Source organism: Mucilaginibacter kameinonensis, from assembly GCF_003675385.1.
GTDB classification, from domain to species: domain Bacteria; phylum Bacteroidota; class Bacteroidia; order Sphingobacteriales; family Sphingobacteriaceae; genus Mucilaginibacter; species Mucilaginibacter kameinonensis.
Genome location: NZ_RCWZ01000006.1, coordinates 1 through 115,343, shown reverse-complemented (window position 1 = coordinate 115,343; position 115,343 = coordinate 1). Strand labels below are relative to the sequence as shown.

At 43.0% G+C, this 115,343-nt stretch carries 102 protein-coding genes (1 of these 102 running past the window's edge); 45 read left to right on the top strand and 57 right to left on the bottom strand.

Annotated features, from left to right (window positions below; genetic code table 11):
- Both EAH55_RS27705 and EAH55_RS27700 read left to right on the top strand, forming a co-directional pair.
- Nucleotides 1-107: the final stretch of a glycosyl hydrolase family 18 protein gene (locus tag EAH55_RS27705; protein WP_121812550.1), read on the top strand. It extends 1,306 nt beyond the left edge of the window; the window shows 107 of its 1,413 coding nt (coding positions 1,307-1,413); its start codon lies off the left edge, out of view; it ends in the stop codon at nt 105-107.
- Between the two features lie 193 nt (nt 108-300).
- Nucleotides 301-1,689, top strand: a complete 1,389-nt coding sequence (locus EAH55_RS27700; protein WP_121812549.1) for a glycosyl hydrolase family 18 protein — start codon at nt 301-303, stop codon at nt 1,687-1,689.
- Nucleotides 1,690-1,969: 280 nt separating this feature from the next.
- On the opposite strand, the gene EAH55_RS27695 is transcribed toward EAH55_RS27700, so the two are convergent.
- Nucleotides 1,970-2,782 carry a DUF3108 domain-containing protein gene (locus EAH55_RS27695; protein ID WP_121812548.1) on the bottom strand — a complete coding sequence of 271 codons (813 nt, stop codon included), beginning with the start codon at nt 2,780-2,782 and terminating at the stop codon, nt 1,970-1,972.
- A 235-nt stretch (nt 2,783-3,017) separates the two neighbouring features.
- Between EAH55_RS27695 and EAH55_RS27690 the strand changes: the two genes are divergently transcribed.
- The 5 genes from EAH55_RS27690 (at nt 3,018) to EAH55_RS27670 (ending at nt 7,885) form a co-directional block, all read left to right on the top strand.
- The gene (locus EAH55_RS27690; protein ID WP_121812547.1) at nt 3,018-4,037 is read left to right on the top strand and encodes a sensor histidine kinase; all 1,020 of its coding nucleotides are present in this window, start codon (nt 3,018-3,020) and stop codon (nt 4,035-4,037) included.
- On the top strand, nt 4,034-4,744 hold the full coding sequence (locus tag EAH55_RS27685; RefSeq protein WP_121812546.1) for a LytR/AlgR family response regulator transcription factor: 711 nt from the start codon (nt 4,034-4,036) through the stop codon (nt 4,742-4,744). The genes EAH55_RS27690 and EAH55_RS27685 overlap by 4 nt, the downstream gene beginning before the upstream one ends.
- Before the next feature lie 34 nt (nt 4,745-4,778).
- Nucleotides 4,779-5,966, top strand: a complete 1,188-nt coding sequence (locus EAH55_RS27680; RefSeq protein WP_121812545.1) for an alginate lyase family protein — start codon at nt 4,779-4,781, stop codon at nt 5,964-5,966.
- 161 nt (nt 5,967-6,127) lie between these two features.
- Nucleotides 6,128-6,724, top strand: a complete 597-nt coding sequence (locus tag EAH55_RS27675; protein WP_121812544.1) for a TetR/AcrR family transcriptional regulator — start codon at nt 6,128-6,130, stop codon at nt 6,722-6,724.
- A gap of 9 nt (nt 6,725-6,733) precedes the next feature.
- On the top strand, nt 6,734-7,885 hold the full coding sequence (locus EAH55_RS27670) for an FAD-dependent oxidoreductase (protein ID WP_121812543.1): 1,152 nt from the start codon (nt 6,734-6,736) through the stop codon (nt 7,883-7,885).
- Nucleotides 7,886-8,048: 163 nt separating this feature from the next.
- On the opposite strand, the gene EAH55_RS27665 is transcribed toward EAH55_RS27670, so the two are convergent.
- The 5 genes from EAH55_RS27665 to EAH55_RS27645 all read right to left on the bottom strand — a co-directional run bounded on the left by EAH55_RS27665 (nt 8,049) and on the right by EAH55_RS27645 (nt 13,086).
- Entirely contained in the window at nt 8,049-9,071 is a 1,023-nt protein-coding gene (locus tag EAH55_RS27665) for an asparaginase (RefSeq protein WP_112568868.1), read from the bottom strand.
- Between the two features lie 38 nt (nt 9,072-9,109).
- Complete coding sequence (locus EAH55_RS27660) at nt 9,110-9,877, bottom strand: TatD family hydrolase (protein ID WP_121812542.1); 768 nt, start codon at nt 9,875-9,877, stop codon at nt 9,110-9,112.
- A 142-nt stretch (nt 9,878-10,019) separates the two neighbouring features.
- Nucleotides 10,020-11,024: an FKBP-type peptidyl-prolyl cis-trans isomerase gene (locus EAH55_RS27655; RefSeq protein ID WP_244228391.1), complete on the bottom strand. Its 1,005-nt coding sequence runs from the start codon at nt 11,022-11,024 to the stop codon at nt 10,020-10,022.
- A 60-nt stretch (nt 11,025-11,084) separates the two neighbouring features.
- Nucleotides 11,085-12,068: an FKBP-type peptidyl-prolyl cis-trans isomerase gene (locus EAH55_RS27650; RefSeq protein ID WP_121812541.1), complete on the bottom strand. Its 984-nt coding sequence runs from the start codon at nt 12,066-12,068 to the stop codon at nt 11,085-11,087.
- 7 nt (nt 12,069-12,075) lie between these two features.
- Nucleotides 12,076-13,086: a DHH family phosphoesterase gene (locus EAH55_RS27645; protein ID WP_121812540.1), complete on the bottom strand. Its 1,011-nt coding sequence runs from the start codon at nt 13,084-13,086 to the stop codon at nt 12,076-12,078.
- Nucleotides 13,087-13,285: 199 nt separating this feature from the next.
- On the opposite strand from EAH55_RS27645, the gene EAH55_RS27640 reads away from it, so the two are divergent.
- Nucleotides 13,286-13,705 carry a nucleoside-diphosphate kinase gene (locus EAH55_RS27640; RefSeq protein ID WP_091220172.1) on the top strand — a complete coding sequence of 140 codons (420 nt, stop codon included), beginning with the start codon at nt 13,286-13,288 and terminating at the stop codon, nt 13,703-13,705.
- A gap of 149 nt (nt 13,706-13,854) precedes the next feature.
- The gene (locus EAH55_RS27635; RefSeq protein ID WP_112568877.1) at nt 13,855-14,046 is read left to right on the top strand and encodes a hypothetical protein; all 192 of its coding nucleotides are present in this window, start codon (nt 13,855-13,857) and stop codon (nt 14,044-14,046) included.
- On the opposite strand, the gene EAH55_RS27630 is transcribed toward EAH55_RS27635, so the two are convergent.
- A complete protein-coding gene (locus EAH55_RS27630) occupies nt 14,033-14,323 on the bottom strand; it encodes a DUF721 domain-containing protein (protein ID WP_112568879.1) in 291 nt (96 codons plus the stop codon). The genes EAH55_RS27635 and EAH55_RS27630 overlap by 14 nt on opposite strands.
- Nucleotides 14,316-15,416 carry a DNA replication/repair protein RecF gene (recF, locus tag EAH55_RS27625; protein ID WP_121812539.1) on the bottom strand — a complete coding sequence of 367 codons (1,101 nt, stop codon included), beginning with the start codon at nt 15,414-15,416 and terminating at the stop codon, nt 14,316-14,318. Before recF ends, EAH55_RS27630 begins: the two co-directional genes overlap by 8 nt.
- A gap of 238 nt (nt 15,417-15,654) precedes the next feature.
- Between recF and EAH55_RS27620 the strand changes: the two genes are divergently transcribed.
- The 6 genes from EAH55_RS27620 (at nt 15,655) to EAH55_RS27595 (ending at nt 19,990) form a co-directional block, all read left to right on the top strand.
- Nucleotides 15,655-16,332, top strand: coding sequence for a tetratricopeptide repeat protein (locus EAH55_RS27620; protein WP_112568883.1), 678 nt, complete (start codon nt 15,655-15,657; stop codon nt 16,330-16,332).
- Between the two features lie 165 nt (nt 16,333-16,497).
- Nucleotides 16,498-16,992: a 6,7-dimethyl-8-ribityllumazine synthase gene (gene ribH, locus EAH55_RS27615; protein WP_121812538.1), complete on the top strand. Its 495-nt coding sequence runs from the start codon at nt 16,498-16,500 to the stop codon at nt 16,990-16,992.
- Between the two features lie 231 nt (nt 16,993-17,223).
- Complete coding sequence (gene ytxJ, locus EAH55_RS27610; RefSeq protein WP_112568887.1) at nt 17,224-17,553, top strand: bacillithiol system redox-active protein YtxJ; 330 nt, start codon at nt 17,224-17,226, stop codon at nt 17,551-17,553.
- Between the two features lie 149 nt (nt 17,554-17,702).
- On the top strand, nt 17,703-18,584 hold the full coding sequence (lipA, locus tag EAH55_RS27605) for a lipoyl synthase (protein WP_112568889.1): 882 nt from the start codon (nt 17,703-17,705) through the stop codon (nt 18,582-18,584).
- A 24-nt stretch (nt 18,585-18,608) separates the two neighbouring features.
- Nucleotides 18,609-19,160 carry an RNA polymerase sigma factor gene (locus tag EAH55_RS27600; RefSeq protein ID WP_112568891.1) on the top strand — a complete coding sequence of 184 codons (552 nt, stop codon included), beginning with the start codon at nt 18,609-18,611 and terminating at the stop codon, nt 19,158-19,160.
- A gap of 2 nt (nt 19,161-19,162) precedes the next feature.
- Nucleotides 19,163-19,990, top strand: coding sequence for an anti-sigma factor (locus tag EAH55_RS27595; protein WP_121812537.1), 828 nt, complete (start codon nt 19,163-19,165; stop codon nt 19,988-19,990).
- Nucleotides 19,991-20,338: 348 nt separating this feature from the next.
- On the opposite strand, the gene EAH55_RS27590 is transcribed toward EAH55_RS27595, so the two are convergent.
- Entirely contained in the window at nt 20,339-21,844 is a 1,506-nt protein-coding gene (locus tag EAH55_RS27590; protein WP_121812536.1) for an NAD(P)H-hydrate dehydratase, read from the bottom strand.
- A gap of 130 nt (nt 21,845-21,974) precedes the next feature.
- A complete protein-coding gene (locus EAH55_RS27585) occupies nt 21,975-22,865 on the bottom strand; it encodes a transglutaminase domain-containing protein (protein WP_121812535.1) in 891 nt (296 codons plus the stop codon).
- Between the two features lie 206 nt (nt 22,866-23,071).
- Between EAH55_RS27585 and EAH55_RS27580 the strand changes: the two genes are divergently transcribed.
- Together EAH55_RS27580 and EAH55_RS27575 are read left to right on the top strand one after the other, a co-directional pair.
- On the top strand, nt 23,072-24,124 hold the full coding sequence (locus EAH55_RS27580; RefSeq protein ID WP_162997074.1) for a sensor histidine kinase: 1,053 nt from the start codon (nt 23,072-23,074) through the stop codon (nt 24,122-24,124).
- Complete coding sequence (locus EAH55_RS27575; protein WP_121812533.1) at nt 24,121-24,846, top strand: LytR/AlgR family response regulator transcription factor; 726 nt, start codon at nt 24,121-24,123, stop codon at nt 24,844-24,846. Before EAH55_RS27580 ends, EAH55_RS27575 begins: the two co-directional genes overlap by 4 nt.
- A 60-nt stretch (nt 24,847-24,906) precedes the next feature.
- On the opposite strand, the gene EAH55_RS27570 is transcribed toward EAH55_RS27575, so the two are convergent.
- Entirely contained in the window at nt 24,907-26,406 is a 1,500-nt protein-coding gene (locus tag EAH55_RS27570; protein WP_121812532.1) for a catalase, read from the bottom strand.
- Nucleotides 26,407-26,499: 93 nt separating this feature from the next.
- On the opposite strand from EAH55_RS27570, the gene EAH55_RS27565 reads away from it, so the two are divergent.
- Nucleotides 26,500-27,435, top strand: a complete 936-nt coding sequence (locus EAH55_RS27565; RefSeq protein ID WP_112568902.1) for a hydrogen peroxide-inducible genes activator — start codon at nt 26,500-26,502, stop codon at nt 27,433-27,435.
- On the opposite strand, the gene EAH55_RS27560 is transcribed toward EAH55_RS27565, so the two are convergent.
- A complete protein-coding gene (locus EAH55_RS27560; protein ID WP_121812531.1) occupies nt 27,432-28,442 on the bottom strand; it encodes a virulence RhuM family protein in 1,011 nt (336 codons plus the stop codon). The two genes, EAH55_RS27565 and EAH55_RS27560, sit on opposite strands and share 4 nt — an antisense overlap.
- 188 nt (nt 28,443-28,630) lie before the next feature.
- On the opposite strand from EAH55_RS27560, the gene EAH55_RS27555 reads away from it, so the two are divergent.
- Entirely contained in the window at nt 28,631-31,051 is a 2,421-nt protein-coding gene (locus EAH55_RS27555; RefSeq protein WP_121812530.1) for a TonB-dependent receptor, read from the top strand.
- 3 nt (nt 31,052-31,054) lie between these two features.
- Complete coding sequence (locus EAH55_RS27550; RefSeq protein WP_121812529.1) at nt 31,055-32,221, top strand: PepSY-associated TM helix domain-containing protein; 1,167 nt, start codon at nt 31,055-31,057, stop codon at nt 32,219-32,221.
- 73 nt (nt 32,222-32,294) lie between these two features.
- Here the strand turns inward: EAH55_RS27550 and EAH55_RS27545 are convergent, their stop codons facing one another.
- From EAH55_RS27545 to EAH55_RS27515, 7 genes are all read right to left on the bottom strand, one after another.
- Nucleotides 32,295-33,362, bottom strand: coding sequence for a ferredoxin--NADP reductase (locus EAH55_RS27545; RefSeq protein ID WP_121812528.1), 1,068 nt, complete (start codon nt 33,360-33,362; stop codon nt 32,295-32,297).
- A 3-nt stretch (nt 33,363-33,365) separates the two neighbouring features.
- The gene (locus EAH55_RS27540; RefSeq protein WP_121812527.1) at nt 33,366-34,826 is read right to left on the bottom strand and encodes an amino acid permease; all 1,461 of its coding nucleotides are present in this window, start codon (nt 34,824-34,826) and stop codon (nt 33,366-33,368) included.
- Nucleotides 34,827-35,080: 254 nt separating this feature from the next.
- The gene (locus EAH55_RS27535) at nt 35,081-35,692 is read right to left on the bottom strand and encodes a superoxide dismutase (RefSeq protein WP_091220078.1); all 612 of its coding nucleotides are present in this window, start codon (nt 35,690-35,692) and stop codon (nt 35,081-35,083) included.
- Nucleotides 35,693-35,858: 166 nt separating this feature from the next.
- A complete protein-coding gene (locus EAH55_RS27530) occupies nt 35,859-36,335 on the bottom strand; it encodes a nucleoside deaminase (RefSeq protein ID WP_112568912.1) in 477 nt (158 codons plus the stop codon).
- Complete coding sequence (locus tag EAH55_RS27525) at nt 36,336-36,671, bottom strand: tRNA-binding protein (protein ID WP_121812526.1); 336 nt, start codon at nt 36,669-36,671, stop codon at nt 36,336-36,338.
- 191 nt (nt 36,672-36,862) lie between these two features.
- Nucleotides 36,863-37,180 carry a hypothetical protein gene (locus EAH55_RS27520; RefSeq protein ID WP_121812525.1) on the bottom strand — a complete coding sequence of 106 codons (318 nt, stop codon included), beginning with the start codon at nt 37,178-37,180 and terminating at the stop codon, nt 36,863-36,865.
- 79 nt (nt 37,181-37,259) lie between these two features.
- On the bottom strand, nt 37,260-39,860 hold the full coding sequence (locus tag EAH55_RS27515; RefSeq protein WP_244228390.1) for a ligase-associated DNA damage response DEXH box helicase: 2,601 nt from the start codon (nt 39,858-39,860) through the stop codon (nt 37,260-37,262).
- Nucleotides 39,861-39,983: 123 nt separating this feature from the next.
- Here EAH55_RS27515 and EAH55_RS27510 point away from each other — a divergent pair, with 123 nt between their 5' ends.
- Nucleotides 39,984-40,652, top strand: a complete 669-nt coding sequence (locus EAH55_RS27510; RefSeq protein ID WP_121812523.1) for a hypothetical protein — start codon at nt 39,984-39,986, stop codon at nt 40,650-40,652.
- A 167-nt stretch (nt 40,653-40,819) separates the two neighbouring features.
- On the opposite strand, the gene EAH55_RS27505 is transcribed toward EAH55_RS27510, so the two are convergent.
- The 4 genes from EAH55_RS27505 to nagB form a co-directional block, all read right to left on the bottom strand.
- On the bottom strand, nt 40,820-43,681 hold the full coding sequence (locus tag EAH55_RS27505; protein WP_121812522.1) for a M16 family metallopeptidase: 2,862 nt from the start codon (nt 43,679-43,681) through the stop codon (nt 40,820-40,822).
- A gap of 72 nt (nt 43,682-43,753) precedes the next feature.
- The gene (locus EAH55_RS27500) at nt 43,754-44,311 is read right to left on the bottom strand and encodes a DUF2059 domain-containing protein (RefSeq protein WP_162997072.1); all 558 of its coding nucleotides are present in this window, start codon (nt 44,309-44,311) and stop codon (nt 43,754-43,756) included.
- A 2-nt stretch (nt 44,312-44,313) separates the two neighbouring features.
- A complete protein-coding gene (locus tag EAH55_RS27495) occupies nt 44,314-45,426 on the bottom strand; it encodes an acyltransferase family protein (protein ID WP_121812520.1) in 1,113 nt (370 codons plus the stop codon).
- A 193-nt stretch (nt 45,427-45,619) separates the two neighbouring features.
- Nucleotides 45,620-47,539 (bottom strand): glucosamine-6-phosphate deaminase, encoded by a 1,920-nt coding sequence (nagB, locus tag EAH55_RS27490; RefSeq protein WP_121812519.1) that lies wholly within the window; start codon nt 47,537-47,539, stop codon nt 45,620-45,622.
- Between the two features lie 445 nt (nt 47,540-47,984).
- Here nagB and EAH55_RS27485 point away from each other — a divergent pair, with 445 nt between their 5' ends.
- Nucleotides 47,985-49,178 (top strand): anhydro-N-acetylmuramic acid kinase, encoded by a 1,194-nt coding sequence (locus EAH55_RS27485; protein ID WP_121812518.1) that lies wholly within the window; start codon nt 47,985-47,987, stop codon nt 49,176-49,178.
- A gap of 192 nt (nt 49,179-49,370) precedes the next feature.
- On the opposite strand, the gene EAH55_RS27480 is transcribed toward EAH55_RS27485, so the two are convergent.
- From EAH55_RS27480 to EAH55_RS27420, 12 genes are all read right to left on the bottom strand, one after another.
- Nucleotides 49,371-49,757 (bottom strand): VOC family protein, encoded by a 387-nt coding sequence (locus EAH55_RS27480; protein WP_112568930.1) that lies wholly within the window; start codon nt 49,755-49,757, stop codon nt 49,371-49,373.
- An 84-nt stretch (nt 49,758-49,841) separates the two neighbouring features.
- The gene (locus EAH55_RS27475; RefSeq protein ID WP_121812517.1) at nt 49,842-50,744 is read right to left on the bottom strand and encodes a glycosyltransferase family protein; all 903 of its coding nucleotides are present in this window, start codon (nt 50,742-50,744) and stop codon (nt 49,842-49,844) included.
- Between the two features lie 120 nt (nt 50,745-50,864).
- Entirely contained in the window at nt 50,865-52,814 is a 1,950-nt protein-coding gene (locus tag EAH55_RS27470; RefSeq protein WP_121812516.1) for an OmpA family protein, read from the bottom strand.
- 1 nt (nt 52,815) lies between these two features.
- Entirely contained in the window at nt 52,816-53,814 is a 999-nt protein-coding gene (locus EAH55_RS27465) for a PorP/SprF family type IX secretion system membrane protein (RefSeq protein WP_121812515.1), read from the bottom strand.
- A complete protein-coding gene (locus tag EAH55_RS27460) occupies nt 53,811-55,676 on the bottom strand; it encodes a gliding motility-associated C-terminal domain-containing protein (protein ID WP_162997071.1) in 1,866 nt (621 codons plus the stop codon). Before EAH55_RS27460 ends, EAH55_RS27465 begins: the two co-directional genes overlap by 4 nt.
- A 600-nt stretch (nt 55,677-56,276) precedes the next feature.
- Entirely contained in the window at nt 56,277-57,761 is a 1,485-nt protein-coding gene (locus EAH55_RS27450; RefSeq protein ID WP_121812512.1) for a lipopolysaccharide biosynthesis protein, read from the bottom strand.
- The gene (locus EAH55_RS27445; protein ID WP_121812511.1) at nt 57,762-58,895 is read right to left on the bottom strand and encodes a glycosyltransferase; all 1,134 of its coding nucleotides are present in this window, start codon (nt 58,893-58,895) and stop codon (nt 57,762-57,764) included.
- 1 nt (nt 58,896) lies between these two features.
- The gene (locus EAH55_RS27440) at nt 58,897-59,664 is read right to left on the bottom strand and encodes a class I SAM-dependent methyltransferase (protein WP_121812510.1); all 768 of its coding nucleotides are present in this window, start codon (nt 59,662-59,664) and stop codon (nt 58,897-58,899) included.
- Between the two features lie 56 nt (nt 59,665-59,720).
- Nucleotides 59,721-60,404 (bottom strand): class I SAM-dependent methyltransferase, encoded by a 684-nt coding sequence (locus tag EAH55_RS27435; RefSeq protein ID WP_112568948.1) that lies wholly within the window; start codon nt 60,402-60,404, stop codon nt 59,721-59,723.
- 103 nt (nt 60,405-60,507) lie between these two features.
- Nucleotides 60,508-61,539, bottom strand: coding sequence for a LamG-like jellyroll fold domain-containing protein (locus tag EAH55_RS27430; RefSeq protein WP_121812509.1), 1,032 nt, complete (start codon nt 61,537-61,539; stop codon nt 60,508-60,510).
- Nucleotides 61,540-61,673: 134 nt separating this feature from the next.
- Nucleotides 61,674-63,692: a M56 family metallopeptidase gene (locus EAH55_RS27425; RefSeq protein WP_121812508.1), complete on the bottom strand. Its 2,019-nt coding sequence runs from the start codon at nt 63,690-63,692 to the stop codon at nt 61,674-61,676.
- A 2-nt stretch (nt 63,693-63,694) separates the two neighbouring features.
- Nucleotides 63,695-64,066, bottom strand: coding sequence for a BlaI/MecI/CopY family transcriptional regulator (locus tag EAH55_RS27420; protein ID WP_121812507.1), 372 nt, complete (start codon nt 64,064-64,066; stop codon nt 63,695-63,697).
- A 155-nt stretch (nt 64,067-64,221) separates the two neighbouring features.
- Between EAH55_RS27420 and EAH55_RS27415 the strand changes: the two genes are divergently transcribed.
- Nucleotides 64,222-65,625, top strand: a complete 1,404-nt coding sequence (locus EAH55_RS27415; RefSeq protein ID WP_121812506.1) for an MBL fold metallo-hydrolase RNA specificity domain-containing protein — start codon at nt 64,222-64,224, stop codon at nt 65,623-65,625.
- Between the two features lie 241 nt (nt 65,626-65,866).
- Here EAH55_RS27415 and EAH55_RS27410 read toward each other — a convergent pair whose 3' ends face one another.
- From EAH55_RS27410 to EAH55_RS27385, 6 genes are all read right to left on the bottom strand, one after another.
- Nucleotides 65,867-66,724 carry an NAD(P)-dependent oxidoreductase gene (locus tag EAH55_RS27410; RefSeq protein WP_121812505.1) on the bottom strand — a complete coding sequence of 286 codons (858 nt, stop codon included), beginning with the start codon at nt 66,722-66,724 and terminating at the stop codon, nt 65,867-65,869.
- Between the two features lie 58 nt (nt 66,725-66,782).
- Nucleotides 66,783-67,556, bottom strand: coding sequence for an SDR family NAD(P)-dependent oxidoreductase (locus EAH55_RS27405; protein ID WP_121812504.1), 774 nt, complete (start codon nt 67,554-67,556; stop codon nt 66,783-66,785).
- A gap of 93 nt (nt 67,557-67,649) precedes the next feature.
- The gene (locus EAH55_RS27400; protein ID WP_121812503.1) at nt 67,650-68,222 is read right to left on the bottom strand and encodes a Crp/Fnr family transcriptional regulator; all 573 of its coding nucleotides are present in this window, start codon (nt 68,220-68,222) and stop codon (nt 67,650-67,652) included.
- A gap of 140 nt (nt 68,223-68,362) precedes the next feature.
- On the bottom strand, nt 68,363-68,791 hold the full coding sequence (locus EAH55_RS27395) for a hypothetical protein (RefSeq protein ID WP_244228389.1): 429 nt from the start codon (nt 68,789-68,791) through the stop codon (nt 68,363-68,365).
- 105 nt (nt 68,792-68,896) lie between these two features.
- Complete coding sequence (locus EAH55_RS27390; RefSeq protein ID WP_121812502.1) at nt 68,897-69,649, bottom strand: SDR family oxidoreductase; 753 nt, start codon at nt 69,647-69,649, stop codon at nt 68,897-68,899.
- 128 nt (nt 69,650-69,777) lie between these two features.
- Nucleotides 69,778-70,518 carry an SDR family oxidoreductase gene (locus EAH55_RS27385; RefSeq protein WP_114941158.1) on the bottom strand — a complete coding sequence of 247 codons (741 nt, stop codon included), beginning with the start codon at nt 70,516-70,518 and terminating at the stop codon, nt 69,778-69,780.
- A gap of 221 nt (nt 70,519-70,739) precedes the next feature.
- Here EAH55_RS27385 and EAH55_RS27380 point away from each other — a divergent pair, with 221 nt between their 5' ends.
- On the top strand, nt 70,740-72,017 hold the full coding sequence (locus EAH55_RS27380; RefSeq protein WP_121812501.1) for a thioredoxin family protein: 1,278 nt from the start codon (nt 70,740-70,742) through the stop codon (nt 72,015-72,017).
- Nucleotides 72,018-72,147: 130 nt separating this feature from the next.
- Here the strand turns inward: EAH55_RS27380 and EAH55_RS27375 are convergent, their stop codons facing one another.
- Both EAH55_RS27375 and mutY read right to left on the bottom strand, forming a co-directional pair.
- Entirely contained in the window at nt 72,148-72,558 is a 411-nt protein-coding gene (locus EAH55_RS27375) for a single-stranded DNA-binding protein (protein ID WP_112568966.1), read from the bottom strand.
- Between the two features lie 24 nt (nt 72,559-72,582).
- A complete protein-coding gene (gene mutY, locus EAH55_RS27370; protein ID WP_121812500.1) occupies nt 72,583-73,629 on the bottom strand; it encodes an A/G-specific adenine glycosylase in 1,047 nt (348 codons plus the stop codon).
- A 394-nt stretch (nt 73,630-74,023) separates the two neighbouring features.
- Between mutY and EAH55_RS27365 the strand changes: the two genes are divergently transcribed.
- From EAH55_RS27365 to EAH55_RS27350, 4 genes are all read left to right on the top strand, one after another.
- Entirely contained in the window at nt 74,024-74,320 is a 297-nt protein-coding gene (locus tag EAH55_RS27365; protein WP_090534644.1) for an HU family DNA-binding protein, read from the top strand.
- Between the two features lie 12 nt (nt 74,321-74,332).
- Entirely contained in the window at nt 74,333-75,187 is an 855-nt protein-coding gene (locus EAH55_RS27360; RefSeq protein ID WP_121812499.1) for a tetratricopeptide repeat protein, read from the top strand.
- Nucleotides 75,188-75,422: 235 nt separating this feature from the next.
- Nucleotides 75,423-76,973, top strand: coding sequence for an Rne/Rng family ribonuclease (locus tag EAH55_RS27355; protein ID WP_112568972.1), 1,551 nt, complete (start codon nt 75,423-75,425; stop codon nt 76,971-76,973).
- 189 nt (nt 76,974-77,162) lie between these two features.
- Nucleotides 77,163-77,402, top strand: coding sequence for a hypothetical protein (locus EAH55_RS27350; protein WP_121812498.1), 240 nt, complete (start codon nt 77,163-77,165; stop codon nt 77,400-77,402).
- Here the strand turns inward: EAH55_RS27350 and EAH55_RS27345 are convergent.
- Nucleotides 77,386-77,757, bottom strand: coding sequence for a barstar family protein (locus EAH55_RS27345; protein WP_162997070.1), 372 nt, complete (start codon nt 77,755-77,757; stop codon nt 77,386-77,388). The genes EAH55_RS27350 and EAH55_RS27345 overlap by 17 nt on opposite strands.
- A gap of 271 nt (nt 77,758-78,028) precedes the next feature.
- Between EAH55_RS27345 and EAH55_RS27340 the strand changes: the two genes are divergently transcribed.
- From EAH55_RS27340 to radA, 3 genes are all read left to right on the top strand, one after another.
- A complete protein-coding gene (locus tag EAH55_RS27340; RefSeq protein WP_244228388.1) occupies nt 78,029-79,054 on the top strand; it encodes a hypothetical protein in 1,026 nt (341 codons plus the stop codon).
- Nucleotides 78,984-81,269 carry a hypothetical protein gene (locus EAH55_RS27335; RefSeq protein ID WP_162997069.1) on the top strand — a complete coding sequence of 762 codons (2,286 nt, stop codon included), beginning with the start codon at nt 78,984-78,986 and terminating at the stop codon, nt 81,267-81,269. The genes EAH55_RS27340 and EAH55_RS27335 overlap by 71 nt, the downstream gene beginning before the upstream one ends.
- 93 nt (nt 81,270-81,362) lie before the next feature.
- On the top strand, nt 81,363-82,775 hold the full coding sequence (gene radA / locus EAH55_RS27330) for a DNA repair protein RadA (protein ID WP_114941125.1): 1,413 nt from the start codon (nt 81,363-81,365) through the stop codon (nt 82,773-82,775).
- Nucleotides 82,776-82,851: 76 nt separating this feature from the next.
- On the opposite strand, the gene EAH55_RS27325 is transcribed toward radA, so the two are convergent.
- On the bottom strand, nt 82,852-83,133 hold the full coding sequence (locus tag EAH55_RS27325) for a hypothetical protein (protein ID WP_112568983.1): 282 nt from the start codon (nt 83,131-83,133) through the stop codon (nt 82,852-82,854).
- Nucleotides 83,134-83,283: 150 nt separating this feature from the next.
- Here EAH55_RS27325 and EAH55_RS27320 point away from each other — a divergent pair, with 150 nt between their 5' ends.
- The 7 genes from EAH55_RS27320 (at nt 83,284) to EAH55_RS27290 (ending at nt 91,161) form a co-directional block, all read left to right on the top strand.
- Complete coding sequence (locus EAH55_RS27320; RefSeq protein ID WP_121812495.1) at nt 83,284-85,158, top strand: M61 family metallopeptidase; 1,875 nt, start codon at nt 83,284-83,286, stop codon at nt 85,156-85,158.
- 2 nt (nt 85,159-85,160) lie between these two features.
- The gene (locus tag EAH55_RS27315) at nt 85,161-86,468 is read left to right on the top strand and encodes a M28 family metallopeptidase (protein WP_121812494.1); all 1,308 of its coding nucleotides are present in this window, start codon (nt 85,161-85,163) and stop codon (nt 86,466-86,468) included.
- A 215-nt stretch (nt 86,469-86,683) separates the two neighbouring features.
- On the top strand, nt 86,684-87,214 hold the full coding sequence (locus EAH55_RS27310) for an AAA family ATPase (protein ID WP_121812493.1): 531 nt from the start codon (nt 86,684-86,686) through the stop codon (nt 87,212-87,214).
- Between the two features lie 302 nt (nt 87,215-87,516).
- Nucleotides 87,517-88,077, top strand: a complete 561-nt coding sequence (locus EAH55_RS27305) for an RNA polymerase sigma factor (protein WP_121812492.1) — start codon at nt 87,517-87,519, stop codon at nt 88,075-88,077.
- Nucleotides 88,074-88,649, top strand: a complete 576-nt coding sequence (locus EAH55_RS27300) for a hypothetical protein (RefSeq protein WP_112568993.1) — start codon at nt 88,074-88,076, stop codon at nt 88,647-88,649. Before EAH55_RS27305 ends, EAH55_RS27300 begins: the two co-directional genes overlap by 4 nt.
- Nucleotides 88,630-90,096 (top strand): DUF4097 family beta strand repeat-containing protein, encoded by a 1,467-nt coding sequence (locus EAH55_RS27295; RefSeq protein ID WP_121812491.1) that lies wholly within the window; start codon nt 88,630-88,632, stop codon nt 90,094-90,096. The genes EAH55_RS27300 and EAH55_RS27295 overlap by 20 nt, the downstream gene beginning before the upstream one ends.
- 48 nt (nt 90,097-90,144) lie before the next feature.
- The gene (locus tag EAH55_RS27290) at nt 90,145-91,161 is read left to right on the top strand and encodes a helix-turn-helix domain-containing protein (RefSeq protein ID WP_244228387.1); all 1,017 of its coding nucleotides are present in this window, start codon (nt 90,145-90,147) and stop codon (nt 91,159-91,161) included.
- Between the two features lie 893 nt (nt 91,162-92,054).
- On the opposite strand, the gene EAH55_RS27285 is transcribed toward EAH55_RS27290, so the two are convergent.
- Entirely contained in the window at nt 92,055-94,238 is a 2,184-nt protein-coding gene (locus EAH55_RS27285; protein ID WP_394339809.1) for a S9 family peptidase, read from the bottom strand.
- A gap of 108 nt (nt 94,239-94,346) precedes the next feature.
- Between EAH55_RS27285 and EAH55_RS27280 the strand changes: the two genes are divergently transcribed.
- Nucleotides 94,347-95,879, top strand: a complete 1,533-nt coding sequence (locus EAH55_RS27280) for a serine hydrolase (RefSeq protein WP_121812489.1) — start codon at nt 94,347-94,349, stop codon at nt 95,877-95,879.
- A 352-nt stretch (nt 95,880-96,231) separates the two neighbouring features.
- Here the strand turns inward: EAH55_RS27280 and EAH55_RS27275 are convergent, their stop codons facing one another.
- Complete coding sequence (locus EAH55_RS27275; protein ID WP_121812488.1) at nt 96,232-97,605, bottom strand: NHL repeat-containing protein; 1,374 nt, start codon at nt 97,603-97,605, stop codon at nt 96,232-96,234.
- A gap of 225 nt (nt 97,606-97,830) precedes the next feature.
- Between EAH55_RS27275 and EAH55_RS27270 the strand changes: the two genes are divergently transcribed.
- Entirely contained in the window at nt 97,831-98,295 is a 465-nt protein-coding gene (locus EAH55_RS27270; protein ID WP_121812487.1) for a DUF4920 domain-containing protein, read from the top strand.
- A gap of 2 nt (nt 98,296-98,297) precedes the next feature.
- Here EAH55_RS27270 and EAH55_RS27265 read toward each other — a convergent pair whose 3' ends face one another.
- The 3 genes from EAH55_RS27265 to carB all read right to left on the bottom strand — a co-directional run bounded on the left by EAH55_RS27265 (nt 98,298) and on the right by carB (nt 102,382).
- Nucleotides 98,298-98,759 (bottom strand): hypothetical protein, encoded by a 462-nt coding sequence (locus tag EAH55_RS27265; protein ID WP_162997068.1) that lies wholly within the window; start codon nt 98,757-98,759, stop codon nt 98,298-98,300.
- A gap of 59 nt (nt 98,760-98,818) precedes the next feature.
- Nucleotides 98,819-99,466, bottom strand: coding sequence for a CPBP family intramembrane glutamic endopeptidase (locus EAH55_RS27260; protein ID WP_121812485.1), 648 nt, complete (start codon nt 99,464-99,466; stop codon nt 98,819-98,821).
- A 99-nt stretch (nt 99,467-99,565) separates the two neighbouring features.
- A complete protein-coding gene (gene carB / locus EAH55_RS27255; protein ID WP_112569009.1) occupies nt 99,566-102,382 on the bottom strand; it encodes a carbamoyl-phosphate synthase large subunit in 2,817 nt (938 codons plus the stop codon).
- Between the two features lie 334 nt (nt 102,383-102,716).
- On the opposite strand from carB, the gene EAH55_RS27250 reads away from it, so the two are divergent.
- Nucleotides 102,717-103,244, top strand: a complete 528-nt coding sequence (locus EAH55_RS27250) for a hypothetical protein (protein ID WP_121812484.1) — start codon at nt 102,717-102,719, stop codon at nt 103,242-103,244.
- 19 nt (nt 103,245-103,263) lie between these two features.
- On the opposite strand, the gene panD is transcribed toward EAH55_RS27250, so the two are convergent.
- Nucleotides 103,264-103,614, bottom strand: coding sequence for an aspartate 1-decarboxylase (gene panD, locus EAH55_RS27245; RefSeq protein ID WP_112569013.1), 351 nt, complete (start codon nt 103,612-103,614; stop codon nt 103,264-103,266).
- Nucleotides 103,615-103,766: 152 nt separating this feature from the next.
- A complete protein-coding gene (gene panC, locus EAH55_RS27240) occupies nt 103,767-104,624 on the bottom strand; it encodes a pantoate--beta-alanine ligase (protein WP_244228386.1) in 858 nt (285 codons plus the stop codon).
- A gap of 126 nt (nt 104,625-104,750) precedes the next feature.
- Between panC and EAH55_RS27235 the strand changes: the two genes are divergently transcribed.
- From EAH55_RS27235 to EAH55_RS27220, 4 genes are all read left to right on the top strand, one after another.
- A complete protein-coding gene (locus EAH55_RS27235; protein ID WP_112569015.1) occupies nt 104,751-105,575 on the top strand; it encodes a glycogen/starch synthase in 825 nt (274 codons plus the stop codon).
- Nucleotides 105,576-105,590: 15 nt separating this feature from the next.
- Complete coding sequence (locus EAH55_RS27230) at nt 105,591-106,994, top strand: DUF4270 family protein (RefSeq protein ID WP_121812482.1); 1,404 nt, start codon at nt 105,591-105,593, stop codon at nt 106,992-106,994.
- 189 nt (nt 106,995-107,183) lie between these two features.
- Complete coding sequence (gene glmS, locus EAH55_RS27225; protein WP_112569019.1) at nt 107,184-109,019, top strand: glutamine--fructose-6-phosphate transaminase (isomerizing); 1,836 nt, start codon at nt 107,184-107,186, stop codon at nt 109,017-109,019.
- Between the two features lie 92 nt (nt 109,020-109,111).
- Complete coding sequence (locus EAH55_RS27220) at nt 109,112-109,885, top strand: TerC family protein (RefSeq protein WP_121812481.1); 774 nt, start codon at nt 109,112-109,114, stop codon at nt 109,883-109,885.
- A gap of 147 nt (nt 109,886-110,032) precedes the next feature.
- Here the strand turns inward: EAH55_RS27220 and EAH55_RS27215 are convergent, their stop codons facing one another.
- The 5 genes from EAH55_RS27215 to EAH55_RS31200 form a co-directional block, all read right to left on the bottom strand.
- Nucleotides 110,033-112,372 (bottom strand): glycoside hydrolase family 31 protein, encoded by a 2,340-nt coding sequence (locus tag EAH55_RS27215; RefSeq protein ID WP_162997067.1) that lies wholly within the window; start codon nt 112,370-112,372, stop codon nt 110,033-110,035.
- Between the two features lie 353 nt (nt 112,373-112,725).
- Entirely contained in the window at nt 112,726-113,103 is a 378-nt protein-coding gene (locus EAH55_RS27210) for a hypothetical protein (protein ID WP_121812479.1), read from the bottom strand.
- Between the two features lie 28 nt (nt 113,104-113,131).
- The gene (locus EAH55_RS27205; protein ID WP_162997066.1) at nt 113,132-114,094 is read right to left on the bottom strand and encodes a hypothetical protein; all 963 of its coding nucleotides are present in this window, start codon (nt 114,092-114,094) and stop codon (nt 113,132-113,134) included.
- Nucleotides 114,091-114,918: a hypothetical protein gene (locus tag EAH55_RS27200; RefSeq protein WP_121812477.1), complete on the bottom strand. Its 828-nt coding sequence runs from the start codon at nt 114,916-114,918 to the stop codon at nt 114,091-114,093. The genes EAH55_RS27205 and EAH55_RS27200 overlap by 4 nt, the downstream gene beginning before the upstream one ends.
- A gap of 158 nt (nt 114,919-115,076) precedes the next feature.
- Nucleotides 115,077-115,343 (bottom strand): hypothetical protein (locus EAH55_RS31200; protein ID WP_208644964.1); only part of this gene is annotated, 267 nt, incomplete at its 5' end.

Sequence of the window (115,343 nt, the reverse complement as noted above, 5' to 3'; positions counted from 1 at the left end):
TGCGCGGCAACAACGGAAAATTCATCTCCAGCGAAAACGGTACACAGGCCATGACCTGTAACCGGGCCACTGCCTCCGGCTGGGAAGCTTTTGGGTTGAATCAATAGAAAAAAATTTTATTCAAAGCAGGGAATGAGCGATTCCCTCCCTTGAGAGGGTGTAGGGAGGGGTTTCAACAACATGCTGTAATGAGCAAAACGAACAAACCCCTCCCTGCCATCACACATTTCCGTCACACCCCTCCCAAGGGAGGGAATTTGAAGAATATCGCTTTTCATCCATTTACCAATAAACCAAATTATGAAAACAACTTTAAACTCCCACCTGCTATGGTGTATAGCAGTAGTTTTCTTTGCGCTTTCATCGTGCCGTAAGGATAATTTTTCAGCCAATCAGCCCAATGCGCCTACCGATAATGCGCCTCAAAAATCGGTGGCCGTTGAGGCAGTTCCCGGCTTTAAAGTAGTAGGCTATCTGCCAAGCTGGGCCGGAGCTGTAAGCGCGGTTCAGTTCTCGAAGCTTACCCACATCAATTACGCTTTTGTACCACCTACTCCATCGGGTGGCATTGGCGCTGTTGATAACGTATCTAAACTCCAAAGCCTGGTATCAACCGGTCATGCCAATAATGTTAAAGTACTGGTATCATTTGGCGGCTGGAACAACGGCGACGATAGCGCCTTCGAAACCCTGGCTGCCAACGCAACATCCCGCACCAATTTTGTAAACAACCTTGTCAGCTTTGCCAATCAATACAACCTGGATGGCATCGACATCGACTGGGAATATCCTGACGACGGCGCTTCGGCTAACAACTATGCCGCGTTGATGTCGCAGTTAAGCACCGCCCTTCATAACCAGGGTAAGCTGTTAACCGCGGCAGTAATATCCAACGATGGCTCAAGCGTATTGAACAGCGTATTTGGCTATGTAGATTTCCTGAACCTGATGGCTTATGATGGCGATGGTTCAAACCATTCGCCATATTCACTGGCGCAAACATCATTAAACTACTGGATCGGTCGCGGGTTGCCTAAGGCCAAGGCTATTTTAGGGGTTCCGTTTTATGGGAGGGAGCCTTACACTTCTTATGCCGATATACTTGCAGGCGGCGGCAGTCCTAATTCGGATACCTGGAACGGTATTAGCTACAATGGTATCCCAACCATTAAAAGCAAAACTACCCTGGCTATTAACCAGGGCGGCGGTATCATGATGTGGGAATTATCGCAGGATGTTACAGGCGCAAACTCCCTGCTATCAGCAATCAATTCTGTTATCAATGGCAGCACAACACCGCCATCGTCTCCGCCAATTGGTACCGTTATCTCGCTTAAAGGTTTCAACAACCTGTACGTAAGCGGCGAAAATGGCACACAAGCCATGAATTGCAATCGCGCTACCGCGGGCGACTGGGAACATTTCACCGTATTAGATGCCGGCGGAGGTAAAATCTATCTGCGCAGCATGGGAAAATATGTATCGTCAGAAAATGGCACACAAGCCATCACTTGTAACCGTACCACACCAGGCGACTGGGAAAAATTTGATTGGATAGTTACTACCGATGGCAAAATCACCCTGCGCGGCAGCAACGGTAAATTCATCTCCAGCGAAAACGGCACCCAGGCCATGACCTGTAACCGGGCAACAGCATCGGGTTGGGAAGCTTTCGGCTTAAACCAATAAAACTATTAACTGCTTATACAAAAGGCCGGGGCTATGATACTAAAATCATAGCCCCGGCTGTTTTTCAAAGGGATAGATATTTATATTTTTTATTGCTAATCCATGAAAAATGTCATTTCGATAGAGCCCGGGCGGGCATGAGCGTCGGGGCGAAAGAGAAATCTTATACGCCTTGATAAGCGCAAATGCAAGGTGTAGAAGATTTCTCCTCTCCCTCACCGCACACTCCTCAAACTGGTTCGTTCGAAATGACAATAGTATATTATTATTTTCATCAAATTTACTTTGCAAATCTCGGCAGCAGATTGGTGGCGGCACCCATCATTTTTATTTTATACCGATAACCTCCGCCAAAAGCGTCTTCCTCTTTCAAAAACTCGTGGTTCTTTTTACTGATCCAGTACGTTTCTGTAAAGTGACGCCCATTGTAGTCGCTTTCATTGTACAGCTTCCAGCAATCCACTTTATTACCATCTAAAGTTGATATTACCTCGCTGCCGGTTACTTTATAAAGCACATAAAGCGGCGCCGGGATTCTGGCTTCATAAAAAGGAATAGCAAAATTTTTGCCTTCGGCCAGCGGTAACATCTCAAAGGTTTCAATGTCTAAATTCCAGTTAAGGTTAGGGAAAGTAAAATCGAGCTTAAAGTTCTTTGCCTCGTTATTGGCAACGGTATCGACACTTGTAATTTTATCAGGAGCCCAGTTAAATGCTTTTGTCTTTTTGCCGATGGTTTCTGAATGATAAAGAGGCGCGAAATCGGCCACCTTGTTAATAGAATAAACAGAACGGTAAGATGAACTATCATTACCATACCAATGTTGGGTTACGGTTAATACTTTTTCGCCGTTACGGGTTTCAAAGTTTATATCGCGCAGCCAAAGCCAGAATTTCAGACTGTGGCTGTCTTTAGTATTTTGAAAATAAACAAGGTATTGCCTTAAGCCGGGTTTAAGCGTTGAGGTAAGCAAGCGCTTATCTTTTATGCGAATAGTATCGGTTTGAGCAAATACTTTAGGCGTGTGCGAAAGCAGCAGCAACAGGCTGATACTAACGGCTACGATCTTTTCAGCTAAATGTTCGGTTTTCATGATAATTTGACGGTTTGATAAGGATAATTTTCTGTTAATAATTCAAAACTGTCCTTTATCAACCGGCAAATAAAATCAGTTAAACCGCTGCCGCTTTCTTTTTAACCCGATACGGCATTTATTCAATAATGTGTCTATAGCAACGTTTATTGAACCATTAACGTCATTTATTGAATAAATGCAGGCAACGGTTTAAAGCCGGCATCAGCAAACAAAAAGCTTAGTAATTTTAAAAATGCAACTATTTAAAGCCAGGCCATCCATTAAAAAACTCCAGCTTTTGGTATGGATATCGGTATGTCTGCTCCTGTTTTTTTCTTATTTGCCGATGGATGGCGCAACCCAATCGGCTATGTACGCCAGCGTAACTACTGCTTTTTATGCCATCATTATATATGGAAACATATCGGTTTTGTATCCCCTGTTTTATCAAAAAGGCAAATATGTGTGGTATGTATTGCTGGTGATCATATTTATAGCGGCAATCGGCACGCTGCGAGGATATATCACATTATTACTCTACAACAGCTTCTTTGCAAAAGTACCTGAACCGGTAAGCATCAAAGCTATTACCAATTATATTTCGGGCGGAGTGCTTATTTATATGTTAAGCCTGATATTCCGGATAGCATTAGAATATTTTAAGCTGAAACAACAAACCGAAGAGATCATTATACAAAAAAGCCAGGCCGAACTGAACCTGTTAAAATCGCAGGTACAACCGCATTTTTTGTTTAATACGCTCAATAATATTTATTACGAAGCCTATCGCGAAGCGCCCCGGACGGCGGCATTGATAGAAAAGCTGTCGGATATCATGCGTTATTTTGTTGATGAAAGTCCGAAAGATGATGTAACTATTGGTACCGAGGTACAGTTCATTGAAAACTATATCGCCTTAGAAAAAATCAGGATCAGGCACGAAGTAGTGGTATTTTTTGAAAAGAATTTCAACTCCGATCTCAGGATTCCGCCCATGCTTTTGATGACCTTTGTTGAGAATATTTTTAAGCATGGCATTGATAAATCGAGCGAGCAAAACCTTATTGGCATATCTTTGATTCAGCAGGATGGTTACCTGTTTTTTAAAACCAATAATACCATTCATGTTCAGGCAGCAAGCAAACGCACTGCAGGTTTTGGCATTGCCAATTTAACCAAAAGGCTAACCATGCTATACGGCGCAGATTTTGACCTGAAAATTGACAACAGCAACAACACCTTTTCTGCATTTTTAAAGATCCCGGTAGCATGAACTTAAGCTGTATCATTATTGACGATGAACCCAACGCGGTAAACCTGCTCGAAATCCTGGTGCAGCAAAGTACCCAATGGCAGCTTAAGGCCAAGTGCTACAACGCGCTTGAGGCATTGGCTTTCCTAAAAACCCATAAGGTGGATTTTATTTTTCTGGATATCAACATGCCGCAGCTAACCGGTATGGAATTGGCCGGTCTGCTGCCGCCCCAAACTAAAATTGTGTTCACTACCGCCTATTCGGAATACGCTGCCGAGAGCTATACTTATCAAACTATCGATTACCTGCTTAAACCCATTACGCTGAAGCGTTTCCTGGCTGCCATGCAAAAGATTGAGGCTTATTTTGGTAAGGCAGAACAAATGACTCCCAAAACTCAAACCGCCGACGAAGGCTATTTCTTTGTAAAATCGGGCAAGGTATTACGCCGCATCCTTCTGGATGAGATCCTGTACTTTGAAGGTGAAAAAGAGTACGTACGCCTCGTTACCGGGCAGGAGCAACTGCTGATCTATCGCCGGCTTAAAGATATTGAAGAACAGCTTTCGGCTCCATTTGTACGGGTGCACAACTCCTTTATTGTAAACACCAAACAACTGGCAAAAATCCAGGATAATCACATCTACATAGCCGATAAACATATCCCTGTGAGCGAAAAATTTAAAGAAGGGTTTATGGCGATAATTAATAAAAGGATATTTTAGCTTTTGTAAAGCGAACCAGGCTTTACCCTATCTTATGAAATTTAGAAAATTATCCGGCCTGTGCCTTTTGTTATTTATCATATTTAATAAATCTTCTTTCGCCCAGCAAAAAGCAAGCTTTCTATTAGTCGATGAGCAATTGTTGATCAAATCGAAAAGCTTGTTAAAACAAGGAGATAAAGATGCATCTACCAAAATCAACGCGATGATTAACCGGGCAGATAGTGCACTTACCAAAGGGCCATATTCGGTTACTTTCAACAAAACCAAAACCGCGCCAAGCAACGATAAGCACGATTATGTAAGCCAGGCACCTTACTGGTGGGCCGACCCCGCAAAACCCGATGGCCTGCCCTACATTCGTAAAGATGGCGAACGCAACCCCGAAATTTATTTACTGCATGACCGCAGTCAACTGGGCGATATGTGTACCGCCGTCAAGCAGTTGGGCTTCGCGTATTATTATACCAGGAATGAAAAGTATGCGGCAAAAGCCAGAAGCTTATTGCAAACATGGTTTATTGATCCTGCATCCCGCATGAACCCCAACTTAAATTATGCGCAATATATTCCAGGCCTTAATGACGGTCGGGGCATAGGTATAATTGAAAGCAGGGAGCTTACCGCGATACCCGATGCTATTGCCATGTTAAAGGGCAGCAAGGCTATGGATGAGAAATTGGTAAATGATATAAAAGACTGGTTTAAGGCTTTTGCCGGTTGGTTGCAAACCAGCCCTAATGGTAAAGACGAACGTTCGCAACTCAACAACCATGGCTCATATTATGATGTGCAGCTTATCGATTACTCGCTTTTTATAGGCGATAATAAAACAGCTACAGAATTAATCAAAAACATCACTATTCCACGTATTGATAAGCAATTCACTCCTGAAGGCGCCCAGCCCCTTGAACTTGCCCGCACCAAATCGTGGGATTATGTGAATATGAACCTGTATGCCTGGTGCCAGATGGCCATTTTAGCCAACCATCTAAATATCGACCTGTGGCATAAGCAAACCGCAGATGGCCGGGGAATGAAAGCCGCTGTAAAATGGCTGATCCCTTATGCAGCCGGCGAAAAAAAATGGGAAAACCAGCAAATAGCATCTTTTGAATATGAGCAGTTGAAATTTATTATGGATAAGGCAAGCGCGCAATATCCTGATCTTACATTTGATACGGTGTTTAAGAAGTTTCCGAAGGGAATTGAAGTGGAGTGATAGCCTTAGTTGCGGCTTACCTGTTTAGAATGCTTTAGTTTACTCTCTGCACATCGGCTCCGGCCTATTTGTCCCATCATCTTAAAGTCATTTGAAATAAAAATACCATAAGTAAATAAACATTTACTTATAATTGTATAACAATTCAAATTACCCGTGTTATGAGGCCAAAGAATTTAGAGAAAGAGCAAGCCATTCGCACCATTGCCCTTGATATTATTGCCAACGAAGGGCTCGAAAACCTGAGTATGCAAAAGCTGGCTAAGGCGGCAAATGTATCACCCCGTACCATCTATATCAAATACGAGGATAAGGAAGACCTGCTGATCAAGCTTTTCATTACCGAAGTTTTAGGCGCTTACGAAGCCGCTATCCTGAAAGGGTTTGATGAAAAAGTGGATTTTGAAACCGGCATTAAAAAGCTTTGGGACAATGGTTTTCAATACTTAAAAAATAACCGTACACACTTCGCCTTAATTCTGTATGGTAAATCTTCGCCTTTGCTTAACAAAGCCTATCAACGGGAAAATATTCAGCAGGGCCAGTTCTTCGCTCCCATCCATCGCTTTATTCAGTCAAATGTCGAGGCAGGAATAATCAGCGATCTTCCTTTTGATGCTCAGCGGGCACTTATGTTTTCGCCCCTGCTTGATCTGGTGAACGAGTATTTTGATCATCTCAACAGACCTATACAAATCATTACCGATGAAGTAGTATCGGCCTGTTGTGATGCAGTAATAAAAGGTATGATGAAATAATTAAACAACATGAAAGCAATTAAAAACAAAAATATAGCAATAGTGGGCGGCGGCCCAGGTGGACTTACCCTTGCACGCATTTTACAAATGAATGGCGCCAACGTAAAAGTTTACGAGCGCGACGAGAACCGGGAAGTGCGTGTACAGGGCGCTACGCTTGACCTTCATGAAGAATCGGGTTTGAAAGCCTTAGATGTAGCCGGATTGATGGACGCCTTTAACGCTAACTATCGCCCCGGAGCCGATAAACTAAGAGTTGTAGATAAATACGCCAACATTATACACGATGAGCACGGAGCCGACGGCGGCTCGTACAATCGCCCCGAAATTGACCGCGGCCCATTAAGAAAAATCCTGCTCGATTCCCTGCAACCGGATACTGTGGTTTGGGACAGCCAGTTTGTGTCACTTGATGAACAGGACGGTAGGATTAAACTGGAATTTAAAAATGGCTCAATTGCTTATGCCGACTTAGTGATAGCTGCCGATGGCGCTAATTCAAAGATCCGCCACTACATTACCCCTATTAAACCATTTTATGCAGGCGTGAGTGTGATAGAAGGAGCTGTTTATGACTCAGAAAAGGCAAGTCCCCGGGTTCACGAGCTGCTGAACGGCGGTAAAATATTTGCCATGGGCGCCGAAAAAACGCTGATAGTAAGTTCTAAAGGCGATGGCAGCCTCGTATTTTATGCAGGTATTAAATCAACGGAAACATGGCTGCAGGATAGCGGGATTGATTTCAAAGATAAAGCATCAGTATTTGCCTGGTTTAAGCAGGAGTTTGCCGGCTGGGACAATATCTGGGATGAACTATTTGAAAATGCTGAGCCCGTATTTATTCCCCGCCCTCAATATTGCATGCCCTTAGATCAAACCTGGGAAGCCCTTAGTAACCTGACCATGCTTGGCGATGCCGCCCATCTGATGCCACCTTACGCAGGCGAAGGCGTTAACATGGCCATGCTCGACGCGTTGGAACTGGCCCAACACTTATTAAATAATGAGTTTGAAAATACCCGTGATGCTATAGCCGCTTACGAAAAAGCAATGCGCGCGAGAGCATCCGAAACCGCCGCTATGACATTAGAACAAACGGAATCATTGCACTCGGCTGGCGGGCTAAAAAATCTGGTGGCAATGTTTAATCCGGAGGGGTAATTTCAATCGGCAAAGTCGATAAGATAAAATCCAAAAAACAACGTCATTGCGAGGAACGAAGCAATCCCAAACTATACAGGGCGAACCTGCAAATCCGGGATTGCTTCGTTCCTCGCAATGACGCTTTTATAAACTTATTTTTCCTTAGATTATTTTAGAGAATCTACGAAACCGTCAATTCGCCACGCAAATCAGTTTCAAGCCACTCCCTAACCTGGGCCGGGTTGTCACTTTGACCAAGCAGGTACATCATTTTGGTAACAGCGGCTTCAAAGGTCATATCGTAACCGTTGGCCACGCCAATATCTTTCAGGTGTTTGCTGGTTTCGTAACGGCCAAGTTCTACGGTGCCTACCTTACATTGTGAAATATCAAGGATCACCTTGCCACTGTCGATAGCGTTTTTCAGCAAATCTATAAACCAGGCATCGGTAGTAGTATTACCCGCACCAAAAGTTTCCATTACTATACCACGCACATCGGCACTTAGTATGTTTTCGACTACCTTAGGGCTTATGCCTGGGTACAGTTTTAACACACCTACATCACTAACCAGGTTATTATGGATAATAAGGGCGCTTTCGTCTTCAGGTTGCCTGATGTCATTTACGCTAAAGCGTAAGTGCACTCCCGATTCGGCCAGTATAGGATAGTTTGGCGAGCGGAAAGCTTCAAATTTTGATGAGTTATATTTAAAAGCCCTGTTACCGCGGAAAAGTTTATAATCAAAATAAATACAAACCTCCGGCACACGGGCACGATCGTTCTTTTTGGCTTTAGCTATTTCAATAGCCGTCATCAGGTTTTCCTTCGCGTCTGTACGGATAGCGCTGATAGGCAATTGCGAGCCCGTAAAAATAATAGGCTTGCCTAAGTTCTCTAACATAAAACTCAATGCCGAAGCGGTATACGCCATTGTATCCGAACCGTGCAAAATTACAAAGCCATCGTTATCATGGTAGTTAGACTGGATAAGTCCTGCCAATTCACTCCATATTTCGGGGTTCATATTTGATGAATCGATGATCTCATCAAATGAATGTACTTTAATACGGCAGTTAAGCTTTTCAAGCTCGGGCACATTATCCATTATTTGCTCAAAGTTGATAGGCTTGAGCACCTTGGTAACCGGATCACTCATCATACCGATTGTCCCTCCGGTATAGATGATTAAAATTTGGCTCATTAATTAAGTTTATGCTGTGGTAAAATATTTAAACAATTTCAAATTCCGAACACAAGCCTGGAATTTTCGGTAGTGACCTCGGCCACTTTTTCAATGCTTGTGTGGTGAAGCTCGGCTACTTTCCCGGCGATATACACCAGGTACGAGCTTTCATTAGGTTTACCCCTGAACGGAACGGGCGTAAGGTACGGAGAATCTGTTTCTAAAACTATATGTTTTAAGTCAATTTCCTGTATTACTTTATCAAGTCCCGAGTTCTTGTAAGTAACAACGCCGCCTATACCGAGGTAAAAATTCAGGTCGATAACTTTCTGCGCTTGTTCAACCGTACCGCCAAAGCAATGGAAAATGCCACGCAGTTTTTCATCCGCTTCCTGTTTCAACACTTCGTACACTTCGTCAAAAGCATCACGGCAATGGATCACTATGGGCAAATCAAGGTTTTTAGCCCAATTGATCTGCTTTATAAAAGCATCTACCTGTTCTTTTAAATGCGTTTTATCCCAATACAGGTCAATACCAATCTCGCCAATGGCATAGATCTTATTTTGCTGATGGGCATCCATAATGGCCGATAGTTCGTCTTCCCAGGCTTCCTTTACATCGCAGGGATGTAAGCCAAGCATAGGGTAACAATATTGAGGATAGTCGTTTACCAAACCATAAACCAGCGGAACAGACGCGGCATCAACATTAGGTAAAAACAAACGGGTAATGCTATTATCGATACAACGCTGCATTAATGACGCGCGTTTTTCAGGAATGTTTTCGTAATATAGATGTGTATGCGTGTCGGTTAAAACCATGCTGCAAAAATAAACCTTGAATACTTAATAACGAATTTATAACCGTAAAGTATAAACCCATCTAACTAAAAATTGCTCCCTATAAACAAAAAACCTCCTGCTTTTAGGGCAAGAGGTTGATTATTATGATCTTTTAATATGATTACTTGGTTTTCTTGGCAGGATTAACCTTCACCAATTCAATATCAAATAAAAGGGTGCTGCCAGGAGGGATTGCGCCCGAACCTCTATCACCATAGGCAAGACCCGATGGAATAATGAAAGTAGCTTTTGAACCTTCGTTAAGCAAAAGCAAAGCTTCCTCCCAACCTGGTATTACACGGCCTTCGCCCAGTACCACACTAATTGGCTCATACGGGCGGCCAGGCTGATCTAAACCGGCAGCTTTGGCATTAGCTTCGATGCTGCTGTCAAATACTTTGCCGTTAAGCAGCTTACCTGTGTAATTAACCAGTACGGTATCGCCGTTTGCCGGTTTACTTTTATCAGTTGGGCTGGTAATTACATATTGTAAGCCTGATGCAGTGCTTGTGGTTTTAAGACCGTGTGAAGTTACATACGCGTTAGCAGCAGCTACTTCAGCCTGTTTTTGCTTTTCCAAAGCGGCATTTCTTTCGGCCATAGCTTCATTTATCGACTGGATTTTTTCCATTTTAATCACGAAGCTCAGAAAACTGCCTTTAGGGAAAAACGGCGGACGGGCTTCTTCATGACCTTTAAATATCGAATCGGCAGGGATTTTTACCAAAGCGCTGTCTTTAGCAGCCAAAAGCGGGAAAACATCCATCATATCACCTAAACCGCGCGACGGCTGGATCTGGGCCTGTGCAGGGTGCCCTGCTGCGAAGCTATTATAAAGTACAGAATCTTTATCCGTTTTCTGGATAAAGTTAAAAGTGATCACATCACTGGTTTTAGGTTTTACCCCTGTGTTTGCGGTATAGATCTTGTAAAAAGAGCCCTTAGATGTTTTAAGCATGCCAACAACCTGTGGCGGTGTAACCGTTTTTTTTGCAGGAACGGTTTTTTTAACCGCGCCGCTTTTGGCTGCAGCAGGGCGTTTTTTTACAGCACCGGTTTGCGCATTAGCAGTTAAAGCCGATAGGCTTAATAAAGGTGCTATAAAATAAAAAATGTACTTTTTCATAAGCTATAAATAAAAAAGCCTTTCCTGCTTGTGCAGGAAAGGCTTCATAAGATAGTATAATTATTTTGTTGCCGGAGTTGGCGTTGGCATTTGCATTTGCGGCATAACCGGTTTCGGCGCGTTTGGATTTGGGTGAACAATATTTACAAGTTCAACTTCAAACACAAGCGGTGTATAAGGCTGCATTTGCGGGCTACCCTGGTCACCATAACCTAATGATGAAGGAACAACCAATACAGCTTTAGTGCCTTTGTTAAACAATTGGAAAGCTTCGTCCCAGCCTTTGATCACTTTACCTTCACCTACCGGGATGCGGATTGGCTGGTAAGGGTTCATCGGGTTGATTTGCATTTTTTCTTTAACAGCAACTTCTTTAGAGCTGGTTTCTAAAACCTTACCGGTAACAAGCCTTAAAGTATAGTTAATTACTGCGGTATCACCTACAGCAGCGTTTGCACCGGCACCCGGTGTAGTAACAGCATAGTTTAAGCCAGACGCGGTTTTGGTGAATTTCAGATCTTTATGAGCATCTAAGTAACCTTGAATTTTTGCAGGCTCTTTGCCTTTAAGGGCATCGGTCTGGCCTTTCATGTATTGGGTAACACGGTCACGGAAAACCTGCTCGTTAAGAGCACCTTTAGCAATAACTTTCTCTATTTTGATAGTATAAACGAGGTATTTGCCTTTAAAGCCCGGAGGACGTTGCTGGCCACCTTTAAATACCGAATCGGCAGCTATTTTGAATGTAGCACTATCCCCTTCACCCAACAATGCCAAACCAGAAACAATATCACCTTTCATCTGTGATTTAGGCATCAGCGTTGGGATAGGCTGGCCATTATCATAAGAATTGTTGATAATTGAATCTTTATCGGTTTTAAGGATCATGTTCAGTGTCATAAAGTCACCTTCCTTAACTTTAGGATTGCCTTTTGAAGTGTGGATGTTGTAAAGCAAGCCGCCATCGCCCTGCTTAAACCCACCGTTGCAACTTGCAAATCCTATAGCCGCAAGTGACAGAAACATCAGTTTTCTTTTCATCATTACTTTTTTACTGTATTAATAGTTTTTTATATTCAGGTAAAATTTGTTTAAACTGTTGGATAACGTGCTCGAGGGTATCATCTGAATGACCGCCCGCCGCATTGCGGTGCCCACCGCCGTTAAAGTATTTTTTGCAAATTTCATTAGCTGGAAATTCGCCTTTTGAGCGCAAAGAAAGTTTCACCCTATCGGTACGTTCAACTATAAAAGCAGCCAATCGCACATTTGCCATTGATAGCGCATAATTCACAACGCCTTCGGTATCGCCGGTTTCAACGTCAAAACGCTGAAGGTCCTGTTTACTCACGGCAATGATAGCGGTATTAAATTCTGGTAATACCTCCAGGCAATTCGCCAGGCAATGCCCTAAAAAGCGTAACCTGTTTTCAGACGCGCTATTATAAACCAGCTCATGAATGCGCCAGTTAACGGCACCCGCGTCAATCAGGTCGGCAACAATGCGGTGAACCCCGGACGTAGTATTAGGAAGCCTAAACGATGCAGAATCGGTCATGATGCCTGTGTAAAGGCACGTAGCTACATCCTTATTTACAAGTTCTTTATGGTGAAGTTCATTTACGATAAAATCATACACCAGTTGCGCGGTAGCGCAGGCATTGATATCCCAGTGCCTATAATCGTCAAAATCAGCCGGTTCCAGGTGATGGTCGATCATGATCTTATAAGCGCTGCTTTCGGCAACCAGTTCGCCCATATCATTGATACGGCTCAGGGCATTAAAGTCAAGGCAAAATATCAGCTTGGCATCGGCTATCAGGGCGGCAGCCTCTTCGCGGTGCTCGGTATAGACAATAACGTTCTCGTTACCAGGCAACCAGCTTAAAAAGTCAGGATAATCTGTAGGGGCAATAACCCTGGCATGATGGCCCTGCTGTATTAAATAATTATATAAGCCTAATGACGATCCCATAGCATCACCATCAGGTTTATGATGGGTAGTGATTACTATCTTTTGAGGTTGCGTTAAAAGGTCAGTAAGCGAAGCTAAATCTAACATCAATTCTTAAAAAAAGAGTTGCAAAGCTAAATAAATAAATGAAATACAAACCATCTAATTTAATTCAAAAAGCTTTATGATACAGTTACAAAAGCCTATTTTTGCGGCAAATTTTAAATAACCGCGTAAGTGTTGTTTAAAATTAACCCAACAAAGGCTTTTAGTCTATTAATAACCAAAAAAAGAAACAATTATTTCAATGAAAACTAACAGAACGTTTACAATGATAAAGCCAGATGCAGTTGCAGACGGCCACATCGGTGCTATTTTAGATATTATTACCAAAAATGGTTTTAAAATTGTAGCCCTTAAATACACTAAACTATCTGCAGAAAAAGCCGGACAGTTTTACGAAGTGCATAAAGAGCGTCCTTTTTATGCCGGACTGGTTGAATTTATGTCATCAGGCCCTATCGTAGCGGCTATTCTTGAAAAAGATAACGCTATTACCGAATTCCGTACATTAATTGGTGCTACTAACCCTGCGGATGCTGCTGAAGGTACTATCCGTAACCTGTATGCAAGGTCAATTGGTGAAAATGCCGTTCACGGTTCAGACTCTGACGAGAACGCAGACATTGAAGGAAACTTCTTTTTCTCGGCTTTTGAAAGGTTTTAATTAGCCTTATTTCGGGTGCAATCAGGCAATCAGCGGGTTGCACCCGAAATGTTTACGTTTTTCTTGGAAGTATGGTTACATTTTTTTTAACTTTACATTCACTACCTGAACATTATTACATTTAGACGAACCAAGAAATATCGAACAAGATGAAGCCGTTATTCAAATACATATTTTACGTACTGGTGCTGGTACTTTTAGTTATCGGTTCGATACTGCTTTATAAAACTCACCCTGAAGCACAACTTGCTTTTACAATTCCGGGCTTGTTCATCCTTGCTTACTCAAAGCTTACCGATGATATTAAGCTAAAGCACCACGGTATGGTTAGAGGAAGATAATCTCTTCTACAATAATACTTTTAGCTTCGTTATTTATTTTCTCGATGATCTGACTGCGCATCAGCATCAGTTCGTTTTTTATTACCGACGATTCAATCCTCAGGAATAATTTCTTATCCCGAACAAATAATTCCTTGGTACGATTGGCTACCGATTTACCTACCAGGTCAGGCCAGGCCGTAACAACACCGGTTTCATCAAAACGTCTTTTGATCTTGTACACATTAAGCATTTGCTCAATAGCCTCTTTCAGTGTTTTATCATTTGTTTTACGCATCAATCGCTCCTCCCTTAACTTTAAATAATTTAACGGGTACTCCTATTTTATTAAAAACGCTTTCAACACGCTCAACCCCGGTATCGGTTATAAAAACCTGGCCAAAATCATTGTTCGATACCATCTGCATCAATTTGGTAACACGTCCGTCATCCAGTTTGTCAAAAATATCATCAAGCAAAAGCAAAGGTTTAAAACCTTTTTGCTGATGCAGAAAGCTGTACTGTGCAAGTTTCAGCGCAATTAAAAATGACTTCTGCTGCCCCTGCGATCCAAATTTTTTCATGGCCATGCCGTGAATATTAAACTGCAGATCGTCTTTATGAATGCCGGCGGTAGTTCGCTCCAGCGCTTTATCCCTATCAAAACTTCTCTTTAATAAATTATCAAAACTATCTGTAAGCAATTGTGATTCATAGATGAGTTCGACCCTTTCGGCATTATCGCTCAAAAAATCATAGTGCTTATTAAATACCGGTACAAAGGTATCCATAAAGGCACGGCGCCTTTCAAAAATACGCATGCCCGAATCTGTTAGCTGCTCATCAATTACTTCAAACAACCCCCCGTCATAACGCCCGGTTTCGTTTACCTGCTTTAACAGCGCGTTACGGTTGGTGAGGATCTTATTATAGGTGATCAGCTCATCCAGATAATGGTTATCTGTTTGCGATATCACATTATCGATAAACTTGCGGCGCTCCTCGCTCCCTTCTGTTATAATACTGGTATCATTTGGCGAGATCATTACCAGCGGCAGCAGCCCGATATGATCGGCCAGGCGCTGATAATCCTTCTTATTGCGCTTAAACTGCTTTTTCTGGTTTCGTTTCACCGAACAGGCCACAGCTTCGGGCTGATCATTTTTATTAAACACCCCGGTAACAATAAAAAAATCGGCCCCTTGCTTTATCTGCTGACTATCAATTGGGTTAAAGTAACTTTTACATAACGAAAGGTAATGAATAGCATCAAGCAAATTGGTTTTGCCAGCCCCGTTGTTACCCGTAAAAGCATTAACCCCATCGCTGAAAACCAGTTCGACTTCATCGTAATTTTTAAAATTGATAACTGATAGTTGCTGAAGGTGCATGGGATGGCAAAGTTAGTGTTTTTTGGTGAGTGGTTGATGGTTCATGGTTGATAGTTCATAGTCATTAGTAGAATCTACGGGCACAAATCAGCCTCATCAAACACCTGAAAAAACTACCTGCAGCGGCTATGAACCATGAACTATCAACCATGAACCATCCTCTTTAAAGATTTAATACAAAAGGTATTGCCAGTAAATTTGAAAACCGTATTTTTGCAAACTTAATTTTAGAACAACAATGTCAAAAACCCAGGCGAACACCAAAGTTGCAGCACCAGAAAACAATTTTGGTCAGAGTGGCAATTTTGTACGCGAGAACCAAAAAAGCTTACTGTTTATTGTAGGGGCTATCGTCGCCCTTATTGCTATCTATTTTATTTACATTAAATTATACTTAGGTCCGCGTGAAGTTACTGCCGCTAACCAAATGTATAAAGCACAAGAGTTCTGGCAGCAAAAAAACTGGGACAAAGCCATTAAAGGCGATGCCGGTTTCCCTGGTTTTGAAAAAATCATCAGCGATTACAGCAACACTAAAGCTGCTAACCTGGCTTATTTTTACCTGGGTACAGCGTATTTAAATAAAGGTGATTACCGCAAAGCCGTTGACAACCTGACTAACTATCGTGGTGACGACAACATGATTGCAGCCGAGGCTTTCGGCAGCACCGGTGATGCTTACGTAGAGTTGAAAGACTACGAAAAAGCAGAAACTTATTTCAGCAAAGCGGTTGACAAGGCAAAAAACAAATTCTTATCGCCACTTTACCTTAAAAAGTTAGGTTTAACTTACGAGGCTCAAAAAAATAACAAAGAAGCTGCCGACGCTTATAAAAGGATAAAAAATGAATATCCTGAAAGTGCTGAAGCTCAAAATATCGACGAGTATATAGCACGCGCTGAAGCAAAACAATAATTTATTTCGGATTTGAGAATTTCGATTTCGGATTTATCAGGTAGTTAAATACCTTTAAATCCGGAATCGATTTTTTTTATAAGCAGATTTTAATCGTCAATCACAGCGCTTAGCAAATCCGAAATCGAAGCTCCGAAATTCGAAATCAAAATATCCGAAATCAAAATGGCTACACAGCTTAAAAACCTTTCCGACTTTTCAAATACCGAAATACCTTCGGCAGCACCGTATCGCTTTGGCATTGTTGTAGCCGAGTGGAACGCCGAAATTACCAATGCACTTTACCAGGGCGCATACCAAAGCCTGGTAAACAATGGGGCATTAGCCGAAAACATTTTTTCATACCAGGTACCGGGCAGCTTTGAGCTTACCTCAGGAGCCGACCTGTTATTGCAAAAAGGAAACCTTGACGCGGTGATTTGCCTGGGCTGTGTAATACAGGGCGAAACAAGACATTTTGATTTTATTTGCGACGCGGTAGCACACGGCGTAAGTAATGTATCTATAAAATATTCAAAACCTGTTATATTTGGTGTATTAACCACCGACAATCAGCAACAGGCTATTGACCGGGCAGGTGGCAAACATGGCAATAAAGGCGATGAAGCGGCTATCACCGCTATCAAAATGGCTGCACTTGCCGAAACATTAAACAGTTAACACTCGTTAAAGCAGTTAATTTAGCTCAACATGAAAAAATTAGTTTACATAGCACTTATAGCGGCGGCAATTGCAACAGTATCATCCTGCTCAAACAAATTGTGCCCTGCTTACGGTTCATATCCTAAAACAGGTCGTTAACAGTTAATTGTCATTTTTAAACCTGTTTAAACACATTGCAGAGTTTTTGTGTTATAATTACGTTATAGCATTTTAACTATTAATAATAATATGAACTGGATTTCGTTGGAGACGGCCGATCAGCTTATGCAGATCAAACAGCAGGAAGGCTATAGCCTTATATTTAAACACAGCACACGCTGTTCCATCAGCATGATGGCAAAAAGGCGATTTGAGCTTGACTGGGATAATCTTCCCGAAAATATGCCCCTCTATTTTTTAGACCTGATCAAACACCGCGACCTGTCAAACCAGGTAGCACAGTTGTTTCAGGTACATCATGAATCGCCGCAAGTACTACTCATCAAAAACGGCGAATGCATTCTTGACCAATCGCACAGCGGTATCTCCGTTGATGAAACTTTAGAAGTATTGAATTAATATTGTTCATGGATCATAGTTCATGGTTCATGGGTTCATAAAATGTTAGTGTTAGTACGTTACAGCAAATGATCATTTTGCAGTCATTTGCTGCCACTATGAACTATGAACCATTCCCCATCAACTAAATATTTAACTACATTTGCACTATGATTGAATTGCCGGTAGTTCCTGCTGTTAGCCAGCCTGTGCGTAAGCCCGATTGGCTTAGGGTTAAACTTCCTACAGGAAAAGAATATGCTCACGTACGCAGCCTTGTTGATACCCACAAGCTGCACACTATATGCGAAAGTGGTAACTGCCCTAATATGGGCGAGTGCTGGGGAGCCGGTACTGCTACTTTTATGATCCTTGGTAATATTTGTACCCGCTCGTGTTCGTTTTGTGCTGTAGCGACAGGCAGGCCATTGGCAGTTGATGTTGATGAGCCAAACCGCGTAGCTACTTCAGTAAAACTGATGCAGGTAAAACATTGCGTTATTACCTCGGTAGATCGCGACGATTTAAAAGATGGTGGTTCCATTATCTGGGCCGAAACCATTAACGCTATCCGCCGCGAAAGCCCGGAAACTACTTTAGAAACCCTGCTGCCCGATTTTAAAGGTAACTGGGATAACCTTGCCCGCGTTTTGGAAACCAGACCTGAAGTGGTATCTCATAACCTGGAAACTGTAAGGCGCCTCACCAAAGAGGTACGCATCCAGGCAAAATATGATCGTAGCCTTGAAGCATTAAAACATATTTCAGAAGCTGGCCTGCGCACCAAATCGGGCATTATGCTTGGCCTGGGCGAAACTGAAGAAGATGTTCTGGAAGCTATGGACGATTTACTTGCAGCCGGCGTACACATACTTACATTAGGCCAATACTTACAGCCAACCCGCAACCATCACCCGGTAATTGACTGGATCCACCCAGATCAGTTTGCCCGTTACAAACAATTTGGACTTGATAAGGGTTTTAGATATGTAGAAAGCGGACCATTGGTACGCTCATCTTATCACGCTGAAAAACATCTGTTTGAAATGTGATAATTCCTTTATATCTTCACCAAGTTGAGTAAAAAACGAAAAATATCGCTGTCGGAAGAAGAACTGGTGCTGTCATTACAGCACCGGGAAAAAATTGCCGTAGAAGCGCTATATGATATGTATTCGGCCTCGTTATTCGGGGTAATATCACGCATTATAAATGACACCGCTATAGCCGAAGATGTTTTACAGGAAACTTTTGTAAAAATCTGGCATTCCTTTTCAAGCTACAGTACTGAAAAAGGCCGTTTATTTACCTGGATGGTTAATATCGCGCGCAACCTTGCGATCGATAAGATCAGATCGAAAGATTTTAAGAACCAAAACAAAAACCAGGAGATTGAAAATAACGTAACTTTCATTGACGAGCAAAGGAACACAGTTTACAAACCTGAGTTAATGGGCGTTAAGGATTTAGTGCAAACACTAAAACCCGAACAAAAGCTAATTATAGAGCTGGTGTATTTTAAGGGTTATACCCATGTGGAGGCCGCCGAAGAGTTAGGCATGCCACTTGGAACCATTAAAACCCGGTTACGAATGGCTATCCTGGAACTCAGAAAACATTTTAATTGAAAGTGGAAGATTTAAAAGCATATATTGAATCAGGGATACTGGAACTTTACGTTCTGGGGGATGTTACCCCGGCCGAAAGGTTACAAGTTGAAGAGATGGCTTCAAAGCATCCGGCTATTAAGGCTGAGCTGGATGAAATTGAGCGGTCAATAGAATTATATGCTGAAGAAAACGCGATAGAACCATCTGAACAATTACGTAACCGTGTGTTAGGAAGCCTGCTAACAAATTTTGGCGACGATAACAACTTTCCGACGCCCACCCACGTACAACATGAAAATGTTGTAGCCATGCAACCTAACGCCGATAAAGGAACCAACTTTTATAAATACGCATTTGCAGCTTGCCTTGCTTTATTATTGGCAAGCGCCATAGCTTTATATAATCTTTATACCCGCCTTAACGACACCAATACCCAGTTAAGTGCCATGCAGGCGCAAAATCAGCATTTTAGCAATACAGTTAGCGCTAAGGATAGTGAACTGAACCTATTAAGAGATACATCATACAAATTGATACACTTAAGAGGTACTGCAAAATCGCCTGAATCAATAATGACTGTAGCCTTTAGTCCATCTAAACAAAAAGTAGTTATTGATATGGAAGGCCTAAAACTGCCCGCAAATGATCAAACTCATCAATACCAGCTTTGGGCACTGGTGGGCGGCAAACCGGTTGACCTGGGTGTATTTGATGCTACAGCTGATTCAAGCGGCTTCAAGAACATGAAAGCAATAGCCGCAGCTGATGCATTTGCTGTAACACTTGAGCCAAGAGGCGGTAGCGCAAGCCCAACACTATCAGAAATGGTAGTACTTGGCAAATACTAAAACCATAAATAGCCGCCTTTTAGGTTGCTCATAAATAAAAAAGCTTACATTTTTTTCAGATTTATTCCGAAAACGATGTAAGCTTTTTGTTTTTTATCCGTTAGTAGTTATATTTCGTGTAAACCTAAAGTTCACGGAATAAATTATTTAACATATTTTTAACGAAAACCAAAACCAATTATTAGTTTTTTTGTAACTAATAAGTACGTGTAAGCGTCTTATGATTAGTTAGGACATAAACGAGAGAAAAAACCTAAAATTCCTAACCCCCAGATTTGAGTATTTAGTTCTTTATAAGATCAGTTAATAGTTAATTAAAACGGGCGTATAATACTTGCGGCCGTTTTTTTATGCCCTTAATTTTGCCATGGTGATTGGCAATTGTGCAATAAGTTTACCCGGCAAAACAACATGCATCCGGTTAGGCAGCGCCAGTTCGTCACCAGCCTTACCGTGAATATAAGCTCCAATAATACAAGCCTGCTCCGGAGCATACTTCTGCCCAAGTAGCGCGGCTATTATACCGGTAAGCACATCGCCCATTCCCCCACTGGCCATTGCAGCATTGCCAGACGAATTAAAATAAGCTGTACCATTAGGTGTGGCCACAATAGTATAATCGTTTTTCAGCAGGATACACAGGTTTAGTTCTTTTGCCTTAACTATTGCTTTCTGTAGCCGCTGCCACCAGTTGGTATGTTCGCCAAATAGCCTGTCAAACTCTTTCATGTGCGGAGTTAAAACGCTCCCGGCGGGCAATTGAGTTAACACCTCCTGATTTTCTGCAAGCAGGTTCAGGGCATCAGCGTCAATAACTAATGGCTTTTTATAGTTTTTGATGATGGCTTTCAACAATGCCAGAGCATCAACATCTTTACCTAAACCAGGACCCACGGCAATTGAACTGAATTTATCCCATTCAATTTCCGGAAGTTCATCGCCGGTCCTCACTATCGCCATTATTTCGGGCTGATAGCTATTAAGCGCTGTTAAACCGCTTTCGGGGACACAAGCTGTTGTTAACCCGGCTCCCGCATGTGCAGCTGCCGATGAACTCAGCAAGGCTGCCCCCATGGTTTTGGCCTGACCTGCTACGATTAGGGCATGGCCGTAAGTACCTTTATTGCTAAAGCGATGACGGGGCTTGAGCATTTGCCTGATATCTTTTTCTTCAATAAACTGGTATGGTGATTTCAGGCTGTGCACAAACCTATCGTCGATACCAATATTTACAGCTTCCCAGCAATTGATATAGGGCGCAGACTCAGGCAGCAGGAAATTGATCTTGGGCTGCTGAAAGGTTATCACCAAATCGGCCTTTATGGCAACAGTATCTTTGGGCACCTCCCCTTCGGAAAAAAAGCCTGTAGGTACATCAACCGAAACAATTGTGCGCTCAAGATCATTGATGTAATTAACCAACCGCTCGTAATCGCCGGAAAGGGACTTGTTCAACCCGCTGCCAAGCAATGCGTCAATTATTACGGGGCTGTTATCAACGGGAAATTCTTCGCCCTTGCCAAGTTCGGTTATTGTTACGCAGGTTTGCTTTAACCTTTCAAAATTATGATTGAAATCGGCAGAGGCTTTATCAGAAAAACGGGCTATAACAACATGCAGGTTATTATAATGATGATCGCATAAAATACGCGCTATGGCTAAGCCATCCCCCCCGTTATTCCCTGTTCCGCAATAAAAAGTTATGGGTTCATTTTTATCGGGGAAACGATTTGCAAACCATCCCACAAAAGCCCTGGAAGCACGCTCCATCAGGTCGACAGATGATATCGGTTCATGAGCAATGGTATAAGCATCACCCTCGCGAATTTGTTCAGCAATTAATAAAGGAAGCATATATCCTAAAGTAAGGATTTATAAGATTTGTTTGCGGGGAAACTTATGTGAATAATTTTATTATGAAAACAAAGAAGCCATTCCGGCAGGATGGCTTCTTTGAATAACAGGTATATGATATATAACCTCCTTAAGGCTTCTTCCAAAACAAGTTGCTGTTGTTTGTATGATAGGTTATCACACTATACCTTTTACTAACCGATGTCTCAAACCTATCGGCTTTGGGATCTTTACTCCCAACAGGCAGCAGTTCCACATATGTAAAAACTTTACCTGGCGTAATGGTTTGCGAATTGTACTCGCTTACAACCGGGCATATCATTCTGTATAAATGCTCGGCTAAAAAGGTATATACATAATCTTCCTTTTTTGTTGGGATGTTGTGATAATTAGCCGTGCTGTTTAAGATGATCGGTCGGCCGTCAATTATACGTTGCCTTACTTCTTCTATGCTTAAAAACAAACCTTTCTCATCTTTCATATAGGCATTTTCCTGCGGGTCGATATAGATCCATTTATTTAGCGAATCGATATACAGCGCATTAACCACATGCCCGCCATGTGCTACAGGATAAGCGTCAGAAAAACAAATAACCGTTCTCGACTTAAAACCCATAGCTAAGAAAATATCATTCATCCCTATCGACAGCACATAACAGCCCTGCCCTACTTTGTGCGAGCGATAAAAAGAGATCACGTTCATGGCATTCAGCGAATCAATATTAAGCGTGTCCTGATGCGGTACCTGGTTATGAAACCAATTTAGTAAACGGATGGCCCTATCGGTTTGAGAACCTTTGCCGGCAACCGAATCAAGATTAAATGCCTGCCTCAAACCAATTAGTTGTGGGCTTAATTGCGATTGATAGGTAAAGTCGGGAAAACTCTGATGCCCTGCATTATCATATGGCGCACTTTTACTTAGTTGCTTTACGTGTGCAAAATCCCTGTAAGATTGTGCTTTAACTTGCGCTGAGGCTGCAAACAACAGGCAGGCAATTATAACTGATTTAACTTTCATTTGTATTTAAATTGTTGATTTTGAACAAATAAACACACATAAAACATCGCTTTTTATATTTTTAGCTGTAAGGGCAATCGTGTACCGTCAAAAGGGCATTTTAAACGACAAACTAATTTCAGGGAGATAAATTGCCTGTTAAAGGTTTTCAATCCGTTACTCGCAAAAAAATTGGCCGTACAAATAAAAATTCAGCATTTTTAACCATGCCGGTATTCAAACACATACTTTATAAAGACATCATAAGGCACAGTTTATTCTGGCTGGCGTACATACTGTATCAGGCGGTAACCTATAAATGGAACAATGTAGATGAACTTAGCTTTCAGCTACCTCCGCAGATTATAGGTATTACGGTACCATTAACCATAGTTATTACCTATATAAATCTGCTGGTGCTAATGCCATGGCTATATCGCAGGCGCAGGTATGTTTTATATGCCGTATTCTTTTTATTAATAATAACTATCGGCGGTGTACTTACAAGGCTACTCACCCACCTTTTTGTACTACCATGGGAACAGGTCCATGACCCGGCCAGATATAAATTGGAAATAAAAACATTTTGGATCCCAATACGGATAACACGCCTTTCATTTGAAATGGGAACAATACTTGCCATCACTATGGTATTTCAGCTTATGAGAGATAACATACTGCGTGAAAAACATTTAAGGCAGATAGAAAAAGAGAAATTTACCGCTGAGCTCAATCTCTTGAAAGCACAGATCAACCCGCACTTTTTATTCAATACATTTAACAGCCTGTATGCGCTCACGCTCAACAAGTCAGACATGGCGCCGGGACTGGTACTTCGCTTATCACAATTGATGCATTACATGCTCTACTCAACATCCGGTGATACGGTATCATTAAGCAACGAGATCAACTATTTAAAAGATTACATCAGCATTGAGCAAACCCGCTTTGCCGACAGGCTTGATATTTCTTTTCAGTGCGCCGGTGTAAACGCCGATGTAAAGATCGCCCCGCTTCTGCTCCTGCCTTTCGTCGAAAACGCGTTTAAGCATGGTGTAGAAGAAGGGTCGGGTTGGATAACTATTAATTTGAATTATTTAAATGGCCATCTTTATTTTAAAGTAGAAAACAGCTATGTGGCAAAAGTAATTCCTCCTAAACCGGGAATAGGTTTGGCCAATGTGCAAAAACGGCTTGAGCTGCTATATCCGGGTAAACATCACCTTAACCTTACAAAAAACGATGAATCGTTTGAGGCTGAACTCAAAATAGACCTATGAAAACAATAAACTGTATAGTTGCCGATGATGAAGAACTGGCCCGTGGTATTATTGACCGTTACATTGCCCAATTACCGCAGCTTAAACTTGTGGCGTCATGCGCTAACGGAGCTGAAACTTTTACCGCGTTAAAAAACAACAAAGTCGATCTGCTTTTTCTGGATATAAAAATGCCGCAGTTAAGCGGGCTCGAATTGCTTCGTTCCATAAAAAATCCGCCGCCGGTAATATTAACAACAGCCTTCAGGGAATATGCCCTCGAAAGTTTTGAAGTTAACGTAATTGATTATCTGCTAAAACCCGTTCCGTTCGATCGCTTTTTGAAAGCTATTGAGAAATATGAGAACCTCGCTAATCCATCGGGCAATGTAGATACCCAAACACCTTTTGTAAATGATGATATAAAAGAGGCTTTTATTTACGTAAAAGCCGATAAAAAAATGGTTCGGATGTTGCTAAAAGACATCTTGTTTATAGAGGGGCTTAAAGATTACGTGCAGGTACACACCACCGACAAAAAGATAGTTACCCACCAAACCCTCAATTATTTTGAAGAGAAATTGCCGCTCGGCCATTTCATGCGTGTTCACCGGTCGTATATTATTGCGTTAAACCATATTCAATCCTATTCGGCAAGCGAAATTGAGATAGGTGGCCGGTTTATTACTATTGGCAACACTTATGCAAAAACAGTGTTAAAACAGCTTGGCTCCGAAAATTGATAACAAAAAAGAGGCTGTCCTTTGGGGGGACAGCCATTCTTTTATCGAAAGTTGTAGGGGTTAAACACCTTGAGGCATTTGCTTCATCGTTTCGGCCAGGTCAAGCTCCAGGCCTTTGGCAACGGCCATACCTAAATTGATATCGGCCCTAAACCAGTGACAAAGCTGGCGGTTGATGATCATATCTTTTTTAGGCCCTTCAATACCACTCATTGAGTTTACAATGTTGGCGATCAAATCTTTTTTCTGTTGAGCATCCATCAGGCGGTAAAGATTGCCCGGCTGGGTATAATGATCATTTTCGCCTTCGGCATTACGGTCATACCAGTCGCCTACAGGGCTACCAAAATTCCAGGCCGGTTCCTTGTAGCTCTGATCAATTTCGATATCGTCAAAACTATTAGGGAAATAGTTAGGGTTCGATCCGCCATTACCGTTAACCGCCATCTGGCCGTCGCGCTGGTAATTGCTTACCAGGTAAGGGCATTTGTTAACCGGAATCTGTTCATAATTACCACCTAAGCGATAACGATGAGCGTCAGGGTATGAAAGGATCCGCCCCTGCAGCATTTTATCCGGCGAGTAGCCTACGCCATCAATAACATGCGCCGGTGCAAACGCAGCCTGTTCCACATGGGCAAAATAGTTATCCGGGTTTTCGTTTAATTCCAATACGCCCACGTCAATCAAAGGATAATCTGCGTGTGGCCATACTTTGGTTAAATCAAACGGATTAATGTGGTATGTTTTTGCATCAGCTTCAGGCATCACCTGTATTTTCAGCGTCCATTTCGGGAAGTCGCCATTATCGATAGCTGTTAATAGATCATGCTGTGCAAAATCAGGATTTTTTCCGCGCATTTCACCAGCCTCGGCATCGGTAAAGTTTTTAATGCCCTGCTGGGTTTTAAAGTGAAACTTAACCCAAAATCTCTCATTTTGAGCATTGATGAACGAGAAGGTGTGACTGCCAAACCCATCCATATGACGGTATCCATAAGGCGTACCACGGTCGCTCATCAAAATAGTTACCTGGTGTAAGCTTTCAGGGTTTAACGACCAAAAGTCCCAAACCATAGTGGCGCTTTTGCAATTTGTGTAAGGATCGCGTTTTTGGGTATGGATAAAATCACTGAATTTTTTAGGATCTTTTATGAAGAATACCGGGGTATTGTTACCTACCAGGTCCCAGTTGCCGTCTTCGGTATAAAACTTAATGGCAAAGCCACGTGGGTCACGTTCGGTATCGGCCGAACCTTTTTCGCCACCAACGGTCGAAAAACGCAGAAACAATTTGGTTTGTTTACCTATAGTATTAAATAGTTTAGCACGGGTGTATTTTGAAATATCGTGTGTAACTGTAAAAGTACCATAGGCCCCGGAACCTTTGGCATGAACTACACGCTCAGGAATCCTCTCGCGGTTGAAGTGCGCCATTTTTTCGTGTAGAATGTAATCCTGTAACAGGATAGGTCCGCGGGGACCGGCTGTCATAGAGTTTTCATCTTCCACATAAGGCCTGCCCGATGCTGTAGTTAGTTTCTTTTTGTTTGTTTCCATATTTAGTTGCGTTTGATAGTCCAAACCTCACGAAAATATTTCAATAGAAAAAATCAATAATTATTATCTTTGCATAGCATTTATCTATATTACATGACTATTACACAACTGGAGTATATTGTGGCGGTTGATACCTACCGAAGCTTTGTTTTGGCCGCCGAAAAATGTTTTGTTACCCAGCCAACGCTGAGTATGCAGGTACAAAAACTGGAAGATACACTTGGTGTCAAGATTTTTGACAGGAGCAAACAACCGGTAGTCCCTACTGAAATAGGCATTGAAATCATTAGCCAGGCACGTGTAATGCTGTCTGAAAGCGAAAAGATCAAAGAGATCATTTCCGACAGACAAAAGGAACTTTCAGGAGAATTAAGAGTTGGCATTATTCCTACCGTATCTCCTTATATCTTACCCAAAATCATTCATGGTTTTATCGAAAAATATCCGCAGGTAAAACTGATTGTGTGGGAACAAACTACCGAGGAGATCATTCAACAGTTAAAACTGGGCATGCTGGATTGCGGGATCCTCTCCACGCCGCTGCATGAAAGTAACCTTACAGAGATCCCGGTGTTTTATGAAAACTTTGTAGCCTATGTATCCAAAAACAGTAAGCTCTCTAAAAAGAAAAACATCGTTCCGGATGATATAGATATGGAGGAGATCTGGATTTTGAACGAAGGCCACTGCATGCGCGAACAGGTATTGAACATTTGCCAGCGACGTAAATCAACCCGCGGTTTTCAGCACTTTGAATACAACACCGGCAGCGTTGAAACCCTTAAACGCATGGTAGACCAAAATAATGGGGCCACCATCCTACCCGAACTGGCTCTATCCGAACTGAGCGAAAAGCAACTGGATAAAGTGCGCTATTTTAAATCGCCTGAGCCGGCGCGCGAGGTAAGCATTGTGATACAGCGCAATTTTTTAAAACGCCGCATGATTGAAGCTTTAAAAGCTGAGATATTGGAATTTGTGCCCAAGCGGATGAAGAGCAAAAAGAAAAAGGAAGTGATGGATATTTAGTCCTTTTTTATTCTTTTTATTTCTTTATCAAAATCGCTTTCAAAATTCTGGTCCTGAATAACCCGGAATCTTTCATATTCCTTTTCAGCTAATTTGACGGCGACTTCATGTTTTACCTTACCGGCATCTTTCAATATTTGATACTCATTAAACTGAAGAAAAGCGTCGAGACGGCTTATCCAATCGGTCATTTTCATGGGTATCTGTCTCGAAGCCTGTAATTCGGCAAAATCCAAATACATGGCAACCACCCGCTCCAACTCCTTGATCTCCTTCTCAATCAGATAATTTTTGGCAATACTGATATCTCCTTTTAATACTTTCCCAGCCGGAGCATTTTTCCATGTTTGTAAACCCATATGTGGTTTATCAGCGCTCGCCCTCTCCGCAATAATTTGAGCGGCAGTTTTACCCGATATAGCAAAATGCAATTTATTTTGAACCGTTTTAAAAAAGGCTTGAGTCACCTCTGCATCTTTACTGTAGTCGACACTGCATTGCTCGTAAATATCTGTAATCTTGAGATAAAACCGACGTTCGCTTGCGCGTATCTCCCTGATACGATCAAGAAGTTCATCAAAGTAATCTTTGCCGAAACTTTTTCCTTGCTTTAGGCGATCATCATCCAAAACAAAGCCTTTAACTATGAATTCCCTTAACGTTTTTGTTGCCCAGATCCGAAATTGAGTAGCCTGGAAGCTATTAACGCGGTAGCCAGCAGCAATGATAGCATCTAAGTTGTAGAAATCTGTTTCCCTATTTACATCTCTATTACCTTCTTTTTGAACTACTCGAATTTTTCGAGTAGTTGCCTCAAGTACAAGCTCGCCTGATTTGAAAATTTCTTTCAAATGGTATGTAATAGTATTACTTTCCACACCAAACAATTCCGCCATGCGCTTTTGTGTGAGCCAAAAAGTTTCGTCGTTAAATATAACTTCAACTTTCACGTTACCAGTAGGTGTACTGTAAATTATAATATCATTTCGCTTAGGCGTTTCGTCCATGATTTATGTCAGATAGTAAATCCTCGTTCGCTAAGTTAACAAAGCCAGAATAAAAACATTTAAACATCACACAAATCACTGAATATCAACACATAAAATCACTCTATTTAGATTTATTATAAATAATTTGCATTATAACACTTGCATGACTACTTTTGCGCAATTATTTATATTTAGTCTAAATAACAATGAATCAACCCCTACAAGCTTTCAAAAAGCTATTTCCTCTCACAATTTTAGCGCTATTGCTGCTTATTAATACACTCCCTACTCTGGCGCAGCAAGCAAGGGGTACTCTAAAAGGTAAAGTTATTACCATAAAAAACGACCCGGCCGAAAACGTATCGGTAACACTTAAAGGCACCAAGTTTGGTACTATTACCGACGAAAACGGACTCTTCGAAATCAAAGCTCCTGAAGGGAACTACACGCTGGTCATATCCGAGGTTGGCGCAAAAGGTCAGGAAAAGGCTGTAAGCGTAAAGGCAGGCCAAACAACTAATCTTCAAACCATAACTGTTGATAATACCGTTCATGGTTTACAGGAAGTAAATATCAACGCAAACAAAACCAATAAATTTAAACGCACCCGCAGCGAAGATGTGGCTAAAATGCCATTAGCCAACCTCGAAAACCCGCAGGTTTACAACACAATTAGCAGCCAACTGATCCAGGAACAATTAATTTTTTCTGTTGATGACGCGCTGAGGAATACCCCGGGTTTACAAAAAATGTGGGATGCAACCGGTCGCGGGGGTGATGGTGGTGCTTATTTCAACAGCCGCGGTTTTATTGTGCAAAGCTCTATTCGCAACGGTATTGCCGGTAAGGTTACCAACAGCGTTGATGCAGCAAATATTGAAAGAATTGAAGTGATCAAAGGCCCATCTGGTACTTTGTTTGGCAACGCGCTAACATCATACGGTGGTTTAATCAATCGTGTAACTAAAAAGCCTTATGACACCTTTGGTGGTGAGGTGAGTTTATCAGGCGGCAACTTCGGTTTTTACCGTGGTAGCGCAGATATCAACACTCCTCTTGATAAAGATAAAAAAGTACTATTCCGCTTAAATACCGCGTTTAACCACGACGGTAGTTTTCAGAATAATGGCTTTTCCCGCAATGTGGTTATTGACCCAAGCATCGTTTACAAAGCTAACGACAGGTTAACCATCAGTGCCGATGCGGAACTGTCTTACGGCAAAAACGTAGGCAAAACTATCTACTTTTTCCCTTATGGGTTAACAGTTGAACAAATGGGTTTCAGCAGTCCCGATAAATCAAATATTGATTACAGGCAAAGCTACCACGGTGACGGTCTTACTCAGATATCGCAAAACAAAAACTTCTATGGCGAAGTAAAATACAAGATCTCTGATGCCTGGACCTCACGTACCAACCTGAGCTATACACATAGCTATTCAGATGGCCATGGTCTTTATTATTATCTATTGCCAGGCGATATGATTTCACGAAACGACCAGGCTACCCGCAACAGCAAGGATGACATGTTCGAGGTTCAACAAAACTTTAATGGCGATTTCAAAATAGGCAAGTTCCGTAACAGATTTGTTGGCGGTCTGGATTTCTTCAGGGAAAATTCGCAGCAGTACTTCTACGGCAGTACACTTGATACTGTATCAGTAACCGGCAACCACAACTACAGCAATTTTAACGGTGCCGCGCTGGACGCCATGTATGCAGCAGGTAACATAGGTTTTACCTATCCGGCCATGTATAAACGTAATACTTATAGTGCTTATATTTCAGATGTATTTAACATTACCGATGAGTTAATGGCATCGGCAGGTTTACGTGTAGACAGGTTTGACAATAAAGGTAACTACGACCCGGTTTCACAAAAAACTTCCGGCGCTTATAAACAAACCGCGTTCTCTCCAAAATTTGGCCTGGTTTACCAGCCGGTAAAAGATCACGTATCGTTATTTGCCAACTACCAAAACAGCTTTAACAACCAAACCGGTACTACCGAAAACAACAAACCACTTAAACCTGAGCAGGCCAATCAAATTGAAGGTGGTGTAAAATTAGATCTGTTTGATGGCAAATTAAGCAGTACCGTAAGCTACTATGATATCAAGGTAAAAGATATTGTACGCCCGTCTACCGTAAACCCGGTGCTTTCTGTACAGGATGGTACACAATTCAGCAAAGGCTTTGAAGCCGAAGTAATCGCGAACCCAGTACCAGGATTAAACTTAACCGCTGGCTTTACTTACAATAATTCAAAACTCACCAAAACTGCCGACGCTACGGTTGAAGGTCTGCGGCCTGCAACAGCGGGTTCACCTTACCAGGCCAGCTTCTGGGCAAGCTACAAAATTCAACAAGGCGCAGTTAAAGGTTTAGGCTTTGGTATTGGCGGCAATTATGCCAGCGATAACAAGGTTATCAACAGCCGCACCTTAGGTGTATTTACACTGCCATCATATACTATACTGAATGCATCGGCATTTTACGATACCAACAGGTACAGGTTTGGCGCCAAGTTAGATAACTTTACTAACCAGAAATACTGGATAGGTTATGGCACTGTGAACCCTCAAAAATTAAGAAGCTTTGCACTGAGCGCCACCTATAAATTTTAATGAATGACGCCTTTTAAAAAAGCATTACTATTCATACATCGCTGGCTCGGATTTATCTCCGGGCTTGTGGTGTTTATAGTGAGTATCACCGGCTGTATTTTCTGTTTTCAGGACGAGATCCAGGATGCCATACACAGCTACCGTAAGGTTGAGGTACAAAACAAGCCATACATAGCGCCATCCATCCTTAAAGCGGAGGCGCTGAAAGGCCGCAAAGGCGCTACCGCCAGTTATGTTTATTATTATGGCATCGGGCGCCCGGCAGGAGTCTTGGTAACCGATAAGAAGGACGGTTTACTGTTTGTATACCAGAACCCTTATACAGGTAAGATCATACACACCGAAAGCCCTACTACAAATTTCTTCATCATAGTTGAGTACATCCACTTGTACTTGTTATTACCGGCCAATATTGGCACTTTGGTGGTAGGCATTTCGGTAATTATTTTTGTGGTGCTGATGATCACCGGTATTATACTCTGGTGGCCAAAACGCAAAAGCGATCGCAAACGCAGCTTCACTATTAAATGGGGCGGTCGCTGGAGAAGGGTGAATTATGACCTGCATAATGTTTTAGGCTTTTATGCAACAAGTGTGGCTATCATATTAGCCATAACCGGTCTTTCCATATCATTTGACTGGATGCGCGAAGGGATTTACGCAGCTGCTAATCTGGGCAAAGCACATCCAGAAGAAAAGGCAGTTTTCAAGTCGGATTCGTTACTGAATGGGAAAATAGATACTACCCAGGTTATCAACAAAGCTTACCTGGCAGCTAAAGCAGCTTCACCCAAGGCCGAAATGTTTTTAATTTATGACGATGCGACAAAGGCGGGCGCAGTTGGTGTAACCGCATATGCACAGGCCCTGCACTACTATGAAAGTGACAGCTATTCATTCGACAAATACACCGGAAAGCTGCTGAACCGCACAGCGCACGAGCAAAAAAGTGCCGGCATGAAGATGAATAATATGAACTATGATATTCACGTAGGTCAGATCCTGGGACTTCCGGGTAAAATTATCGCTTTCCTGGCCAGCTTAATTTGTGCCAGCTTGCCCATTACCGGCTTAATTATCTGGTTGGGAAAACGCAAAAAAACCAAATCAAAAAAGGTTAAATCAGTGGTGCATCGCCGCACTGTAAGGCAGCATTTGTCGGCCAAGTAACTACTTTCAAACATTATGTCATTGCGAGGAGGAACGACGAAGCAATCTCGTAGCTGTGCTTATCCATTTTGCATTAGCTACGAGATTGCCACGCTATCGCTCGCAATGACATGTTTTTTTTTAACTCAATCACTACCCCATCGTCCAACGGATGCCCGGTGCAAGTCAGGATCCAGCCTTGGGCAAGATCGGCATCAGTAAGCACATCATTTTTTACCATCTCTACTTTACCGCCGGTGCATTTGACCATACAGGTTGAGCATACCCCACCCCGGCAACTATAAGGTAATGGAATGTTGTTTTGCAGCGCAGCCTGTAATATGGATTGGTTTTCGCCTACCATAATATCATGCAGTTCGCCCCGGTATTTTATTTTAATGTTTTGCGGAGCGAAACTGGTAATACCACTTTTTACAGCAACCGTTTCAAGCACAAAATTTTCCTTGCGAATTTTGGCCTGATCAACCCCCATGTACACCAGATCAAAGCGGATCATGCGCATATACGCAAATGGGCCGCACAGGTAAAATTCGGCATCTGCCAAGTTAAAACGGGCATGTTGTTTAACCAGCTTTTCTACCTTATCGGTATTAAGGCGGTTAGCTTCACTGCTCAACAAGTGAATAATAGTAAGCCTTTCAGGTTGATCAGCCGCCAATTTATTAAGCTCATCCTTAAATAAAACAGATGCAGCATTTTGATTGCTATAGATCAGTACCAACCGGCTTTTGCCTTCCCGGCCAAGGATATATTTCAGCTGAGAAAAAACCGGTGTGATACCACTCCCGGCCGCAAATAAAAATATGTCTTTCTGTTGTTGATAATCGCTAATGGTAAAACGACCCGCCGGCGCAAGGGCTGTCAACTCATCCCCTTCTTTTATTTTAGTAAGCATAAACCTGGAGATTTCTCCATTGGTAATGCGCTTTACAGTTATTGCCAGGTAAGCTTCATCAGGCGATGAACTTAAGGAATACGAACGCCTGATCTCTTGCTGCCTATGGTTAAATATCAGAGTGATAAACTGACCTGCTGTGTACGGGATAGCCTCACCTTTTGTACTGCTCAAGTAAAATGTAGCAGTATCAGGAGTTTCCCATTTTACGCGTTCAACTTTTAGTTTTAAAATGTTTTCAGTCATCAATTAATAGCGCTGGTGTTTATCCTCAAGCATTCTGCGGATAACGCTGTTCTTTTTGCCGTAAGTATAGTATATAACCAAACCAATTGCAAGCCAGATGATCAATCGCAACCAGGTATCGCCCGGTAAAAATGTCATCATGGCAAAGCAAGTCAATATCCCCAATACGGGCACCAATGGAACAAGCGGCGTTTTAAATGGTCGGTGAATATTGGGCTGTTGTTTACGCAAAATAAGAACACCCGCGCAAACCATTACAAAGGCCAGCAGGGTACCAATACTGGTCATTTCGCCAACCACACGTATCGGCACAAAAGCGGCAAACAAGGCTATAAAAGCGCAAAGCATGATATTCGATTTCCAGGGGGTACGAAATTTAGGGTGCACTTCCGAAAATACTTTTGGCAATAATCCATCTTTCGACATAGAGAAAAATACGCGTGATTGTCCCAATAGGTCAACCAGGATCACCGAAGTATAACCTATCAATATAGCCAATACAATAGCCTTGCTTAGCCATTGGTAATGTGTTTTTTCGATGGCGATAGCAACGGGAGCGCCTGAACCTATAAACTCTTTATAATTGGCCATCCCCGTCATGACGTGCGCAAACACGATAAATAATACCGTACAGATCAGTAATGAACCAATGATACCGATAGGCATATTACGCTGAGGGTTCTTAGCTTCCTGCGCCGCGGTTGATACTGCATCGAAACCGATAAATACAAAGAATACCAGTCCTGCCCCTCTCAATATACCCGACCAGCCATAATCGCCCCAAACACCGGTGTTTTGCGGAATGTACGGATGATAGTTTTGCGGATTAATGAACGACCAGCCTACAGCTATAAACACCAGCACCACCCCTACCTTCAGGGTTACAATAATGGCATTAACCAATGCAGAACCTTTGGTGCCGCGAATAATGATACTGGTAACTAAAATTACTATTAAGGCGGCCGGTAAATTAATAATCCCGTTTATAACATCCCCATTAGCAGCCTTGGCCGTTTCAAAAGGCGAAAGTGTAAGTTGTGGCGGCAAATACAGATCAAACCATGATAAAAACTTAGTCAGGTATTGCGACCAGCTAATAGCCACCGTTGCCGCACCCACAGCATATTCAAGCGCAAGGTCCCAGCCAATGATCCAGGCAAAAAGTTCGCCCATGGTGGCGTACGAGTAGGTGTAAGCACTCCCTGCAACAGGTATCATAGCCGAAAACTCGGCATAACAAAGCGCGGCAAATGCACAACCTACAGCGGCTATCAGGAAAGATATAGTTACCGCCGGGCCCGAATGCTGACCAGCTGCTATCCCCGTTAAGGAAAATAAACCTGCCCCTATAATGATGCCTATCCCAATTAAAATCAGGTTAACCGGCCCCAATGAGCGTTTTAATGAATGTTCGCCTTCTTCCTTTGATTCGCGGAGCAGGGTTTCTATGGGCTTTTTGATCATAATATAAAAAAGTCCACAAAGTTAGTAGATTATGGGATTGATAGGGAGATGGGATATAATTAGGAAGTAAAAAATATGCTTCTTCATTCCGTCATTGCGAGGCACGAAGCAATCCCAAATAAGCAGAGCGGCTATGCATGCCTCCCTTTAACATCGGGGATTGCTTCGTGCCTCGCAATGACGGGTGGAGATTAAAACAAAAAAGCGGCAGGACCATCAGATCCTGCCGCTTTAAATTTATGCGCTTAAATAAATTAAGCAGTTGCTTTTGCGTAAAGCTCAGCAACGTGGTTCCAGTTAATAACGTTCCAGATAGCTGCTAAGTAATCCGGACGACGGTTTTGATATTTCAGATAATAAGCGTGCTCCCAAACGTCGATACCTAAGATTGGGGTACCTTTAACCTCAGCGATATCCATTAATGGGTTATCCTGGTTAGGAGTTGAAGTTACAGCTAATTTTTTATCAGCAGTAACAATTAACCAGGCCCAGCCAGAACCGAAACGGGTTGCACCAGCTTCAGATACTTTAGTTTTGAAATCGGCAAATGAACCGAAAGTGCTTTTAATAGCATCAGCCAAAGCACCTGTAGGCTCACCACCACCATTTGGTGATAACAAAGTCCAGAACAAAGTGTGGTTGTAGTGACCACCGCCGTTGTTACGCACAGCAGCAGGGAATTTAGAGATATTTTTGATGATATCGTCGATATTGCTATCGGCTTCCGGTTTACCTTCCAAAGCTTTGTTTAAGTTGGTAACATAAGCCTGGTGATGTTTTCCATGGTGAATTTCCATGGTCAGTTTATCAATGTGCGGTTCCAAAGCATCAGTAGCGTAGGATAACGCCGGTAGTGTAAATGCCATAATTTTAGTTGTTAATTTTAAAGTTTAATGTTTGTTGTGACGTAACAAATATAAGCGTTGACAGAAGTATTTGTTCTAAATAATTGTCATGTTTTGTTTAGTTCATAGTTGATGGTTAATGGTTCATAGCTATTTTCCATTACCATGAACTATGATCCATGAACTATTAACCCTTTTTCCTCTTCCCCTTAAAAAAATCTTTTACGAGCTGGCTGCATTCGGCTTCGCGGATGCCCCCGGTAATTACAGTTTTAGGATGGGTTATTTTTTGATTGATACGACCGAATCCCAATTTGTTATCATACGCCCCAAACACGATCTTGCTTACCTGGAACCAGTATGATGCCCCGGCGCACATAACGCAGGGCTCCATAGTAACGTATAAAGTACAGCCCTGCAGGTATTTTCCACCCATTAAATTAGCAGCGGCGGTAAGCGCCTGCATTTCGGCATGGGCCGATACATCATTAAGGCGCTCGGTAAGGTTGTGTCCGCGACCTATAATCCGGCCATTATAAACAACTATTGCACCGATAGGAATCTCATCTTCCTCAAACGCATAACGGGCTTCCTTTAAAGCCTCGCCCATAAAATATTCGTCGGGCGATATCGAGGCCTCATCCTCAAAACTGATATATCTCATTTAAATAAGTTTGCTGCCGTTTGGCACAGGTTTTTCAACAGCGGTTAATACGATATCACCGTTTTCGTCGGCAAAGCCGGTAACCAAAAACTCCGACATAAAATTGGCGATCTGTTTTTTAGGAAAGTTTGTTACACCTACTATCTGCCTGCCAACAAGTTCCTCTTTGGTGTAATGTTTGGTGATCTGCGCGCTCGACCACCGGATGCCGAACCCGCCAAAATCAACCCTTACCTTAAAGGCCGGTTTTCGAGCCTCAGGGAAATCAATTGCCTCCAATACAGTGCCTACGCGGAGTTCTACTTTTTCAAAATCATGCCAGGTGATGGTTTCCATGCCGGCAAAGGTAAAAAATATGCCTGTAGTTATAAACTACAGGCATAGTAGTCCGTAGACAAAGTTACAATCATATATATGTCATTGCGAGGAGGAACGACGAAGCAATCGCATGCTATACAGAGTGACCATGCTTCCGTGCGGTTGCCACGCTTCGCTCGCAATGACATACTTTATAATTTAAAGACTAATTATTTGTTGTACTTTATCGCATCGGCCCTGATAGTGGCTTTCTCGTTATTCCCATCTACCTGTAAAATGATAATGCCGTCTGCGCCAACTTCACGGGCTTTAATTGACAGGTCGTTTTTGGCTTCTGCTGCATTTGGGGTGTAAGCGATGGCCAGGTGACCTATTACTTTGTAATCCTTCTTCACATCTTTAGCATCGTAAAATACGTCTACTTTTTCCGTTGCCGGATAGGTGTCGCCAAGATAACTGGTTGTAGCGCATGATGCCAGGAAAAGGCTCAGCAGAACGATGAAATGGTTTAGTTTTAAGTTTTTCATATTGGATAAGTGTATATCCGTATGAGCGATAAATAAGCGAGAAGTTTAACGTGCTTCCGGTAACAAATTTGTTAACCGTTTAGAAACCCTTCTTTCTCGTTATCCCAGGCTTTCTGCTTTTACGCTCTGCCGGCTCAGCAACACCCTCGGCACCATAGCTACGGGCCATTTTGGCTATGCGCTCTTCCATGGTTTCGGTAGTGAGTTTTTCGCGGCCAAGGCTATCAACCATAATTGGGAATGCGAAAGGGGTTGGCCGCTCAATAACTTTCAAAATGATATTTTGCGTTTGGATGCGCTGTAAAGCTGCCCTTAACCTGAACTCCTCTAACTGAAAAGCAAGCGCTTCATTGTAGGCCTGACGCACCAGTAGGTTATCAGGTTCATATTCGCTGAAAACCTCAAACAGCAATGAGGTTGATGCCTGCAAATGCTTATTCTTAACCTGCTGACCGGGATAGCCCGTAAATACCAATCCACCAATATGCGCTATATCCCTGAACCGGCGTCGGGCCATCTCATTGGCATTAAGGCTATGTTGAATATCATCAATCAGGTTATCCAACGAAAAAAAGCTCGCATCTTCCAGTGCTTCCTCGATAGGGATATCCTCATCAGCCAGCAATTCAAATCCGTAATCATTCATGGCGATGGAAAAACTGGCAGGCTTTATTTTACTGATGCGATAAGCCAGTAACGATGCCATACCCTCATGAACCAGGCGCCCTTCAAAAGGATAAAAGAGCAAATGGTGCCCCTCTTTTGATTTGAATGACTCTATCAAAAACTCGTGACTTTGAGGCAGGTGCGATAACTTTTGCTGCAACTTAAAAAGCGGTTTTAAAGCTTTAACCTCCACATCGCGCTCAACACCATGAGCAACTTCATCCAGCTTAAGCCTGAACACTGCTGCCAGTTGCGATGATAAAGGCATTCGCCCGCCGTTCCAGCTTGGGATGATACCTTTTGTTGAATTTGATTTTTTAACGTAGGCCGTCATCTCTTTTACCCGCACAAACTCCAGACTTCGTCCGGCGAACCAAAAAGTATTACCTGGCTTTAACTTTGATACAAATGACTCCTCAATAGTACCAAGACTCCCGCCACTAAGCCACTTTACCCGGATGCTTAGTTCACTGGTGATAGTACCGATACTTAAGCGGTGCCGCATGGCCACCCGTCGGCTGTTCACTTTATATACCCCATTTTCAACCTCAACCTTTAAAAATTCATCGTACTGCGCAAGTGTTTTGCCACCGCTGGTGATGAAATCAAGTAACTGCCCAAATTCGTTCCGGCTTAAATCGGCAAAGGCATAGGTGGTTTTAACTTCTTTAAAAAGATCTTCGGCTTTGAAACCGTCCGATACAGCAAGCGTAACCATGTACTGGATCAGCACATCCATGGTAAGCAGCATTGGATCGCGGCTTTCAAAGATCTTTGCCTTGATGGCCTCCTTCAATGCCGCCCCCTCCAATAACTCGAGCGAATGCGTAGGCACAAAATAGGCCAGCGATGTAGCTCCCGGATGGTGACCGCTTCGACCGGCGCGCTGCATAAAACGGGCTACACCTTTAGGACTGCCAACCTGCACCACAGTATCTACAGGACGAAAGTCCACGCCCAAATCCAGACTTGAGGTACATACCACCAGCTTCAATGCCTCGGCATGCAGGGCAGCTTCCACCCAGTTGCGCAGCTCATTATCCAGCGAACCATGGTGCATAGCCATAATACCGGCGTATTCGGGGTAATTATCTAAAATGGCATGGTACCAGATCTCAGACTGTGAACGGGTATTAGTGAAGATCAGTGTGGTTTTACTTTTGGCCACTATCTCCATTACCTCGGGCAGCAGTTTTAAACCGATATGTCCCGCCCACGAATAGTTTTCGATATTTTGAGGAATGATAGACCGGATATCCAGCTTTTTCTCCAGGTTGGCGCGTACCATTTTTACCTGCTCCTGTGGAAAATCATCACCTAATAAAACTTCGGCAGCTTGTTCGAGGTTGCCGATGGTAGCGGAGATGCCCCAGATTTTCAGTGGGCAGTGAGCAGTGGGCAGTTGGCGGTTTTTATTTTCATTCGCATTCCCCCCTGATCCGCCATTGCTTTCTGCAAACTGCAAACTGTCAACTGCAAACCGGTTATCACTGCCAACTGAAGCGAGGTTCTTTAGCCTGGACAACCCCAGCTCCACCTGTACACCCCTCTTAGTCCCCAGCAACTCATGCCATTCATCAATAACTACTACCTGTAGTTGATTAAATAGCTTAGGATATTCTTTTTGAGCCAGCATCAGGTGCAGGCTTTCGGGAGTGGTAAGCAGAACCTCGGGAAGCTTTTTTTTCAAAGCCTGCTTTTCTGCTGCCGGGGTATCCCCTGTGCGGGTAGCAATGCGCCAGGGCAAACCGATCTCATCGCAGGCTTCCTGCATGGCTTTGCGGATATCATTGGTAAGCGCTCGTAAAGGTGTTATCCAAAGCATCAGCAGACCATTGTTTTGTCTGGTTTTATAGGTCTCAGGATTAGCGTTAATAAAACCGGCTAAAAATGGCAGGAATAATGCAAAGGTTTTACCGCTGCCGGTTGGGGCATTCAACAACCCGGAATAGCCTCCGAGATATGCGTCCATCATTTCGGCCTGGAAAGGAAACTGCTCCCAGTTTTTTTCCATGTACCATTGCTGTATAACCTCTTGGCCTTTGCTTGTCATTATCCCTTTAACAAATTTTTTATTGTTTGGTTATAGCCTGAATAACCGAGCCAACAAAATAACCATTAAATTGGTTATAGTCATATGATCAAAAATAGCTTAATAATAGTTTCCACAGCTATTTGCCTTTTAGCTTGCGGAAACAACAAGAATAAACCGGCCACTATAGCCGATACTAATAAAATACCCAAGGATACCGTAGGCCAGCATCTCGGCGATAAAAACGATACTACTTTACATCATACCATGGCATCGGATACAGGCGCATCTAACACTTCTCAGTCTGATTGGCTGATAACACCCGGCAAAAGTATCGGACATATTGTTTTGAATGATGACGTTCAAAACGTGATAAATCAATTAGGGAAGCCCGACAGTTCGGACTCGGCTATGGGCAGCTCATTATTGGTTTGGTTTTCCGGCCATAATCCTTCGGGCAATCGCACCGCGGTTTTCACGCATCATAACATGGGCGGGAAAGACGAGTCGGTAAATCATGTGCAAAAGATTTTGGTGACTTCGACTAAACTTAAAACCGGGGACGGAGTTGGCGTAGGTTCATCCAAACAGGAGATCCAAAAAACTTATACCCTGAAACCAACATCAACCTATAACAAAGCCGGCGGCAAAGTGCAGGTGTATACCGATTTGGCTAAAGGAATATCTTTTGAAATAGATGGCAATGGTAAATGTATTGGCGTGGTAGTGCATAAAGCCAATGATACTGCTGTGGCTTATTTAAATATGCATTGAGATAGCGATTCAATGTAGAGACGCATAATTGCGTCTCCCGCATGCAAATCTCGATAGACAAACACAGCCGCTTGTCCTAAGGGAAGACGCAATTATGCGTCTCTACAACATAACAAAAGAGGCCTGTCCCAATGGGAAAGGCCTCTTTTACCATATTATCTATTACCTTACTTCTTTTCAGGCATTAAGATCAGTTTAATAAGATTTTTGCCGCTCAGGTATTTATTAGCGGCATCTTTTGTTGTTTGCGGGGTTACCTGTTCAAGACTGCTCACATGGGCCAAAATCTGATCCGGGTTTTCGCCATTTTGTGATGTAGCCGCAAGATAGCCTGCCCAGAAAACGTTTTGTTTAAGCTGTTGCTGGGTTGAACGTGCTTCTTCTGCAATAAACTTCTGGATATCTGCAGGCAAAGCACCATTCTGTTTAATCTTACCAATTTCTTCCATAGTAGCGTTGATCAGCTTATCCACATTTTCGGGCGCACAACCAAAAGATATGGTAAAGGTATAACGGCCTCCCGGAATTTTACGGTAGCTTGCCCTTACCCCCGGCGCGTAAACACCGCTTTCCTGCTCACGCAAACGCTCAATCAGTTTAATGTTCAGTACTTCTTCCAGCGCGTCAACCTGGATATTGTTGGCGTCGTTGTAATCATAATCGCCGCTGAATACCAATTGTACCGTGCTTTTATCGCCAACGCCTTTATTTACAGTTTTGGTGATCACACCCGCCGGCGGCTGAATATTCATATTTTTAAAGGTCTCCTTGCTGTTAGTTGAAGGTAAGCCGCCAAGGTAATGTTCAAGGTATGGCTTAACCGTTGCTACATCAAAGTTACCAACCAGTGTAAAGGTAAAACCGCTTGCATCGGCAAAACGCTTTTTATAAAAATCATAAGCCTTATCAAGCGTAGCCGCGTTTAACCGCGGAATAGTAGTAACCATACCTCGGAAGTTGTAATTGCTTAATACAGCCGATACCGTATCCTGGTAAACGCTTCCTGGGTCAAGCCCACGGGTACTCAATATCGACCTGGTTTGATCAATGTTGGCATCCCAGATATCTTTGTCCTTACGTGGCTGGGTAAAGTAAAGGTATATCAACTGCAGGGCGGTTTCAAAATCGGCAGGTGAAGAGCTTCCCGAAATACCCTGGGCAAATTCACTGATATATGGCGAAATGCTCAGGTTTTTACCGGCCAGCTTTTTATCAAGCATACCTTGGTTAAACTGCGCTATACCGCTGCCGCTGATAATAGACGCGGCAAGATTTACCGATGTAAATTCGTCATCGCTGGCTAATGATGTGCCACCAAAAGCATATCCGTTAATCAGGATCTGATCATTACGGTATTCGGTTGGTTTTAAAATTACTTTCAGACCGTTACCCAGGATAAGGGTAGTTGCGCCTATGGCTTCATCCGTGTCCTGTTTGGCAACTTTGCTGCCTTCAGGTATTTTGGCCAGCAAAGGCTCGCTCGATACGTTGTCAATATACGCAGTAACATTCTGACCGCCGGTAGCAATCCAGTTCAGCAATGTTTTATCATCGGGCAGATTGGCTTTCTCTTTGTCCGGCGCTTGTACTATCACTACGCGATTTTGATCGCTGATAAATTTGCCGGCCATGGCGTTCATATCAGATAAACTAACTTTATAGATATTGCCTATGTAGAAATTATACTCATAATCGATACCGGGTATAGCCTCACCGGTTAAAAAGTTGGCCTGGTATTCACGCACAAAATTAACTGACGGCGTTTTATCCCTTTCGCGATAAGCGTTACCTATGCCTACCAGCGCGTCTTGTTTGGCGCGTTCAAGCTCGGTTAGGGTGAAGCCAAATTTGCGGGCCCGTTCTGATTCGGCCACTACGGCTTTAACGGCTTTTTCAAGCTCGCCGGGCTTGGCAACAACCAGTGAAGTATAAGCATCCTGATCGCCTATAAAATTGCCATAGTTGGTACGGCCATATAAAAAAGGCGGATTAGGCTTTTGTAACAACTCATTCAAACGCGCGTTCAGCATCTGGTTAAATAGCTGTACCCTTACCTGCTGCATATAATCGCCGGTAGTTTTGGTAGGCGTACCCGGATGTTTAACAATGATCTGCGCTATGGTATAAGGATTCTCCGGATCGGTTACAATTTTAACCGCAGTACCGGGGGTAGCAGGAACTGAATATTTTGTTCTTGGTTTTTCGGCAGCCGGGTTTTTAAGCTGAGAAAAATTTTGTTTGATGAGTGCCTCAACGCGCTTCGGATCGAAATCGCCAACAGCGATTACAGCCTGCAAATCGGGGCGGTACCAATCCTGGTAAAAAGCTTTGATGGTTTCCGGCTTAAAGTTTTTAAGGATATCTTCTTTACCAATAGGCAAGCGGAGCGCATACCTTGAGTTATTAAGCAATACCGGCAATGTTTGCTGCTGCATACGTTCCTGCGCGTTTTTACCACGAAGACGCTCCTCCTCTAAAACAACACCGCGCTCTTTGTCAATTTCTGCCGGATCAAAGCTCACATAACCTGCCCAGTTAGCCAGTATGTTAAACCCTTTTTCAAACACAGCTACGGTATCTGTTGGTAAAGGCAACTGGAATACAGTTTCGTTAAATGAAGTATAAGCGTTTAAATCGGCACCAAATTTCACGCCTGCTTTTTGCAGGTAGTCAACCATCTGGTTTTTAGGAAAATCGCGTGTGCCATTAAATGCCATGTGCTCGGTAAAGTGTGCTAAACCCTGCTGATCGTCGTTTTCCAAAACAGAACCCGCTTTGTTAACCAGGTAAAGCTCGGCCCGGCTTTTAGGCTCGGCATTAGCGCGGATGTAATAAGTTAAACCATTGGGCAATTTGCCAATGATCACGCTTTGATCAACCGGTAAAACATCGCTTTTTGGGGCAATTGCCGGAGCGCCGGGTTTATTTTTTGGAGATGGAACAGGTTTCTTTTTAACCTGGGCAAAGGCACTGCCTGCCGAAAGAGTTAAAGCCAGCAAAGCCAGCGGAACGTATTTGTTCAGGTTCATTATAAAGTTTGAATAATCAGGGTGCTAAGATGCAAAACGAAAATCTTAGTTACAAAGTATGGTTCGGGAAATTTAATGTTTTGAAAGACTTTTTGAAGCAGGTTTCTTTGTAGCCGGTAAAACTTGTTCTTTCACTACAGGCGGGTCTGTTTTTTGTGCGAACTCCTCCTGAATCATTTGTTGTAACTCTTCTTTATGCGCTTCTACAGCCTCCTGGCCAACCATCATTCCCTTTTGCATTAGTGAAGGTAATTTTTGGCCAACTTTTTGGCCAACAGGCGAATTATAAAAAGTTGTTATCTGTTTCAGTTCGTCCTCGGTAAATTCATTGGCGTAAATAGCCATCATTTTATCCTTAAGTAAATCCCAGGTAAAATATTTATCCATAAAGGTTTTCATAACCTTTTTAAAACCAGCTCTTTTATCTTCCGGTGCCTGATTAGCTAAAGCATCAATCTGATTAGTAACTATTGTTCCAAATTGTTTATCAATACCAAGCGCGAGCAACATTTGCTGGGCTGCTGCCAGGTGTGTAGGAGTTAAGGTTTGTTCTGTAGTTTGCGCTTTTAAGCTTGATGAAAAAAACAGGATTACACCGGCAAACGCGATAAGTTTAAGTTTTAGGTTCATATTTAAATTTTTATAAAAATCTTTTTGAGGTAGAATCCCCACATCACTATCCATAAAATCAATACGGTAAATATAGCGCTTACCAGCGAAGCATTTACCGGCGAAAAATAAGGCGCGAAAAATGTTTGATAAATTGAATGGCCACCAATTTTAATCATCCCCATATAATGCGGAATAAAACCCGAAAGTACATAAGCCGTAATGGCATTAACACCGAATACCACAAAGGGATAAGTAAATCTTTTATACCCCTGTATGTCTATCAGCCAGTAGCTTAAGGCCAAGCCAATGGTGGCAAGTCCGCCGGTATATAACACAAATGAGCTTGTCCACAGGGCTTTGTTAATGGGGAAAAACAAATCCCAAAACAAGCCGGCAACAACAGCTATCACGCCATATGCAAACAGCCAGTTGGTTTTTACCTGGTCGTCGCGGTCTTTACGTTTAAGCCAGCTGCCAACGCGAATGCCAAACAGGGCTGTAGCTACTGCGGGTATAGTTCCCAGCAAACCTTCCGGGTCCCAGGTATGCGATTCACGCCAAAGATGATCGGGGCTAAATACCAGCCTGTCTATCCAGGCTCCCATATTGGTTTCCGGTTCGAGATTGGCATAACCTACTCCCGGTACCGGGATGCAGGTCATGATAATGAAATAGCCAATAAGGGCACCGGCAAAGATCCAGTCGCGTGTTTTTTGTGATGTTTTGAGATAAAGCACAGTGCTGATAAAGTACACCAAACCAATACGGGGCAGCACGCCCGGCAAGCGTAAATGCGCCAATCCGCCATCGGGATGAAAGATCAATTGCGTTATCCAGGGGATGAGCAGCAAGATCACGGTACGGCGCAGCGCTTTCAAAATAAGTTTACTGTGCGATACCGTAGCCTTTTTGCTTTCCATAGCATATATAACCGATACGCCAACCATGAACAGGAAAAACGGAAAAACCAGATCGGTAGGTGTACAACCATTCCACTTGGAGTGTTCAAGTGGGGCGTAGATGTGCCCCCAATCGCCGGGGTCATTAACGAGGATCATCATTGCGATGGTTGCCCCACGAAATACATCAAGAGATAGCAGGCGTTTGGGTTTTTCGGTTATGGTTGAGGTCATATTGGTCTATGATCAGGTTCAAAACTCCCCTCTTGAGAGGGGGGCGGGCAGGATGTGTGCTTTGGCAGGGGTGTGTTTCATCGCTTGAAGAGAAACACACCCCTACACCCCTCTCAAGAGGGGAATCGCACAAAGTCAGCGCTTTTATCTATTCCAATGGCCCGCGTTCTTCGCGGGCCATTGATTTATTTCATTAAAACATATATCGCTTAAACGCTTCCATAGCCTCGTATTCGGCAAGGCCAAGGCGGTCGTAGCGTTGGGCCGTGTCACGGGTACGGTCTTCTGCACGTACCCAAAATTCCCTTGCATCGTCACCCGGGAATACAGGCCTGTCTTTTTGCGACTGGTGTTTGAAGATCGCGTTACGCTTACGGATCACCTCCTGTGGAGATAATGGCACAGCCATTTCTATTTCATGAGTTTCAAACTCGTGCCATGCGCCACGGTACATCCACAGCCAGCAGTCTTCTACCCATGCTTCTTTGCCTTTTAATCTCTCCAGAGCAGCTAAGATGATCTTGAAGCATACCAGGTGGGTGCCATTAGGATCAGCAAAGTCGCCTGCCGCAAAGATTTGTTGCGGTTTTACTTTTTGAAGCAATTCGATAGTTAATTGGATATCTTCTTCACCTACTGAGTTCTTCTTGATCTTGCCTGTTTCGTAAAACGGCAGGGCCATAAAGTGGATATGATCGTCCTGCAAACCTGCATATCGTGCGCCTGAGATAGCTTCTGTTTTCCTGATAAAGCCTTTTACGTTCCTGATCTCCTGTGTGTCGATCTGGTTAGGTTGTTTGGTTGGGAAGAAAGCACGCATATCTTCATATGATTTTTGAAGATGAGCGGTGTCCTCGCCGATGCTGTTGGTAAAGTCAATCGCGAATTCCATATACCTCAATACATCATCATCCCATACAGCGGTGTTACCTGAAGTTTGGTAAGCTACATGCACGTCGTGCCCCTGATCTACCAAACGGATAAAGGTACCGCCCATTGAAATTACGTCATCATCCGGATGCGGTGAAAAAATGATTGAGCGTTTTTTGGCTGGCAGTGCCCTTTCCGGCCTTTGCGAGTCATCAGCATCTGGTTTACCACCTGGCCAGCCGGTTATGGTATGCTGAATCTGGTTAAAGATATCGATGTTGATATTGTATACCGGGCCCTGTTCTACCGCAAGCTGGGCCATACCGTGGTTGTTATAGTCTTCTTCGGTTAGTTTCAGTACCGGTTTGTTGATTTCATTAGCAAGCCAGATCACCGCTTTCTTTTTCAACTGGTTATCCCAAATACAATCTTTTACCAGCCATGGGGTATCAAACCTGGTTAATTCTGATGCAGCTGCCTCGTCCAATACAAATTCTACATGTTCTGACAGTTGCAGGTAAGTTGCAGGTACATCACCGGAGATTTCACCTTCTACCGCTTTTTTGATGATCGGGGCTTTCTTCTTGCTCCAGGCCATCAATATGATTTCCCTTGCTTTGAAGATGGTACCGATACCCATCGTGATCGCTTTGGTTGGCACGTTGGCTTTACCACCAAAATCCCTTGAAGCGTCACTTCTGGTCAGGTCATCTAAAGTAACCATCCTGGTACCTGAGTTAGGCGCCGAACCCGGCTCGTTAAAACCGATGTGACCTGTACGACCGATACCCAGGATCTGGAGATCTAACCCACCCAACTCTTCAATCTGCTTTTCGTAAGCCAAACAGTAGCCCGCTACCGCGTCTTTATCCAGTGTGCCATCAGGGATATGCACATTAGCTTTATCTATATCAATATGGCTAAACAGGTTTTCGTACATGAACGTCACATAGCTTTGGGCAGCTGTGGGTTTCATGGGGTAGTACTCATCCAGGTTGAAAGTGATCACATTTTTAAAGCTCAAGCCTGCTTCTTTGTGCAACCTTACCAGTTCGGCGTAAACCCCGATAGGGGTTACACCCGTGGCAAGTCCTAATACCGCTTTTTCGCCTTTGGCTTGTTTTGAGCGAATCAGATCTGCTATCCGGTTCGCTACTGCCACTGAGGCTTCGTGCTGGTTGCCGTACACGCTTACAGGTAACTTCTCGTAACGCGTCTCTTCCAATAAATTTAATCGTGCCATGAATTTTAGGAAATGTATTTGAGGTTAGTTGTTCAAAACAAATATATCAGATATTTACATAGCGCCACTATTATTTTAACTTTTGCAGCAGCACAAACAGTTTGCAACAGGGGTTAACACGACTTAACACTTTTCAAATATTTAATTTATAAATAACTTATAATCAATTATTTAAAACCATACAGGGGTTACACTAAAGTGATATTTTTGTTCAACTAACACAAGTGAATGTTAGTGCCAATTATTGGCGAAAGCGGGTGCTTATGAGACCTGCGTCATTTAACAAGCATCAGGCCACAAAACAAGTATCGTTTAGATGCTATCAGTTTGTTAACAGCATACCCTTGCTTCGTTAGCTATATTAATAACAAGTCATCGTTACTAAATATTTAAATGTGTTTACCCCTACTTTTGTGGGTTGTCGCACAAATTGTAATTTAAGCCCATGATACCATTAAACCATAACCTGCAACGCCTGTTCAGCATTGCTCAAAAACCATCAAAAATGGGCATTGGCCTTATGTCGGGTACTTCGTTGGATGGCCTTGATATTGCTTTGTGTCAATTTACAGGGCATGGTTTAAACAGCCAATTTGAGTTGCTGCAATTTATCACCATCCCCTACCCTGATGAGTTTAAGCAGGAAGTTCAGCAGGTATTTGCAAAGCGCAGTGCAAATCTTGAAAAAGTCACTTTATTAAATGCCTATATCGGCGCCTACCATGCAGAGTTAATATTGCAGGCTCTTGAACGATGGCGTATCGATCCCCAAAATGTTGATTTCATCGCCAGTCACGGCCAAACTATTTATCATGCCCCTGAACGCTTACATCTGCATAAAAACTATCCTAATGCCACCCTGCAAATTAGCGATGGCGATCATATCGCTGTAAAAACAGGGATATTAACCATCAGCGATTTCAGACAGAAACATATTGCGGCCGGAGGCGAAGGTGCGCCTCTGGCCTTGTACGGCGATGTTTTATTAGGCAATAAAACCGGCGAAAACCGGGTGCTTTTAAACATAGGCGGCATAGCCAACTTAACCTGGCTGCCCGGCGATGGCGATTTTAACCGCGTCATCTGCACAGACATCGGCCCCGGAAATACGCTTATCGATGCTGCCTGTCGCAAATATTTCGATAAGCCTTATGATGAAGATTCGGCTATAGCTTACAGTGGCAATGTGAATGAAGGGTTGTTAACAGCGCTTCTCTCTCATCCATTTTTTAAAGAGAAAGCGCCTAAAACCACCGGACCAGAATTATTTAATCTTGACATGGTTGCCGAAGCGCAACAACAATCCGGCAGCGGGCAAATTACCAATGAAGATCTTGTTTGTACCTTAAGCGCTTTCACCGCGGCATCCATAGCAAGTTTTATCGAGAACAATATCTGTGGCGATCATATTCAAATTTTCACCAGCGGCGGTGGCGCAAGAAACCCTTTTGTTATTGGTGAATTAAAAAAACTGTTGCCCAGCGTTTTAATAGAGGATAGCAGTTTGTTAGGTATTAATCCCGATGCTAAAGAAGCTATACTGTTTGCCTTGCTGGGAAATGAAGCTTTATGTGGTGAGCCAATCTGCATCGGAACAAACCCGGCGGTGTTGATGGGTAAGTTTTGTTTCCCTATTTAAATAAAAAGGAGGCTCCATCCGGAGCCAAAACACAATTTATATTTTGGCTACAAACATGATACTCCTACGGAGTTATAAATATAGGTTTTAGACAACTCCATAGGAGTACCATGTTTATAGCTTGATTAAATCAAAATATTTCGGGCTCCGTAGGTGCCTCCTATTTAATTTGATTCAACTATATAATTTAAATCAGGCCTCATCAGCAGGCGGTTCCCAAAGCTCAATGCTATTTCCTTCCGGATCGAGGATATGTACAAATTTGCCGTATTCACTGGCTGCAATTTCGTCAAGGATGGTAACTCCGTCTTTTTTGAGCTCAGCAACCAATCCCTCCAGGTCTTCAACAATATAGTTTATCATAAACTCTTTGGTTGAAGGGGCAAAATAAGTAGTAGTTTCCGGAAAAGGGTTCCAAACAGTGAGCGCGGTTTGATCGGGATCATCGTCTTTTCGCCATTGAAACATGGTTCCATAGGCGCTGGTTTTAAAACCAAGCTTTTGGGCATACCATTCATTCAATTGTTTTGGATCTTTACTTTTAAAGAAGATGCCTCCAATACCGGTTACTTTTTTCATGGTGGAAATTTGATTTTTAAGACTTAAATATACCTTTTAAATCAAGCCCAACAATAATTCCTAACCGTTTTTGAAAACATTATTTCAGCGGCCCATCTGCTGTTTTACAAAACGCCTGACACGCTGTAACAGCGTCCCTTTACGATTGGCCAGAAAATGTTTAATAGCCTTATAGGCCTGCTCATTTTCCTGTAGCACATCCGGAAATTGCGTTACCTGTTTGCGCGCCATTTGTACGTGGTACATATCTTCGTTATTGGAATGCACACCGGTACCATCGTGCCCTATATTTTGAATAAGCGACTGCGACGGGTTGAGCGTTAACCCATTCTTTAAAAAGATAGAGGCATACCACCTGATAGCCCAGGAATTATTTTTTCCAGCCTTAAATTGCTCAATCTGTTTCCAGAAATTCATTTTTCCTTCTATCGAAAAGCGGGCTATTTTGAGGTTATCAAACTGATCTATCAGCTTGTCAACATCGGGTTCAAAGTTTTTCCAGGCACGTGCCCAGGTTGCCCAGCCCCAACTGGTGGCTGCGCGGTAAAAGAAAGTTTCGGGCAGGGTTTTATCATGCAGGTTGTACATGTACGCGCCAATGTGCATTACCTGCTCCTGGTTGGCGTATTTAGCTAACGCGTCATTAAAATATTGCAGGGTGTATGGCGATGATAACAGGTCGTCTTCAAACACAATCACCTTACCATACTCATATACCAATTGCGTTACCCCACTAATAATGGACTCGGCCAAACCAAGGTTATGTTCACGCACGATAACCTTTACCGATTTAAATCCGCTCACATCATTTGCCAGTTGCCTCACCTGTTCAACCTTTGGTTTATCGGCATCGGTTTTGGCCGCGTCACAAAAAATATACAGGCGCGATTCATCGGCCAGTAAATTTTGTTGCAAATAACTGATGGTACGGCGGGTATGGTCGGGCCGGTTATAAACAAAAAGGGCTATCGGAGCAATATTTTGCATGGTTTGATTTCAGCAGACAGGATATTGAAATTAAATGCCCCGCATATAGCAGGGCATCTAATTGTAAAGACAAAATTATACTATAACCTCGCCATCGCCAACAAATAAAATAATTTGTTTTTAGTCTGCCGATTTTACGGTAAACGTGGTACGGCGGTTAAGCTGCCTGCCCTCGGGGTTATCCTTGCCGTTTGGCAATTTATTAGGCGCAATAGGCATTCTTTTTCCATAACCTTTAGCTTTGATACGCGATGATTTGATCCCCTGCAACAACAGGTAATCAACACAAGCCTCGGCACGGGCCTGAGATAATTTCAGATTGCCGGCATCGCTGCCTATCCCATCGGTGTGTGAACCCAGCTCGATCTTTATTTTGGGATTATCGTTCATAATGGCAACCAGTTTATCCAGCGTGTTATATGAATCGGCCCGGAGATGGGCGTTACCAAAATCAAAGTAAATGTCATTAATAACTATTTGCACATTAACCTTATAATTCTGCAAACAGATATCCGGGTTAATGAGTGTGTCAATACCCGGCCTTACTATCGGGGCCGGCACAACTTTAGTGAAATATCCTTTTTGTGAGATCTCCAGCTTATAGCTTGGCAATTTTTCCTTCACCTGGAAAACATAGTCGCCTTTTTCATCGGTAACTTTAGCAACCAGGCCCATTTTCACGTTAGGATCTTTTAAAATCACCCTTGCACCTGCCATACCGGTATTGCTGCGGCAATCGATAACCCGGCCACTGATGTATAAGAATTGATACTGACCGGTGAATAAGCTTAAACAACAATCTGACCCACGGGCCGAACTCAGGTAAAATTTGTTGGCGTTGGTAGGATCAATACTGTAATAAAGATCATCTTTAGATGAGTTAACCGGGTAACCCAGGTTAACCGGAGCCGACCAATGGCCAAAATCGCCATCGCTGCGGTAAACATCAAAACCGCCCATGCCTATAAAACCGTTCGAGCTAAAGAACAATACCTTATCCGGACCATCATAATATGGTGATTGCTCATCATAAGGGGTATTTACAACATCCCCTAAATTGCTTACTGTTTTTGGCTGCCCGGCATCATCTAGGTTACTTTCCCAGATATCATCGCCTCCTTCGCCACCCGGCCTGTCTGACGAGAAGAACAGACGTTTACCGTCGGCACTAACAAAAGGATGTTTAGAATTATAGCCTTCGGCGTTAACCGTATTATTTAACTTAACTGGCTGCTGCCATTTGCTGTTTACCAATTGGCTTAAGTAAATAGCAGATACCGTTTTCCCATTCTTTTTATACCAGCGGGTGAGGTACATTTTGGTACCGGTGCCGTCAAGAGCGGGTGTGGCATATTCGATCTGGCCTTCTTTATCAAATACGTTAAAGTTTGTAGCCAGGGCTTTTGTCGAGTCCAAAATAGCCGAGCTGTAAATCCTGTTGGTATAAAATTTATCCTTATCAACCATACGTGATGAGGTGAACCAATACCGCCCTAAATTTACGGTGAGGGCATAATCGCCCTGATCTTTATTCAGAAAAACCAATGGCGATACATCAACGGCACGCGGATGCTCCATTTGCTTCAAGGCGTACTCGCAGGAAGTGATTTCTTTATTAGCCAGCTTGGTATATTTAGGGTCCTGGTTAACACCTGCAAATTGCCTCAACTGCGGCAGGGCCTCATCATATTTACCATTTGCCTGCAGGCAGATCCCATACCACAGTGGCGTTAAAGGATATTTTTCAACAGATCCTTCATTGCTCATCCTGGTGTACCAGATAGTAGCATCCGTAAAATCTTTATACAAACGGTATGATTCGGCCAATTGATAGATGATGTATTGATTGGATGCGTCCTTTTTAGAGCTGCTTTTTGTGTTTGACACTAAAGGCACGCTTTTTTTTGATTCGGCGGAAGTACCATCAATAATGTGCTTGTAATAAAATGCGGCAGTATAATACTCATGCTTGTTAAATGCAGTATCTGCCAGCGCCTTGTAGTTTTTCGCTTGTCCAAATAAAACTGCCGGAAAAAACGATAGCAAAAAATAAGGTAATAGTTTTTTCATATTATATCCTTGGGCAAATTGGAGCCGGCGAATCAGTATAGCGGCTAAATATGTAACTTATTGATAATTCAAATCCACCACGGCCAGATGTAACTGCGCGAAGGCCTGAAGTATTAAAATCATAGCTGGCGCCAATAACCATCTGGCGTATATGGTAGCCGATATTGGCAATAGCGGCATCCTGTAAGCGTACCATGCCGCCAAGTACCAAACCGTTATCGTCAGAAAACTTCAGCTCAGAGTATACACCTCCCGCTTTGATCTCGCCTTTGCCCTGCTTTATATAAACAATGTTGGGGATCAGGTCAAAAAAGTCAGAAGCCTTGATGCGGATACCGCCATGTGCTGTAAAGCGCATAGGCAATTTGCTGTTAATGCCGCCTGCCGCAAAAGGATCTGTTACATCATTGATGTGGTTGACACTAACGCCGCCAAAAAAATTGGCTTTGTTCATCGGGTCGGCGTTGTAATAATAGATACCGGCACCGGCATCAAATACCGTTTTTGACGAATAGCCAAAATTTTCATAATTGGGCAATGTTGGATCGTAACCGGTATTGGGATCATACTGGTTATCTGACTGAAGCTTATTAGGGTCAAAACTGCGACTGATAACACCAGCCTGCAGTCCAAAGTGCAAACGCTGGTTACCATCACCCGATAATGCTATGCCATAACCAAATGAACCGGAAGCCGTAAAGTAATTGTAACCCGCTGTACCTGCCTTTTGATCAAGCACATTAAAGCCAATACCAACCTTATCATTCGGTTTAAAATCGGCAGATACACCGGCCGTGCGGTAACCGTTGTTGATATTTGTCCACTGATCTCTAAAGTTAGCCGATAAGCGCGTATCGCCATCAAAAACACCGGTAAGTGCCGGGTTTAGCCAAAGCGGATAAGCGTAAAACTGTGAAAAATGCGGATCAACCTGCGCCTTCACTTTTCCTGCAACTGCAAACTGCAGCGCTATGGTAATAATAAGTAGTGCTTTCTTCATCGTAATAGCGTAATTGTTCCCTTTTTAGTCAATTGCGCCCCATTATTCATTGTTGCTTTTAAATAGTACACATATACACCCACGGGCATCAATGATCCTTTAAAATAACCATCCCATCCTTTATTGACATCGGTTGATGTAAACAACAGCTGGCCCCACTGATCATATACGTAAAATGAAAGTGTGCTGATATTTTTGCCATGTACGTAGATGATATCGTTATTTCCGTCGCCATTGGGGGTAAAATTATTGGCCACGTATATGATATTGTTATTGTCGATAGTGGTAGCCGTAACAGCTGCCGAGGCCTCACTTAGCGTACATGATGTTGCACCCAAAGCTTTAACCGTAATAGTTACCGGCTGATTAATACCAAGATTACTTACCGTATGCGTTAAACCGCCGCTGCCTGAGCTTGGTGTAGTATAGGTTGAACCATTATCGGTACTTACCTGGTAGCTGGTAGCGCCATTTACCGCTTTCCAGTTAAAAGTTACACTTGATGATGTAACATCACCAACAGTTACCACAGGCGCATCAAGCGGCTTAGTCATTTGTACCTGCACCGGGGTTCTTCCGTTGGTATTACATCCGGCAGTATTGGTTGCCTCTACATAGTAAGTTTTTGCCGCGCTCAGCTTAACGGTAACGTAAGTATTGCCTTTAGCAAGCAAAGTGCCACCGGTAGGCGCGTCATACCAGGATAAAACTGCCGCGGCATCTGAAGACGATGCGGATAATGTAGCACTTGTTCCTGGGCAGATACTGGTACTTGTACTGTTTACCGTAACCACCGGTAAGCCAACCACAGATAAGCTTACAATACCACGCGACGCAGAAATACAACCTGTTGTATTAACAGCCTCTACATAAAACTTTATTCCTCCTGTTACATTGCTAAGTGTGTAACTGCTTCCGGTATGTATAATATTAAGATCTGTTGGACTGCCATACCAGTTGTAAACAACGCCGCTTTGCGCGTTTTGAACGGTAAGTGTTGCTGCCGAACCTGTACATGCATTAACTATACTTTGAGCAAAGCTCGGAACATCCGGCGCAGGAGTAACTGTTACCTGCACGGTTGTTAACTGACTGCTGCAAGTACCGTTTGATGCTTCAACATAATACTTTGTGCTGGCAAATAAAACCGGTGTTGTAAAGGATTCACCTGAACCCACCAATGTATTCTTAGCCGGCGAATCGTACCAGTAATATTTTGCCGCACCCGGTGGCGAGTCTAAGGTTATTACAACCGAAGTGCCGGAACAAGTGCTTACAGCTTTAGTTAAGGGCGGCGGCGGCTGAGGAGCCGGAGAAACCTTAAATACAACCACATTACTGATTAAAGATGTTGTACATGCACCGGATGTAACTACACGGCGATAATAAATATCACCGCTCAATGTTGGCGGGTCGTAGTTTTTGGATGTTGCCCCGGCAATATCGGTAAATGTTATGTTATCTGTTGATGATTGCCACTGATAAGCGTAGGTACCATCACCACCTGCAGCGGTGGTACCGGTAATAGCAGTAGGGTCTCCGGTAGTACAAAACTGGGTAACCGCCGGTGCCGAAATAGTATTATTGGTAACCGCGCTTATAGGCCTTACTGTAACATCATAAAACGAATCATAAGCAATTACGCCGCCGGTAGTAATTTGCCTGCGCAAACTATACACTATACTTGTTGTACCAGTATTGGTAAGTGAAGATGTAATATAATCTTTCAGGGTATTGGTAGATGGCGCGCTAACCCAGCTCCCGCCACGGTTTATTTGCCATAGATAACTATTAGGCGTTGGCGTTTTTACATCACCGTTAAGTACAGCCGCTGCAGCAGAACAAATGGTTATGGCCTGCAATGGGGCTGGGACTAAATTATCAGAGGTCAGTCGCGAATTCGCAATCCGCCCCTCTTTATTGATTGTCGACCCAGGAGCGGATACCCGGCTAAAACCAACTAAGGGGAAAAAGAAAAGGCAAAACATTGCCCTTAAAAAAGGTTTACACAAGCGAAGAGGCATTAGGGTGCATAGCTTAAATTAACGGATAATGATAATAATTATCCTTCACATTACTAAATTTTCAAAATATTTTAACCTGTAACAAAAACATTTTAAAGCCAGTCAAAAATGATTTAACTCAATCAGGGGACAATAAAATATTAAATTGTTAATCCAGGCTTCGTAAATACCGGTAAAGCACAACGGCATTTTAGTCTCTTTTACGGGATTGTTAATTATAATGTTCAATTTATCAAAAACTTTTAAACAGTATAAGATGAAGAAGCTGGTTGGAAGCCTGCGTAATGCCTGTTTTTCATTAGCCGGCAAATGCCATCTGGCCAATGAAGCAAACGGCGTAGCTTTAATATAAGGGGATACCAATAAGGTTTGTGCAAAAGTTTTGCTCATGTAATTTATTGCGATAGGTTAGGTTATTTAGTACTCAACGCGTCCTGATCATACTTTTTTCAGTACGCGATCAAATATAACATTAATATCCTCTGAAATTTTTAAAACATAGGCAAAAAATACATACACCACACCAACAATGGCCGAGCGGTAAACCATATCTAAAACCACATTTTTTAACGGCGGAAGATAGAGCCCTATCAGCAGGCAAACCGTAAAGATCATTAAGATATATAGGTGCGCTTTTGCAAAGGGCTGCAGATTGAACTTGATTTTAATAAACAGCCAATACGCAAAATTTAATAAAAACATGGTAAGCAGGTAAGATACGGCTGCACCCATCATACCCATACGTGGTATCAGGATCCAGTTTGATACCACACAAAGCACTACTGCCGAAACAATAAAAACAGTAGTAAGGCGGTAATATTTGGATACATTCATGATGTAACCGTTTAGGCCACCTGTCATATCAACCAAAAACGCCACACCAACAACAATAAACACGTTGAAATAAGGAGCATAATCATGTTTATGCAATAGCATTACTATAAACTGCCTGTTGATAACCAAGCCTATAAACAGCAGGCAGCCAATAAGCATCTGCACTACTGAAGTTTTGTAATAGATTTTACCAATTTTGGCAATGTCATTGGTAACCCACGATTGCGCTATGATCTGCAACGAAGTACGGCTCAGCGCCTTTGCCGGTAAACTGATAACTACGGCAATAGCGAAAAAGGTACCATAGATCCCCACATAACTGAACGACTCTTTCGTGAGCATGCTCAGCATAATGGTATCAAGGTTCTGGATCATTACAAATGAGCTGCCACTTAATACCGTAAAGATGCCATAGCTTAGAAATGTCTTTCGCTCGCCCAATAACTGCGCGCCAACGGCCGAAAACTTAAAGTGGCTGCCTTTGGCGATATAAACAAGCAATACCACTACTGCTACCAGGTTGGCAATAATGTAGATCTGCAAGAAAACATGATAATCAATCAGCTTAACGGCTATTAATAAGATAGCGACAGTTGTAAACAAGCGCAACCCAACCTCGCGCAAAAAAGAGGATAGTACATTTTTAAATACCGTAAGCGCCATGTTTTCGAGCACGGAGAACACCAGCACCAAAAACGATAAAGGAATGAGGTAGTAAAAATATTTAATAAGCAGCGAGGCACCGTCCTTGTCTTTATAGTTGCTGATAATTAAATCTTTAAAAATCACAAAACATACGGTAAAGGCCACAAAACCAATCAGGCACCAAACAGCTACAAAAGATGCAAAACCGCCATGCTTTTTATCATCACTGCGATAGTATGGGAAATATTTAAGGATGATATTACCTATACCCAATCCTGCAAACTGGGCATAAAGCAACGATATGGTTCCCATTAAAATAAAGAAACCGATCTCTTCTGTAGTAAGGATCCGCTGAAAAAGAATAGTAAGATTTAAGAAACCCAACGCAACCCCAGCATAAAGTATGAGGCTGTTGAAAAATCCCTGTTTCTGTAATAGGTTCATTTAGTTCGCTTTACTATTGATGCTGTTCTGAACAATGTTATCAAGCAAAGCCATACGCAGGTTAATATCGTAATTATCAATCATGTGGTTGCGTGCAGCTTTACCCATTTGCACGGCCAGTTCAACAGATTCTGCCAGGGTTATCATTCGTTCGGCCATTCCGGTTATATCATACTCATCAACCAGGAAACCTGTTTTACCGTCGACAACAGCTTCCTTAATTCCTGAATGCCGGGTTGAAACCACAGGAAGCCCCGATGATGATGCCTCCAATACAGTAACCGGGGTACCTTCTTTATCGCCATTGGCAGCAGTAACCGAATGTTGTACAAATGCCCGCATGCGTTTCATCAATTCCCTGATCTCTTCCGGCTTCAATACCCCGGTAAGCGTGATCTGCTCGCTAAGCCCAAGCTCCGCGATCAGTGCCTCGGTTTCATCAAACAGCGGGCCGCCGCCTGCCATCCAAAGCCTCGCATCCGGATGCTGTTCCAGGACGATCTTAAATGCTTTAACTAATGATTGCGGGGATTTTTTCTCTACAAAACGCCCTACAAATAAAAAATCTTTGGCCGAGGCCGATATATCAAGTAACGGAAAAGCGGCAGTATCCACACCGCACGAAGCGGTATATACCTTGTCGGCAGGCGCCCCCATTTCTTTCAGCGTCGCTGCCATATCTACCGACACGGCAATAAAAGCACTCGCGTACCTGAAAGCATCCTGGTAAAGTTCGGCGTAGGCGGCAACTGTATCATGATGATAAACATCGGCCCCATGAAAATGGATGATTAGTGGAACTCCTGCCATTTTACAGGCTTCTGTAACCGATGCGCCAACCATGCCGTATTCGGCAAAAACAGCGTCTATTTTATTAACTTTGAGATATTTATACAGGGCACGGGTACGTACCCCAATATTTTTCTTTTTAAAAATCCGCTTTTGGATCAGATAACTCAGCAGACCCAGTTTTGAACGGATCAGTGTTTTTCCCTCATGGTCATACAAAGGGAAGGCACCGCCGTACAGCACTTTTTTATTACCGGCCAGGCCATCTATATGCGCCTGAATGAAGGTTTCGGAAAAAGCGGACTTATTGGGCTTTATGATACATAAGTTATATGACCCGCTCATATCAACCTAACTTTTTGCGCACATAATACCGGCGGAAGAAGCTGCCTAATTTATAAACAGCCTTATTAAAGATCCTCCTGCTACGTTGAGATGCGGTTACCGGTTTCGGATGAAAAAATGCAGCCTCGAAATCGTCATTTTTTTCCAATACGATGTGCGCGTAGTCGCCTACGTTCCACACGTTTTTAAGTTCGTAAAAAATCACTTCGGTGCCTGTATCTGCTGCCAGTTTGCCAATAACATCAAAAGAGATATGCTCATCAACCGGCTGCATGGTTTCCGGCTTATTCACCAGCGACCACTTTAAGTTTGCTGGCGTAGGCACAGTTAAAACAATACGGCCCTTGTTCCGCAAAATTTTAGCAAGCGCGGCATGAACGGCCGGCCTGTCGGTAACAGCAATGTGCTCATACACATCCATGAAAATGATCAGGTCGAACTGCTCATTAAAAGTGTCAGTGGTAAGGATGCTTTCCTTAAAATTTAGTTTGCTGTCGCCAAAAAGCTTTTGCGCAATCTGGATAGACATGGTGCTGATATCAATACCTGTAATAACGGCATTAGGCCAGGATTTACGCATCCGCGAACAAATATTGCCCATACCACAACCTACCTCTAAAACTCGGGCCGGGCTTGATGGCGTAAAACGCTTAATGGTATCCCACCCAAACTCAATACGGGGGTTAACTACAATATAATCATTAAGCTTGTTTTTAACGTGCTCATCATAATAAGACACTACATTTTCGCGGTTCGGAGTTTCAATCATTACAGATACAGAGTATATAAAGCTATGCTTTGCAAGTACAAAGTTAATAAATAATATTAAAGGGGCTTTTGGGCAACAATAACATAGATAGCGCCATCGCGGTCGCGCTGGGCCTGTGTATTTATTTTGTTAAATAAGCCAATCATAGCCTGCATTACCAAAGCAAAAGGAGGAATCAAAAATTTGGGCAACTTAACAGCAATACCATCCTGAAAGAGTTGTAAGCCACTTGCCGCTAAACCCATGATGCCATAAAAAGAGTTGATCTTAAACCCTTCGGCTTCGATGGTTTTACGCAAACCGGCGCTTGTCCATCGCCAGTAATCATTAGGCGTTGGATGATAAAACCAATAACCATGTGTGGTAATAATAGCCGAGCCTCCGGGTTTCAAAATGCGCATAGCCTCCTGTAAATAACCTGATGGGGTATCTACATGCTCCAGCACCTGGTTACTAAGTACAATGTCGCAGTAATTATCGGGCAGGGTAGTTTTGCTGTCGAAGCCGATATGATGCTCGGCCTTAGGGTTCATTTCCAGGTCGATACCCAGGTATTTGCCTACTATCGGATCAATCAGTTCACGGTAAGGCATATCACCGCAGCCAAAATCGGCAAGCAGTAATGTTTTATTATCGGCGGTAAGTTGTTTTACTATTTCGATGGTTTTATCCCTCAATTGCGAAAGGGATACATAGCGGGTGTGAAAAACAGAGGGATATAATCGGTCGTTACCTTTCATGCGGCTAATTTAATAGTTTTACTTAGCTTTTCATGCGCTGGTTTTAAAGCAAAACAGGTTTCCCCGCATGAGGAAACCTGTTTTAACTATCGGCTAAATTGGATCAATTTGTAGCCTTATAAAGTTTTTTAATTTCTTTGTCGGACAGCGCCCTGTCATACAAACGCATATCATCCAACGCACCTTTCAGGAAATATCCCGGAGAAGGAACATCAGGATTATCTCTTCCAATATAAGCATCGGCCGTTATGGTTATATTTGGCGAAGCAATTCCGTTAAATGTAATGTCTTTTACGCCATCAATATAAAGCGCTAATGTGTGGGTAGGATAATTATATACCGTGGTTATCATATGCCAGGCATTTAAAGAAACCATTCCCTGAGTAAGCGTTAATAGCGGACTGTTATTCTCATTAAATGTTAGCAATCCTAAACCACCCTGACCGGTTGCAACGAAATCATATCCCGAAATAGACATATTCCACCCGTTGCCCAATTCAGGAATCCTTTTACCAATGATCTGCGAAGCGAATGAATAGTTATAAACGTCAAGTTTCACCCAGGTAGAAATGGTAAAATCAGTATGCGACAACCTAAGTGTTTGTTTATCCTTAACAACAATATAACTGCTGTAACCATTAAAATAATAGGCTCCGTTGGCATTGCCAAACCTATCGGCAACTTGCGTTAAATTATATCCGAAGCCATTATTACCATTGCCAGATACGTCGGCAGTGTTAGCCCCGAAAGGGTAATAGGCTATCATACCCACCGTAAGGCTATCCTTTACTGTTACGGTGCAACTTATTGATTTTGTTTTTTCGGCGTTACTGACAGAAACCTTTGAACTACCTTCTTTCTTTGCTGTAATTCGTCCTAATTGGCTAACGGATGCTACTGAGGTATCTGATGATACCCAAACAAGCTTTGTTGTGTCAAAATTTATTGGCCTGACTTTTACATCCAATTGTATAGCCTGGCCGGTATACATAGTAAGTGTATCTCTCAAAGAAATTTCTTTAAGGGTTTTGGTACTGTCTGTCACCGGCTTGGGCTGATCTGTAAGCTTGGTGCAGGATGTGTGTGCAAACGCAAATGCTACCACCAGTAGTAATAGAGGATAAAGTTTCTTCATGTGATAAGGTTATATTTTCAATTACAAATATAAACAAATCTATTCACATCAAAACTCCAAAAAACGTTGTGCTGCTGGTATAACATTTTGTAAATAAATTACTTTGCAGCGTATGCAACTTCATCCTGCTAATATCAATTGTTCTTGATAACAGCTCCTTTTATAACGGTACCTTCCGCTGCTTTCCTTTTTGCTTCGGTCTTGGTAGTGATCTGTATAACACCGTTTGCCCCCCTTTCACCATAAATAGCGGTTGCGTTTTTATCCTTCCAAACAGTAATGCTTGAAATATCATCGGGGTTAATGTTTTTGAGGACAAACGATTTTGACTGGGTTACACCATCAATTACATATAACGGCTGTGCCCCATTTTCAAAACCATCCCGTATTGAAAATGTAGCCCTGCTTGAATCTTTCCGTAGCTGCGCTGCCAGTGAAGAGGTATTTGCATCTCCGGTTACAACAGCGCCGGTTTTATTTTCACCGGGCTTAGTGGGTGTGCCGCCAGCAAGTGTAAAACTGATTGGCACGCTATATTGTACCCTTACAGCGCGACCGTTTTGAGTACCGGGTTTCCATTCGGGAGATAACTTCAGCACCCTTATTGCTTCTTCATCACAGCCATAACCTATTCCTCTCAGAACTTTGAAATCAGACAAAGAACCATCTTTTTCAACAACAAAAGTAGCAACCACCCTGCCCTGGATATTTTTTTCACGGGCATCTTTAGGATACCTGATATTAGTTGCCAGAAACTTACCAAACGCGTTTATCCCACCCTTAAACTCCGGCACCTGCTCAACTGCTGTAAATACCTGATCGGAACCGGGTTGAGCCGACGCTATTGAGAATTTTGCAGGTGTAGTAGTCTTTATGGTATCCTCGTCAGCGGCAAGTTTAAAACTGATAGGTACCGAATATTGAGTCCTCACAGTACGATTACCCTGCATGCCAGGTTTCCAGTTAGGCGATAATTTTATCACCCTTAAAGCTTCATTGTTCAAGTCATCGGTAATGCCCCTTACTACCTTTTCATTTGAAAGTGCACCATCTCTTTCAACAACAAAAGTGATGATCACCCTGCCCTGGATCCTTTGCGCGCGGGCGTTAGCAGGATATCTGAGATTACTTTGAAGAAATTTACCGAAAGCCTGTAGTCCTCCCGAAAATTCGGGCACTTTTTCAACCGAAGTATAAATAGGGGTAGTATCAGCTGCAGCTACAATGTGCTTTTCAGCACGGATTGGTTCATCAATGGTAATTTCTGTTACCTTACTGGCCGGGGTTGAAAAAACCTTATCAGCTTTAGTATTGATAACTGAAATGGCATCACTGTTATTAATAGTTGCTGACGAGAGGATCATCATCAAAATAAATAATGGGGCCGAAAGCCCATATTTAGCCAGCGATATCCGGTGCGATTTATTTTTCTGCAACATAATAATGCGTTCTTTTAATAAGCTTTTATTAAAAAATGAATTAACCAGGCCATGGGTTGGCGTATTAAAGGTTTGGCTTAAGAGCAGCATGGCGTAGTCGGCCTTGTCGGTACCGGCTTCAACCGCATGCCTGTCGGCAATAAACTCGTGGATATGTTTTATAGCCCTGCGATAGAAATACACTATTGGGTTAAACCAGTTAATGATCATCACTAATTCAATTAACAGTACATCAGCCGAGTGCCATTGCTTGGCGTGCACATCTTCGTGTGTGGCTATAGCTTCGTTGGCTTCACCATCGGCATTTAGTTTTACGGTCTTGAAAAAGGAATAAGATACCTGAGGTTCGGGCTGGCTGATCACTTTTTTTAGCTTAAACAGCTGCCATACCAATCTTACCGACAAAAACACAATACCTGCTACATATACCAAAAACAGGATCTCACCTATACTTACCGGCGATTCTTCTATCGGTTTAAAATGATAAACAGCCACCGGGCCGCTGTACAGCGTGTATTTTACCTGCTGGGTGATAAAGAGGTTTTGTACCCAGTCGGCCTGGATAACGGGTATCATAAATGATAACAGGGCGGCGCTTACCAGGTAAAGCCTGTTAAGCTGAAAAAAGGTTTCTTTTCGAAGCAAAAGCACATAAAACCCATAAAACAGCAACAGGTATATGTTTACCAGTAATAAATATTGCCACCAGTTCATAATTATTTATCTTTTAGTTTTTCAATCAGTTTCATGATCTCATCGGCCTCTTTCAGGTCGATCTTTTCTTTCTTTACAAAAAACGAAAGCATGCGGTTAACAGAGTTATCAAAATAGCCGCTCAGCAATTTATCAGCAGCAAAATTCTGATACTGCTCCTTACTGATCACCGGGTGATATTCATGACTTTTACCAAATGCCTCATGACCAACAAAGCCCTTGGTTTCCAGGATCCGGATAATTGTCGACACGGTATTATAAGCGGGCTTGGGCTCAGGTAACTGCTCGATAACGTCTTTAACATACCCTTTTTTTAATTGCCAGAGCACTTGCATGATCTGCTCTTCGGCGCGGGTTAACTCTTTAATTTCCATGTGCGTGCTTTTAAATTAATACCTCGTGTATTAATATATTTAATTGGTTAAACTAAGGTAAGGGACATATTTCAAATTTGCAACTAAATTTTTAGTTATTAATTTCCTAAACTTTAAATCACCATATTCGTTGTGTTGATCACATCCAATTATACATGAATATAACCTTCCATGGTGCTGCCCGTAATGTTACCGGTAGCAAGCATTTACTCCGTTTAAACGACGGCACCAGCATATTATTAGATTGCGGCATGTTTCAGGGCCTTGGCGAACAAACCGAAGAAATGAACGAACATTTTGGTTTTAATCCTAAAGGTGTAACGCACATGATCCTATCGCACGCACATATTGACCATTGCGGTTTAATCCCAAGGTTAGTTGCCGAAGGTTTTGACGGAAACATCTACTGTACATCGGCCACTATGGACCTTACGAGGATCCTGTTGCTTGATTCTGCAAAGATTCAAATGCAGGATGCCGAATATAGCAACAAGCACCGCGCCCGCAAAGGCCTGCCCCTGCTTTCGCCTTTATATACCGAGGATGATGTAATGGAAGCCCTGCGCCTGTTCAAGATTGTTGAATATGGCGATGAGTTTGCCATTACCCCTGCCGTGAAATTCAATTTTACCAATGCCGGGCATATTTTAGGCAGCGCCGCAGTGCATATCACCGTAACCGAAAACGGTAAGGACACATACATTACTTTCAGTGGCGATGTTGGCCGGTACGGCGATTTGTTGCTGAAAAGTCCGCAAACTTTTGAGCAGGCCAATTATATTTTACTGGAATCAACCTACGGCGATTCGCTGCATAAAGACCTCGGGCCTATCGAGGAATCGCTACTTGAAGTTATTAAACAAACCTGCGAGGTAAAGGGTGGCAAGGTAATTATCCCGGCATTCAGCGTTGGCCGCACGCAGGAATTGTTGTATGCCCTAAACAGCCTTGAACTGAAAGGCACCTTACCTGATATTCCTTATTATGTAGATAGCCCACTGTCGGAAAAGGCTACGCAGGTATTGATGAACCACCCGGAGGTTTATAATAAAAACGTGCAGGAAGTTTTAAAAACCGATGCCAATCCTTTCGGGTTTAAAGGCCTGAAATTTATTGAAAGTGTGGAAGAGTCAAAGGCGTTGAATAACGATCCGCGGCCTTGTGTTATCATCTCCTCGTCGGGCATGGCCGAAGCCGGGCGGGTAAAACATCACATCAAAAACAATATAAACAACCAAAAGAACACCATTTTAATGGTAGGCTATGCCGAGCCAAACTCGTTAGGCGGACGCTTATTACGCGGCGATCATGAGGTGCATATTTTTGGCGACATGTACGAGGTTAAAGCCGAAGTACGTTCGATCAAATCAATGAGTGCCCATGGCGATTATGATGACCTGCTTCATTTTCTGGCCTGCCAGGATCCAGCACGGGTAAAAACCATTTTCCTGGTTCATGGCGAGTATGACGTTCAGCAACATTTTGCCGGGAAACTAAAAGAACATGGGTTCAGGCATATTGAAATCCCGTATCAACACCAGAAGATCAATTTGGAGTAGCACTTGTAATTGATCGCCCCTACCAAAACCTCAAGGTCCTCTACGAGAGACCCTGAGGGAACGGAAAAATAAAGCAATGTCATTTCGACGAACGAGCTTGGGTTTGAGCGCATAGGGTGAGGAGAAATCTTATACGATATGCAAAGTTGCTATACTGGGCGTATAAGATTTCTCTTCGGCGCAAATCACGCAACCCTACCCTGGCCTCATCGAAATGACATCTTTTTCAATATTATACCCTCTACCCCTTCCTCACCTGCTTTATCACCGCTATAATATCCTCTTCACCGAAAGCGGCTTCCGCATCTTGGTAGGTTTGATAGGCGGTTTCGCCAAGCGGAGTGGCCAAGCCCAAATCTTTGGCCAGGCGCAGGTCTTTTGCGATATGCTTTAGGGCAAAAGCCGCATTATAATTATCATTAACAATGGCATCACCCTTTATTTTGACGAACGGACTGCCTAAAGCGCTATTACCAATCAGTGTTGTTAGCGCTTCTGCATTGATGCCGTTTTGCTGTGCCAGCGTTACTGTTTCGGCAAGGCCTTGCGCAACAATGCCAAGCAATGTGTTAATAGCCAGCTTAGCCACATTGCCCGCTCCCGTATCGCCAACCAGCATCACCAGTTTGCCCATTTTTTCGAGGATAGGTTTAGCCTGCTCAAATGCATCCGCCTCACCTCCTGCCATAATCACCAGCATAGCATCTTCTGCCTGTTTTACACTGCCCGATACCGGTGCATCCAGATAATGATTACCCTGCGCCTTACACGCGGCGGCCATCTCTTTACTAATAGCCGGCGAAACAGTACTCATGTTAATGATGATCTTGCCACTCACTTTCGCGGCCATCAAACCTTCGTCGCCGGTAAAAATATCATTGATGGCCTTATCATCAGATACCATAACAAAAACAACATCGGTATCATTCAATAACAATGCAGGCGATGTGGCAGTCCCGATACCCTGGGCTTTAAATCCCTCTTCCTTGTCCTTACTGCGGTTATAAACGGTAAGCGGATACCCGGCTTTAATCAATTGCTGTGACATGGGGATACCCATTTTACCCAAACCAATCCATCCTATTTTAACTGTATTCATGGTAGCTATTTTGTTTTTAACTTATATAGATTTTATTGATGCGAATTTACTGAATCCTTCAACCTGGAAATTTAATTCTGGATAAACGTTCGCACTCGGCAATAAACTTATCCTGAACAACCGGATCTGAAGCAGCCGGATGAACGGAACGTAACTTTTTATGATAGAAATATTTCCCGCTTACCAACACTTCAGGCTCATTGCTTGCAGCAAGCCATACCTGTGTCTTGGGGCCGTCTTCCAGGCTATCCGGAGCGCTTGGTCCGCCCATTTTGGTTGCCACCCAACCTGGTTCCAAGGCGTTTGAATACACATCGGGCCATTTACGGGCAGCGTAAAAAGCCAGGACCACATTGTGCAATTTTGAGTCGGCATAAGCCATATAACCATTCCAGTTACGAATGTTCCATTCCAGGTCGCGCAGTGAAGCATCACCGTCTTTATGCAAGCCCGAGCTGATATATACAAGTCGTTTCGGTTTGTTAATCAAACAGGTAAGGATATAAGGAGCAAGACTATTGATAGCAAAAACATGCGGCAAACCGTCCACGGTTGCTATCCGTCGCCCTTCCTGGTAGCCTACTGCTGCATTATGGATCACCGCGTCAAAAGCATCAAGCTTATTAACTTGTTCTGCAACTTTTATAGTTTCAGCGATAGAAGATAAATCGCCGGTAACAACGGCTTCTGCCCCTCGCACAGTAGCCAAAGCCTCTTTAGCGCGGGCTTTATTACGGGCGTGCAATACTACACTATGACCATCTTTCAGTAATAATTGAGCGGCCATCTGCCCTAACCCATCAGCCGATCCTGTTATAAATATTCTTGACATGTTTGTTCTGTTTTAATGATAAAACAAAGCTCAGCACTAAAGTAACCAGGGCATTTAACAAATGGTAAAAAGCGCGGTTTGTTTATTTTGTCCTTAACGGATGTTTTTGCGGATCCGGCTTAAAGACTGAGGTGTTACACCAAGGTAAGATGCTATATCAGTTAAAGGTACCCGCATAGCCACTTCAGGCTGGCGCTCCAGGAACAACTGATAACGTTCGGATGAATCATGCCCCAGATAAGCATTCCTTGTTTTTATTTTCTCCAGAAGCGTATTCTGCGAAATCTGTTCGATTATTTCTTTTAGATAGGGCAGTTTCTCATATAAAGCCAGCAAATTATTTTTACTGATAGCCAGCAATTCCGTATCGCAGGCAGCCTGGATACTTTCTTCGGCAATCATGTTATTATTGAAGCTGTACAGGATAGTGCAAAACTGATTGTCTTTTAAAAAGAAATAGGTAACCTCATTGCCTTTATCATTTTGGGCCATGATACGGAGCACACCGTTTGTAATAAAAAACAATTGCCTCGCCACATGTCCAAGTGGTAATAATGTATCCCCTTCCTTAAAATTCATCGGCTCAAAGGCTTTTACAATAAGCTCCTGATCATCAACCGGGATAGGTTTTAGCTGCTGTAAACGGGCAATAAGTTGCTGTGGCATGATACAAATATCGGGGAAAATTGTATAACCGTCATTGCGAGGTACGAAGCAATCGCGAACTGTACAGGTTAGACCTGCTTCCGTGCGATTGCTTCGTACCTCGCAATGACGCAATGATGAATGCGATCTGATTTTAGACTTTAATAACTCGCCTGTCCTATTTCCAGCTTGCTGATCTTGTTGTTAGCATCAACAGTAAACTTAAAATAGGTTTTAAAATCGCCCCACTGGTCGCTGTGGAATTTGCCGTAAACATGTAAACCATTCTGCTCTACCTTATCAATACTGGTAAAGCGCTCATGCCCCAAAGCCTTTTCAAAAAAGCTTTTAAAGTTCATTTTATTACCATCGTCAAAAAGTTGAGCATCGTTAGTGAATAAAGCAAACCAGGCTTGTTTATTACCGCTTTGCAGAGCCTCAATAGCTTGTTTTACTACAGCGTTACTTAATTTTTCGGTATTCATGGTTTTGATGTTTTGTATAGTTGAGGCAGGCGTTTTTGCAGCCTGCGCATTTACAGAGGCAGTAATTAGTGTACCGTATATGATATAATGGTTAAGCGTTTTCATGGCTTAGTAGATGTATAAATCAAATAATATTTTTTACCTGTTAAATAAAAACAACAGGTTATAGCTAAGACTATAACCTGTTGCCGTATGTTACCAAACTGATAATTAATTTGTTGCACCACCGTTTACCAGCAAATGCTGGCCATTCACGAATGATGAAAGATCGTTGGCGAAAAACTCGGCCACATTGGCCACATCTTCAACTTCGGCCAGGCGGCCCATCGGACAACTGTCAAGCAATTGTTTTCTTAATGCGGGGTAGCTATCAGCTTCGGCAAAGATACCTGAATGATCAACAGCAAATGGTATGATAGAGTTAACTGTTACACCACGGTGACCAATTTCTTTTGAAAGGATATCAACCAGGTAGCGTGGAGTGGTTTTGCTACCACCATACACAGCCATTCCGGGTACAGGGAATGAAGTGGTGCTTGAGGCTATGTAAATGATACGACCATTGTCTTCCACATTTTTAGCCGCCTGCTGCATGGTGAAGTAAGTGCCTTTAGTATTGATACCGAATACACGGTCAAACTGTTCTTCAGTAAAATCAACTACCGGCGTTTCAACAAGCTCGATACCGGCGTTCGCAACTACGATATCTATTTTACCAAAGGCTTCTTTAGCTTCTTTAAACAACCTTTCAATATCGGCCACTTTGCTGATATCGGCTTGTACAGCTATTACTTTTACACCCATTGCGCTGATGTTGCTTACCACTTCATCGGCAGATGCTTTATCGCGTGAATAATTGATCACGATATCGGCACCTAATGCCGCGTAACGTTCTGCAATTGCTTTACCTAAACCACGGGCTGAGCCGGTTATTACTGCTACTTTATTATTTAATGAGTTCATGATTTCTATGTTTTTGATTGTGATGATTGTTGTTGATTACACTTATTTTTTCTTGTTTCAAGGTTTCTTCCTGAATCTTGATTCCTGATTTCTTGCTTCTTGATTCCCCCTTTAGGGAGTTAGGGGGCTTAAGCCATTGCGCCATTCAAACCGATGATTTGTCCGCTGATCCATTTGGCGTCATCGCTGGCCAGGAAAGCAACCACTTTGGCAATGTCTTCAGGCTCACCCAGGCGATTAAAGGCGTTGAGTGAATTGAGACGGTCAATTAGCTCCTGTGATTTGCCTTTGGTGAACAATTCGGTATTAACAGGGCCCGGCTGTACCGCATTTACATTAATACCACGTGCTCCTACTTCCTTTGCAAATACACGGGTCAGTTGTTCAACCGCACCTTTAGTTGCTACATAGCTGCCATAAGTAGGTGTTAACACTCGGGTTTGGGTTGATGAGAAATTGATTACAGACCCTTTGTCGGCCAGTTTTGTAGCGGCCTCACGCAGAGTATTAAAAGTGCCTTTTACATTGATATCAAACTGACGGGTAAAATCTTCGTCGGTAGTATCTTTTATAAGTTTGGTGATCATGATGCCTGCATTGTTTACAAGTACATCAATTTTTCCGTAGTGGGCTATGGCGGCGTCAAACATGGCTGCTACCTCATCGGCTTTGCTCACATCGGCTTGTAAGGCAATCGCGTCACCGCCTTGTTGTTTTATAGATGCTACTGTTTGGTCGGCAGCTTCTTTACCGCCTGCATAATTGATAATTACTTTAGCGCCTTCGGCTGCTAATTTGTGGGCTACTGCTGCACCTATGCCTCTTGAGGCACCGGTTACTAATACTACTTTTGATGCTAATGTGTTCATGGTTTCCTTTGTTATTTTGTTAATGTTTTTGTCGTTGTTGATTGACAATACAAAGGTGGCAAGAGCAAGGCCCCTGAATGATACACATATCAAAGCATTACTTACGAATATCTAAGGTTGGTTTATGCAGAGCTCTTAATTGACGCGGTATTAAGTGCAATAAATAAAAAATGATTATTAATTGCGAAATATTTAAATTGCATTAACCAATTAAACCTGCCATGAATAAAGTATTGATAATAGCATTGCTGCTACTAAGCACAACCCTGCAAGCTGCCGAAAAAGGAATCAAATTTGAAAAAGGACTTACCTGGGCCCAGATCAAGGCGAAAGCCAAAAAAGAAAACAAGTATGTATTTGTTGATGGCTTTACAAGCTGGTGCGTACCCTGCAAAATGATGGCGAATGAAATTTTCCCTCAGCAAAAAGTAGGCGACTTTTTCAACAAGAATTTCATTAATGTGTCTGTCCAGTTTGACCAAACCAAAAATGACAACGCCGATGTTAAACTATTTTATAAGGACGCTAAGTATTTAGCGAGCACCTATAAAATTGCAGCTTATCCAACTTTTTTATTTTTTAACCCAGGCGGTGAATTAGTACACACCGTGGTTGGCGGCACAGCTAAAGCCGACGATTTTATAGCCAAAGCTAAGTCTGCCCTTGCCCCGGCAACCCAATACACACACCTTAAAAAGCTATTTGAACAGGGTAAACGAGACGCGGCCTTTTTGTTGACGCTTACACATTCGGCTCAGCAAACCGGCGACATCAACTTCATACCTGTTGTGGCAAATGCTTATTTACGCACCCAAAAAGATTTGCTTACCGAAGAAAATATAAAGTTGATAACCGTTGTCACTAAAAAAAGTACAGACCCTGGTTTTGCGGTGTTACTTCGTGATGCCGATAAAGTAGATATGGTAGCAGGCAAAGGCCAAAGCGCCATAGTTGTCAACAATATCGCTTTTGACGAACTCATACTTCCGCTGCTGCGCAAGGATGGTAAGAAAGTAGATAATGGGTTTATGTATTACTATACAGGCGATATAATAAAGGATGTAAACTGGGATGCAATTAAGTCTAAAATTGAGGCACGATATCCCGGACGAGGCAACGACATGATTGTTTGTGCAAAACCGGCTTACTACCAATGGACCGGAGACAAACCGCAATTTATCGCGGTCGTTAATGCTTATGCAGCCAGACCATCAGGTTTTGACATAAATATGCTCAATTCCTACGCATGGTCTTTATATCTTGATAGCGATAATCAAGATTATTTAAAAACAGCTGCCGACTGGTCAAAATCCACGCTCACAGGCGGCAATGAAAAAAACCTGAATTACCTGAACACTTATTCATGCCTGCTGTACAAAGCCGGAGAAAAAGACGCGGGTATTGCTGCATTTGAAAAGCTGATCAAAATAAATGGCAAAGAAAACGAAGCGTTAAACAAACAGCTCGACAAAATGAAAAAAGGCGAAAAGATCTGGTAGTGGAGGGGCGTAGAAAGCAGCTCAGGTTACAATCGGAAATCTTATACATCATGCGCAGCGTACAAGGTACTGTATGGCATGATGTGTAAGATTTTTTTGTCGGGGTAGTTTTCAGTAAAGTATCGGCAAATTAATAGTCTTCGGCATTTAAATGATCAATAAACGAATCCCCGTTTTTTGAAGGTGATTTCAATGGCTCATTTTCAAAATCACTTTTACGGCCAAGCATAGTAAAGTTCTCGGCCACAATTTCGGTAGTGTACTTCTTTATCCCTTCTTTGTCTTCAAAGGAGCGTGTACGGAGTTTGCCTTCTATATAAACCAGCTTTCCTTTTGACAGGAATTTAGCTGCTACTTCGGCCAGCCCGCGCCACATTACAATATTGTGCCATTCGGTTTGTTCAACCTTACGACCGTCCTTATTAAACGTTTCGGAAGTAGCTAAAGGGAAACTCGTTACAGACACCCCACCTTCTAAATTTCGTACTTCGGGGTCCTTCCCCAAATGGCCAACGAGTATTACTTTGTTTATTCCAGACATGCCCTAAATTAACGCAAAATTATTTTACAAATTAAAAATATTTTTTAATAATATAAAAATGATTTTCGGCAATGCTAATTCCGGTAGGTTTTGAACCTTGATTTTTACCCAGTTTTCATTCGTTTTGAGTGGCTGATTCTCAATTTTTATCAGCCTAACAAAAAGTCGCTGATGGGTAAGAATATGTTTATACACCGGCGAAACTTCTATTGCTTCAATATCATTACCAAAAACATCTAAAACCGCAGGTTGTTTCAATAATTCTTTTGTGCTTAAAAGCGTATCTGTTTCAACCATAGGCAAATCATACATATTCGCCCAGATATCCCTATCACCCCTTTTGTTCATTAAAACGGTATCCCCGTCGGTTACCAGGAAATAATTTAAAAAGCGTTCGCGCACTTTCAGGTTTTTTAATTTAACCGGCAGGTCGGCCACCGCGTTAGTATTAAATGCCACACAATCCATTCGTACAGGGCAAATATTACAGCCCGGAGCTTTAGGTTTGCACAGCATAGCGCCAAACTCCATCATGGCCTGATTATGCAGCCCTGGCATTTTCTTATTAAGAAAATCATCCGCTACCTGCTGGAATGTTTTTTTACCTGCAGTTGAGTTGATGGGCTCGTAAATACCCAGGTATCGCGCCAGCACACGGTAAACATTGCCATCAACCACAGCCTTTGCTTCATTTGCAGCAAATGAAGCTATTGCGGCCGCGGTGTATTCACCAATTCCCTTTAGTTTTATCAGCTCGTTATAACTATCCGGAAAACGGCCATTATGAAGCTCCTGCACCAGTCGCGCGGTTTTGAGCATATTACGCCCTCTTGAATAATAGCCCAGCCCCTGCCACAGTTTCAGGATCTCATCTTCATGGGCGGCGGCAAAACTGCTTACATCGGGGTATTTTTCAAGGAAGCGATAAAAGTAAGGCATCCCCTGTTCTACCCGGGTTTGCTGGAGTATAATTTCCGAAAGCCAGATCACGTAAGCATCTGTGGTGTTACGCCAAGGCAGATCGCGTTTATGCTTTAAATACCATTGAACTATTTCGTCTGTAAAATTCATCGATGTAAAAGTAAGTATTTGCAGCACCAGGAAGCCGGGAACCAGTAAACAAGAAGTTAAGGATACAAGGGATAGAAACCAGAGGTAAGAAAACTGCTACAGGAAATTCAGAAATCCGGGCCGGACCCGCTTAAAAAAGTGTGAAAGGTAAGTGTTGCCCAGCCCTATCAGGATGGTGGATTTGCACACTTTTTTTCACACCTCTTCACAACTGGCAAACTGTATTTTGCCAATGATTTATAAGGCTCTCATACTCAAAATTGTAACGATAGTGTAGGTTTTAAGGGCTGAACAAAAAAAAAAGGATAAATATTTCGCTGTTAACGGATAAAGCAATACTTTTGCAACCCCAAAACAGTTAAGTATTTATAAAATAAAATTAAGTAAATAAGATATGACTAAGGCAGAAATTATAACTGAAATCTCATCAAAAACAGGTATAGAGAAAGTAGACGTGCAGGAAACTGTTGAGGCGTTTTTCAAAGTTGTTAAAAGCTCAATGGTTGGCGGCGAAAACGTATACGTAAGAGGATTCGGTAGTTTTGTTGTTAAAAAAAGAGCTAAAAAAACAGCACGTAACATTTCAAAAAATACTGCCATCATTATCCCTGAGCACTTCGTGCCAAGCTTTAAACCAGCTAAAACTTTTGTTGAGAAAGTAAAGTCAGGTAATAAAACCAGCAAAAAATAATTATACGCCATCATGAATAAGAAACAAATAGTCGTTAGTGCAGCCGTAGTTGTTATTATGGGCTATTTGTATTGGTTGCCCGTAAAAGGTTTGGTTAAACCAAAAGACGATAAAAACAGCAAACCGGCCATGGCTACCTCTGCAGGTGCCGCCAAACCGGCAGCTAACGTTACCGTTGATATGGTATCGGCCCCGGCCAAAGCAGCTATTGGGGATGCATTGGCGGCTAAGATCAACGACCTTGAAGCCCAGTTAAAAAAAGCATCAGACGCAGATGCACCAGCTTTGCAAGCGCAACTGGCCAAACACTGGGACGATGTTAACCAGCCTGCGCCTGCAGCATTCTATTACCAGGCAGTAGCCCGTAAAGAAAACAAGGTGCAAGACTGGATAAATGCAGGTAACCGTTTTAATGATGCATATAAACTTACACAGGATACTTTATTTCAGCCCGCGTTTGTGAATAATGCAGCCGAAGCATTTCAAAATGCTTTGAAATTACAGCCCGAAAGCCTTGAAGGCAAAACCGGGTTGGGCATAGCTTACGTTAACGGCGCAGCCGGCCCTATGCAGGGTATAGCGCTGTTGCTTGAGGTTGTTAAAAAAGACCCGAACAATTGGAACGCTAACCTTAACTTAGGTATGTTTGCCATGAAATCGGGTCAGTATGAAAAAGCGGTAGGCAGGTTTAAAACACTGCTTGCGCAAAAGCAGGAACTGGAACCTACTTTCTATTTAGCCGAAAGCTATAAGCAATTAGGTATGAAAAAGGAAGCTATTGACGCTTACCAGAAATGCAAAGAAATGATGCCTGACCCTGTATTCAGTCAGCGCATTGATGGATATATCAAGGAATTAAATAACTAACACACATTTAAAAATTATTATTATGCCGAGCGGTAAAAAACGTAAAAGACACAAAATGGCTACCCACAAACGTAAAAAACGTTTAAGAAAAAACAGACATAAAAAGAAATAAGCGGCTTTAACCAAAGCTGAATTTACCTGCCCCCAACCGGGGCGGGTAACTTTTTATTTATTAGTGTTTTTTTACCCACTTATTAACACACGGTTTTTGCCGTTATAAGAAATGGAGTAGCAATTGATAAAAGAATTAATTATCGATTCATCCCCCAACGGGGCTACCATTGCATTATTACAGGATAAACAACTCGTAGAGCTTCACAAAGAACAGGTAAGCAACAACTATACAGTTGGTGATATTTACCTGGGCCGTATCAAAAAGATCATGCCCAGTCTAAATGCCGCCTTTGTTGACGTTGGCTATGAGAAGGATGCCTTTTTGCATTATCTTGACCTTGGTCCGCAGGTACAAAGCCTGCTTAAACTGACCAAACAGGTACGTAGCGGGGGATATCAATCTAAGCTATTGGATGGGTTTAAGCTTGAGGCCGATATCAATAAAGGAGGCAAAATCTCCGAGATATTGACTAAAAACCAGCTTATCCCGGTACAGATAGCCAAAGAACCCATATCAACTAAGGGGCCACGTTTAAGTTCCGACTTGTCAATAGCAGGCCGGTATGTTGTTTTAGTACCTTTTTCGGAAGCTATTTCAATTTCGAAAAAGATAAAAAGCAACACTGAGCGCACCAGGCTCCGTAAAGTAGTTGAGAGCATTAAGCCAAAGCATTTTGGCGTTATCATCCGTACAGTTTCCGAAGGTAAAGGAGTTGATGAGCTGCAGAAAGACCTGCTTGATCTGATCTCAAAATGGGAGCAGTTTATTACCAAGCTGCCATCTGTTGAGCCTTCAAAAAAGGTATTGGGCGAAATTGGGCGTACATCAACTATCCTCAGGGATATTTTGAACCCCGATTTTCAGCACATCTATACCAATGACAACAGTATGTTCGAAGAAATTCGTTCATACATTCATGAAATATCGCCCGATATGGAAAGTATAGTCCGCATGCACAAGCATAAGGAACCTATATTTGACCATTTCGGTATCGAAAAGCAAATCAAGGGCGCGTTTGGTAAAACCGTGAACCTTGCAGGTGGCGCTTACCTGGTAATTGAGCATACCGAAGCCCTGCACGTTATTGACGTAAACAGCGGTAACCGTACAGCCAGCAAAGAAAACCAGGAAGAGAACGCTTACCAGGTTAACAAGGAAGCCGCCAAAGAAATAGCAAGGCAATTACGCCTGCGCGATATGGGCGGCATTGTGGTGATCGATTTTATCGATATGCACAAACCTCAAAACCGTAAAGAGCTTTTTGATTTTCTGCGTGCCGAAATGCAGTACGACCGTGCCAAGCACACCATTTTGCCTCCGAGTAAATTTGGCTTAGTGCAGATCACCCGTCAGCGTGTAAGGCCAGAAATGAACATTGTTACCAGCGAGGTTTGCCCAACCTGTAACGGAACCGGCACTATAAGGCCAACCATTTTGCTGATGGATGACATTGAAAATAATTTCAATTATATCCTTACCGAGCAAAACGAAAAAGGGATTACCCTGTGCGTACATCCATATATTGAAGCCTACATTAAAAAAGGCATCTATAACCGCCAAATGAAGTGGTTTATCAAATATGGCCAATGGATAAAGGTTAAAAGCAACCCATCCTACCAGATCACGGAATTCCATTTCTTCTCATCAAAAGACGAAGAAATTAAACTGTAAAACTTTCAGAAGTGCAACTGTTTGAAAATGGCACAAATTAAAGATCTTTAAAAGAGCAGATGTTTGGATGAGCATCTGCTCTTTTTGTTTTCCCCTCTTCTATATTTCATCAAAATTTAGCGACAACATAACTAACACAGGTTAAATGCGATGCATACATTGCAATGTTTTAATCGCTATTTTTGAGATATGGAAATAGTTGACAGAATAAAGGAAGTTTTCGAACCACACTTCGAAGTCCTCAATGTTACAAGATCCGGCCCGGATAGCCTAAATACTGAAGCCTATATTACCATAGATGCACAGCACGAGGGAAAAACATATAAACGAATTTTTAGGGAGACTGAACTCGTACAATTAAACGCAGAAGGTAAGTTAGCAGAAACAATACGAGCGCTTTGCGCTGTGATACTCACATCAGAAGATTAGCCTCTAAAAACCGCCTCGATTTCTCGGGAAAAATTACTTTGAAATAATGCGCTTCATTATCTCGCCAATCCCCGGTCGCCTCGAAAAGTATATTTAGGTAAATCTTTATTTTATCATCGGCAAGAAGTGGCAGTTCATGATGAACCAACACAATCCCCATCTTCGCCATCCAATGAAAATCGCACAAACAATCATAAAGTGCGTTCCAATTGTTCCCGAAGTAGTCCGGAAATTCAAGTGTCTCGCTTAGCTTTTTTAATAACTCGTCTTCTCCGCTAACCCTGGGAAGATGAGCGATAAATTCACTTTCATCAAAATATTTATCGGGCTCATCTAAAAAAACAATGTTTCTCATAAGCATCTTTATTCGGCTACGCAGGGTACCCCTGGTCGAAGTTTAGCGCCAGCGTAACTTCGTCCTAAAATAAGGCAAGCATTCTGCTTGCCTACCTGAAATATTAAAAAAAGTTGGTCTGTTTCAGTTAAGCTGAAAGCTTAACCGGTTTTGGGATCGAAGTTACGCTATCGCTAAACTTCGACCAGATAGAATGTAATACTGGATCTCCCAAACAATATATCAAAAATTCCCTTACTTTACCATCGATAAAAAACCTGCTGCATTACCTATGCTTAAATATTTCTGGTGGTTTATAATAGTAGCCTTGCTACTTCCTGTGGCCTCCTGCCGCAAGCCCGGGAATGCTTCAACCGCTTTTTACTACTGGAAAACAAATTTCAACCTTAATAGGCAACAGGCAGCTTTACTAAAACAAACCGGCAACAATGCTTACATCCATTTTTTTGATGTAAGCTGGAACGATCAGGAAAAACGCTCCTACCCTAACGCCGTTGTGCAGCTTAACGAAATCCCGGCAGGCCTGAACATTATTCCCGTTATTTATATCACCAATAAAACCTTTGAAAACATTGCCGATACCGCAGTAACTACCCTTGCAGTACATTGCAATAGGCTGATTAATGAGCTGGCCGCAGAAAAGAAGATCGGCTATACCACTGTTCAGGTTGATTGTGATTGGTCCTTAAGTACCCGGGGTAAATATTTCAGTTTTTTAACTGCATTTAAAAAACTCAGCCAAAAGCAACTGGAAGCTACCATTCGCCTGCACCAGGTTAAATTTAAAGACCGTACAGGTATACCATCGGTTGACCGTGGCGTATTGATGTTTTACAATATGGGCAAGCTCAATGCCGGCCTGCATCAACCCAATTCAATTTACAATGAAGAGGATGCCGGTAAGTATATCGACTATCTCAGCGTGTACCCCTTAAAGCTGGATATTGCCTTGCCGCTGTTTTCCTGGGCTATCCATATCCGTGATGGCAGAGTTATACAGGTTTACGGAAAAATCGGGAGGCAACAGCTTGCAGACCGTTCCCATTTTAAACAAATTGAAGGGCAGGCTAACTACCGCGCTACGGCAAGCTTTTTCATGGAAGGAGTTTATGTAAAACAAAATGATATTTTTAAACTTGAAGAAACGGACGGAAACACATTGAACACTGCCGCCAAACAAATAACACAGCATCTACCTAAACAACAACATACAACCATCATCTACTATGAACTGGCCAACATCGACCTTTCAAAATTTAACCAGGAAACCATTACGCAAATTTCTGCTCGTTTTTAGTTTATGCACGCTAACTATAGCAGGTGTGATCTGGGCCTGCGCCGACTCATACGAGGAAGAATACTCTGTTTTTACACCCGAATATTTTGTCAACAAACAATACTCGCCCTTCTTTTACACCGGTAACGAGGTTTACTATGGCTTAGGCTATACCGATGGCAGCAACACCTGGTATAACGACAATATTGTTGACGAATGGTACGAGCATTTTAATCACCAGTTCAATAAAGCGTCGCTTCAATACCTGCTCCTTAAAGCCAGCGCGGGTGCCGTTGATTCTATCTATCGTAAATCTACCGGTTCGCTTAAAGCGCTACCTGCTAAATATCCTGCTATTGTTACCGGCAATATATCGCCCAAAATGCTTAACGCGTTTTACAGCTACCTTAGGCTGGCCAAAAATGCCGAGGCTTATTCTGTGAACGATCAGTATTATTCGTGGGATAAAGTAAAGCCCAATCATTCGCCGGTAAACCTGGGGCCAGCACTGGTGGGGGCTTATGATAAAGAAACCGATCCTTTTATTAAAGAACGTATCTGGTTTCAAATGGTACGTTATTACTATTTTCTGGATGAACCTTCGAACAGAACTGTGAAACTGTTTGATCAGTTTAAAGATCATTTTCCTAAAAACCTCATTTACTATCGTACAATGGGCTACGTAGCCGGGTATTATCACAGGCAAAAAAACTACGCGTTATCAAATTACCTGTACAGCCTCTGCTACGACTACACCTATAAATTGAAGATCCCGAGTTTCTGGAGTTTCCACCCGCAAAATGAAAGTGATTGGACTGCTACCCTGAAACTTGCCAAAACCCCGGAAGAAAAAATAACGCTATGGCATATGTTGGGCGTACAATACGATGCCGGCCGGGCTATAAAAACTATCGCGGCCATCAATCCCAAATCTGAAAAGCTCGATCTGCTGCTAAGTCGCCTCATCAATATCCGCGAGGTAGGAACAGGTTGGGGCAACACAACAACTGATTCGGTTAAGAAATCTGACAATGCGGGTAAACGTTTGGTAGAAGATATCGCCTCAAAAAACAATACCGCCAAGCCTTACTATTGGAACCTTGCCGCCGGTTACCTCAACTTTTTGGATAGCAACTATACCTCAGCCGGAAAGTATTATGCAACAGCAAAAAATCAATTTCCTGCCGGTGACAAAATGATTGTGGCGCAGGCCAAATTGCTGGATATGATGCTTTACATCAAAAGCCTTAAAAAAATGGATGCCAACGCCGAGGCTAAATTAATTGAGCCGCTTAACTGGCTTGCCAACCTACGCGATAATAAGCTTAAAATAAAAGATCTGCGGTTTAGCAACGCTATATCCGTTTGTAACCTGGCTATTTCCCGCCTTTATAAAAGACAGGATAACACTATCAGGGAGGTATGTTTTAACAATAACGCACAGGATTTTTACGCCGATAGCGCGAGAGTGCAGCACATGATAGATCTGCTGAACAAACCGGATAAAACTGCGTTTGAAAAGGCCATGCTTCGTTATTACCCGATAACGCTAAATAATTTATATTACCACCAGGCTATCATGCTGGCTTATCAGCAAAAATTACCGGAAGCTATTGCCCAGCTTAAAAAGATGACGCCTGAGAATTTTTTGCTTGCCGGCAACCCTTTTACCGGCAGGTTAACCGACTGTCATGATTGTGATCATGAAGCACCGCAAAAGCAAAAGTTTACGCCGTTGAGCTTTCTGCAAACACTTTATACCCTTGATAGCGAAATTAAGCAGGGCAAAAACGTTTACCGTAATGCTTATGCTGTGGCCAATGCCTATTACAATATCACGTACTATGGTAATGCAAGGCTGTTCTATGAATCGGATGTGGTAGCTACCGGCCCAACCGGCCGTTATTACTATGAAGACGAACCACGCATGGATGATAAACTGATCTCCATGCAGGTGGCTATAAAGTATTATCAGTTAGCCCGTAAAAATGCCGCCACCAATGAGCAGCGCGCCCGTTGTACGTTTATGTTGAGCAAATGCGCACTCAATGAAGTTTATAACGATCCTGGTTTTAACGGCTACGAAAAACTTTCCGAGGGGAAAATCAGCAAAGCGGTAATCGATGCTTACTATAACTATTTCGCCGAGTTAAAGGCAAAGTATAACCAAACGGCTTATTACAAAGAGGCGTTAAAGGAGTGCGGCTATTTCAAGACTTATGCCGATAAGAAATAGCACGATAAATGCAGATTATATTTAAATTACTAAATAATTTAGCATTTTAAATATAATCTGCATATTTGCACATCTGTAATCTGCAAATCTAAAATGGCAAAATCCAAGATCGCGTACTTTTGTCAAAGCTGTGGCTTTGAATCGCCCAAATGGCTGGGTAAATGCCCGTCATGCCAGCAATGGAACACGTTTGTTGAAGAGGTGATTGAAAAGGGCAATGCATCAGTACCGGCCTGGAAACCTGCTTCAACCAGTCAGCAGCGGGCCAATAAACCCGTGCCCGTAACGGAGATCACTTATTCTGAAGAGCATCGTGTACCTACTCCCGATAAGGAGTTTAACCGTGTTTTGGGTGGCGGCATTGTTCCGGGTTCATTAGTACTTATCGGCGGCGAGCCGGGCATAGGCAAATCAACCCTGATGCTGCAGCTTGCCCTCAACATGCCTAACCAAAAGGTGCTGTATGTGTCGGGCGAGGAAAGCGAACGACAGATTAAGATGAGGGCAGAAAGGTTAGCATCGCCCGAAGGGGGGCCTATCGGCGAAGGAGCCTATATCCTCACAGAAACCTCAACCCAAAACATTTTTAAGCAGATAGAGGCATTGGAACCAGATATGGTAGTGATAGACTCTATCCAGACACTACACTCGGCACATATTGAATCAACACCAGGCAGCGTATCACAGGTTAGGGAATGTACTGCCGAACTGCTTCGCTTCGCCAAAGAAACCTCAACTCCTGTATTTTTAATTGGCCACATTACTAAGGATGGCATGATAGCAGGGCCCAAAATACTGGAGCATATGGTTGATACCGTGTTACAGTTTGAGGGCGACAGGCATCATGTTTACCGCATATTGCGCACTATCAAAAACCGTTTCGGCTCGGCATCGGAGCTGGGCATTTATGAAATGATGGGCGAAGGCTTGCGGGAAGTATCCAATCCTTCGGAAATATTGCTCTCGCACCGGGAAGCCCCATTGAGCGGCATTACCATTTCTGCTACGTTAGAAGGGATGCGACCGATGCTGATCGAGACCCAGGCATTGGTTAGTGCGTCGGCCTACGGAACCCCACAACGTACCGCTACCGGATTTGATACCAAACGCATGAGCATGCTGCTGGCCGTACTGGAAAAGCGCTGTGGTTTCAGGCTGGGCGCAAAGGATGTATTCCTGAACATTACCGGAGGCATCAGGGTTGAAGACCCCGCTATTGATCTGGGACTTGCAGCGGCCATTATTTCATCGCATGAGGATATGCCAATACCCTTCAAAACCTGCTTTGCCGGCGAGCTCGGACTTTCGGGCGAGATCAGGGCGGTAAACCGGGTGGAGCAGCGCATTGCCGAAGCACAAAAACTCGGCTTCAACCAGATCTTTATCTCCAAATACAACCTCCCTGCAAGCGGCCAGGATAAAAAGCGCATGGACCTCTCGCGCTACGATATCGACATCAAGATCGTAAGCAGTATTGAGGAAGTATTCAGTTTGTTGTTTGGATAGAAGATAAGCTTAAAGCAGAAGGCTCAAAGCAAAAAGCAATTGCCCTGTACCTCGTGCTATCCTTATTATTATTTATTTAAAACTTGAGATTTGTTTTAAGCCATTGCTGTACCTCTTCCTGGCTGCTAATCTCTGCCGGAAGTTTATCATGAATCAGTTTTTCCATTTTATTGCCGGTATTGGCAAAACGATAGTCCCATATCATCATTAATTTGTTAATGAGATACACCATTTCGTTCCCCTCGTTTTTATTAAACACTGTATGATCTGGCCTGCCATTTACACGCGGATCATTCTGAATGTAAGCAGTCCATTTATAATCGGTGTAATGTAAATTTCTTCTTGAAAAAAGGATCATAAGCCGGGAATTTCTTTAAATGTACGGATAATTAAACGAACGGGGCAGAAATAGGGATTTAAAAGGGTTGGCGAACCCATAGCAGGTAATAATATTGATATTAATTTTTTGCCGATTTAATAGTAATTTCAGCGCAGATAATTTAAGTTGATGAAAAAATTACTACTATTTACCGCTGCCTCTGCGCTTGCGTGCAATGTTATGGCACAGCAGGAACCGCAAAAAGCCATTTACTATTCCATATCATTTCCTAACGCCGCTCATCATGAGGCCGAAATAAGTATGACCATTCCGCAGGCGCCGGTTGGTAACTTCAGGGTGCGCATGAGCCGTTCATCTGCCGGCCGATATGCAACACATGAGTTTGGCAAAAATATTTACAACGTTAAAGCCACCGATGTTGACGGCAAAGAGTTGCCTTTAACACAGGTTGAAGGTGATGTTTATGAAGTTGGAGAACATCCGGCCACTGTAAAAGTGAACTATACGCTTTTTGGCAACTGGACAGATGGCACTTACGCCTCTATTGATCCCAGCCATGCCCACCTGAATATGCCTGCCACCTTTATGTGGGTTGTTGGACAAGACAAACGCCCGCTTACCATTCAGTTTGATGGCCTGGATAAGTACGGCTGGAAAGTAGCCACACAACTTAAACATGAGGGTTCAAGTGTGTACAGTGCCCCGAGTTTGCAATATATGATGGATAGCCCTACCGAACTATCTAACTACAATGTTAGCAGTTGGGATGTGGTAAATACCGATGGTAAGAAAGAAAAAATAAACCTTGCCATGCACTCGGACGATAGCCAGGCGGTGATAGATAATTTCGGAAAAATGATCCAAAAGCTGGTATTGGAAGAAAAGGCAGTATTTGGCGAATTACCAGCCTACGATTTTGGCGAATATACTTTTGTAAGCGATGTAAACCCGGCCGTTTCCGGCGATGGTATGGAACATCGCAATTCAACCTCCATAACTATTCCTGCGCCCAAAGTAGAAGGCTTTGAAAACAACCTGATGGGCGTTTACGCGCACGAATATTTCCATAGCTGGAATGTGAAGCGCATCCGCCCAAAATCGTTAGAGCCATTTAACTTTGAGCATGCCAACATGAGCAGTGAGCTTTGGTTTGCCGAAGGTTTTACCCAATATTATGGCGAATTATTGCTTACCCGATCTGGATTTAACACCCTTGATGATTACACTAAAACCATTGCCGGTTTGGTTAACCAGATTTTAAACACGCCGGGGGCCGCTAAATATTCAGCCGCGCAAATGAGCCGTTACTCAGTATTTGCAGATGCGGGCGTATCTATCGACCCTAACAATAACGTTAACGATTTTACCAGCTATTATACCTACGGTGGTGCTATCGCATTAGCGCTTGACCTTCGCCTGCGCAGCGATTTTAACATGACGCTTGATGATTACATGCGCGCTGTTTGGCTTAACCGCGGCAAGGTAATGAAGCCGTATACCATCCCCGATCTGCAAAGTGATTTAGGCAAAGTAACCAACAACCCTAAATTTGCTGCCGATTTCTTTAAGCGCTACATTAACGGAACCGACAAAAATAACTACGAAGAGCTATTGGCAAAAGCAGGCCTGGTTTTACAGAAAGTACAACCAGGTAAAGGCTGGGCCGGTCCGCTGGCTGCTACCCCAGGCCGTGGTCGCGCGGGCCAGGTACGTGCAGCTGATGCCGAAGGCCTGCCAATACTTTCAAGTACAACTATAGGTACACCGGTTTATAAAGCCGGTCTTGATGCTGGTGATGTTATCCTGAAAGTTGACGGAAAAGATATTAAAGACCAAAAAGGCTTTGGCGATATTATTGCCGATAAAAAACCGGGCGATAAAGTAATCGTAAACTACAAAAACCGCACAGGCGCTCATGAAACCACCATCACCCTTGAAGAAAATCCAAACTTCGAGGTAGTAACTTTCGAAAAGGCCGGCAAACAATTAAGCAAAGAACAGGAAACCTTCCGTAACAACTGGCTGCAATCAAAAGTCAAATAACTATGAAGAAGATATCAATAGTAACAGCGGCATTATTAAGCGTTTCAGCTTATGGTTTTGCTCAGGATGTTAATAAACTCATTAACAAAGACGATGTAACCCGCATCATCAGAACGCTTTCGGCAGATGATATGCAAGGCAGGGCAACTTTTACGCCCGGCATCGAAAAGGCAGCCCAATTCATCGAAGGCGAATATAAAAAGGCTGGTCTAAAGCCAATGGAAGGTAACACCGGTTACCGTCAAAACTTTACGATGGTACGTTCAACCCCGGTAAGCTTAACGGTGAGCATCAATGGTAAGGCCGTAGCAGCCGACAGCGCGTTTGCCAGCAGTGCTGAATCATTTAAATGGGCAGGTGATAAAGACGTACAGGTAATTACAATTGGCCCCGACAAGGATTTCCGCACCGAATATCGTAAAGCGTTTAAAAGCGATACCAAAACCCTGTTACTGGTTGATCCTAAATTCAAAAGTCTGTTCGGGCGTATTAAGGGCTACCTTGGTGCCGGCTCAACCAATTTCAAAGGCAAAGCGAAAGCGCCAATCATATTTGTATCCGGCAAGTTTGATAACGTTACATCATTTGATGTAAACTGCGAAGTAAAAACCCAGGAGTTGCCACTGTTTAACGTAGCAGGTATCATCCCCGGCAAGACCAAACCAAATGAATACGTAGTATTTTCAGGCCACTATGATCACCTGGGTATTATCAAGCCTGATAAACCAGGAGTAATCGACAGCATTGCCAACGGTGCCGATGATGACGCTTCAGGAACAACAGCGGTATTAAGCTTAGCTAAATACTATAAAAAGCTTGATAACAACGCCCGTACACTCATTTTTGTAGCCTTTACGGCCGAAGAAATCGGCGAATACGGTTCACAATATTTTGCGAAACAGGTGGATGCCGATAAAGTAGTTGCCATGTTCAATATTGAAATGATTGGCAAGGCTTCAAAATTTGGTACCAACTCCGCATTTATCACCGGTTTTGAAAGATCTGATTTCGGTAAGATCTTACAGAAGAACTTAGAAGGTACCGCCTTTAAATTCTACCCGGATCCATACCCGGACCAGGATCTGTTTTACAGGAGTGACAACGCATCGCTGGCCGAAGTTGGCGTACCGGCACATACCATCTCAACCGACCAAATCGATATAGACAAACTATACCATACCGTTGGCGATGAGTTTAGCACATTGGATGTAGATAACATTACCTCAACAATCCGCGCGATAGCATTAAGTTCACGTACTATTGTTTCGGGACAGGATACACCGACAAGAGTGCCTAAGAAAACGGAATAAAGAGATTAGAGGTTAGTGATTGGAGATTAGTTGGACGGCAGCTAACGTCCGAATCAAAAAAGTTTTTTTAGTTCCCCTCTTGAGAGGAGGAGCGAAGGATGGAGCGATAGCAGGGGTGTGTTTCTACAATTGATTTATCAAAGTAGGAACACACCCCTCCACCCCCTCTCAAGAGGGGAATCGCACAATTCCTGCGCTTCTTAGTTTTCCCCCACATGGACAAAATACTCAAAATAGCAGTTGTAGGCCCCGAATCAACAGGCAAATCTACCATGTCTGAATATCTCGCGGTACATTATAACACAATAGCTGTGCCTGAGTATTCGCGTGAGTATTGCGCAAACCTCACAGGCGATTGCACCTGGCAGGACGAAGTGAATATGTTCCACGGCCAGGTGGCACTCGAAAACAAACTCCTTCCACAGGCCAACGGTATTCTGATCTGCGATACTACTTTTTTAACGGTAAAAATCTGGAGCGAGGAAATGTTTGGTAACGCCCCACAGGAGGTACTTGACGAATTGCCGCGCCACCCCTATGACTTATACCTGCTCCTGGATATCGACATGCCCTGGCAGGATGATCCCTTACGCAACTTCCCCACCAAACGGGAGTATTTCATGAACATTTGGCACCGCGAACTCCAGGCGCTTGATGCCAATTATGTAGTAATATCAGGCTTAGGCCAGGAAAGATATGATAATGCGGTAAAGGCGATTGATAAGTATCTGAACCTTGATTTTTAGGATTAAAGGATGACCGGGATTGATGTGCAGATTTGTAGATGTGCAAATTTCAGATTTGAAGATTGAATAAAGATATCCATGCGGATATTATTTGCACCAAACAGCTTATTCGCATAACCGGAATCGGCTCATCATACCACCTTTTCAATTTGCACATCGGCACATCTAAAAATTTGCACATCTAAAAATCCGCCCCAACTTAAAATTTTCAAAAAAATTATCAATAATTAAAAAAATATTTTTCACATACGTGCAACGTTGTAAAATGCGTTGCGTCTATTATCCTGAAGCTGGTCACAAATTTGGAAGCGATATATATTGACAAACATTACAACCTGGTAATTGAGTGCAAGCAGGGAAGCAAAAAGGCCTGCTATGAGCTTTACCGTCTGTATTCGAAAGCTATGCTGAACGTGGCCTTTCGGATAGTGGGCGATATTGCCGAAGCGGAAGATGTGCTGCAGGAAGCTTTTGTGGATGCCTTTGCCAAGCTGAAGGATTTTAGGCAGGATACCACATTTGGCCTCTGGCTTAAGCAAATCGTTGTTAACCGGTCAATCAATATGCTGCGCAAGCGGAAGCTTGAACTGGTTGAACTGGAAGACGGCCACCTTGAAAATATTGCCGACGATGAAAGCTGGGACGACGAAGACATACAATACCAGGTTGCCCGGGTAAAGGAGGGCATGAAATTACTGCCCGATGGTTACCGTGTTGTATTATCATTGTACCTGCTTGAAGGGTATGACCACGAAGAAATAGGACAAATATTGAACATATCAGAAAACACATCAAGAACCCAGTTTTTGAGAGCTAAAAGGAAGTTAATTGAAATTTTAAACAGGAAAGGACAAGTATCATGAGCAAGCGATTTGAAGATTTCATGCACGACAATAACGAAGAATTTAACGAGATAGAACCATCGGCAGATCTGTGGGGTAAAATTGAGGCGCAACTCAATTTTTTGGACGAGGAAGATCAGCAACCCAAAAAGCGCGAAGCAAAAACTTTTTCGCTGGCCTTCGTACTAAAAGTAGCCGCGTCGGTGATCATCGTAATGGGGATAGGCTTCGGCATATATATACAAAGCCAGAAAGGCGTAAAAAGCGTTGACTTTGCAGCCATCAACCCCGAGTATGCGCAACAGCGGGTGCATTACGCATCGCTTGTTGAAACCAAGCTTACCGAACTTAAATCAGCATCTAAAAACGATCCGCAGCTATACAAGGAGTTCAGCGCCGAGATAGCTAAAATGGATTCCACCTATAAAAAACTAAACAATGATTTAGCCACCAGCCCTAACCAGGAACGTGTTTTACGTGCAATGATCCGGAACCTGCAAATACAAACCGAGGTGCTAAACCAGCAATTAAATGTAATTGAACAGTTTAACCAGATGAAAAAGGAACAAAACAATGAAACTAAAAATATTTAGTCCGGCCCTGCTAACACTTATCGGCTTGTTAACCATAAGCACAGCAAACTTTGCACAGGTAAGTCCAGCAGCTCCTCCTGCGCCTCCGGCAAAACCGGCATTACCACCCTCGCCGCCGCCCGCTGCTGAACTTAATGGCGACTGGACACCGGCTACCAATAGCAAGGAGTATCAGCAAAAAATGAAGGAGCTGAACGCCAAGATGCGCGAATTGCAAAAGGAAATGAGCAGTTTGCGTGTACAGCAGCAGAAACAAATACACCTTAAACTGCAGAATATGCTGAAGCTGAACAAACAGCTTGCTTTCAAATTCAGGGACAGCATGAAGTTTAAAAGCTTCGACTCCTTAAAGTTTAAAATGAAGTTTAAGGATTTTGACAGCATGAAATTTGCCGACAAGTTTGAGAAGCTTAGCCCTAACGTAAACTTCGGTTTCAAAAATTTCGACCAGAATTTTAGTTACAATTACGATGGTGACGAGAGCTATGAAAAGCAGGTGCAAAACGGCGATATAGTTGAGAAAACCAAAACCTATAGCAAAAGCTACAGTATTGATGGTAATGATGTAATTAATATCGATAACAAATATGGTAAAGTAACTGTGTTTACCTGGGCAAAAAGTGAGGTAAAGGTTGATGTACAGATTGTGGTAGGTGCTAATGATGAAGATAAGGTGCAAAAAATGCTGGACGCGGTAAGCATCAAGGATAGCAAAGATGGCTCAGGTGTTTCATTCAGAACATCTATTAACCAGGGAGATAGCGACAATGATGGTGGTATCTGGGGATCATTATTTGGCAAAAAAAATGCGTTCCGTAAAATGGAGATCAATTATACGGTGTATATGCCTGCCAGGAACCCGCTTACCATCAACAACAAATATGGCAATACAGAGTTACCTGATCTTAGCGGCAAGCTCAATATCAATAACTCATATGGAAGCTTTCGTGCAAAAGCGCTGACTAATCCCGGCAATCAAATCAGGGTAAGATATGGCAGTGCCACTATTGAAACCCTAACAGGAAGCGACCTTGATGTGGCCTACGGTAGCCTGAGCCTTGGCGATTGCGATAAGCTGAATGCCGATGTAAGCTATGGCTCAGCAAAAATCGGCCGCATTACTACGTCAGGCAATATCAACGTAAAGTTTAGTGGCGCTTTAAATATTGGCGAGGTTGATAAAAATGTGAAAAACCTTTCTGTTAATTCATCATATTCAAGCGTAAAGCTGGGAGTAAACAATGGGCAGAATGCCGACTTTGACATCACTGTGCACTACGGCAGCTTTAATTATAACGGCCATGATGTTAACATCACCAGTAAAACCCCTGCCGATGGTGAACGTGGCTTTAACCCCACTAAAACCTACAAGGGCCATTTAGGCAAAGGTGGCAGCGATAAAACTATTACCATCAGCACCAGCTATGGTAGTGTAAGCTTTGATTAAACATTATAAATAACCCCATTTTAAACGGCGCATTGTTATGATCTAACAATGCGCCGTTTTTTATTGCTTTACCGGCTCTTGCAAATCTGCCACAGCCCTCATAGCTTTGGAGCAAACATCTCCCCTATGCACCACCAGGACAATGAAAAGCAAATCTTTAATACCCTTTATGACCAATACAAGCACCTGGGCTTGCCGCTTGAACTCATAAAGCATACCGATTTTACGGTTTTCAACCTGAAGGATATAAACCAGCCTACGCCGTTTAAATCGCCGTTGAGCAGGCTTAATTTTTTTGTTTTTGCCTTTATTAAAAGCGGGGATGGTGATTATACCATTGATGAGCATAATTACAAACTGCAGCCCCGTGCTATCTACTTTACCAATCCGGGGCATTTTCGCTCCTTTAACTGGGAGCACATAGGCGATGTTTACCTGTTTACATTGAGCGAATCATTTCTGAAGGAAAACGTACATGCCAATATTTTTGATGAGTTCTCTTTTTTGCTGGCCGAAATATTTCCGGCACGGGTAGTTAGTCCGGAAGTTTTTGATGAGTTTGATATTTTGTATCATCAAATATTGAGAGAGTATAACTCAAACAGCCCTTACCGCTATCGCATTATCGGCAACCTGTTTGTAGTGGTGCTGTTAAAATTTAAGGAATATTTCTGGCAGGATTATAACCCGATATATGAAGGAAATCGCAGTTCGGAAATTGTAAAGAACTTTAAACGCCTACTCGAGAAACACTACCGCGATCTTAGCAGCGGCATAGCCGAACAAGCCTTTCGCGTGCAGGATTATGCCGATGCACAAAGTCTGCATCCCAATTACCTGAGTAATGTCATCAAAATAAAAACCGGCAAAACCATCAGCACCTGGATAGCCGAAAAAACCATTTCCGAAGCCAAGGCGCTACTGCAAAATTCAAAACTTTCCATTAAGGAGATCGCTTTCAGGCTTGGCTTTTCTGAAGCAACCCATTTCAGCAATTACTTTAAAAAGCATACCGATACGTCGCCGGTTCTATTCAGGAAGGGCTATGGCACCGTTACTTCATAATTTGAATATTATTATTTCTCTAACTGTTGTTCATATCTTTAAGGTAACTATTTCAAAAGTTATAACAAGCGTAGCGTCACATACCCCCCTCGAAACAACTTGTAAACGGCTTACCTATTTGCGCCGTTAGGCGCTACCTGTTTGTAGAACATTATTTTGCATAATCATTTGCGCCGTTAGGTGCTACCCGGTATGCGCATACATTAGCGCCATGCAGAAGGGTAGCACCTAACGGTGCACAAATTTTGCCACCGATTATTTTGCTACAAACAGGTATCCCCTACGGGGAATTAAGAATTTCACAGACACATATAATAATGACACTAATACCAAACAGACGCAAACATGACTGACAAAAAAAGGGAGACCATTTGATCTCCCTTTTAATTTATTTTTCAAATCCTCACAATTATCTTCCTCCCAGAGGGCATTTAGCTTTCAGGTACTGTGTAAACAGGGTACGTAAATGCTATGTTGTGCCTTGTACTGTTTCTTCGTAATTTGAATTTTATGTTCCACTAAACTGCCGTTCATGCCTTTAAGGTAACTATCCAAAAGCTATAATAAGCGTAGCATCATATCCCCCCTCGAAACAACTTGTAAACGGCTTACCGATTTGCGCCATTAGGCGCTACCTGTTTGTAGAACATTATTTCGCATAATCATTTGCGCCGTTAGGTGCTACCCGATATGCGCATACATTAGCGCCATGCAGAAGGGTAGCACCTAACGGTGCACAATTATTTTGCTACAAACAGGTATCCCCTATGGGGAATTAAGAATTTCACAGACACATATAATAATGACACTAATACCAAACAGACGCAAACATGACTGACAAAAAAAGGGAGACCATTTGATCTCCCTTTTAATTTTCTTTCAAATCCTCACAATTATCTTCCTCCCGGAGGGCATTTAGCTTTCAGGTACTGTGTAAACAGGGTACGTAAGTGCTCTGTTGTGCCTTCGCCTTCTGATATCGAGTGTGTACGGTTAGGATATGACATCAGTTGAAACTGCCTGTTGTATTTTATCAACTCGTCAATTAACAACTCGGCATTTTTGTAGTGCACGTTATCATCACCAGTACCGTGGATATAAAGCAAGTTACCTTTCAGGTTTTTAGCATAAGTAATTGGCGAACCTTTTATAAATGCCGCACGACCAGCTTCATCAGTAGGTACGCCCATATAGCGCTCCTGGTAGATGTTATCGTAAGTAAGCTGTGAACCAACAGCCGCTACAGCGATACCGGTTTTGTAGATATCGCCATACTGGAACATCAGGTTAAGGGTTGATGATCCACCACCGCTCCAGCCGTGTACCGCAATACGGGTTGAGTCGACAAAAGGCCATTTGATGATCTCTTTGGCAGCCATAGCCTGGTCGCGGATGTTGATAATACCAATATTTTTGTAGATAGCTTTGCGCCATGCAGTACCTTTAGGGGCCGGAGCGCCACGACCTTCAACCGACATGTAAATATACCCGTCATCGGCCATACTGCCTTCATACAGCCTGTTATGGCCTGTACCCCAAGTATCGGTTACGGTTTGTCCTGCTGGTTCACCATAAACGGTAAACAGTACAGGGTATTTTTTATTAGGGTCGAAATTAGTTGGCTTCATCATCCAGCCATCCATTTCAATGCCATCAACCGTTTTAACCTTGAAAAACTCGGGCTTATTTTTAGTGTCTTTATCAACGGTTATTACAGTACCGGTAATATGTTTGTGTTCAGGCAAACTAACTACCTCGCTTTGCGGACGGGTGTAACTGTTGTTGAAATTATGCAGCGCTACTTTGCCGTTAGGCGAAATATCATAGCTATGCGTTCCCGGTTCATCAGCAGGCGAAACACGTTCGGCCTTACCACCGCTTAATTTTATTTTGTACAGATATTTTTGAGTAGCATTATCAGGCGATGCGATGAAGTATACATATCCCAAAGCTTCATCAATCATGTCGATGCCAATCACATCATAGTTACCTTTAGTGATCAGGCTTTCCTTGCCTTCGCGGGTTACTTTATATAAATGGCGCCATCCATCTTTTTCGCTCAGCCATAAAAAGCTTTTACCTTTTTCAATCCAGCCCCAACCCACAGGGTCGCCGCCAGCTACACGGGCTTTAACATCAATCCATGAATCATTGTGCTCCTCACGGATAGAACGAGTTGTACCGTTTGATACATTACCAATGAATACGCGGCTTTCGTTTTGCGCACGGTTCAATTGCTCCAGGATAATTTCGTTCGAGTTATCGGCCCACTCCATATTTGGAATGTAATGCTGCACGGCATCGCCCGGAACATTGATCCAGGTAGTTTTACCGGTTGCGGTATTAACCACGCCAACTTTGCATGAGCTTGGATTTTCACCTGCTACGGGATACTCAACAGGTACCACAAACGGATAAACCGAATCGGTAGTGTTAAGCATCAGGTAAGTTTTGATCTTGCTGGCATCCAATTGCCAATATGCAATTGATTTACTATCCGGCGACCAGCGGAAACCATCGCGACAACCAAACTCTTCTTCATAAGCCCAGTCAAAAGTACCGTTAATGAGCTTTTGAGTACCATCGGTGGTTAATTGTTTAACCGAACCGTCAGCCAGGTCTTCCATGTAAATGTTATGACCGCTTACATAAGCCGCCTTGTTGCCATCAGGCGAAAACTTAGCGAACATCAATGATGATTCGGGCAGGTTTTTACCCAACTGCCAAAGTTTTTTAGTGTTTGAATCATAAACCCAGTAATCACCACGGGTATCATAGCGCCATACCTTTTTGGTGTTGGTGTTGATAAGCACTTTTTTGTTATCCTCACTCACGGTAAACCTTTTAACGCTGATAGGCGATTTACCTGCAGGGGTCAGTTCTTGCTTAGTGATAAAAACAGTTTTTTTAGAGGTGTCACGCGCGTCGATCATGATGATCTGTCCGCCGGTGATGCGGTAGTATTGGTTGCCGTCTTTTGTCCAGTTAACACCGCTATGCTGCGCGTGGGCCGTATTTTGCTGGATAATTAACAGTAGTGCGGTAAGGAAAGTTAATCCCGAACGGTAAAATTTCATATACATTAAGTTTGAATTAATAGAGCAACGCTATTTTTATTTATTAGATAACGTCACTGTAAATTTTGCGTTAAATTAGCACAATAAAGAAATCTAAAGCCCTCTGTAATGAAAAAAATACCTCTATTGCTCGTTGCCTGCATGTTACTTTTCACTTCGGTAAATGCCCAGCATGCCGACAGGAGCAAATTCATTAAAGACAGTTTAGATCTTTACATCAGCAAGGCCCTCACCAACTGGCGTGTGCCCGGCGTAGCCGTTTGTATTGTAAAGGATAACAAAATTGTGCTGATGAAGGGCTACGGCATTAAAGAGCTTGGCCTCATGAACAAGGTTGATGAAAATACCCTGTTCATGATAGGCAGCAATACCAAGGCTTTTACGGCTACCGCCCTCGCCATGCTGCAGGCCAATAAAAAGCTATCCTTAGATGATAAGGTAACCAAATACATTCCTGAGTTTAAACTGGAAGACAAAAACGCGAGCGAGCAGGTAATTGTACGCGATCTGCTTTGTCACCGTCTCGGTTTCCAGACCTTTCAGGGCGATTTCACTTTCTACAACACTAATCTTACCCGCCAGGATGTAATAGCACGCCTGGGAAGGCTAAAAGCCGCCTATCCATTCCGTACACGCTGGGGTTATACCAACGCGGCATTCTTAACAGCCGGTGAGATCATTCCAAAAGTAACCAACGGGCACTCATGGGAGGCTTATGTAAAAGAGGCTATTTTTGCACCACTGGGCATGGGTAACACTTTAGCTTTAAGTAAAGATCTGCCAACTTCTATAAACCGTACAGTACCTCATACCATTGTTGATGGCAGGCTCACCCCTATCCCCTATTGCCAGATAGACGGGATCGCGCCGGCAGGGTCTATCAGCTCATCGGTAAATGACATGAGCAAATGGGTATTGGCTTTGTTGAACAATGGCAAGGTAGGCCAGCGCCAGGTGATCCCTGCTGCAGCTATCGAGGCAACCCGTGTACCACAGGACATTGTTGGCAGCGTTCACCACATGAATGGTGAAAATAACTTTGAGCTTTACGGCCTGGGGTGGTTTATACAAGACTATTCAGGGCACCGCCTTGTAATGCATGATGGCGGCGTTAATGGCTACTTATCGTCGGTAACGCTTTCGCCGCAGGATAACCTGGGCATTGTTATATTAACTAATACAGATCAAAACCTACTCTTTGAAGCCTTGCGCTGGGATATCCTGGATGCTTACTTTAAACAACCATTCCGCAACTACAGCGAAGGTTACTTAAAGCAATACAAAGCCAATACCGCTACTGAACAAGCTGAGGACAAAAAACTGAAAGACTCTGTGCTGTTAAACCCCAAACCCATGTTGCTGCCTAACAAATACCTTGGCAAATACACCAACGAGTTTTATGGCAGTATGGAAGTTACACAAGGAGAGGGTAACAACCTTGAGATGCGCTTTGAGCATCACCCCAAAATGTACGCATTGCTAAAACCCCTTGGCGGCAACCGGTTCTACGTTACATTTTCCGATCCTACGTTAGGTAAGGCTGTATTTCCGTTCACCGTACAAAACGGCGAGGTTACTGGCGTACGCGTAAAAGTGGCTGATTTTGTAGAGCGGGGGGCTTATGATTTTAAGAAGAATTAGGGCGAGGGAAAGGGCTGTTATTTAACCCCATTTGATTGGTCAATGAGACTTCCTCCGGATTAAAGCAGCCCCTACTAAAGGTTAAAAAAAATGTCATTTCGACTGAGCTGTGGCGGGTCGAGCGAAGGAGCGAAAGAGAAATCTTGTACTCCATGTTTAGTTCGACTTGCGAGACGTATAAGATTTCTCCTCGTACCTCGTTCGAAATGACATTTTGGTTTTATCAATCGATATTCATTAATAAGGTACACAGCTTTTTAAGAGAGGTTTTCTTTAAAGCTCCATAAAAAAGCGGGATAACTTTTCCCGAAAGAAAAATTATCCCGCTGAAAATATCTGGGCAACTAACCGCTTATTGCAATACGATCTTACGGATGCGGTTGTTATAGTAATCAGCCACGTAAAGGTTATTGCTGGCATCAACTGTTATGCCCTGCGGCGAATTAAAGATACCTGCGGTGCCAACACCTTCTGCAAAGCCTGTTGTGCCGTTACCTGCAATAGTTCTTAACACCCTGTCTTTAGTGATTTCCAGGATTCGGCCGTTCTGATCAGTTATGAACAGGTTTCCGCTTTTGTCAAACGCGATAGCCGACGGGCCACCAACAAGGGTAGTTTGTTTATTACCGCCAACAAAAGTAGAAACAACGCCAGCCGGAGTAATTTTACGAATGGTGTGGTTAAGCGCCTCGGCAACGTAAATGTTGTTATTAGCGTCGATAGCTATGCCATTAGGCCTGTTGAAAGTAGCGCTGGTAGCTGTTGCATTGTCCAGGTAGCTTGCGCCCCTGCTGCCTGCAAACGTAGTAACAACACCTGCCGATGTAATTTTACGGATCAGGTTATTACCCATATCGGCAACAAAAATGTTTCCAGAGCCGTCAATTGCCAAACCACGCGGGCTGTTAAAAGTTGCTTTGGTACCGGTTCCATCTGCATATCCGGCATCGCCGCTACCTGCAAAAGTGCTTACTGTGCCATCCGGGGTAATCTTACGGATGTTGTTATTGCCATAATCGGCTACGTAAATATTGCCTGTTGCATCTGTAACTAAACTTTGCGGAGCATAAAACTGAGCTGTAGCTATTGGGCCATCAACGTAGCCAATAGCGCCACTGCCAGATAACGTGGTAACATCTCCGGCTGTAGTAACTTTACGTATAGCGCTATTAAATGAATCTGCAACATAAATATTGCCATCAGCAGCGCCTACAGTTACACCCTGCGGGCTGTCAAAAAAAGCAGCGCCGCCTAAACCGTCAATAAAGTCAGATCCGGCGTTACCTGCCAGTGTACTAACTGTACCACCAGCGTAAGTAGTACCGTCGCCGGTAGTGAATTGTATAACCTTACCATAACCGGTACCTGCGCTGTTTATAGCATAAGCACGGGCATAATAAGTTGTTTTAGGGCTTAAACCGGTAATTTTGGTTGTATAAGCAAATTGAAGTACGGTATCTGTAGTCTTTTTATCAGCCGTAGTTGGTGTTTGATTGGTTGAGCTATAGCAAACGCCATAGGTACCAAGGCTCACATCCTGCGTTCCGTTAAATAAACCGCCCGCATAGGCTATTGTTCCACTTTCAGCAGTAACCACATCCGTGGTGGTTAAATCCGGTACGGTTACTGGTGTAACGCTTCCGCTTTTACCACAACCTGCACCTGCCAAAGCAACGGCAACTATAAACGCGGCAAATAAAATTGTTTTAGTAAAGCTCTTTTTCACGAGTTTGTTTAAAAGTTATATAGTAAAGTAAGCAAAATTAACTTATCAGTACGTAGTAAATCACTTTAAAGTAACATTTTAACAAATATTAACATACTTATTACGTACCAAAACCTGGTATTGCCCTGCATTTGCCGACAAAACCGGTCAATCAATTTTTTTAACGGGCGTAAAGTAACCAAAAACTCAGCAACATTTTCGGCACGGATGTGTTAATAATTAACCATGAAAACAATAATGCTGTTTATATCGCTCCTGATAGTTAATGCGGCCACAGCACAAAAGCAAGTACCGTTACCGCATGGAATGATATTTGGCCAGAAACCCGATACCGTAGCTTTAATGCCGGCCTCCAAACTGGAAGCCTTTATGGGAAAAAAAACGCGGATCACTACTGCCATTTCAGGCAAGGTGATTAAAGTCACTAAAGAAAAAGGAGGTTGGTTTGAAATGGATGCAGGCAGCAAGCGCGTTATTACGGCTCACTTCGCCAATGCAGGTATAAATTTGCCGACCGCTCTTGCCGGTCGCACAGTAATAATTTCGGGGATAGCTGCCAAACAGTTCATTGCCGATGATCTGCAGCATATGGCCGGCGACACGGTTAACGGTAAAAAGCAGCATAAAACTAATACCAGTTCTGATAGAAAGGTCAGTTTTGAAGTAAAAGGTTTTATGATAGATAAATAAGCCTATTCAAGCTTAGTAAAAGAAAAGCTATAAATAAGCCTCAATCCGGCTACGGGTGTTGGCTGGCTGCCCCTCTTCATATAATCGCCATGAAAATTCAGATCAAGGGTTTGATGCCGTGCTGATAAGATGATAAAACCTATCCCGGCAGTGGCGCCGAAGCCGGAATAATCGGGATCAAGATGGCCGAATGCACCTGCCAATGTATAAATCTCTTTGCTGAAATAATATCTACCCGATAACCCGGCCAGCACACCATAGGCAACTTCGCCCCCCAGATACGGTGTTATACTTACAGCCTTTGCTATTTTAACTTCACCCTGTAAAAGGGCGCCAAAGCCATTACTATTTTCGCGGGAGGTGTTTAAGGAAAGACCAAGGCCAATAGCGTTTTTGGCTTGGGCATAAGTTTTCATTGTCCCACCAATCAGCAGAACAAAAAGCAGGATAAAGGTAGTTCTCAATGCAGGATATAATTAATCGTCAGGGTTAATATGTGATACATTAACCCTGACGACCAATATTAAGCATTTGTTACAATGAGCTGCCTTAATTTTTCAGAAACTTCGTTTTTATTTACTGCAGATGCTTCGCGTTTGCATTTCATATAATGCTCGCGGGCAATTTTTTCGGCCAGATCGCCGATAGTTTTTACATGCATCTCTTTGCCAAAACGGCCGGCCAGTTTTAAGCCTACACCAGCTACCACCATACCGGCAATACCTATAGCCAGGTGATAAAAGGCAAAAACAAAGCTAACCACCAAAATCATAGAAAACAGGTTGACAATCCATTGCTTGGGTTGAAGCAAGCTGATCTGGAAACCCATCTCTTCTTCAATAGCAGCTACAGCCTCAATACGGCTATCGCGCGGGAAAAGATCAACAAGTTTGGTTTGGGGCTTTATGATATCCTTATCGTGCCCTGCCGATGCATTGATGGCATTACGGAGTTTGTAAAATGCCTGCTGTGTGGTACAGCCATCGTTTGTTTTTTTTACTTTTTCGAGAACAACGTCGCAAAGTTTACCAAAGTTTTGTACATCGTTTGCCGATGCGTCGTTTAAACTGATGTTAAATGACTTTTCAATTTTCATTAAAACACCATCCATATCTTCAGGATCAACACTCTTCAGGTTGATGTCCTGACCATTAGCCGAATTAACTTTCAATCTATAGTAACTAAATACAACAATAGTGAACCTGCAATTAGGGTTGCAGGTTCACGTTATTAGCAATTAAACTACAAAGGCTGCAATTTAATGTTTTAATTATTTACTCAAGTACATTGATTTCTCTTTGTACAGGTGCCTGAAGTATGGGTCTTGCAGGTTAGGGATAAAGCGGATAGCCTCACCGGTTGATTTCATTTCAGGGCCAAGCTCCTTGGTAACCTCAGGGAATTTATCGAATGAGAATACCGGTTCTTTGATGGCGTAGCCCCACAGCTTGCGCTCGATAGTGAAGTCGCTTAGCTTGTTAACTTCCAGCATAACTTTGGTAGCTATGTTGATGTAAGGCACGTCATAAGCCTTAGCAATGAAAGGTACAGTACGTGAAGCACGTGGATTGGCCTCAATTACATAAACCTTGTCATCCTTAACCGCGAACTGGATGTTCAACAAGCCGCGTACGTTAAGTGCTGTAGCTATCTTCTTGGTATATTCTTCTATCTGGTGGATAACGGTATCCGAAAAATCGAACGGAGGCAGTACAGCGTACGAGTCGCCAGAGTGGATACCTGCAGGCTCGATGTGCTCCATCATACCAATGATGTGTACATCCTCACCATCGCTGATCGAGTCAGACTCGGCCTCAGCGGCGCGGTCAAGGAAGTGGTCAATCAGTACACGGTTACCAGGCAGGTTGCGCAATAAGCTTACAACCGCTTTTTCAAGGTCCTCATCGTTAATCACGATGCTCATGCCCTGGCCACCTAATACGTAGCTTGGCCTTACCAACACAGGGTAACCAACTTTGTGAGCAACTTCAAGTGCTTCTTCAGCGCTTTCAGCTACACCGTATTTTGGATATGGAATGTCAAGGTCTTTCAACAGGTCAGAGAAACGGCCGCGGTCTTCGGCAATGTCCATGTTATTGAATGATGTACCAATGATGCGGATACCGTGCTCGTGCATTTTCTCAGCCATTTTAAGCGCGGTTTGACCACCCAGCTGAACAATAACACCGTAAGGTTTCTCCAATTCGATGATCTCGCGTACATGCTCCCAGTAAACCGGCTCAAAGTACAGCTTATCGGCCATGTTAAAGTCGGTTGATACCGTTTCAGGGTTACAGTTAACCATGATAGCCTCAAAGCCTGCTTCTTTAGCGGCAAGTAAACCGTGCACACAGCTGTAATCAAACTCGATACCCTGGCCTATACGGTTAGGGCCTGAGCCTAATACGATGATCTTTTTCCTGTCAGATGCTACAGATTCGTTCTCGCCTTCGTAGCTTGAATAGTAGTATGGAGTTTTTGCAGGGAATTCGGCAGCGCAGGTGTCAACCATTTTGTAAACGCGGTGCATGCCCAGGGCTTTGCGGCGCTGGTAAACATCTTCCTCGGTTACGTTACCCAAAATGTGGGCAATCTGCACGTCTGAGAAACCTTTTTGTTTCAGCGTGTACAGGAACTCTTCAGGAACATTATTCAGTGAGTAACGGCGAAGCTCTACTTCCAGGTTAACCAACTCCTGGATCTGGTTTAGGAACCAGCGGTCGATTTTGGTTACTTTACGTACCGATTCGATAGGTACACCCAGGCTTAAGGCGTCATAAATGTGGAACAACCTGTCCCAGCTTGGATGCTCCAGGCTGGCCATGATCTCTTCCAGGTTACGGCTCTGGCGACCGTCGGCACCTAAACCGGCGCGACCAATCTCCAGACTTTGGCAGGCCTTCTGTAAAGCCTCGGTAAAGCTGCGCCCGATACCCATAACCTCACCTACCGATTTCATCTGCAGGCCAAGTTCTTTATTAGCGCCTTTGAACTTATCAAAGTTCCAACGAGGTATTTTAACGATCACGTAATCCAACGTTGGCTCAAAGTAAGCCGAAGTGGTTTTGGTGATCTGGTTTTCAATTTCATCAAGGTTATAACCTATCGCCAGCTTAGCAGCAATTTTAGCGATTGGGTAACCGGTAGCTTTTGAAGCAAGAGCTGATGAGCGTGATACACGCGGGTTGATCTCGATAGCGATGATCGATTCATCAGCAGGGTTTACCGAGAACTGCACGTTACAACCGCCGGCAAAGTTGCCGATGGCGCGCATCATCTTGATAGCCTGGTTACGCATTTCCTGGTAGCAACGATCGCTCAGGGTCATGGCAGGGGCTACAGTGATCGAATCGCCGGTGTGGATACCCATCGGGTCAAAGTTCTCGATAGAACAGATGATGATCACGTTGTCGTTGCTATCGCGCAGCAACTCTAACTCGTACTCTTTCCAGCCTAATACAGCTTGCTCAACCAATACCTCGTGGGTTGGTGAAGCCTGCAAACCACGGTTAAGGGCAGCGTCGAAATCTTCTTTTTTGTGAACGAAACCCGCGCCTTTACCACCCAGCGTGTAGCTTGGGCGAATAACCAGCGGGAAACCGATTTCCTGCGCACCTTCTTTACCTTCAAGGAATGAGTTGGCGATTTTTGATTTAGCAACACCTACGCCGATGTCAACCATCAGCTGGCGGAACGCTTCGCGGTTTTCGGTTTTTTCGATGGCGGCGATATCTACACCGATAACTTTAACGCCATACTTTTCCCAGATGCCGCGTTCAGACGCTTCGATACAAAGATTCAACGCGGTTTGGCCGCCCATGGTAGGCAGTACAGCATCAATCTGTTGTTCAGTTAAAATTTTCTCAATGCTTTCGCAGGTGAGCGGCAGAAGATAAACATGGTCGCTGATAACTTTATCCGTCATAATAGTTGCCGGATTGCTGTTAATGATAGAAACGGAGATGCCTTCTTCTTTTAGCGAGAGAGCAGCTTGCGATCCGGAATAATCAAATTCGCAAGCCTGGCCGATGATGATTGGGCCGGAGCCGATAATCAGAACGGATTTAATGGAGGTGTCTTTGGGCATAGGGCTTTTTTTTAATTCAAAAGTTCTAAGTCAAAAGTTAAAGACAGTTAAGCCTTTAAACGGTTTTTCCTATGCGCTGAAAGCCAAGAAATCCCGACTTCAGCGTCGGGGTGCAAAGATAGAATTTTAACAAACACCATTCATGTTTTTTTTCAGATTTAACATTACAGCAATTACACCCCGCTTTTTTTAAGTTTTAAGGCACTTTTTCATAAAACAATAGGCATATTATTTTCGTAGAATCTTACTATATTTACCTACAGCCCCGGCTGTAAAAATCCCAATTAAACCTGTAATTGCGCCAACCCGCAAATACTTTATATATTTAGGAACTATGATAAAGAAGCCTGTTTTTCCATTGCTTGTGGCTATTTTATTCCTTGGCAGCTGCGCTATGCTGCAATCAGTTGTTAAATCAACTTTCCCCTACACGGCTACTATGGTGATCCCGGCGTCGGCTAAGGTTGATGAAGCTCAAATAGCAGTAAGTACGGGTAACAGCTTTGACCAGGATTTTACTAAAGATGGCAACAACGCCAATAAAATAAGTGAAGTACGCATCATATCGGCCAAGTTGGAATCAAAGGACCCTACGGATTATAACATCGGCAATATCGCTTCATTAAGGGTTTACATGGGTAAAAGCGATGGCAGTGAAGAAGTGATGGTAGCTATCCGCAAAGATATCCAACCCAATGCCGGTAACAGCATTGTATTGGATATCGATAACTCGCATTTTTTGGATGTGCTTGTACGCGAACCCTCGGTACGTATCAGGATGGTTTATCGCCTGCGTAAAGCAGCCGCTACCGACGCGAGCCTGAAAGTATCATTGGGGATAGGATCATACCCGTCCAATTAAGCCGGGCATCTCCCAAAAACTATTTAATCAGTTTATTATCTGAATCGGGGAATACAAGAATTGGTTCGTAGTTGCGGGCCTCCTCTGCCTCCATATACGCGTACGACATAATAATCACGATATCGCCTACCTGTGCCAGGCGGGCTGTAGCACCGTTCAGGCAAACTGTGCCGGTTCCGCGTTCGCCTTTGATAACATAAGTTTCAAAACGAGCGCCGTTATTGTTGTTCACTATCTGAACCTTTTCGTTGGGGATGATATTTGCCGCCTCAATCAGGTCTTCATCAATAGTGATACTGCCCACATAATTCAACTCCGCCTGCGTTACCTTAACCCGGTGAATTTTGGACTTTAATATTTCAATTGTCATGACGCAAAGTTAGGAATATTTAGTTCATGGTTCATAGTTGATAGTTCATAGTATTTGTTAGCTGATTGTAAATAGTTTATGATTATTTCAACAAACCCGCTAACAGCAATTTTGCTAAAAACCATGAACCATGATCTATGAACCATAGGCTTCTAACTAATCAACACATTATCAATCAATCTTGTTTTACCTACACGGGCAGCTACCAGTGCCACAACGCTTTCAGATGCCGGGGTGGCGGGATGAAGTGTCTTGCCATCGGCTATTTCAAAATACTCCAGTTCAACGCCGGGTTCATTGCTGATCATTTGAGCGGCCTGCTGCTGTAGCGTGTCAATTTGATTGATATCGAAGTTTTCTTTAACCCAGTTGAGCGTTTTGGACAGGATGAGCGAATGCTCACGATCATACGGGGTAAGGTGAATATTTCTCGAACTCATGGCCAGGCCGTCGGGTTCGCGTTCAATAGGGCACATCACCAGCTTAACCGGCATTTCCAATGCCTCAACCATTTTACTGATCACCATAAACTGCTGGTAATCCTTCTGGCCAAAAAAGGCTACATCGGGCTTAACTATATTGAACAATTTATTAACTACCTGAGTAACGCCCTGGTAATGCCCAGGCCTGAATTTTCCTTCCAGCAAGTGCTCCAGATCGCCCATGTCAAAATGCCATTTCTCATTATCAGCATACATCTCGGTAACCTGCGGATTAAACAAAATATCGCAGTTTACTTCTTCTAATCGGCGGATATCTTCGGTTATCGGGCGTGGGTATTTTTCGAGGTCCTTAGGGTCATTAAACTGGGTAGGGTTTACAAAAATGCTGCAAACAACCTGGGTGCTTTGCTGCTTTGCCAGTTCAATTAAACCCAGGTGCCCTTTATGCAATGCACCCATGGTTGGTACAAAGCCAATTACTTTTACAGGCTTACGGTTAAAGTAATCTGATATTTCTTTTTTGGTGGTGAATATTTTCAATGTAACAGGTATTACAAAATCTGGCAAAGGTGTACAATTGCTTAAAAATAACCAAAAGTTACTTGCATAATTCGTTGGCAGTTTATATAATATTAGTTATATTTGCAAACTCAAATTTTTTGACTTCTTTACATTTTAAATACTGATTTAGTGATGGGTAAATCTAAGCTTTTGTTTATAACTCATGAAATGTCCCCTTTCCTTGAACTCACAAAAATTGCTGAAATAACACGCCAACTCCCGCAGGCTATGCAGGACAAAGGTTACGAAATTCGTATCCTTATGCCACGTTTCGGTAACATCAATGAGCGCAGGAACAGACTTCATGAAGTGATCCGGTTATCGGGTATGAATATTATCATTGATGATAATGACAACCCGCTGATCATCAAAGTAGCATCTATCCCGGCGGCGCGTATGCAGGTGTATTTTTTGGATAATGAAGAATATTTTCAGCGTAAACATGTATTTGCAGACAAAGAAGGTAAATTTTACGCCGACAATGATGAGCGTATGATTTTCTTCTGCAAAGGCGCATTGGAAACTGTTAAAAAATTAGGTTGGGCTCCGGATGTGATCCATTGCCATGGCTGGATGAGCGCGCTTGTACCTGCTTATCTTAAAACAACCTACAAAGACGATCCTACTTTCAAACACTCAAAAATCATTTATTCTATTTATGAAAATGATTTTAAGGAGAAATTGCACAATGACTTTACTACAAAAGCCATTATGAGCAATATGAACGAGCAGCATGTTGAGCCTTACAAAGGCGGCACCAACTCGGCATTATATGCCGGTGCTATCCACTACTCAGACGGTATCGTTTTGGGCAGCCCTGACATTGATGCAGATGTGTTAAATAATGTTAAAAACAGCAATAAATCGGTTTTAGAATTTGATTCTACCGCAGATTTCGAAAATTATTACAATTTTTACGACGAAATTACCAACGACGAATTGGTGGATGTTGCATAAGACTTAATATTATATATGAAATTTTTCCGATTAGACTTATTGACCCTGTTAATAAGTCTTTTTATTTTGAATAGTTGTAAACGCCAGGATGGTATTGGTTTGGGTATCAATGATCAAAACGAGATCAATGGTAACCTGGTAGTTGATACCAATATCGTTATCAATACTGTTGCTGATGATACCGCGTCGACATCGGGTATGACAAGAACACCGCTTGCCAACTTTGTTGACCCTGTATTTGGTACAACAAAAAGTATTGTTGCACTGGGCGTTAACTTACCAAATGGTGCAGCGTATTCTGTTCCGGCAGGTACCCTTACCATTGACTCGGCTATACTTGTACTCAAATATTCTGATGGTTTTTATGGCGACTCACTGGCTTCGCGTTATAAAATAAACGTTTATCAGCTTCAAAAGAAGGTTGAAAGCAAAACCTATTACAGCAATAACCACTGGGATGCCGATCTGAGCGCTTTGCTTGGTTCTAAAACCTTCACCGCGCGTACGCATGACAGTATCACTATTGCCCGTATCCGTGCCGACTCTACCGATACCGTACAGCGTGTTGCGCCTCAGTTGCGTGTACCATTGAGCAAAGCATTCATCTACAATAACCTGTTTAATGCAAGCGGTACAGTACTGGCATCGCCTACTACTTTCCAAAGTACAATAAAAGGTTTATACCTGAGCTTAGAAAGGGCACAGGCCAGCGACGCCGGTGGTATTATACAGCTTGACCTTGGTTCGTCTCAAATTGATGTTTTCTATAAAGTTGTTACCGCAGCCACGAGTACGACGACGAGTACCATCGACACAGCTTCGGTAACCATGCCGTTCTTTAACCGTGCCGCGGAAATTACGCATACTTACAGCACTACCATTCAGGCGGCACTTAATAATACAACAACATCGCAAAATACAGTTTACCTTCAGGGACTTGCAGGCTTAAGGGCTAAACTAAGTTTCCCTGGTTTGGATAAACTTGTTGACTCATCGGTAGTATTAAACCGTGCCGAAATCGTTATAACGCCACGTGCCGGTTCAGGTGTACCTTATGCGCCATTGCCTAAGCTAACCATGTATAAATTGGATATAGCCAAACAAAGGACATTAATACAGGATGCAAGTGCAAGCGATCCGCGTTCACAAACCAGCTTGTTTGGCGGCCGCTATGATCGTACCAAAAAAGAATACCACTTCCTGGTTACGGCTTTTGTTCAGGATCTGATCCGCAAGAAAACCATTGACTATGGTACTTATATTGCCCCGGTTGATACTACCCTTGTTAACACCACAACAGGTATTGACGTGGCACCATCAACACAAACGGCAGCCCGTTCGATTATAGTGGGTAGCGATAAAAACACACCGGGTTACAGTATCCGCATGAATATCATTTACACCAAAATTCACAAGTAAGATATCTCTTAATAAACAAAAGAATCCCCGCTTAGGGGATTTTTTTGTTTAAGGCAAATCCACTTTTTAAAATACTTTTTTAAGTATTTTAAAACTTCTCCTTTTTCGCAAAAAATCAAAATAATTATTGCTGATATGTGTTATATAGCTGTTTATTTTGCGGCGTTTAACATTTATACTTGATATTTTATGTGCGGAATTGTTGGTTATATAGGATTTAGGGATGCTTATCCCATCGTTATAAAAGGGCTGCACAGGCTCGAATACCGTGGCTATGACAGCGCCGGTGTTGCCTTGCTTGACCAGGATCTTAAAGTTTACAAAAAGGCTGGTAAAGTTGAAGACCTGGAAAATTTTGTAAAGGGCGTAGACCTGAAAGGGACAATTGGCATGGGCCACACCCGCTGGGCCACCCACGGCGAACCAAGCGACCGAAACTCGCACCCACACTCGTCTGGCGACAGGAAGCTTACCATCATCCATAACGGAATTATTGAAAACTACGGCATCATTAAAGAAACCCTCATTGCCAAAGGCCACGTTTTTAAAAGTGATACCGATACTGAAGTTTTAATACACCTGATCGAGGATATCCAGAATGCGACAGGCCTTGATTTAAAAGATGCAGTACGTGTAGCCTTAAACAAAGTGATAGGTGCATATGCCATTGTAATTATGAGCGCCGATGAGCCGGATCTGATGATAGCTGCGCGCAAGGGCAGTCCGATGGTGATTGGCGTAGGTAAAGGTGAATATTTCATTGCGTCTGACGCTACCCCTATTGTAGAGTACACCAAAAACGTGATCTACCTTAACGATAATGAAATTGCTTATGTGCATCGCGAAAACCTGTTGGTAAAAAATATCGACAACTCGGTACAAACACCATACATCCAGGAGCTTGATCTGAAACTGGAAATGCTGGAAAAAGGCGGCTATGACCACTTCATGATGAAGGAGATCTATGAGCAGCCCCGCTCCATCCGCGATTGCCTGCGTGGCCGTATTTATCCTCAGCAAGGCAAAGTTCAGCTTGGTGGGATTAAAGAATACACCGAGAAGCTAAAAAATGTTGACAGGATCATTATTGTGGCCTGTGGCACATCATGGCATGCCGGTTTGGTAGGCGAATATCTGATTGAAGAATACGCACGCGTACCGGTAGAAGTAGAATACGCTTCCGAGTTCAGGTACCGTAACCCTATCATAACCGAAAAAGACCTGGTAATAGCCATATCCCAATCGGGTGAAACAGCCGACACCATGGCGGCCATTGAACTGGCAAAAGAGAAAGGTGCTACCATTTTCGGTATCTGTAATGTGGTTGGCGCATCTATTCCACGCTTAACCCATGCAGGCGTTTACACTCATGCCGGCCCCGAAATTGGAGTAGCATCAACCAAGGCGTTTACAGCACAGGTAAGTGTGTTAACACTTATAGCGTTTTATATAGCCCAGCAGCGTGGCAAAATCACGCAAAGCAAAATGGTTGAATATTTAACCGGTTTAAACGAGATCCCTAACCTGGTACAGGAAACCCTGAAAACAAATGAACATATCAAGGAAATAGCTGCCCGGTTTAAAGACTCGAGCAATTGTTTATTCCTGGGCAGGGGCAGTTCATTCCCGGTGGCACTGGAAGGTGCTTTAAAGCTTAAGGAGATCTCTTATATACATGCCGAAGGTTATCCGGCTGCCGAAATGAAACACGGCCCTATCGCCTTAATTGATGATGAAATGCCAGTTGTGTTCATCGCCACTAAACATTCGTCGTACGAAAAAGTGATCAGCAACATCCAGGAAGTAAAAGCCCGTAAGGGGCACGTTATCGCTATTGTTAGCGAAGGCGATACCGAGGTAAAAGGAATGGCCGATTATGTAATAGAGATCCCGCAAACCAACGAGGCTTTTGTTCCGTTAGTGGCAACTATCCCGCTTCAGCTATTGGCTTATCATATAGCGGTAATGCGTGGTTGCAATGTGGATCAGCCACGTAACCTGGCAAAGTCGGTTACTGTTGAATAAGCCATTCCCAAACGATAATCTATTTTTACAAGCCCTTGCCCTTAACGGCAGGGGTTTTGTTATTTTTGGGAAGAAACAAATACCTGCTACCTATGAGTTTTGAAATTTTTGAACAAGCCGAATCCTGGATCTCCCTTATCACGCTTACCTTATTGGAGATTGTTTTAGGCATCGACAATATTGTGTTTATCTCTATCCTATCCGACAAACTTCCGGCCAGCCAGCAAAGCCAGGGCCGCCGGGTTGGTTTAGGCATGGCCATGATCACCCGCATCCTGTTATTGCTTTCTATCAGTTGGGTAATGACCTTAACAGCGCCCTTGTTTAACCTTAGTTCAATTTTTAGTATTACAGATGCCGAATGGGTAGAAAAACTGGCCATCTCCGGTCGTGATCTGATCCTGATCATCGGCGGTTTATTCCTGATCTATAAAAGCACCGCCGAGATCCATCATAAAATCGAAGGCGATGAAGAAAACGAAGGCGCGGTAAAAAAACATTCGTTTTGGGGCACCATATTACAGATCATGTTGCTGGATATCGTTTTCTCGCTCGATTCTGTGATTACTGCTGTCGGAATGGCCAGCCATGTTGAAATCATGATACTGGCCGTAGTTATAGCGGTAGGCATTATGATGTGGGCATCAAACGGTGTTGCCGCGTTTGTAAACAAACACCCCACCGTAAAAATGTTGGCGCTGTCGTTTTTGTTATTAATAGGCGTTTCGCTCCTGGCCGAAGCTTTTGAACAGCACATCCCGAAAGGCTACATTTATTTCGCCATGGCATTTTCTGTTTTGGTGGAGATGCTGAATTTGAAAATGAAAGCTAACAGGGTGAAGAAAGTGGAGAGCAAAAAGAATTAGAGAAATTCATCATTGCAAATTAATCTACGTCATTGCGAGCGAAGCGTGGCAACCGCACGGAGGCAGAGCCCCTCTGTACAGCATGCGATTGCTTCGTCGTTCCTCCTCGCAATGACATAGAGAAAAATCCATTTTTTTACATTGTCGCTAAAGCGCCACTACCATTGCTTTCCCAGCGTACTTAACCACTTTATCCGCCTTAGCAGTTAAAGCCACATCGGAGCCGTGAGCACCTTTAACCATTACAATATTAAAAGTGCGATTTTTCAGTTGGCCCGGGAAATAGCCTTTGGTGTCAGAGATACTCAGCTTATGGGTTTTATCATTCCAGTTTAAAGTGAACGTAGCCGACTGTCCTTTTTCATAATTATAGTTATCGTTCTCATCCTCATAAAACTTAAACGAGGCATCGGCACCCGGATAAATGCGAAGTTCGATATTGCTGTTTGGCTTCTCGGTAGCGTATTCAACATCCGGGCCCATAGGTATAATTGAGCCTGCTTTTACGTAAAGCGGCAATATTTCGATAGGCGCAGCAGCGCTGATGGTTTGACCGCCGTCAAGCAATTCGCCAGTCCAGAAGTTATACCATTTACTTGCCGCAGGCAGGTAAACCTGGCGGGCCTTGGCTTTTTTAGCGGCATCACTTGAAGTGTAAAGCTGCTCGGTAACAGGGTTAACCATAAAGGCCGGGCCAAACATATACTGGTCAGGAATACCATAAACATTGGCATCACCGCGGTAATCAAAAGCCAGCGAACGCATAATAGTATAGTTATCATTCGTAACACGACCTGCTAACGAATAAATGTATGGCATCAAACGGTAGCGTAACTTATCGAAGTTAAGCAGTATCGACCTTGTGTTTTCATCCCAGTTTTTGCTGAAGATAGCGCGTTCGCCTTTGCCGTGGATCCTGAATATCGGGCAGAATGTTCCGAACTGGAACCAGCGGGTAAAAAGCTCACGCTTATCAGGCTGCGACCAATCGGCAGGCTTCCAGTGATAGTGATAACCACCTATGTCTGATGTCCAGTAAGGAATACCCGATGTACAGGCGTTAATGCCCTGCGGCACCTGGTCTTTAAAATCGTGAAAGGTACACTCAATATCACTCGACCATAACGTCGAAGCATTACGCTGTTCGCCTGCAAACGACTGCCTCACCAGGAAGAAAGCGCGCTTGCCCGGAATATCCCTGCGCCAGCCTTCATATACACCTTTGGTATGCTGCAAAGAGTAAGTATTGAAATAATCAATGCCTTTACCAATGGCAAAATTACTTTGCCGACGGGCGTCCAACAATGCGCCATTATCGGGCTCACACTGATCTATCCACCAGGCATCCCAGCCATAGCGTTTGATGAGGCTATCGCGGGCCTGATCCCAATATAGCTCACGCGCTTTAGGATTGTGGGCATCGTAATAAGTATCAAAAGTATGGGTAACCACGTTATCCCAGGTAATATCGGTTAGGCCACCCATTTTATTCAGCGCGTCATAGTTAGGGGTACCCTTACCAAACACCGGCCAGATAGAGATCATGGCATGCAAATTTGCGGCATGTAAAGCGTCAATCAATTTTTGCGGATGCGGATAGCGCTCCGGCTTCATCACGTGCGAACCGATCGGCAATGGGTCCCAGTAGTACCAATCCTGCACAATCACGTCAACCGGAATATGGTTATTGCGATAATTATCTTTCACACTCAGGATCTCATCTTCGCTCAGGTACCTATCCTGCGACTGAAACAAACCATAAGCCCATTTACCAAACATAGGGGCTCTTCCGGTAGCGGTGCGATACAGATCGATGATGTGATCAAAACCGGGTCCGTAGAAAAAGAAGTAATCAACCTGTTTACCACTTTCTGATACATATTTAAATTTGGTATTATCTGCTTCGCCCCCGTAAAAATTACTGGCCGAATAGTTATCCCACATCAAACCATAACCTTTGGTTGATAGCATCACCGGGATAGCGCCTGTAAGATATTTAATAGCCAGATCCTGGTTGCGGCCTTTGTAATTGATAGACATGGAATCAAGCGGGTGACAACCCAACCCAAATAAGGCCTCATCCTTAGGAGAGTTAAATTGCGTAGTAACATTGTATGTATTGATTCCTGCAATAGTAGCAGGAGCCATCGATTTATTATCGTTGTCCTCAGCTGTGATCACATTACCTTTTAAATCGGTATAGGTAATAGCGTTGGTGGCTTTGTTTATTTTCACCTTCAACTTCGATGTGGCAATTACAACTTCCGCTTTCCCGTCAGTAACCTGGTAAGGCGTATGCTGTAGCCACTTGTTATTAACCACCAGCGATGCCTTGGCTTCAAAGGCATCAAATATGGTGTATTTTACCTCGATGATATCATCTTTACGGATGAGCACTTTCATGAGGCCTTTGTCGAGCGTAAAAGTAACACCATCGGCAGCTTTTTTAAACGATTTGATAACTGCCAAAGCAGGCATAGTTGACATACCTGTTAACAGCAAAATAATTAACACAATCGATTGCGTAAGTTTTGCACTTTTGTGAGATAATTGTTTAAACATCATGAGCACATAAATTGGTTTTATATTGAGTGTGAGATTGACACCTATTTAGACAGTGTGAATATAGCGTACTTTTTTTGAATTGGAATAATTTTTTTATAGCCTATTCTACGCAAAAATCAATTAATTAGTAAGACTAATTAGCGCTTTTACAATGTTCCTTTTATCAGAAACCGATGCAAAGAACAACGGCCCATTAGAGTTTTTAAACACAAAAACCCCGATGATTAAATCAGGGTTTTTAGGGCACTATCTGGGGCCTGGCTTCGTAAGCCTTATTATTGTTTGTTGAAAACAGTAGTGGTTCCGGATGTGGTTAGCTTTATTACCTTCTTTGTGTCGTCTATGGTACCTGTATAAGATTTTACGCTGTTATCGGCAAAAACAAGATCAAACGAGAACTGATACTTGTCAATTTTGCTGTTCGAGACTGTACCTGTTTGCCCGTCGACGGTTCCAGAGCCACCGAGTTTGTTGTCCTGGCCATCAAACGTAAATGAGTCGGTGTCATGTTGCCAAAAACCGATAAGATCGCCCAGAAGAACAATAACGCCGCCACCACCGCCGCCACCGTCACTACTTTTACCACACGTTGTGGTACAAAAGCCTGCAATAACGATCAAAATAACATAGAGGGGGAGATTTAATTTTTTCATGATTAAATGCTTTAGTTATTAATGATTACTAATTTTTTAACTGGCTCAGGAATAGTTTTACACGTTGTTCCATAACTGCAAGCTGATCTGTAATGGCCGGGACCTGTGTTTCTATTTGCGATTGGATCTCTTTTTTCAGCTTTTCCTTATCCTTATCGGACACTTGGTTCTGAAAATATTGATTGATCTGATTCTTAATATCATTTAAGGGGACTATCTTGTTTTTGCCGATGCCATAAATAAGCGTATCAGCTATCTCCCCAAACGTTTTGGAAAGCGCCGGATCGTCCCAGTAATCGCTCATCTTTTTTGAGTATGTGGGATAATTGACATATAATTTTTCAAAAGCCTGATTAAACCCATTTTGGGTTTGCGCATATTGTGTAAGCGCATTAACGTTAACAAAAGCATACACACCTATAAATTTAAAGGCAATCATTAAACTCTGCGCCTGTAGGATATAGTTTTGCAGGGCAGCGCTTATTTCGGGATAGAACAGGTCGATGCCATCCTGTTTCTCGCGGGCTGCTCTCAGATCTTCATTCGAGTAACCCAGTTTTTTAAGATTAGCCGCTATAGAGTCTATTTTATTCTGCAGTGCTTTGGTATCGGCTTGTCCCTTTTTGGCCGCGTCCTTTAATTGCGATAACGACGCCATATAGCTCTTGATCTGCCCGCTTGATTGGAAGCTTTCCAGTACTATCTGCGTTAACAGCGCTGGATTTTTAGGAATTAGCACCCTGCCTCCTATAGGGTAAAGTATGATGTAAGTTTTATCCGAGGTTTTAACCTCCACTTGGGTAGTACTGCTGTTAATGGCTGTAGTAAAAACGCCCGACTCATTTGTAGTTGCCGGATTGCCGTCGATAGTTATGGTATAGTTTTTAACTAAGGTGTTATTGTTTAACAGCTCGCCTTTGAACACCGTAGTCTGCCCATAACCGTTAAGGCCGGTCATACATAGACATACTATGCAAACAACAGCTTTCATAGCTTATTCAGTTGAAGCGTAAGCGGTACTTTAGACGAAAAAATCTGAGTACTGTTAAAACGTAGCTTTTTACCCATATAGATCCTTACCGGCAACTCGGTTCCATCCTTTATAGGTAATATTAAACTAAAATTGCCCAATTGATCTGCATTGGTTTTATACTGTCCATCTGCCAATACAATCAATACATCAGGAACGGGCTGTCCTTGTATATCTACAACCAAACCACTTACCTTTAAAGAATCCGGCTTCTTTTTGAGATGCAGTTCAATGGAGGTATGTCCGTCAACCGGGATAGTTACCTGCTGGCTTTGCCGGTAATAGCCGGCTACCGCAGGAGTAACGGTAATGCTTTTGCCTAATAAATTTACCGGCAAGTCGTTAAAGATCACAGAGCCGTTTTCAACTCTCGCCGAGTCGGGCTTGTTGAATAATACTTTAAGTACCCCGCCGTCTACCAGTTCATTTTTGCTCTCGTCTGCAAATACAATGAATTTTATATCGAACGAATCAGCAACCGGAGATAGCTTTAGGCCAAAATAGATAATCAGGCAGAAAATCACCGCGGGTCCGCCGAGCACTAAAGTTCCGTTATGCAACTGACCGCTATATTTCGCATGCGCCTTTAATGCCCCGAATAAAAAACCAGACGCAATTAAGGCCGCAAAAATCAGGAGAAAGAAATAAACCTGCGGACTCATATTTGCAGATTTATTGCTAAAGATCATAAGTGTTACCGCAGCCCCTACAAACAACACAAAACCCAATCCGGTTATGATAACCCAGCTTAAAGGCGAAACAGCTTTATTGGCTTCTGCAGGCATGTCGATAACAGGCTGTGTATTATAAAGTTAGTTATATTTATTTTATAATACGCAAATTTTTAACTGTTAGGAATTGTGGAGCCGCTTTTGGAGAGTAATGAGTAGTTGGATTGTTTGGATGTTCATATCAGGGCGTTTCCTTCGGCCGGGCTATCCGCTCATACGCCTGCAGGCCTTAAGCGCGCGCCGGTACCCGCTCCTATCCCTAACGCGGGTTGATGGAGGATTGTAGAATAGTGAGTAGTGAGTGGTTGATTAGGCGGATGGTTGTTATCGATGTTGGAGTTGTTGAGATAGGAAAGTATTTTAAATGCAAAAAGCCTTAGTGTGTTGCTAAGGCTTTTGCATTGTTGCACCATTAAAGGTGATAAAGGGTGGCACCGACCTACTCTCCCACGTTTTACCGCAGTACCATCGGCTCTGGC

Coding starts and splice junctions, on each gene's coding strand:
- EAH55_RS27350 (WP_121812498.1), top strand. CDS start 77,163: ATGGAAATAGTTGACAGAATAAAGGAAGTTTTCGAACCACACTTCGAA.
- EAH55_RS27405 (WP_121812504.1), bottom strand. CDS start 67,556: ATGTCAAGAATATTTATAACAGGATCGGCTGATGGGTTAGGGCAGATG.
- EAH55_RS27555 (WP_121812530.1), top strand. CDS start 28,631: ATGAATCAACCCCTACAAGCTTTCAAAAAGCTATTTCCTCTCACAATT.
- EAH55_RS27550 (WP_121812529.1), top strand. CDS start 31,055: ATGACGCCTTTTAAAAAAGCATTACTATTCATACATCGCTGGCTCGGA.
- EAH55_RS27480 (WP_112568930.1), bottom strand. CDS start 49,757: ATGAAAAAAGTAACCGGTATTGGAGGCATCTTCTTTAAAAGTAAAGAT.
- EAH55_RS27270 (WP_121812487.1), top strand. CDS start 97,831: ATGAAAACAATAATGCTGTTTATATCGCTCCTGATAGTTAATGCGGCC.
- EAH55_RS27505 (WP_121812522.1), bottom strand. CDS start 43,681: ATGAACCTGAACAAATACGTTCCGCTGGCTTTGCTGGCTTTAACTCTT.
- EAH55_RS27340 (WP_244228388.1), top strand. CDS start 78,029: ATGCTTAAATATTTCTGGTGGTTTATAATAGTAGCCTTGCTACTTCCT.
- EAH55_RS27630 (WP_112568879.1), bottom strand. CDS start 14,323: ATGCGTAAAACAAATGATAAAACACTGAAAGAGGCTATTGAGCAAATG.
- EAH55_RS27250 (WP_121812484.1), top strand. CDS start 102,717: ATGATAAAGAAGCCTGTTTTTCCATTGCTTGTGGCTATTTTATTCCTT.
- EAH55_RS27395 (WP_244228389.1), bottom strand. CDS start 68,791: ATGAAAACGCTTAACCATTATATCATATACGGTACACTAATTACTGCC.
- EAH55_RS27430 (WP_121812509.1), bottom strand. CDS start 61,539: ATGAAGAAACTTTATCCTCTATTACTACTGGTGGTAGCATTTGCGTTT.
- EAH55_RS27475 (WP_121812517.1), bottom strand. CDS start 50,744: ATGCAAAATATTGCTCCGATAGCCCTTTTTGTTTATAACCGGCCCGAC.
- EAH55_RS27520 (WP_121812525.1), bottom strand. CDS start 37,180: ATGAAAAACTTAAAACTAAACCATTTCATCGTTCTGCTGAGCCTTTTC.
- EAH55_RS27465 (WP_121812515.1), bottom strand. CDS start 53,814: ATGAAGAAAGCACTACTTATTATTACCATAGCGCTGCAGTTTGCAGTT.
- EAH55_RS27280 (WP_121812489.1), top strand. CDS start 94,347: ATGAAAAAAATACCTCTATTGCTCGTTGCCTGCATGTTACTTTTCACT.
- EAH55_RS27365 (WP_090534644.1), top strand. CDS start 74,024: ATGACTAAGGCAGAAATTATAACTGAAATCTCATCAAAAACAGGTATA.
- EAH55_RS27425 (WP_121812508.1), bottom strand. CDS start 63,692: ATGAACTGGTGGCAATATTTATTACTGGTAAACATATACCTGTTGCTG.
- EAH55_RS27440 (WP_121812510.1), bottom strand. CDS start 59,664: ATGATTGAAACTCCGAACCGCGAAAATGTAGTGTCTTATTATGATGAG.
- EAH55_RS27360 (WP_121812499.1), top strand. CDS start 74,333: ATGAATAAGAAACAAATAGTCGTTAGTGCAGCCGTAGTTGTTATTATG.
- EAH55_RS27385 (WP_114941158.1), bottom strand. CDS start 70,518: ATGAACACATTAGCATCAAAAGTAGTATTAGTAACCGGTGCCTCAAGA.
- EAH55_RS27320 (WP_121812495.1), top strand. CDS start 83,284: ATGAAAAAATTACTACTATTTACCGCTGCCTCTGCGCTTGCGTGCAAT.
- EAH55_RS27515 (WP_244228390.1), bottom strand. CDS start 39,860: ATGGAAAAAAACTGGGAGCAGTTTCCTTTCCAGGCCGAAATGATGGAC.
- EAH55_RS27200 (WP_121812477.1), bottom strand. CDS start 114,918: ATGCCTGCAGAAGCCAATAAAGCTGTTTCGCCTTTAAGCTGGGTTATC.
- EAH55_RS27565 (WP_112568902.1), top strand. CDS start 26,500: ATGACTATTACACAACTGGAGTATATTGTGGCGGTTGATACCTACCGA.
- EAH55_RS27580 (WP_162997074.1), top strand. CDS start 23,072: ATGCCGGTATTCAAACACATACTTTATAAAGACATCATAAGGCACAGT.
- EAH55_RS27215 (WP_162997067.1), bottom strand. CDS start 112,372: ATGTCAACTATGCCTGCTTTGGCAGTTATCAAATCGTTTAAAAAAGCT.
- radA (WP_114941125.1), top strand. CDS start 81,363: ATGGCAAAATCCAAGATCGCGTACTTTTGTCAAAGCTGTGGCTTTGAA.
- EAH55_RS27665 (WP_112568868.1), bottom strand. CDS start 9,071: ATGAGCCAAATTTTAATCATCTATACCGGAGGGACAATCGGTATGATG.
- EAH55_RS27590 (WP_121812536.1), bottom strand. CDS start 21,844: ATGCTTCCTTTATTAATTGCTGAACAAATTCGCGAGGGTGATGCTTAT.
- EAH55_RS27290 (WP_244228387.1), top strand. CDS start 90,145: ATGCGCCGTTTTTTATTGCTTTACCGGCTCTTGCAAATCTGCCACAGC.
- nagB (WP_121812519.1), bottom strand. CDS start 47,539: ATGGCACGATTAAATTTATTGGAAGAGACGCGTTACGAGAAGTTACCT.
- EAH55_RS27680 (WP_121812545.1), top strand. CDS start 4,779: ATGAAATTTAGAAAATTATCCGGCCTGTGCCTTTTGTTATTTATCATA.
- EAH55_RS27660 (WP_121812542.1), bottom strand. CDS start 9,877: ATGGTTTTAACCGACACGCATACACATCTATATTACGAAAACATTCCT.
- EAH55_RS27345 (WP_162997070.1), bottom strand. CDS start 77,757: ATGAGAAACATTGTTTTTTTAGATGAGCCCGATAAATATTTTGATGAA.
- EAH55_RS27410 (WP_121812505.1), bottom strand. CDS start 66,724: ATGAATACAGTTAAAATAGGATGGATTGGTTTGGGTAAAATGGGTATC.
- ytxJ (WP_112568887.1), top strand. CDS start 17,224: ATGAACTGGATTTCGTTGGAGACGGCCGATCAGCTTATGCAGATCAAA.
- EAH55_RS27640 (WP_091220172.1), top strand. CDS start 13,286: ATGAAAACTAACAGAACGTTTACAATGATAAAGCCAGATGCAGTTGCA.
- EAH55_RS27420 (WP_121812507.1), bottom strand. CDS start 64,066: ATGGAAATTAAAGAGTTAACCCGCGCCGAAGAGCAGATCATGCAAGTG.
- EAH55_RS27655 (WP_244228391.1), bottom strand. CDS start 11,024: ATGAAAAAGTACATTTTTTATTTTATAGCACCTTTATTAAGCCTATCG.
- EAH55_RS27535 (WP_091220078.1), bottom strand. CDS start 35,692: ATGGCATTTACACTACCGGCGTTATCCTACGCTACTGATGCTTTGGAA.
- EAH55_RS27295 (WP_121812491.1), top strand. CDS start 88,630: ATGAAACTAAAAATATTTAGTCCGGCCCTGCTAACACTTATCGGCTTG.
- glmS (WP_112569019.1), top strand. CDS start 107,184: ATGTGCGGAATTGTTGGTTATATAGGATTTAGGGATGCTTATCCCATC.
- EAH55_RS27470 (WP_121812516.1), bottom strand. CDS start 52,814: ATGAAAAAACTATTACCTTATTTTTTGCTATCGTTTTTTCCGGCAGTT.
- EAH55_RS27445 (WP_121812511.1), bottom strand. CDS start 58,895: ATGAGCGGGTCATATAACTTATGTATCATAAAGCCCAATAAGTCCGCT.
- EAH55_RS27560 (WP_121812531.1), bottom strand. CDS start 28,442: ATGGACGAAACGCCTAAGCGAAATGATATTATAATTTACAGTACACCT.
- EAH55_RS27700 (WP_121812549.1), top strand. CDS start 301: ATGAAAACAACTTTAAACTCCCACCTGCTATGGTGTATAGCAGTAGTT.
- EAH55_RS27375 (WP_112568966.1), bottom strand. CDS start 72,558: ATGTCTGGAATAAACAAAGTAATACTCGTTGGCCATTTGGGGAAGGAC.
- EAH55_RS27495 (WP_121812520.1), bottom strand. CDS start 45,426: ATGACCTCAACCATAACCGAAAAACCCAAACGCCTGCTATCTCTTGAT.
- EAH55_RS27390 (WP_121812502.1), bottom strand. CDS start 69,649: ATGAACTCATTAAATAATAAAGTAGCAGTAATAACCGGCTCAGCCCGT.
- EAH55_RS27585 (WP_121812535.1), bottom strand. CDS start 22,865: ATGAAAGTTAAATCAGTTATAATTGCCTGCCTGTTGTTTGCAGCCTCA.
- EAH55_RS27315 (WP_121812494.1), top strand. CDS start 85,161: ATGAAGAAGATATCAATAGTAACAGCGGCATTATTAAGCGTTTCAGCT.
- EAH55_RS27540 (WP_121812527.1), bottom strand. CDS start 34,826: ATGATCAAAAAGCCCATAGAAACCCTGCTCCGCGAATCAAAGGAAGAA.
- EAH55_RS27380 (WP_121812501.1), top strand. CDS start 70,740: ATGAATAAAGTATTGATAATAGCATTGCTGCTACTAAGCACAACCCTG.
- lipA (WP_112568889.1), top strand. CDS start 17,703: ATGATTGAATTGCCGGTAGTTCCTGCTGTTAGCCAGCCTGTGCGTAAG.
- EAH55_RS27205 (WP_162997066.1), bottom strand. CDS start 114,094: ATGAAAGCTGTTGTTTGCATAGTATGTCTATGTATGACCGGCCTTAAC.
- EAH55_RS27570 (WP_121812532.1), bottom strand. CDS start 26,406: ATGGAAACAAACAAAAAGAAACTAACTACAGCATCGGGCAGGCCTTAT.
- EAH55_RS27510 (WP_121812523.1), top strand. CDS start 39,984: ATGATCAAAAATAGCTTAATAATAGTTTCCACAGCTATTTGCCTTTTA.
- ribH (WP_121812538.1), top strand. CDS start 16,498: ATGGCTACACAGCTTAAAAACCTTTCCGACTTTTCAAATACCGAAATA.
- EAH55_RS27645 (WP_121812540.1), bottom strand. CDS start 13,086: ATGTTAGATTTAGCTTCGCTTACTGACCTTTTAACGCAACCTCAAAAG.
- EAH55_RS27300 (WP_112568993.1), top strand. CDS start 88,074: ATGAGCAAGCGATTTGAAGATTTCATGCACGACAATAACGAAGAATTT.
- EAH55_RS27210 (WP_121812479.1), bottom strand. CDS start 113,103: ATGAAAAAATTAAATCTCCCCCTCTATGTTATTTTGATCGTTATTGCA.
- EAH55_RS27285 (WP_394339809.1), bottom strand. CDS start 94,238: ATGAAATTTTACCGTTCGGGATTAACTTTCCTTACCGCACTACTGTTA.
- recF (WP_121812539.1), bottom strand. CDS start 15,416: ATGCACCTTCAGCAACTATCAGTTATCAATTTTAAAAATTACGATGAA.
- EAH55_RS27235 (WP_112569015.1), top strand. CDS start 104,751: ATGGGTAAATCTAAGCTTTTGTTTATAACTCATGAAATGTCCCCTTTC.
- EAH55_RS27435 (WP_112568948.1), bottom strand. CDS start 60,404: ATGAAAGGTAACGACCGATTATATCCCTCTGTTTTTCACACCCGCTAT.
- EAH55_RS27415 (WP_121812506.1), top strand. CDS start 64,222: ATGAATATAACCTTCCATGGTGCTGCCCGTAATGTTACCGGTAGCAAG.
- EAH55_RS27670 (WP_121812543.1), top strand. CDS start 6,734: ATGAAAGCAATTAAAAACAAAAATATAGCAATAGTGGGCGGCGGCCCA.
- EAH55_RS27635 (WP_112568877.1), top strand. CDS start 13,855: ATGAAGCCGTTATTCAAATACATATTTTACGTACTGGTGCTGGTACTT.
- carB (WP_112569009.1), bottom strand. CDS start 102,382: ATGCCCAAAGACACCTCCATTAAATCCGTTCTGATTATCGGCTCCGGC.
- EAH55_RS27485 (WP_121812518.1), top strand. CDS start 47,985: ATGATACCATTAAACCATAACCTGCAACGCCTGTTCAGCATTGCTCAA.
- EAH55_RS27400 (WP_121812503.1), bottom strand. CDS start 68,222: ATGCCACAGCAACTTATTGCCCGTTTACAGCAGCTAAAACCTATCCCG.
- EAH55_RS27335 (WP_162997069.1), top strand. CDS start 78,984: ATGAACTGGCCAACATCGACCTTTCAAAATTTAACCAGGAAACCATTA.
- EAH55_RS27450 (WP_121812512.1), bottom strand. CDS start 57,761: ATGAACCTATTACAGAAACAGGGATTTTTCAACAGCCTCATACTTTAT.
- EAH55_RS27575 (WP_121812533.1), top strand. CDS start 24,121: ATGAAAACAATAAACTGTATAGTTGCCGATGATGAAGAACTGGCCCGT.
- EAH55_RS27650 (WP_121812541.1), bottom strand. CDS start 12,068: ATGATGAAAAGAAAACTGATGTTTCTGTCACTTGCGGCTATAGGATTT.
- EAH55_RS27325 (WP_112568983.1), bottom strand. CDS start 83,133: ATGATCCTTTTTTCAAGAAGAAATTTACATTACACCGATTATAAATGG.
- EAH55_RS27675 (WP_121812544.1), top strand. CDS start 6,128: ATGAGGCCAAAGAATTTAGAGAAAGAGCAAGCCATTCGCACCATTGCC.
- EAH55_RS27500 (WP_162997072.1), bottom strand. CDS start 44,311: ATGAACCTAAAACTTAAACTTATCGCGTTTGCCGGTGTAATCCTGTTT.
- EAH55_RS27310 (WP_121812493.1), top strand. CDS start 86,684: ATGGACAAAATACTCAAAATAGCAGTTGTAGGCCCCGAATCAACAGGC.
- mutY (WP_121812500.1), bottom strand. CDS start 73,629: ATGAATTTTACAGACGAAATAGTTCAATGGTATTTAAAGCATAAACGC.
- panD (WP_112569013.1), bottom strand. CDS start 103,614: ATGACAATTGAAATATTAAAGTCCAAAATTCACCGGGTTAAGGTAACG.
- EAH55_RS27530 (WP_112568912.1), bottom strand. CDS start 36,335: ATGAGATATATCAGTTTTGAGGATGAGGCCTCGATATCGCCCGACGAA.
- EAH55_RS27690 (WP_121812547.1), top strand. CDS start 3,018: ATGCAACTATTTAAAGCCAGGCCATCCATTAAAAAACTCCAGCTTTTG.
- EAH55_RS27230 (WP_121812482.1), top strand. CDS start 105,591: ATGAAATTTTTCCGATTAGACTTATTGACCCTGTTAATAAGTCTTTTT.
- EAH55_RS27685 (WP_121812546.1), top strand. CDS start 4,034: ATGAACTTAAGCTGTATCATTATTGACGATGAACCCAACGCGGTAAAC.
- EAH55_RS27695 (WP_121812548.1), bottom strand. CDS start 2,782: ATGAAAACCGAACATTTAGCTGAAAAGATCGTAGCCGTTAGTATCAGC.
- EAH55_RS27545 (WP_121812528.1), bottom strand. CDS start 33,362: ATGACTGAAAACATTTTAAAACTAAAAGTTGAACGCGTAAAATGGGAA.
- EAH55_RS27620 (WP_112568883.1), top strand. CDS start 15,655: ATGTCAAAAACCCAGGCGAACACCAAAGTTGCAGCACCAGAAAACAAT.
- EAH55_RS27525 (WP_121812526.1), bottom strand. CDS start 36,671: ATGGAAACCATCACCTGGCATGATTTTGAAAAAGTAGAACTCCGCGTA.
- EAH55_RS27220 (WP_121812481.1), top strand. CDS start 109,112: ATGAGTTTTGAAATTTTTGAACAAGCCGAATCCTGGATCTCCCTTATC.